The following is a 111709-nucleotide window of genomic DNA, read 5'->3' on the forward strand; positions in this document are numbered from 1 at the left end:
TGGTGAGGACTTCAAGGCGGCCCTGCGGGCCGCACGTCGTCGCCTGGCCGCCGTTCGCGCTTTGCCGCTCCGCTCACGGCGCGAACAGCAGCGGACCCGGTATCGCCCACCAGTTCAGAGGCCATGACCGACGAAGGCCGTGCCTCTTTCGTTGCCTGAGGGTCCAACTGAGTGACTAAGGCTCCGGGTCGTGTGGCCGAAGTTCCGATCCATCGTTTCGGCGCCGCCCAGCAGGACCGGGGGGCGTTCGGTGACCCTTGTGCCCGCGTGGCCGCCGAGCGAGCGAGACGCAGCTGCGTCGGAGCTCGCGCGGCATTCAGTCTGTCGGGCCGAAGCACAATCGCAGCCGTGGAATTCGGTCAGTTCGTCAACGTCACGAGGCCGGAGAGCGGCGAGCCCTACGCCTGCCCCTGCTGCGGTTTCCTGACGCTCGACCGTCGTGGCTACTACGAAATCTGCGCTGTCTGCTGGTGGGAGGACGACGGCCAGGATGATCACGACGCGGACCGGATTCGTGGTGGCCCGAACAGAGACCTGAGCCTGAGCGAGGCGCGCTGGAGCTTCCGGGCCATCGGAGCATCGGAAGTCCGAGCTCTCGGCCATGTGCGGCCACCTCTCGATGGCGAACACCCCTTGGCGTGATCGCACTTGTGCTGGGCCGCGAGCGCGGTGAGCTGGTTGGCGCTTCCACGCCAAGCCGCCCTCGCTGAGTGGGCGAGACCGGCGCGGGAGCAAACCTGTCCAAGGTGGAGATCTCTCGTGCCAGTGGCATATTCGCATCAATTGGTCTCAGGTCGGGCGGGCGCTCCGCTCCTGTACAGGACGGACCCGCACTTGAAGATCAAATGCCAGGTTCGTTCAGGTAACGGGCTAGCGAAAGCCTCAAGACTTACTCAAGATCGTTGCGATCGGCCCATCAGGACAGTCAGGCTGACGGGCACCGATGTCTTGATCAAGACGAGGTCCCCCACCTGGAGGTTCCATTGAACCATCGGCGGTCGACAGTAATAGCTATCTCTGCCTTGCTGGCTGCCACGTTCGCCCCCGTCGTGACGTCGACCTCGGCGTTCGCGGCTCCTCTGCCGGCCTTCGCGGCGGCCGAGCCCAACCAGGTCACCGACCTGACGGTCAGCCAGGCTGACGGGTTCGCCACCGTTGCCTGGACGCCGGTCCCCGGTGCCGCTGACTACCAGATCGAGCGCACCGCGGTCGACGCCGCCAACGCACCCACCGGCACCCCCACGGTGGTCGGCGTGTGGCGTCCGAACCGGCAGATCAACAACGAGACGCCGACCTTCGCCGACGCCGGTTTCAACCCCGGCACCCGCTTCCAGTGGCGGGTTCGGGCCCGGATCGGCACCGCCGAGCAGCCGTACTCGTCGCCGGTGTTCGACACCACCAAGGCGCCGTGGGGTGACCCCGCTGTCGCCGGCCAGAACCTGCGTACCCAGTGGGAGACCACTCAGGCCGCGCAGTACACCAGCGACGCCAACGAGTACGCCTACACGGCGGCCGTCGACCAGTTGAGCGAGCGGGTGCGGGTGGTCGAGATCGGCCGTACCGTGCAGAACCGCCCGATCAACATGCTCGTCATCGGCTACCCGACGCCGCCGGCGACCCCGGCCGCGGTGGCTGCCACCTCGCCGCTGGCCGTCAACTGCAACGTGCACGGCAACGAGCCGGGCGACCGCGAGGCCTGCCTGATCATGGCTCGCCAGCTCGCGTTCAGCAACGACGCCCGTACGCTGGGCCTGCTCAAGAACACCACCGTCCTGATCGTTCCGACGATCAACGGTGACGGCCGGGCCGCCAACACCCGCGGCAACACCACCGGTCAGGACCTCAACCGGGACTACTCGCTGATCCGTCAGCCGGAGACCGCGGCGTACGTGCGCATGCTGCGCGACTACCGCCCGGTGGCCGGTTACGACGGTCACGAGTACGGCAACAACCAGGCCGGCGACCTGCCGATGCTGCCGCCGCGTCACCAGAACGTGGCTCAGCAGATCTTCGACGAGTCGCTCGACATGATCGAGAACCACATGTACGTCGAGGGTGCCAAGGACGGCTGGTGGGCTTGCCCGTACGGCTGCGCGAATGGCAGTGGTGTTGGTCTGAGCGAAGAGACCATCCTGCGTAACACCCTCGGCCTGAAGAACACCGTGAACTCGCTCCTGGAGCTCCGCAGCTCCGGTGGCGCGACCCGGCCGGACGAGGGCAACACGGCGAACAACCGTCGCCGCAAGACGTTCTCCGCGCTGTGGACGTTCAACCAGTTCATGGACTACCACCACAACCAGCTCAGCGACATCAAGAAGGCGCGTGGCGAGGCGATCGAGTTCCAGGCCGGCAACAACGGCCGGATCGTCTTCCGGGGTTCGCGGGTCGTCCCGCTGCACCCGGCGCCGCACCCGGGTGAGGCCGGCCCCCGCGAGGACCTGCCGACGCCGGACATGATCCTGGACAACGCCCCGTGTGCCTACAAGCTCACCGAGGCGCAGTACAACGGCGCGCGTACCGACGGTCCGAACGACGTCGGTGCCACGGTCGCCGAGCGGATCGCGGCGCACGGCTGGAAGGTCGTCAAGGTCGCCGACGGGTACGTCGTGCCGCTGGCCCAGCCGGAGCGCGGTCTGATCCCGCTGCTGCTGGACGAGCAGGGCGAAGAGGAGTGGGTGAGTGGCGAGCGGGTCTACCCGACCCTCACCGGCCGCCACAACGGGCCGCTGACCATCTCTGGCTTCGCCTGCCTGTCGGGTGCCACGGTCAACGGTCCGGTCAACCTCCGTCCGGGTGCGACCCTGGTCGCCACCAACACGACCATCAGTGGTCCGGTCAACGCCGCCAACGCCGCGGGTGTCTTCTTCGGCGACAGCAGTGTGCGCGGCCCGCTCCAGGTCGCGAACACCAACGGCCCGGTCACCGTCATCGGCACGAACGTGTCCGGCCCGGTCAACCTGGTCAACAACACCAACGGTGCGGCTCCGTACTTCGCCGGCAACAGCGTCAGCGGCCCGCTGAACTGCGCCGGCAACAGCACGGCTCCGACCAACCTCGAGGTCCGCAACGTGGTCAACGGACCGCGGGCGGGTCAGTGCTCCACCCTGTGATCCACTGACGTAACACTGTCGTACCGGCGGGCTGGACCGGGAAGCCCGGCCCGCCGGTACGCACCTTTTCTTCCTGGAGGGCTTTGATGCGCACCCGGTTGCTGGCGGTCGTCATGGTGGCCGCGCTGGCTGTGGCGGGCTGCACGTCGGACGAGGAGCCTTCCACCGCCGCGGTGTCGGGTCCGCTGTGCGGCGAGTTGCCCAAGGGCGACGAGCCGGGCAACCCGACGGCGCTGGCGAGCGAGTCGGTGGACCAGGCGCTGCAATGGATCACCGTGCTGACCACGTTCGAGGGCGCCTTGCGGGCATCCGAGCTCGTGCCGGAGCTCGAGGGCAAGAAGGCCATCACCGTGCTGGCCCCCTCCGACGACGCCTTCATGGCCAAGTTCTCGCAGGACAACCTCGACGAGCTGATGATCAAAGACAAGGACGCGCTGCGTACGCTGCTCCGCGCGCACATCGTCGACCGCTCCCTGAGCTTGGCTGACCTCCGCGACGCGGACTCGGTGACCACGCTGGACGGCACGACGGTCAAGGTCAGCGAGGCCGACAAGATGGCCCGCATCGGCGACGAGGCAACGACCGTCTGCGCCGACTACCGCATCGCCAACGGCCGCGTGCACGTCATCAACCACGTCCTGGGCAACTTCCCCACCACAGCCGGCCAGGGCGACTCAGGCCACTGACGGTGGGCCGCGGGTCGCGGCCCTTCCTCCGCGCCGGATCGAGTGGAAGCATTGCTCGAAAGGCGAGGGGGACCGATGAGTGCGGCCCAGGATCGCGCGGCGTTCAGAGCGTTCGAGCACGGCAGATGGCAGGACGCCGTCGAGACCTATCACGCCGCCTGGAGCGAGCTGACCTCGCAGACGATCACGTCCGTGCTGGACTCCCTGGCGCCCGGCCGGTTCCTTGATGTCGCGTCCGGGCCGGGCTACCTCGCCGCGGCGGCGACGGCCAAGGGCGCGCGGGCGGTGGCACTCGACTTCTCGCCGGCGATGCTCGCGAAGGGTGCCCGGACGTACCCGGACCTGACCTTCGTCCTCGGCGACGCGGAACGCCTGCCGTTCGCCGACGGGGCGTTCGACGCGGTGGGCATGAACTTCGGCATTCTGCATCTCGGCAACCCGGATGCCGCCATCGCCGAGGCCTTCCGCGTGCTGGCGGTCGGCGGCCGGTTCGCCTTCACCGCCTGGGCGGATCCCGCTGAGGCGTTGGGTTTCAACCTGGTGCTCGCGGCCGTCGCGACCCACGGCGCGCCCGTGGCGATCCCTCAGGGTCCGGACTTCTTCCGCTACAGCCGGCCCGAGCAGTGCACGGCCGCCCTGGGCGCGGCCGGGTTCACGGACGCGGCGGTGACGACCGTCGACCTGCGCTGGACACCACCCACGGTCGAAGCCGTCTTCCCGTCGTTCCTGCACGGCACGGCCAGGACAGGCGCCCTGCTCCGAAGGCAGAGCCCGGCGGCACAGCGCGCGATCGCGGATGCGATCGCCCAGGCCGCGCAGCGGTTCGTGACCACCGACGGCCGGGTCGTCATCCCCATGCCGGCCGTGCTCGCGAGGGGCACCAAGCCCTAGCGCGGCGGCGCCGACGCGATGACCGTGATGCCGAGTGCTCGGGCGAAGGTGTGTGACAACGCGATCAGGTCGTCGGCGGTGATGGTGGCGCCCGACAGGCCCGTGACGCCGCCGATTCCGGAGAGGTCGCAGTTCGTGAAGCGCGCGCCCGTGCAGGTGGCGTTGGAGAACTGGGCGCCCGTCAGGTCGCAGGCCACGAACTCCGCGCGGCGCAGGTCGGCTCCGGTGAAGTCGGCTCCGGTCAGGTTGCAGCCGCTGAAACGGACATGGGCGAACGTCGTGAAGCGGAACCCGGCCAGGTCGGCGCGGCAGTCGTCGAACGAGACGTCGCGCAGCGTGCCGGCCGTGCACTGGGCGCCGGTCAGACGGACGCTGGTCAGCCTCGTGCGCAGCAGCGTCGGCTTCGTCAGGCGGGCGTTGGCCCAGTCGCAGTGCGAGACCTCGCAGTCGGTGAAGCGGGGCTGGTCCAGCACCGCCGCCGCGAGGGTGGTGCGCTCGAACCGGCACTGGTCGAACTCCACCGCGTCGGCTTCCTGGGCCGAGAGGTCCAGGCCGGTGAACGACAGGCGCCGCGACAGTCCCTCGTGTTCGAGGTCGGGGTCCTCCGCTTCGGTCAACGGGGCCAGGCGTGGGTCGGCGGGCGCGGTTTGAGCAGGCACGTCCTTCACCGTAGTCAACCCGCGATCGGCGGCGGCAGCGGCCGGCAGTGGACGATGTCCAGCCGCGAGACGGCCCGCGTGAGGACCACGTAGAGCAGGTGCGGCCCGCGTGGCTCCGCGGCGATGTCGGCCGGCTCGACGACGACCACGTGGTCGTACTCGAGACCCTTCGCGAGACCCGCCGGCAGCACGGTCAGCCGAGGAGTGACGGGCAGGGCGGCGGACAGCGTCGCGATAGCCGACGGCGCCGCGATGACGGCCACCGAGCCGTCGAGATCGAGCGCCGCTTTGACGGCCGCCGCGACCCCGCCGCACAGGTCGTCCGAAGGAAGAACCCGCAGCGACCCGGCGTCGCGGACCGCGCGGGTCGGTGGCACGGCGACGTCGAGCGTGGCCAGCAGCCGGTTGGCCAGGGTGACCACCGCGCCCGGCACCCGGAAGCCGGCGGTCAGCGCGACCACCGGCGCGGACGGCTTGCCCAGGTGGCCGAGCTGCGACTCCCAGCTCGTGGCCGCCCACGGTGTCGTGCCCTGGGCCAGGTCGCCGAGCACGGTCAGCGAACCGTGCGCGCTGCGGCGGGCGATCACCCGGCATTCCATCGGCGAGAGGTCCTGTGCCTCGTCGACGACGATGTGGCCGAAGCTCGCCGGCTGCTCGATCAGCCCGGCCACCTCGTCGACCAGCACGAGGTCGGCGGCCGACCAGCCGGTCCGGCGCGGTGGCCGGCGGATCGCCTCCTGCTCGGCGTCGGAGAGGATCCCGTCGGCGGCCGCCGACGGATCGCGCAGCAACCTGGCCACCAGATCCGGCGGGCGGACCCGTGGCCACAGCCGGTCGAGAAGGTCCCGCACCGGCTGGCTCCGGCCGATCTGGCGCGCCCACGCCTCGCCGGGCACCAGTCCCCGCCGCTCGGCCTGGCGCCGCACCAGGTCGACGAGCCGGGAACGCAGCCGCTCCCGACCGACGCCGTAGCGCGGCGACTCCTGCCAGATCTCGTCCATCAGCCGGGCCAGGGCCACTTCGGAGACCCGCCAGCGGTACGCGCCGTCAGGCACCACCAGTGGCTCGGTCGGCTCGCCGAGCCGGCCGTAGAGGGCCCGCGCCAGCATGGTGGCCATCCGCGGGTCGTGCTTGACGACGGTCGACTCGTCAGAGTCCACCAGCGAGGCGCCGCCGAGTAGCTGGTCGAGGGTGCGCTGCGACACGTCGACCTCACCCAGCGCGGGCAGCACGGACGAGATGTACGCGAGGAACGCGGGGTTCGGCCCGAGCACCAGCACCCCACCGCGGGACAGCCGTGCCCGGTGCGAGTAGAGCAGGTAGGCGGCCCGGTGCAGGCCGACCGCGGTCTTGCCCGTGCCCGGCGCTCCCTGCACGCACACCGACTCGTCGAGGTCGGCCCGGACGAGCTCGTCCTGCTCGGGCTGGATGGTCGCGACGATGTCGCGCATCGGGCCGACCCGGGGGCGCTCGATCTCGTCGGCCAGCAGCCGGCTCGCGGTGTCGTGCTCCAGGTGCTCGTCCTCGTAGCCGGTCAGCTCGCCCGCGCCGGCCCAGCCGTAGCGGCGTCGGGTGGTGACGCCCATCCGGTCCCGCGCGCTGGCCCGGTAGAACGCCCGAGCGAGCGGCGCGCGCCAGTCGACGACCAGTGGCTGGCCGCCCGTGTCGCCGATGTGCCGGCGACCGATGTGGTAGCGCGGCTCGCCCGGGTCGAACGTCAGGCGGCCGAAGAAGAGCGGGCCGGCCGGCTCCTCCGCCAGCTCTTTGGCCTGCGTCCGCAACATCCGGCCCAGGGTCTCCGCCGTGTAGCGGTCACCGGCGACCTGCGCACCGGTCGCGACCCGCAGCCGGGCCGTGTCGAGCATCCGAGCGAGCGCGGCGCGGGCGGCGGCCAGGTGCGCCCGTTCCTCGGTAAGACCGTCCGACACGAAGAACCCCTCCTCCGACAAGCAAGCGTTTTACCGAGTAAATAATAAGACTCGGTAAGAGATTTGCCCAAGTGAACTGGGGGCCGTTAGGCTGATAAGCGTGACCGAGCAGGCCGGGCTCCGCGAGCGCAAGCGGCAGCGCACCCACGACGCGATCTCGACCGCGGCCATCGACCTGTTCCTGGCTCGCGGGTTCGACGCCGTCTCGGTCGCCGACGTGGCGGCGGCGGCCGAGGTGTCCAAGCCGACGCTCTTCAAATATTTCCCGACGAAGGAAGACCTGGTGCTCCACCGGATCGCCGACCACCTCGGCGAGGCGGCCCGGGTGGTCGGCGGGCGCGAGGCGGGGGAGAACCCGCTGGCCGCGCTGCGCCGGCACTTCCTCGACGGGCTGCGGCGCCGTGACCCGGTCACCGGCCTCAACGACCACCCGCAGGTGTTGGCCTACCACCGGATGGTCTTCGAGACGCCCACCCTGGCCACCCGCGTGGCGAGCTTCGCCGAGGCCGACGAGGCGGCGCTGGCGGCGGCCCTGGACCCGCGCACCGGCCTGCGCGCCCGGCTGGCCGCCGGCCAGATCATCGTCGTCCAGCGGATCCTGGCCCGCGACAACTGGCGGCGGCTGGTCGACGGGCGCACCGCCGAGGCGGCCTACCGGCCGGCGGTGGCCGCCGCCAACCGCGGCTTCGACCTCCTGGAGTCCGGCCTCGGCGCATAGCGCGGCGTGCTCCACCCGATCGTGTCTGCTCAGGTTGGTGTTCCGGTTCTAGTGTGGAGGGCACCCGACACGAGCCGAGGGGTCCCACGAATGGAACCGATCACGCTGGTCGTCGCCGCTCTCGTAGCCGCGGCGACCACGGGAGCGACGAAGCTCGCCGAGACGGCGGTGGCTGACGCGTACACGTCGCTGAAGGACCTGGTCGTCGATCGACTGCGGAAGAATCGCGCCGAGGGAACGCTGCTGGTGGAGCGGGCCGCAGACTCCGATCAGAGCCGGACCGCGCTGGAGCGGGCCCTCGTCGACGCCGACGTGGACCAGCCCGTGATCGACGCCGCGCGACGGCTGCTCGGCCTGCTCGAATCACGTGGCGGCAAGTACGCCGTGGACGCCTCGCGAGCCAAAGGCGTGATCATCGGCGATCACGGTGTCCAGCACAACACGTTCCACGAGTGACCATGGACGTCCGTCTCCGGGACGCCCGCGGAATGGTGATCGGTGAGCACAACACCGTCTACCAGAACTTCTTCGACGCGCGGCACGCGCCGTTGGCGGCGAAGCTCATCAGTTTCGCCGATTTGATCGCCGAGAAGACGCAGCACTTCGTCGGGCGGCGGTTCGCGGTCGACGCCGTCGACCAGTTCATCGCGCGGAACTCCGCCGGCTATCTCGTGATCGAGGGCATGCCCGGGATCGGGAAGACGTCGCTCCTCGCGCACCTCGCCGCGACCCGGGGGTGGGCGCACCACTTCGTGGTCGGGGCCCTCGGCATCAGCCGCGCCGAGCAGTTCTTGGAGAACGTCTCCGCACAGCTCATCGCGAAGTACGACCTCGACCGCGCGGCGGCGTTGCCTCCCGAAGCGTCGCGCGACGGCTCGTTCCTGGCCGGTGTGCTCAGCGAGGTCAGCGCCGGCCTGCCTGACGGCGCCACCGCGGTCGTCCTCGTCGACGCCCTCGACGAGGTCTTCACGCTCCACGACGTCCATGCGAACGTCCTCTACCTGCCGCCGACGTTGCCGCGCGGAGTCTTCTTCGTCGTCACCACTCGGCCCCGCGAACGCGACGAGCTGGCGCTGCGGACCGAGACGCGCGAGTTCTTCTACCTCGACCCCCGCTCGTCGGCCAACCAGGCCGACGTCCTGGCGTACATCGACGGAGCCCTTGATCGGGACCAGCTACGGACGCGGCTGAGCGCCTGGGGGGCGACGCCGGCCGACTTCGCCGAGACACTGCTGGCGAAGGCCGAGGGCAACTTCATGTACCTGCACCACGTGTTGCCGGCCATCGAGCAGGGCCGCTTCGCGGACTTCGCGCTCGACGACCTGCCGCAGGGCCTGGAGGCCTACTACGACGCACACTGGCGGCAGATGCGTGCGGCCGGCGGCGGCGACTGGGCGGCGCTGTGGCAACCGGCCATCGTCTTTCTCGCCGCGGCGCGCGAACCGGTGACCGTGTCCCAGATCGCCGCCTGGACGGGGCTCCCGCCACCCCAGATCCAGGTCGCGGTGCGCCGATGGCGCGAGTTTCTCGACGTCGAACGGGTCGACGGGCAACGCCGCTACCGGATCTATCACTCCAGCTTCCACGACTTCCTCGGTGCGAAGGACGACGTCGACCTGCGCGCGGTGAACAGCACGATCGCCGACCGGCTGCTCGACCGCTACCGCGAGCTGAAGGACCGCGGATGACCGACGACGGGTACGTGCACCGCCATCTGGTCTTCCACCTGCTCCAGGCCGGCCGGCACGCCGATCTGCTCGACCTGCTGACCGGGTCGCCCGACTGGATGCACGCCCAGGCCGGCACGGCGAGCGGGGTCGGTGCGTTCGTCGACGACGTCGAGTTGGCGTTGCGCCACGTCGACGAGGGTGTGCCGTTGCCCGACCGGCTGGCGCTGGTGGCCGCCGGCCACGCGGCCCGCGAGCGGGTGCACATCTACACGAAGGACGACCTCGAGACGCTGGTGTTGCTGGGGCGGTCCGCCGAAGCGCTGCAGCACGCGCGGTCGCGGGCCGGGGCCGGCGATCGGGTAGCGGGTCTGGTCGCGGTCGGCGGCGCTCCGGTCCTGGAGGAGGCGTGGGAGACGACCCGGGCGATCCGGGCCGCGTACGCACGGCGGGAGACGCGGGCCGGCCTGGTCCGGTGCTGGATCGCCGCGGGCGACACCGACCGGGCACTGCGGGCGGCCGAGGAGGTGTACCGATCCGACGGCGGCGTCGACCAGGACGACGAGCTCGCGCAAGCCGTCGCCCGGGCCAGCTCCCCGATGTCGCCGACGATCTTCCAGCTCGGCCTGGACCGGTCCGCGCTCCGCACCCACCTCGACCCCCTGCTCGGCGTCGCGGAGGCGCTGTCGGCCGAAGACGACCGGCTGCCCGGCCTCCTGGAGACGATCGCCGAGCGCATGCCGGCACTGGCCAACGAGGCCGGCCGCACGCACGTCGCGTTCCGCCTCGCGGCCGTGTGGTCCCGCCTCGACAGCACCCGGGCGCAGGAGATGCTCAAGGCCGCGACCGCCGCCGGCGACGCGCATGCCAACGGCATGGAGGCCATCTTCGTCCGCTTCGACGCCGCCATGACCCTGCTGGAGGCCGACCTGGTCGACGACGCACTCGCCGTCGTGCGTGGCATCCCGGAGGCGACGGTGATCGGCCAGGCGCTGGCCCGCGTCGCCGCGCACCTGGCCGCGCACGGCTCCTTCGACGACGCGTTCGCCGTGGTCGAGCTCATCCCGCAGGAGCCCGAGTCGGTCCGCTGGATGCGTGAGGCGCACGCGAACGGCCTGGTTTCGCCAGGCGGGTTCTCCGAGCCGCTGGCGGCGGGCCGCGCCGAGGGCGACTATCTCCAGAGCTGGGCGCGCCGGGTGCTGGTCGACGCGTTGTTGGAGGCCGGTCGCGCGACCGAAGCCAGGGACCGGCTGGATCAGATCGACAACCCGCAGTGGCACGAGTACGCGACCTTGAGCGTCGCGGCGGCCCTCGAAGGCGGGCGCGCCCTGATCGAGCCGATCCTGGCCAAGGCCCGCTCAGGCGATCCGTTGTACGTGGCCCACGTGATCGCCGCACTGGCCCGCGGCGGTGACGTCGAAGGCGCGGAGCGCGAGGCGCACCGACTCGCCCGCAGCGAGCCTGACACCGACGGCGTGTTGACCACCGCGGTCTCCCACGCCCGCCTGGCGGTGATCGCCCCACTCGTCGCCCTGGGCCGCTGGGACCACGCCCTCGACCTGGCCGCCCAGGTCCCCCATCCCGACGCCCGCCGCAGCGCGCACAAGGCGATCGCCCACGCGATGGCGAGGGCCGGCGAACCGCGCGCGGCGGAGGTCCTCGACACGGCCACCCAGGTCGGCACCGACGTCCAGCGCCGCGCCGAGGCCCTCGCGGACGCCGCCGTCGCGCTGGCCGGCGCGGGCCGGCTCCTCGAGCGCGCCGAACGCCGCCTGGCCGAGATCCCCGACTCGTACGCGCGGGCACTGGCGACCCAACGCCACGTCGGCACCCGCGCGGCGGTCGTGGCGATCGGAGGCAACCTGAAGGCGGCCGTCCGAACGGCCCGCCGTGTCGGCAAGCACCCCACGATGGACGGCGACGCGCTCGGCCACGCGACGATCGCGATCGCCGAGGGCCTGTGGCGCGCGGGCCGCTACGCGCAGGCCCTGACCATGACCGCACGGGTCAAGCCGATCCTCGCCGCTCACTGCCTGGCCGAGCTGATGCGCTCGGCGGCGCGCGGCCCGATCGAACCGCTCGCCCAAGTGGTCGACGCGTGCGTGCTGGCCGTCGACGCGGTCGACGACCAGGCGGAGACGCCGGGCATCAACGCCGACCTGGCGGTCGTGCTGCACCGCCTCGGCGACCCGCGATCGCAGACCCATCTGGACAAGGGACTGGCGGCGCTCGACGACGTCTACTTCGGACCGTCGATCGCCGGCGCCCTCGGGAAGGTGGCGTCGGCGCTGTCGCTGCTGGGTGATCCGCGCGCGGACGACTTCTTCCGGCGGATGCGGGACCGGGTCGAGCGGCAGCGGCGGCAGGTCCACGAGATCCAGGAACACAAGGGCGTGAACTACTACTGGGCCACGCTGTTGGACGTGGCGATCGCGTACGCCGCGGCCGGAGACCTGCCCCGGGCGACAGCGACGACGGCCGAGATCGACGACGGCTACTTCCGCCGGGTCGCCACGCTGAACGTCGCGGGGCTCGCGGCCGAGTCCGGCGACCCGGTCGCAGCCCTGCGTCTGGCCCAGCCGTCGTCGCTCGACGACCTGGTGGCGGTGGTCACCGGCTGGAACCACGCCCTGCGCCGCTACGGCCCGGACACCGTGCGGCAGGCGATCGAGTCCGTCATCCGCGTCAGCGGCTGGATCCACCAGGAATGGCAGGACGTCCATCGCGAGCTGGCCCGCTGAGGCAGCTCACCCTTTGAGCGCTCCGGTGAGTCCACCGACGATGCGGCGTTGGAACAGGCTGAAGAACACCAACGCCGGGATCATCGACAACGAGGTGAACGCGAGCACCTTCGCGGTGTCGACCGAGTACTGCGACGCGAAGGCTCGCACGCCCAGCGGCAGCGTGAAGGTGTCCTCGCTGTTCAGGATGAACAGCGGCAACAGGTAGCTGTTCCAGCTACCGATGAACGCGAGGATTCCGGTGGTGATCAGTCCCGGCACCGAGAGCGGGAGGGCCATCCGCCAGAAGAAGCCGAGCCGGCTGCAGCGGTCGATGGCGGCGGCCTCCTCGATCTCCTTGGGAATCGCCTGCAGGAAGGGAACCAGGATGATGATCGTCGTGGGCAGCCCGAAGGCGATCTGAGGAAGGATGACGCCGGGGAGGGTGTCCACCAGGCCCAGGTCCTTCACCAGGATGTACAGGGGCGTGATGGCGACCGTGATGGGGAACATGAGACCGGCGGCGAACAGCGCGTACATCGCTCCGCGGCCCCGGAACCTGTAGCGGGCCAGGACGTAGCTCGCCATGACACCCAACACGACGATCCCGACCGTGGTGGTGACGGCCACGATCGTCGAATTGGTCGCTTGCCGCCAGAAGGTCTCGCTCGTCATGACCTCGGTGTAGTTGCTGAAGACCCACGGGTTCGGCAGACCCGCGGGGTCGACGGTGATCTGCGAGTTGGTCCGAAAGCCGCCGAGAATGATGTAGAGGACGGGTCCGAGCATGAGACCGATCAGCAGCAGGGCCGCCAGGTAGACGATCGGGTTGCCCCAGCCGCTTTTCTTCCTCGGCCGACGCCGGGCAAGAGTGCCTCTGGCCATGTCCTACCGTCCTTCGGTGAGCGCGCCCTCGGTGTCCCGGCGCAGAACGAAGCGCTGGTACACGAGCGCGATGATCAAAGAGATGACGAACAGCACGACCGCCACCGCGTTGCCGTAGCCGTAGTTGCCCGCGTTCCGACCCTCGACGACCATGTACGTCGCCATCGTCGAGGTGCCGGCGGTCCCCGCGACGTACTGGCCCCAGATGACGTACACGAGGTCGAACAACTGCAACGCGCCGATGATGGACAGGAACGCCCAGATCCGGATCGTCGGCCCGAGCAGTGGCAGGGTGATCCGCCGTTGGGTCTGCCAGTACGAGGCGCCGTCCACCGCGGCCGCCTCGGACAGCTCCTCAGGGATGTTCTGCATTCCGGCCAGGAACAGGATCACGGCGAACCCGATGTATTTCCACGTCAGGATCGCCATCAAGCTCCAGAGGGCGAGCTTCGGATTCGCCAGCCAGTCCTCGGCCAGAAAGCCCAGACCGATCGACCTCAAGACGCCGTTGACCGCGCCGTTGGCCTGGAGCATCAGGCTCCAGCCCGTCCCCGCGATGACCTCGGCGATCACGAACGGGACGAAGATGAGCACCCGGATGACCGACTGGCCACGCACCCTCTGGTTGAGCAGCAGGGCGAGGCCGATCGCGATCGGGCCCTGGATGACAAGCGACAGCACGACGATCAGGCCGTTGTGCCACAGCGCCTCGAGGAAGTCGCTGTCCTGCAGAATGGTCTTGTAGTTGTCGAAGTTGACGAAGTTCGTCGGTACCCCGAAACCCTTCCAGCGGTAGAAGCCGTAGTACGCGGCCATCAGGACCGGAAAGATCACGAAGCCGACGAACATCACGATCGCGGGACCGGACAGCGCCGTGATCTCCAGGCGTTGGGCCCACCCGATTCCGCGCCGGCGGGCACGGGACGGAGGCGGCGCCTGCACGCCACCTCCGTCCCGCACGCGACTGCCAGGCGCATCCTCAGTGACCGCTGAGCCGTCGCCACCGAAGTTGCTGCTCATCGTTTGGGTACCCTCAGCCCTTCTTGGCTGCTTCGTTCACGTCCTTGATGATTCCGGCGACGTCTCCCTTGCCGGCGAGCAGGTTCACGACACTGACGTTGAGTGCGTTGCCCACGTTCTGGCCGTACACGGTGTCGAGCCACTGCGACACGTACGGTGCCTTGTTGTAGGCGTCGAGAACTGCCTTGAGGTAGTCCTCGGTGACAGCTCCCTGCGCCTGCTTGTTGACCGGCAGCGCGTTGAAGGCCTTGTAGTACGCCTCCTGCTGGTCCTTGGTCAGGATGAAGTTGAGGAAGTCGGCGCACTCCTTCGGCGCCTCGGTCGAGCACGAGTAACCGTCGGCGCCACCCATGATCGAACCCGGGTCACCCTGACCGCCGGGCACCGCCGGGAAGGGGAAGAAGCTCAGGTCGGGCAGCGGCTTGGTGTCCTTCGTCAGGGAGGCGATCACGCCCGGGTCCCAGGCGCCCATGAGCTCCATGCTCGCCTTGTGGTTGGCCACCAGGCCCGCCGAGCTTCCCGCACCCTGCTGAGCCGAGGTGGTCAGGAAGCCCTCGTTGAACGGCTTCGTGTCGGCGAAGGCCTTGAGGTCCTCACCGGCCTTGGTCCAGCAACCGTCGTCGAAGGTCTTGCTCTTGGCCGTGGCGTCGAGGGTAGCCGGGCTGCACGCGCGCAGGGCGAAGAAGTAGTACCAGTGAGCGGCCGGCCACGCGTCCTTGCCACCGAGGGCGATCGGCGTGCCGTTGGCCTTGAGCTTGCTCACCGCGGCGTTGAGCTCGTCGAGCGTCGTCGGAGGGGCCGCGACTCCGGCCTTCTGGAACAGATCCTTGCTGTACCAGAGACCCCCGGGCAGGATCGAGATTGGCACGGCGTACGCCTTGCCGTCGACCTGCCCGGTCTTCAGAGCGGCGTCGCCGACGGCCTCCCGGGTCGCGTCGGTGATGTCGTCGGTGATGTCCTTGAGCTGCTCGGCCTCGGCCATCGCGGCCATCTTCCCGCCGCCACGCTGAAGGAAGATGTCGGGCGCGGAACCGGAGTTCAAGGCGGTCTGGAGCTTGCCGTCCAGGTCCTCGTTCTGCACCGACTGGATCTTGATCGTGACGTTCGGGTTGGCGGTGTGGAAATCGGCGGCCGCCTTGTCCCAGTACGCCTTGCCGGGACCGGTCGTGGCGTTTATCCACAACTGCATCGTGACGTTGCCGCCTGAGCTGCCCTTGTCGTCATCGCCGCCACCGCAGGCGGCCAAGCTCGCGGCGGTCAACGCCACCACGGCAGCCATAGCGAGAGTCTTCTTAGGTGCCATGAGGCTCACCTCTCGGAACCGAAAGTTTCGGAGTGTTTCCGGAATGTGACGCCCAAGCTAGGAACAGACCCATGTACATGTCAAGATGTTCAGCTAGGTGAAGACGACGCGTCCGTTCTAAAAGTTCGCCGGCGACGGATGACTGAAAGTCTCCGAAACTATGTGAAAGTTGCGCCGGGTTCGATCGACACGACAGGAGGCCTGAGTTGACGGAGGTCCACCTTGGTCACCGCTTCGGCGACGTGCTGGTCACCGTGCTCGACGTCGACGGGCAGCCGCTGAGCGATCGCGAAGTCACCGTCGAGCAGCGCGCCCATGACTTCTCGTTCGGCAATATCGGCTTTGAGTTGATCGCCCTCGCGTCCGGAGAGAGCGACGAGGCCGCGGGACTCGCCGACCTTTGGTTGGACGTCTTCAACACGGCGACGCTGCCGTTCTACTGGGGTCCCTTCGAGCCACAGCGCGGCCGGCCTGACACCGAGCGGCTGCATCGGGCCGCGAAGTGGTTCGTCGACCGTGGTTGCCGGGTGAAGGGACACCCGCTGCTGTGGCACACGCTGACAGCCGACTGGCTGCGCGAGGCGTCGACCGATGAGGTCGAGGCGGCGGTCCGAGCGCGCATCAGGCGTGAGGTAGCCGACTTCGCCGACGTCGTGGACGCCTGGGATGCGATCAACGAGGCGGTGATCATGCCGGTGTTCGCCAACGAGCGGCAGCGCAACGCGATCACCCGGCTGGCCTGGGAGCGAGGCCGGATCGCGACCGTCCGGCTGGCGTTCGACGAGGCCCGCGCGGCCGACCCGGCGGCCACCCTTCTGATCAACGACTTCGACCTGTCCACCGCGTACGAGTGCCTGATCGAAGGGGTCCTCGCTGCCGGCATTCGCGTCGACGCGATCGGCCTGCAGACCCATATGCACCAGGGCTACTGGGGCGAGGAGAAGACGCTGGCGATCCTGGATCGGTTCGCCCGCTTCGGACTGCCGATTCACCTGACCGAGACGTCGTTGGTCTCGGGCACTGTCATGCCGCCGGAGATCGAGGACCTCAACGACTACCAGCCAGAGTCGTGGCCTTCCACGCCGGCCGGCGAGCAACGACAGGCTGACGAGATCGTGCGGCACTACCGCCTGCTGCTCTCGCACCCCTGCGTCCAGGCGATCACCTACTGGGGGTTGTCGGACGACGGCGCGTGGCTCGGCGCCCCCTCCGGCCTCGTACGCGCCGACGGCACGCCGAAACCCGCGTACGACGCGCTGCGTGCCCTGCTCAAGCAGGAGTGGTGGCTAGCTCCGACGAAGCTGCGAACGGACGACGCCGGACGGGTCCACATACGAGGCTTCCTCGGCGACTATCTCCTCCAGCATGCCGACCACACGGCATCCGTCGCCGTCAGCGCACCCGGGATGTCGAGAACCCGGGCGCGGCTCCGTCCCCGAAGCGAACACGGCCACCAGGCCGCAGCTACGTGGAGGTAACAGCCGTGAGCCACCAAAAGCGCACCGTCGTCGCCAACATCTCGCTCTCGCTCGACGGGCGGGTGGCCGGCGCCGGAGGTCCGTACGACATGGGTTGGATCGTCCCGCACGCGATCAGCGACGGCGCGCGGGACCACATGGTCCGGGTCACCGGCCAGGCGACGACGGCCCTGCTCGGCCGCACCAACTACGAGGGCTTCGGCGGCTTCTGGCCCGCCGTGGCCGGCGACGACTCCGCTGACCCGCGCGACCGGGCGTTCAGCCGCTGGCTCGACAGCGTGGAGAAGGTGGTCTTCTCGACGACGCTCGAGCGGGCCGACTGGAACAACTCGCGGATCGCCGCCGCCGCCCCGGCCGACGAGGTGCGCGCCCTGCGCGAGCAGGGCGGCGGCGACGTCATCGTCCTGGCCAGCGCCAGCGTGATCCGCGCCCTGCTGGCCGCCGACGAGGTCGACCGGCTGAGCATCACGCTCTGCCCCGAGATCGTCGGCGGCGGTGCCCGTCTGTTCGAGGATGGGCTCCCGGCATCAGGCTGGCGCGTCGCTCCGGATCAGACGACCACGGAGACCGGCGCGCTGTGCCTGCTGTTCGACCGGGTACGCGACTAGAGCGGCGGCTCCGCGCCGGACTGCTCGCTCGCCATGTAGGTCGCGTACCAGTCCGGCCAGTTCGCGTCCGCTTCGCCGGTGCGCTTCTCGTGCTCGCCGTGTGCCGCCGAGGCGCGGCGCATGGCGTCGGCCAGGTCGTTGACCGACTCGTACGACGTGATCCCGGTGTCGACCCGGCCCGGCAGCCGGGTGACGATCTCCTGCAGCAGCCAGCCGTTGCCGTCCGGATCACTCCACGCGGCCAGCGAGTTGTAGCTGTTGCGGTCGGGATCGGGACCCTCGGCGGTGGCGTCGGCCGTGTTGTGGAAGATCGGGCCGACGTCGACGCCGCGCCGGATCAGGTCCTCACGCGCGGCCACGATGTCGGTGACGATCAGGAACATGCCCGGCGGCGTACCGGCCGGGGTGGGCGGGTTGCCGATGCCGAAGTGGATGGAGGCCGGTGAGCCCGGCGGCGTGAACTGGATGGCCCGCCGCCCGCCGAGCTCGAAGTCGGCGTCGAGCCGCCAGCCCAGGCCGGCATAGAACGCCTTCGCTCGTTCGGGGTCCGACACCGGGATGGTGATCACTTCGAGCTTGCTGTCCGTGTTTGCCGCGTTCTGGGCGCTTGGCATCGCAGTCTCCCAGTCATAGACGTCCAGTCGTCGTCAGTATCGCCCGGCCACCCCCGATCCCGATGGGGAGATCGAGCGCTGACAACTCACTTACGTTCCTCGTACACCGTTGGCCTAGCCTCGCCCCATGGCTGACCGCGCGAGGATCGCTCACCTGCTGCGCCGCGCCACGTTCGGGCCGACCGCGGAGGAGGTCGACGACGCCGAACGGGCCGGCTACGACGCGACCGTGCGGCGGCTGGTCGAAGCGGCCGGCACCGCCGCCGACGCACCGGTCTTCGCTGCCCCGGCGGTGGCGGACAGGCAGCAGGCCAACCAGGAGCGGCGCGCGCAGGTCACCGCGACCATCGAGTGGTGGCTGGACCGGATGGTCGCGGCCGAGGACCAGCTCGCCGAGAAGATGGTGTTCTTCTGGCACGGGCACTGGGCGACCAGCGCGCAGAAGGTCAAGACCGCCTCGCTGATGCTCGGTCAGCTCAAGACCTTCCGGGAGTACGGCCGGGGCGAGTTCACCGCGTTCGTCACCCGGATGGTGCGCGACCCGGCGCTGATCCTCTGGCTGGACGGCCAGAAGAACACCGTCAAGGCGCCCAACGAGAACCTGGCCCGCGAGCTGATGGAGCTCTTCACGCTCGGCATCGGCAGCTACACCGAGGACGACGTCAAGGCCGGCGCCCGTGCGCTGACCGGCTGGACCGTCGACCGTCGCGCCGGCACCGTGCGGTTCGCGCCGCGCCGGCACGACAAGGGCACGAAGACGGTGCTCGGCCGCACAGCCGCCTTCGACGCCGACAGTCTCGCCGCGCTGGTCGCCCGGGAGCCGGCCGGCGCGGCGTTTCTCGCCCGGCGCTTCTGGTTCCGGTTCGCCAGCGGCGAACCCATCGCCGACGACGTTCTCGCGCGGCTGGAGAACGCCTTCGCCGCGCGCCGCGACGTCGACGACCTGCTGCGAGCACTCTTCACGGACGAAGCCTTCGCGGGTACGCACGGCCACCTGGTCAAACAGCCGGTGGAGTGGGCGGTCGGCGCGCTGCGCCAGCTCGGCATCCGCCCTTCCCGGCTCACCGACCAGCAGCGCAAACAGTTGGTCAACGGGCTGGGCGGGCTCGACCAGGTGCCTCTGCGGCCGCCCAGCGTGGGCGGTTGGCCGGCCGGCGCCGCCTGGCTGACCACCAGCTCGCTGCAGGCCCGCGTGCGGCTGGCCGAGCTGCTCGCCGACCGGGCGGCACCGGCGGTGCTGGAGCGGCTCAAGGCCGCGCCGACGGCGGGACGGCCGGACGCGTTGGCCCGGTTGCTGGTCGTCGACGCCTGGACCGACCGCACCAGGGCGGTGCTCGCCGGCGCGGCCGGCAAGCCGGAACGGCTGCTCCAGCTCGGTCTGATCAGCCCCGAGTACACCGTCCACTGAGGAGAACGTCGATGGATGCGTTGACCCGGCGCAGGTTCCTGCTCGCCAGCGGTGTCGTCGGCGCGGGTGCGCTGGCCGCCGGTGCCACGGCGTACACCCTGGCCGACCTCTTCGACACGGCCGGTGACCGGCCCGCGGACGCCGGCACGCTCGTGCTGGTGACGCTCTACGGCGGCAACGACGGGCTCAACACGGTGGTGCCCTACGCCGACGCGTCCTATCAGGACGCCCGGCCGGGCATCGCGTACGACGCCGGCGAGGTGCTGCGCCTCGACGACGCCACCGGCCTCAACCCGGGTCTGAAAGGCTTCCAGCGGCTGTTCACCGACGGCCGGCTGGCGATCGTCCGTGGCGTCGGCTATCCCAAGCCGGACCGCAGCCACTTCCGCTCGATGGACATCTGGCAGACCGCGGACCCGGTCCGGCCCGGCACCACCGGCTGGCTCGGCCGCTGGCTGGACACGGCCGGCGGTGACCCGCGGCTCGCGGTCAGCTTCGAGCCCGCGCTGCCGCCGCTGCTGGCCGGCGCGAACAGTGCGGGAGCGGCCGTGCCGACCGGCGCCCGCCGCCAGGTCAAAGGAGTGACCGGGCTGGGCTTGCCCGCGGCGGGGGAGCCGCCGTTGCAGGCCCGCGCCGCGCGGTGCTTCGCCGACCTGGAGCGGGTCGAAGCGATGATCACGCAGGTACGCGACGCCCAGCCCGAAGACCCGGACGACGACGACTCGGCCACCGGCACCGGCGGCCGCACCGATCTCGCCGCCCAGCTCGACCTGGTCGCGCAGTGCGTCGAGGCCGGGGTGGCCACGCGCGCCTTCTCGGTGTCGCTCGGCGGCTTCGACACCCACGCCGACGAGAAGCAGCTCCAGGAGATCCTGCTAGCCAAGGTCGACAAGGCGGTGACCGGGTTCGTCGACCGGATGGCCGGCCGTCCGGTGACCGTGGTGGTCTACTCGGAGTTCGGGCGTAGGGTGCGGGCGAACGCCGGCGACGGCACCGACCACGGCACCGCGTCGAACGTGTTCGTGCTCGGCACCGGGGTGCGCGGCGGCCTGCACGGCGAGCAGCCGAGCCTGACCGACCTGGACGACGGCGACCTGAAGCACACGGTCGACTTCCGCGACGTGTACGCGGGCCTGCTCACCGACGTGCTCGCGGCCGACCCGGCCGAGGTGCTCGGCGGGTGGACCGGCCGCCTGTCGCTCACCGGCTCGTGAGCCACTCCATGGCCGCCGGGAACCGCCGCAGGACCGAGACATGGCCATCCACATCGGACTGTTGATAGGACGCGTGCGGGATCGTTCGCGCTAGCCAGGCGGTGTGGGTCGGCGGCACCATCCGGTCCCGTGCGCCGGCCAGCAGCAGTGCCGGCGCCGTGACCGAAGCCGGGTCGAAACCCCACGGGGCCACGTAGGCGAGGTCGTCGTCGGCCGCGGCCGTCGGGCCCTGCGCCAGTGCCGGCCGCACCACGTCGAGCACCCAGGACCAGTCGGTCGCCAGGGCGTCCTCGTCGGCGTCGACGAAGCCGATGTCGGGGTCTCCGGACGGGTTGGCGCCGAAGTCCTCCCGGGCCTCGCGGCCGGCGAGCGCCGCGTGCAACGACGCGGCGGCGCCCGGCGCCATCCCGCCGAACCAGTCGAGCCCGTCGGCGCCCCACGGTGCCAGGCTGGACCCGATCAGCACGGCCGCGACCCGGTCGGGCAGCAGCGCGGCCACGGCCAGCGCGTGCGGTCCGCCGCCCGAGTGCCCCACGACCGCGAACCGGTCGAGCCCTAGCCGGTCGGCGACCGCCGTGGTCAGGCGCGCGGCGGACGCGACATCGCGCCCCGGTGCGCGGGTCGAGCCGCCGTAACCGGGCCGGTCGTAGGACACCCAGCGCACCGCGTCGTCGAACAGCGGCGGCGGTGGCGCACCGAGGTTCGGGGTGCCGTGGTGCCAGAAGACGGTGTGTGCGGCGGGCTGGCCGGTGTCGTAGACGTGCAGGGTCTGCCCATTGCCGAGGTCGAGCTCGAACTCCTTGGTCACCCGGCCGACCCTACCGCTGGCAGCGGCGACAACCGATGGTTGCCGAGGGCGACGAACATTCGTTGGACCGGCATGGGCCGCCGCTGCTCTGCTGGTCACAGGCGCCGGGCCGCACGGCGTACCCGGTACAGGGAGGCAGTGATGAGGGTCCTGTTGGCGGGGGCGTCCGGCGTTCTGGGTCGGCACATGGCCGCCGCGCTGGTGGGTTCCGGGCACGAGGTGGTCGGGTTGACCCGGTCGCCCGGCGGCGCGCGACGACTCCGCGACGACGGTGTCGAGCCGCTCGTCGCCGACCTGATGGATCGCGACGCCCTGCTGCGGGCCGTCGACGGGCAGCGGGCGGACGCCGCTGTGCACGCCGCGACCGCCCTGCGCAAGGTGCCGATGCGGCACTCCGGGATGGCCGCCACCGACGCGCTGCGGGTGAGGGGGACCCGCAACTTCGTCGAGGCGGTCCAGGCCGTCGGCGCGCGCCGGCTGGTCGTCGAGTCGATGCACCTCGGTTACGGGTACGGCGACTTCGGCGACCGGGTGATCACCGAGGCGAACACGCCCTGGGCTCCACCCGGCCGGGACGCCGCGCTCGAGCGGCACCTCGAGGGCTTCCGGGTCAAGGAGCAGGTCGCCTTCCACACCGCCGGGGTCGAGGGCATCTCGCTGCGTTTCGGCGCGCTCTACGGCCCGGGCTACGGCGCCGGCGGCACCGAGCAGATCGTCGCCATGCTGCGTAAACGGTCGTTGCCCGTGGTCTCCGAGCGGGTGCGCGGCTCGCTGCCGTGGACGCATCTCGCGGACGCCGGCACGGCCACCGTCGCGGCGCTGGAACGCGGTCGGGCAGGGGAGGCGTACCACGTCGTCGACGACGAGTCGGCGTCGATGACCGCGCACGTCCGGTTCCTGGCGGAGGCGTTCGGCACGCCGGCGCCGATGACCGTCCCGCTGTGGTTGATCGGGGCGGTCGGGCCGTACCTGCGGGCGTTCCTGACCTCCGTCGCGCACCTCTCCAACGCGAAGGCGCGCGACGAGTTGGGCTGGGCGCCGGCGTACCCGACCTACCGGGACGGCATTCGGTCGTTGGCTACCACCCGTTGACATCGCGGCCGGATCCACCATCGTGGACACGTGGACTTCGACCTGGCACAGGTACGAGCGTTCCTCGCGGTGGCGGAACTACGGCATTTCGGCCGCGCGGCGGTCCGGCTCAACCTGACCCAGCAGGCGCTGTCGAAGCGGATCCAGCGGCTGGAGCACCTGTTGGGTGAGCCGCTGCTGGCCCGCGACAGCCGCGCGGTCGAGCTCACCGAGGCGGGCGCGCGGTTCCTGCCGCACGCCCGCGCGCTGCTGGTCGCGGCCGACAGCGCGGTGGCCGAGACGCGGTCCGTCACCCGTCCGGTCCGGGTCGACGTCTGGGGTCACCTCCACGCGCCGCTGAGTTGGATGCGCCGCCTGAGCGCGACCGAACCCCGGCTGACCATCGAGGTCAGCATGCGGCGCGGCCTGCCCGCCGCGATCGACGCGTTGGCTCGCGGCGAGATCGACATGGCGTTCGGGCGCGTGCACGACCTCGGCGAGCCGGTGCCCGGCGCGCTCGACCACCGGCTGGTCTGCCTCACGCCGTTGGGTGCGCTGCTCGACGACCGGCATCCGTTGGCCGGCGTGGCGACCGCCGGCCCGGCCGACCTCGCGGACTGCGGCATCTGGCAGCCGAACGCGGCCGGCACGCCCGAGCTCACCGGCTACCACCAGCGCTTCGCGGAGCGATTCGGTGTGCCGCTCGTGCCGGGTGGCGCGAACCTGGGCGCCGAGCACGCCGTCGACTACCTGCACGCCCACCCGGCGCATGCCGTCCTGCTGCCGGCCGACCTTTCGGTCCCGGCCGGCTCGGGTGCGCATATCGTCCCGTTGACGGGACCGGTTCCGCGCTGGCCCTGGTCGCTGCTCTGGCGCCGGGACGACCAGAGCCCGGCGGTGGCCCTGGTGCGCCGGTCGGTGCTGGAGCTGGCCCGCGACGGTGGCTGGACCCGCTTCGACCCGGGCCTCGACTGGTTGCCGGATCCCGACGCGGCCGCGCGCTGACCCTCAGATCAGGCTCGGCACGCCGTTGCGGCAGACGAGGCTCGCGCTCAGGCCGAGCACCGTGATGGTTGCCCGGTCCTGCGGGCCGGAGGCGTGCTCGGCCGGTGAGACCACCTCGACCTGGTCGCCGACGCAGCGCGCGTCGACGGTGATGCCGAGCAGTCCGAGCTCGATGGTCCGGCCGGGCGTCGGGCCGGGGTTGGCTGTGGGCTCGGTTCCCGGGTCGTCGGGGTCGTCCGGGTCCTGGTCCGAACCCGAGCCCGGCTGGCGGGTCGCTTCCGGCGCGCTGCCCCCGCCCGGTCCGCCCGTGCCCGTGTTGCCTGACCCGGATCCCTGGCCGAGGTCGCCGCCGGTCGGAGCGGTCACGGCCGGGTTCGTCGTCGGCGGTGTGCTGCCCGGCGTGGGGGAGGCGGTGACGGCCGGCGTCCCGGTGCCGGTGGCGTCCGCGCTGGCGCCGGGGTCGTCGTCCGGCATCACCAGAGCGGCCACCACGGCACCGGCGACCAGCACCGCGCCGGCGGCGGCGAGCAGGGCCGTGCGGCGGCGGTCGGGGCGGCGGACCGGCTTGGCCGAGACCGGCACCACCTCGGTGGTCAGCTCCGGATCGACCGTGGGCCGGGCGGCGTCGAGCACGTCGTCGGCGACGGGTGCGGCGGCCGCGGCGTCGGTGGGCACGTCCATCGAAACGACCAGGCCGGCCAGCGCGGGGTCCACGTCCTGCGGCGGCGGCACGATCCCGGCGGCCGTGGCCAGCACCGTTGCCACCTCGGCGGCGCCTGGCCGGTCGGCGGGCTCCTTGGCCAGACACCGGTCGCAGATCTCGTTGACCTCGGACGGGATGTCGTCCAGCGGCGGCAGCAGTTCGGGCTCGACGTACACGTGCGCGTCGAGCATTTGGGTCGTGGTGTCGGCCAGCCAGGGCAGCCGGTTGGTCAGCGCGCGGTAGATCAGCAGGCCCAGCGCGTAGACGTCGGACGCCGGGGAGACCTGGCCCAGGGTGAGCCGCTCGGGCGCCAGATAGGCGGGGGTGCCGAGCAACAGCCCGTCGGCCTCGAGCTCGTCACGGCCGACGACGGCGGCGATGCCGAAGTCGACGACCTTGGCGCCGGACGGGGTCAGCATCACGTTGGACGGTTTAACGTCCCGGTGCACCAGGTCCTGGGCGTGCGCGGCGGCCAGGGCGGCGGCGACCTCAGAAAGGATCCGCAGTGCCACCCGGGGCGGCAGGGGACCGTCTTCGAGGCGCTGCGCGAGCGTGCGGCCGGGCAGCAGTTCCATCACGACGTATGGGACCTTGGCGCCGTCGTCGTCGGTGGCCTCGCCGTAGTCGAAGACGCCGGTCACGTGCGGGTGCCAGAGCCGGGCGGCGGCCCGGGCCTCGGCGCGGATGCGCTGACGGGCGGCGTCGGTGACGGCGTGCCGGGTGGCGAGCACCTTGACCGCCACCGGCCGTTGCAGCACGAGATCGTGCGCGCGCCAGACGACGGACATGCCACCGGCGCCGAGTCGATCATCGAGCCGGTAGCGCCCGTCGAGGACCTGTTCGGTGCGCACCCGCACAGCTTGCCAACAACGCTCCGAAATGGCATCCCGGCGACGGGACCGCTATCGACGGCCGTGATGACCGGATCGTGCCGGCTTGGGACGGACAATGTAGGTTGGCCAGGTGCATCGCGACGTGCTGACCCGGCCACCCCGCCGAGTCGTGCGCGGTTCTGTGACGGTTATGACGGGTTTGGCCGCTTTGGCGCTAGCCGTAGGCATCGGCGTGTCGGCGATCGCCACGCCGGCCGCGGCTGCCGCCCCGGTCCCGTCCGCGCCGGCGAGCGCGCCCGCCGAGGCCGGCTCCGCGACCACCCAGCGGCCTTCGGCCCGCACCGAGCGCGTCGTGCCGGCCTGGCCCCTGGCGGAGGCGACGGAGGCGCCGACCCCGGTCCGCACGGTCCGGCCCGCGTCCGCCCACCCCGAGCAGACCGCACCCCGCGCCCCACCGGCTGACGACGGCACCGCCCGCTGACCCGTCGTCCCCTCCAAGCCCCAAACCGGTGAGGTTTTCCCCGTGCAAACGGTCCTTGAGCTCTTCTACGTCGGCGTGCCCCGCGCCGCGGCCATCTGGTCGATCCTGCTGTGCCTCGCGCTGTTCTCGGTCACGGGCCTGCAACTGGTCGGTCCGCGCGGACCTCGGCGCCCCGGCGTGCGTACCCGGCTGCGGGCCGCCCGGATCCGTCGGGAGCGGCGCGCCACGGCGGCTGCCGAGGTCGTCCGGTTCGCGGGCGAGGTCGGCGTCGCGGCCGACCGCGCCGACGCCACCGCCCGGCGGAGGCACGAGGGCTGGCTGACCGCACAGGAGGCGGCGGAGCGGGCCTGGACCGCGTTCGAGTCCGCCGACCAGACCGCGAGCCGGATGGCCCGGGCCGCGCTGCTGCCGGCCCCGGCCACCCCGCAGACACCGACGGAGTACGCGGAGCGCGAGCAATGGCTGCACCGCGCGGTGATGTCCGCGTGTGCCCACAATGAACTGTCCGTATTGGACCTCAACGACGCGCTGGCTCACCGCAACGGCTGGGACCCGCGCCGGCACCCCGTGGAGCAGGAGGCCGTGCTGCGCCGGGCGATCCGCGACACGCTGCGCGCCGCCGAGCGAACCGCCGCCCGCGAGGAGCGGATCGCCTGGGAGGCGGCCGAGTCCGCGGCGGCGGCGGCGCGTAGCCTGCGGGCCGAAGCCATCGCCGCCAACGAGCGGGCGCGCGGCGTGCGGCACCTGGTGCGGCCGGACGCCACGGCCGGCGCGGAACATCGGCGGCACTGGCTGCGTACCGCCGTCGCTCGGTAATCGTCGACCAGGAGGAGCAACGAGTGTCCTATCCGGATCCGACCTACTTCGGTGACACCGGCGAGGTGTCCGGTGCGTTCCGCCCGGCAGGTGCGGAAATCGACTTGCGGTTCGCGGCCGGTGGCGGGGCCAGCTATCTGGCGACCGGCGCGGCCACGGACGGGCGGTTCGGGCTCTACCGCTGGGACATGCCGGCGACGCCCACCGGGCCGGGACCCCACTTCCACCGCACGATCTCGGAGTCGTTCTTCGTGCTCTCGGGCACCGTGCGCCTCTACGACGGCGACGCCTGGCGGGACGCCGACGCCGGCGACTTCCTCTACGTGCCGCCGGGCGGCATCCACGCGTTCCGCAACGAGTCCGGCGAGCCCGCCTCGATGCTGCTGCTGTTCGCGCCCGGCGCGCCCCGGGAGGGCTACTTCGAGGGGATCCGCGAACTGGCCTCGATGACCGAGGACGAGAAGGCGGACTTCTACCTGCGGCACGACAACATCTGGGTCGAGGGCTGATGTTCCTCACTCACCTCTCCTGCCCCCGATGCGGCGCCGAGCACGACTCGGAGGCGCTGACCAACCTTTGTTCGTGCGGCTCGCCGCTGCTGGCCCGCTATGACCTCGACGCGGTGCGGGCCGCGGTCACGCCCGCCTCGCTGGCCGGCCGGAGCGCGGATCTCTGGCGCTACCGGGAACTGTTGCCGGTGCGCGACAACACGCACCGGGTGACGCTGGGGGAGGGCTGGACCCCACTGTGGTCGGCCGACCGCTTCGGCGCCGCGATCGGGCTGGATCGGTTGCTGGTCAAGGACGAGGGCCTCGTGCCGACGGGCTCGTTCAAGGCTCGCGGTGCCGCGGTCGGCGTCTCCCGGGCCCGTGAGCTCGGCGCTCGCCACGTCGCCATGCCCACCAACGGCAACGCGGGTGCGGCGTGGGCGACGTACGCGGCGCGGGGTGGTCTGCGCTCGACGATCGCGATGCCACTGGGCGCACCGATGATCACGCGCAACGAGGTCATCGCCGCCGGCGGTGAGCTGATCCTGGTCGACGGGCTGATCGGCGACGCCGGGAAGCTGATCGCGGAGGTGGTCGCTTCCTCCGCCGGCGACGTCTTCGACGCCGGCACGCTGCGCGAGCCCTACCGGCTCGAAGGCAAGAAGACGATGGGGTACGAGATCTGCGAGCAGCTCGGCTGGCGCGTACCCGATGTGATCATCTATCCGACCGGAGGCGGGGTCGGGCTGATCGGCATCCACAAGGCGCTGGGTGAGCTCCGGGAACTGGGCTGGATCGGCGACAAGGTGCCGCGGCTGGTGGCGGTGCAGTCGACCGGCTGCGCCCCGATCGTGCGGGCGTTCGAGGCCGGCGAACGGCGGGTCTCGCCGTGGCCCGACGCGCGTACGGTCGCGTTCGGCATCACCGTGCCGGCGCCGCTCGGCGACGAGCTGATCCTCGACGCGCTCGCCGACACAGGTGGCACCGCGATCGCGGTGGACGACGCCGAGATCCTGGCCGACCTGCGGGCTTTTGGTGCTGCCGAAGGGCTGCTGCTGTGCCCGGAGGGCGCCGCCTGTCTGACGGCCGCCCGTCTCCTGCGCTCCAGCGGCTGGCTCGCGTCGACCGACGAGGTGGTCGTGCTCAACACCGGTGCCGGCATCAAGTATCCCGAGACCGTCGGCTCAGCGGGCGCGTAGCCGGCGGAGCATCCGGGCGTCTTCGAAACCGACCGCGCGGGCGGCCGCCTGCGTCGTGCTGCCGTGGCCGATCAGGTGTTCGGCCCGTTCCAGGCGCAGGGCCTGCTGGTAGCCCAGCGGGGTCAGCCCGGTCGCCCGACTGAACTGCCTGGTCAGGGTTCGCTCGCTGACGCCGCCCTCGCCGGCCAGGTCGGCCAGGAGCAGGCGCTCCGCGTACCGCTGGTCGATCAGGTCCTGGATCCTGTGCACCGCGTCGCTGAGGTGGCCGCGGTGCCGGAGCATCGCGCTGCTCTGCTGCTCGTCGCCGTTGCGGCGGGCGTAGACGACCATCTCGCGGGCGATCTGGGCCGCGGCCGCCGGGCCGTGCCGCACGGCGATGAGATGGAGTGCCAGGTCGATGCCGCTGGCGATGCCGGCCGACGTGACCACCCGGCCGTCGACCACATAGAGCACGTCGCGTACGACCGTCGCCCGCCGGTAGCGCCGGGCCAACTCGTCCTGCAACGCGTGGTGGGTCGTGCAGCGGCGCCCGTCGAGCAGGCCGGCCCGGCCGAGCACGTCGGCGCCGGAGCAGACACTCGCGACGGTGCCGCCCGCGCGGTGGTGCGCCGCCACCCAGTCCAGCGTTCGCTGCTCGAGCTGGCCGGTGCCACGCAGCGTCGGTGAGCGCCAACCGGGCACGACGAGCAGGTCGGTCGGGGCCAGCGCGGGCAGTTCCGGGTCGGCGTGCACCGGCAGGCCCTGCGCGGTCGGCACCTCGGCCTGCTCGGAGACGTAGGCCAGCGCGTAGTCGTGGCCGAGGTCGCGGGCGGTGGAGAACACCTGCGCGGGCCCGGCCAGGTCGAGCAGATGGAGGCCGGGCACGAGCAGGAAACCGACGGTGGTCATGATCTGGTCATCATGCCTTGGTCACCTCCGCGACGGTACGCACGGTGGCGAACCGGCCGTCCAGGACCCGCTCGGTGCGCTCGACGATCGCCTCGACGCCGAGCGTGCGAGGGTCGGCCAGGATCTCCTCGACGGTCGCGTCGACGGCATCGCGGTGTGGGATGGGGAAGGTCAGCGTCGCGTCGGTGACGAACGTGACGGCGTACCCCAGATCGCCTCCGACCCTGGCCGTGGTCTCGACGCACTGCTCGGTGCGGATGCCGCAGACGGTCAGGTCGAAGATCCGCCGCTCCATCAGGAACTGGCCGGCGTTGGTGGTGGTGAAGACGTTGTGGGAGGTCTTGATCAAGGTGGGCTCGTCCTCGCGCGGCGGCTGCAGGCCGTCGAGCAGGCGGACGTGGCCGTTGGCCGGGTCGAAGACGCCCTTCGTGCCGGGCTCGCTGTGCAGCACCCAGATCACGAGATCGCCGTTGGCGCGGAAATAGTCGACCAGGCTGTTGACGTTGGGTACGAAGTCGGGGTTGGAGCCGGCCCGCCAGATCTCCCGCTGGTGGAACGACTCTTGGGCGTCGATGACGAACAGTGCGCGGTTCATACCCCGATCGTCGTCGTGCGACGGGTCGTCGCGTAAGGCCGGATCGAGTCCCTAGGCGGACGGATCTGGTCACCACCGCCCGGCTCTGTCCACAGGCAGCGTCAGCTTTGTCCCCGCTAGTGCTTTGATTGGTGTCATGGCGAATCCGGCGATCCTCACCGTTGACGACGACCTTGCCGTCTCCCGGGCCGTCGCCCGTGACGTGCGGCGTCAATACGGCGACCGCTATCGGGTCGTCCGCGCCAACTCGGGTTCCGAGGCGCTCGAAGCGCTCAAGGAGATCAAGTTGCGCGGCGACCAGGTGGCCGTGCTGCTCGCCGACTTCCGCATGCCGCACATGAACGGCATCGAGTTCCTCGAAGCGGCGATGGACCTGTTCCCGCGCGCCCGGCGGGTGCTGCTGACCGCCTACGCCGACACCGACGCCGCGATCGACGCGATAAACCGGGTCGACCTCGACCACTACCTGCTCAAGCCGTGGAACCCCCCGGAGGAGAAGCTCTACCCGGTGCTCGACTCGCTGCTCGACGCGTGGACCACCACGCCCGAGGCGACCGCGAGCGTCACCCGGGTGGTCGGCCACCGCTGGTCCGCGCCGTCGTTCAAGGTCCGCGACTTCCTGGCCCGCAACCTGGTGCCCTACCGGTGGTATCTGTCCGACGAGCCCGAGGGTGCCCGGCTCCTGGCCGCGGCCGGTGTCACCGAGGCCGACGTGCCGCTGGTGATCACCCCCGAGGGCAAGTCGATGGTCCAGCCCTCCGAGACCGACCTGGCCACCCACGTCGGGCTGTCCACCACCCCGGCCAAGGAGTTCTACGACCTGGTGGTGGTCGGCGCCGGCCCGGCCGGGCTCGGCGCGGCCGTCTACGGCGCGTCCGAAGGGCTGCGCACGCTGCTCGTCGAGCGGCGCGCCACCGGCGGGCAGGCCGGCCAGAGCAGCCGCATCGAAAACTATCTGGGCTTTCCCGACGGGGTGTCCGGCGCACAGCTCGCCGAGCGGGCCCGCCGCCAGGCGGTGCGCTTCGGTGCCGAGCTGCTGACCACCCGCGAGGCGGTCGAGCTCGACGTGCGCGGCGCGACCCGGGTGCTCAAGTTCGGCGACGGCAGCGAGGTCGCGTCGCACGCGGTCGTGCTGGCCACCGGCGTCTCCTACCGGATGCTGGAGGCACCCGGGCTGTCCGACTACCGGGGCCGGGGCGTCTTCTACGGCTCGGCTGCCACCGAGGCGCCGAGCTGTTCCGGGCAAGAGGTCTACATCGTCGGCGGTGCCAACTCGGCCGGCCAGGCGGCGGTCTACTTCTCCCGCTACGCCCAGCGGGTGCACGTGCTGATCCGGGGCGAGAGCCTGGTCCGCACGATGTCCCGCTATCTGATCGACCAGATCGAGAGCCACGAGAACATCGAGGTGCATCCTTTTACGGAGATCGCCGAGGCCTCCGGAGACGAGCACCTCGAGCAACTGGTGCTCCGCGACGCCCGCGACGGGGAGAGCCGTTCCGTCGACACCTCGTGGCTGTTCATCTTCATCGGCGCCGAGCCGCGCACCGACTGGCTCGACGGGGTGATCACCCGTGATCGCCACGGTTTCGTGATCACCGGCCCTGACCTGATCGCGGGTGGCAACCGCCCGGTCGGCTGGACCATGCCGCGCGATCCCTACCACCTCGAATGCAGTGTCCCCGGCGTGTTCGCCGCGGGCGACGTCCGCTCCGACTCGGTCAAGCGGGTGGCATCGGCGGTCGGCGAGGGCGCGATGGCGATCTCCCTGGTGCACCGTTATCTGGAGGCGCAATGAGCACCGAACTCGCCGGTCACGCCGAGGGCGACCGGCTCTCCCCCGCGGAGCTGCGCAAGCTGTTCCTGTTCGAGAAGCTCGACGCCGAGCAGCTCGACTTCCTGGCCAGCCACGGCGCGGTCGAGCACTACTCGGGCGGCAGCTACGTCTATCGCGAGGGCGAAGAGGCGACCTGCTTCTACGTGCTGCTCAGCGGCACCGTCGCGCTGAACCGCACCGTCCGCGGTGACGAGATCGAGACGACCCGCACCGACCAGGTCGGCGCCTATGCCGGTGCCACCCAGGCCTACATCGAGCGGATCCCGCAGATCTACCTCAACAGCATGGTCGCGATCTCCGACGTGGCGGTCTACCAGCTACCGGCCGACGAGCTGGCCAGGTCGCTGCGCGACTGGTTCCCGATGGCGATGCACCTGCTCGAAGGCCTGTTCTTCGGCATGCGTTCGATGCAGACGATGGTCAGCGAGCGCGAGCGGCTCCTGGCCCTGGGCTCGCTGTCGGCCGGCCTGACCCACGAGCTCAACAACCCCGCCGCGGCGGCCGTCCGCGCGACCTCGGTGCTGCGCACCCGGGTCACCGGCATGCGTCACAAGCTGGCCATGATCGCCGACGGGCGGGTCGACGGCACGCGACTGCACAAGCTGGTCAACCTCCAGGAAGAGGCGATCAAGCGGGCGGCGAGCGCGCCGGAGCTGACGCCGATGCAGACCAGCGACGCCGAGGACGAGGTCGGCGAGTGGCTGGAGGACCACGACATCACGGGCGCCTGGGACATCGCGCCGACGCTGGTCTCCGGTGCGATAGACACACCGTGGCTGGCCACCGTGCGCGACGAGATCGGCCCCGACAACTTCGAGAACGCGTTGCGCTGGCTGGTCTACACGCTCGACACCGAGCAGCTGATGACCGAGATCGACGACTCGGTCACCCGCATCTCGTCGCTGGTCGCGGCGGCCAAGCAATACTCACAGCTCGACCGGGCGCCGCACCAGACGGTCAACGTGCACGAGCTGCTGCACGCCACGCTGGTGATGCTGCACGCCAAGTTCCCGCCCGGCATCAAGCTGGTCAAGGAATATGACCGTTCGCTGCCCGAGATCCCCGCGTACGCCGCCGAGCTCAACCAGGTGTGGACCAACCTGATCGACAACGCGATCGGCGCGATGGGCGAGACCGGCACGCTGACCGTCCGCACCTGGCGCGAGGACGACAACGTGGTGGTCTCGATCGGCGACACCGGCCCGGGCATCCCCGACGACGTCCGACCGCGGATCTTCGAGCCGTTCTTCACGACCAAGCCAGTCGGCGAGGGCACGGGGCTCGGGCTCGACATCTCCTACCGGATCGTGGTCAACAAGCACCACGGCGACATCCGGGTCGACTCGAAGCCGGGCGAGACCTGGTTCCACGTGCTGCTGCCGATGGACCCTGACGAGCCGGCCACCCGGCAGGACCCGGTCGCGCTGGCCGACGGCATCGAGTGAGCCACATCCTCTTCGACTTCTTCGGCACGCTGGTCGACTACGACGACGGCCACGCCCGGGCGCCGGTCCGGACGGCGGCCTTCGTCAGCTCGCTCGGTCAACCGATGTCGGCCGACGAGTTCACCGCACGGTGGGACGAGGTCTGGATGGCGTGGGAGGCGCGCTGCGCGCCCACGCGCCTGGAGTTCTCGATGCTCGACGTGGCGCGCTCGTTCCTGCCGTCGGCGTCGCCCGACGAGATCTCGGCCTTCGTCTCGGTCTACATCGCGGAGTGGAACGCGGGCGTGCGCTACCTGCCGGGTCTTTATGAGCTGCTCTTGTCGCTGTCCCAGCGGCACCGGCTGGCGGTCGTGTCCAACACGCACGAGCCCGACCTGGTGCCGTTCCACCTGGCCGCGATGGGGGTTGCCGGCCTGGTGGAGACGGTGGTGACCTCCGTCGAAGTGGGGGTGCGCAAGCCTTCCCCGGAGATCTACTCGTCAGCGCTCGGCCGGCTCGGCATTCCGGCGTCGTCGGCGGTGTTCGTCGGCGACAACCCGTCCGCGGACTACTTCGGGCCGCTGGCGGCGGGGATGCGGGCGGCTTTCCTGATCGACCCGGCGGCACGGCACACTGCCGTACCGCCGGCCCATCGCTTGTCCTCGGTCTTCGACCTGCCGTCGGTGCTGGCCTAGCTTTTGGTCTAACGGGCGGTCCATTCGTGCGCGGTGCCCTCGTGCAGGGCCTCGTAGACCCGGTCGCGGATGGTGTTCGCCTCTACTGTGGACAGAGTGCGGGTCAGGTCGCGGAGCACGAGCCGCAGCAGCACGTTCTTCTGGCCCTTCCTCAGGCCCATCCTTTCGCGGGCGGAGTCGGGGAGGTCGGCGTAGCCGGTCTCGCTCCGGACCTCGATCTCCTCGACGGCTGAGGCGTCGTCGCCGAGGACGGCACGGACCCGGTCGCCGAGCTGCTCGGCGTCGGCGTCCTCGGCGACGGCCAGGGACAGGTCGCGGCTGGTGGGCGGCATTCCCGAGACCGGGTGGTACGGGCTCAGGTCGTGCATCTGTCCCGCCACCCGTGGGTCGGTGGCGCGCAACAGGCGGATGTCGTCGATTCCCTTGACCAGCATGGTGATCCGATCGAGGCCAAGCCCCATCGCGAGGCCGGTCTTGGTCTCTGGCAGGCCGCTGCCGCGGAGCACCTCGGGGTGCGCGCGGCCACACTCGCCGATCTCGACGCCATCGACGTAGATCTCGCGCCCGTCCAGCGTGTAGGGATGCTGGCTGGGCGGCGTCTCGATGCGCTTGCCAGGGAGCACCGCGGCGACGACCTGCTCGATCATCGTGTTCAGGTCGTCCGTGGTGAGCCGTCGCTGGTCACTGATGCGCCAAAGGTCAAGCTGGTGAGGCTCGCCGACATGCTGCCGATCGATGGCGTCGCGTCGGTAGCACATGCCAGGCACACTGAGCACGACGTCGTTCTCGGTGAGCTGGTCGAGCAAGGCGGGGATCCTTGCGGTGGTGTGCGACCGCAGCATCCGGTCTTGGTCCACGTAGCGGCTGTACCGCCGATCGCGCGTAACGGCGGCGTCGTCATACCGCAAACGGTCGTAATTGTCGGCGATCGTGACGATGCGGTCTCCCGGGTCGCGTCGGACTGGGATGCCCCAGGTGTTGGCCAGGGCGCGCTCGATGCGGTCGACCACGTGTTGTACTGCGTGCTCGCCGGCGGCGGGGTCGGTGAGATCACGGCGGGCCAGGGCGGCCTCGAGCTGGGCAGGGGTCAGGTAGGTCATGGCTGGTGAGGTCCTCACGGGAGCAGGGAGACGGAAATGAGAAACCCCCGGTTGAACCGGGGGTTTTCTCGTGGTCTCCCGCACCCACGAGGGGCGCGACTGAGATCAGCGCACGACAGAACACCCACCGGTCACCCGGGGGCAGCTAAATCGCATCGCCACAAGCCTCACCCACCCAGTGTAAGCCGAACCACGACCATTTTCCGAGCGCTCACCTCCTCCGCGCCGGGGTGACTCTCTGTCGTGGCCGCTCCGACGTGCCGGTCCTGTGGTGCGCGCGCTGATATCCCGGTGCCGTGATGGTCGTGCCGTTGTGGCAGGGTCGCGGGGCCGTGCCGTCTTTTGCCGTGCCCGCGCCGCGGGACCGCGCCGTTCGGCCGAGCGGCCCGCGGCCCGACCAGGGGAGCGGACGCGCTGCGCACGCTCGCCGTGGTCGAGGCCGCCCGCGTTCGCCGCACCAGTGCGGGCCGAGCCGTTTCGGCCCGGCCCGCGTCGGCCACAGTTAGTCAGGCGGCGGCCCGTAGCTCGGCCTCGATCCGGCGGCGCAGGTCGTCGACCTCGATGCCGGATTCGGTCAGGACCAGCACGCCGAGGCCTTCGCCTTCGCGGATCAGGCCCAGTAGCACGTGCTCGGTGCCGATGTGCTTTTGCTTGAGCCGGAGCGCCTCGCGCAGCGACAACTCCAGGACCTTCTTGGCGCGCGGGGAGAACGGGCCACCGGCCAGGTGCCGGCGGCGGCGGAAGCCGAACAGCCCGCGGGAGTGCGCCCGGGTCGGTGGCCGCAGCGCGCCTTTGCCGAAGGATGCTTCGACCGCCTTGCGTACCGCCTCCAGATCGATCCCGATCTGCCTTAGTGCCTCGGCGTCCGCGTCCCCGAGCGCCCGTGGCCCGCGGCCGACGTGCGTCTCGATGCGGGTGCGCATGTCGTCGGCGCTGACGCCGGCCTCGCGCAACACCCGCCCGGCGATGCCGCCGCCGGCGCCCTCGGGATTGTCGTCGAGCATCGCGAGGAGCAGATGCTCGGTGCCGACCTTGTCGTGCCGCAGCGCGTGCGACTCGGCCACAGCCCCCTTGACCACTGATCGCGCCCGGTCGGTGAACCGCTCGAACATCACGCCTCCTGTGACGGTCGCACGACGGGACGCCCGGCGTGCTTCTTGTGTACCGCCTGCCGGCTCACTTCGAGCGCGGCGGCGATGTCCTGCCACGACCAGCCCTGCGCACGCGCGTTGTCGACCTGCACCGTCTCCAGACTTTCCAGGAGTCGGCGTAGGGCCAACACGGCGCGTAGGCCGACCTTGGGATCGGTGCTGCTAGCGGCCGCGGCTAGGTCCACTGCCTGAGTCATGATGTCAATTTACGTTGACGCGGAGGATCTGTCAACTCGGGTTGACAAGGTGCAGTGGGTCGCCGGTCTCGACAAGAGACTTGAGGCTGGCGATGATCTGCGGCCAGCCGGTGTTGATGGCGCTGAGCACGGCGCTGTCCGGCGCGAAGCCGTCGTGGATCACCGTCAGTTTGACCGCGTCGCCGGCCGGCTCGAGCTCGAAGGTCACTGTGGACCGTGGCTCGGCGGCGAAGGTGGCGCGGTCGGCCTCCGCTATGCCGGACGCCTTGGCCCAGTCGTCGGTGAAGGTGTGCCAGGCGTACGACAGTCTGGTGTAGGGCTGCGACGCGATGACCACCTGCTCGGGGTCGGCGATCCGCGCGCCTTCCGCGTGCCACACCATGGGCGAGCCGGCAGTCCAGTCGGTCTCGAACTCGACCCCCCAGTAGCGCCTCGTGAAGGCCGGGTCGGTCAGCGCCTGCCACAGTCGCTCCGGCGTCGTGTTGATGTACGTGGTGTAGACGAACTCGGGCCTGCTCATCGGCGTCTGCTCCAATGCGGTCTTGAGGTCGGCGAGGGCCTGCGCGCGTTGGCGGTCGTACCGGCTGATCCATCGGTCGGCGATCGCGTTGACCGGCGCGGCGTTGAGGTAGTGCAGCTTTTCGCGGCCGCGGCGGACCGTCGTGACGAGCTCGGCGGTCTCGAGCACGGCGAGGTGCTTGCTGACCGACTGTCGGGCCATATCGAGGCCCGCGCAGAGCTCGCGCAGCGTCTGGCCGTTGCGCGCGTTCAGCGAGTCGAGCAGCTCGCGGCGGCTCGGGTCGGCCAATGCCTTGAACACCAGATCCACTGGGACTCTCACCTCACATGCAGCCATCTGGCTGCCCTTTATGCTTCGAACGATAGGCAGCCGAATGGCTGCGAGTCAAGCCCGCCAAAAAGTGTCGTACGTACGTTCTAATCTGCTCACATGGATATCGAGCTGGCCACCAGGGGTGGCGAAGGCGGTCCGTGGGGCGATGGTCCTCAGTGGTGTTCGGTGGCGTTCGGGGTGGTGAGCTGACCGTGCGGTCCACGCAGTCGGGGCAGCAGCGCCGGCACCTCGCGCATGTGGTCGGCATAGCCGCTGCGGCGCTCCAGCGACCGCCGGTCCATCAGCGGAATGCTCGCGGCCTTGAAGAGCACCACCATGGCGACGGGACCGACCACCGTCCACCACCAGCTCGGCGCGGCGGCCAGGCCGAAGAGCCACAGGCCCCACCACAGGGCGATCTCACCGAGATAGTTGGGATGGCGCGTGCGCCGCCATACGCCGGTCGCCAGAATGCGGCCGCGGTTTGTCGCCGCGGCCGCGAAGCGGTGCAGTTGCACGTCCGCCGCGGCTTCCAACGCGATCGCACCGGCGGTGACCAGCGTGGCGATTACATCGAGCACACCGAAGGGACGTGAGCCGGCGAGGGCGGGCCATACCGAAAGCAGGCCGAGATAGACCACGACTGTGGGCATGAGCTGGATGCCGCCGAGGTTGACCAGCCACCACGGCACCCGGCCACGGGTCACCCGCAGTTGGTCGTAGCGCCAGTCGACCTTGTGCAGGCCCATCCAGCCGTAGGCCCAGTTTCCCGTGAGCCGCACGGCCCAGACGGTGATGAGCCCTACGACGAGCACCTGCCGCACCGCGTCGCCGCTGCCCGCGACGACGACCCACCATGCGGCGACGACGGGTGGGGCGACGCTCCAGTACGGGTCGTAGAGGCTCGCGTTGTCGAACGCCATCGACACTGCGAAGACGACGAGCGTGGCGACCACATCGGCGACGAACGCGGCCAGCAAGGGATGCCAGGAAGGAGGCGCAGCGACGATCACGACCCAGGCGGAGCCAAGAGCGAGCAGATAAGTGCCGAGCACGACCACCATCGACCGGGTCCGCGAAACAACACGCCTGTCCACGCAAACGCCTCCCGTCGCCAGATCGCGATCATCGCACCGGCCGCGACCACACACCAGGCCCGAACCAGCGAGCAGCCGGCGCAGCCAGGGCCGCGGGCGGAGGCCGCGCTGTGGGTGGAGGCCGCGCTGTGGGCGGACGCCGCGCTGTGGGCGGACGCTGCGCTGCGTTGCGGAGGCCACCCTGTGGGCGGAGGCTGCGTTGCGGAGGCTGCGCTGTGGGCGGAGGCTGCGCTGCGCCGCGGGGAGGGCTGCACTGCGGAGGCCGCGCTGCGAGCGGACGCCGCGGGGGAGGGCTGCGCTGCGGCGGAGGCCGCGCTGCGAGCGGACGCCGCGGGGGAGGGCTGCGCTGCGGCGGAGGCCGGGCTGCGGGCGGACGCTGCGGCAGAGGCTGCGGTGTGGTGGAGGCAGCGTCGCAGACGTGGCCGGCGCCCGCGGAGCGAGCGGCCGCGCGTTCTGGCGGCGGGTTCGTGGCTGGCCCGGTAACGTCGGACGAGTTGCTGTGGATGCCGGCGCCAGCTCGGGGGTGAGCGGATATGGCCGACAGCAAAGTCCTCTCCGATCGGCTTCTGTCCCGTTCTGTGGTCACCGCGACCATCGACGCACCGATCGAGCAGGTCGACATCGCGGACTGGCTGTTGCATCTGCCGGACGCCGAGTACCAGCGGTGTGCGCCGCCTGATCACAAGGCTGCCGGCTACACCACGACCGACGACGGGCGGCCGATGTCGATCAACGTGGAGATGATCGGTGACGGACTGGTGGTGCAGCACTACGTGGTCGAGATCGCTGAGCCGGCGCACTGCCACCTGGTCTCGCTCTCCGACGTGCTCACGCCCCAGGGCTGGACGACCACCCAGGTGATCTGGGACCTGCGTGCCGAGCCGGTCGACGATGACACCTGTACCTACACGAACACGGTGACCAGCCATCCGACCAGCGAGTTCATGACGTTCCTCGACAAGCTCGGCGTCCCGTTCGACACGGCCGCTGCGGCGCGGCAGGACGCGTCTGCCGCGCACAACCGGCTCGAGACGCCGCACTACGCGGCGAGCATCGGGCGGCGGGCCAGGGGCGCCCCGAACACCTGACGCCCTGCCCCGCTCCGGACCGACTCATACCGGAAAGTGGGGATGGGCACCCGAAGGGAGTTCGGGTCGCCGAAACCGTTGCCGTCCTGCACACTTTGCTGCGTGGGGGTCAGCCGTTCCGGGATGCGCTCGGCCGTCGTGGTCAATCCGGCCAAGCTGGACGACGCTGACGACCTGCGCTCGGCCCTGCGCAAGGCCCTGGAGAAGGCGGGCTGGCCAGCGCCGCAGTGGTACGAGACGACCGTCGAGGATCCGGGCCGGGGGCAGAGTCGGGCCGCGGTCGAGGCCGGCGCCGAGGTTGTGTTCGCGTACGGCGGCGACGGCACCATCATGGCCTGCGCCTCAGGGCTGGTCGGCACCGAGACGGCGTTGGCCGTCCTGCCCAGCGGCACCGGCAACCTGCTCGCCGCCAACCTGGGCCTCTCCGGCGACCTGCCGGCCGGCATCGCGGTCGCGGTCGAGGGTGGGCGTCGGCGGCTCGACCTGGGGCTGGTCAAGGGGCGCGACGAGAAGCGCTACTTCACCGTCATGGCCGGCATGGGGTTCGACGCACAGATGCTCGGGTCGACCTCCGAGTCGACCAAGGCGCGGATCGGCTGGCCCGCGTACATCTTCGGTGGTCTCAAGCACCTGCGTGATCGGCCGATGCGGATCTCCGTGCGGATCGACGACCGGCCTCCGATGCGGCGGCGGGCGCGGTCGGTGCTGGTCGCCAACGTCGGCCGCCTCCAGGGCGGCGTGCGGCTGTTCAAGGAGGCCGAGCCCGACGACGGCTGGCTCGACATCGCCATCCTCACCCCGCGCACCGTCGGGCACTGGGCCGCGCTGAGCTGGGCCCTGCTGCGCCGGCGTGGGCGAGTGCCGCGGATGGAGACCTACCGGGGCCACCGGGTGCAGGTCACCAGCAACCGGCCGCAGCCGCGGCAGCTCGACGGGGACGTCATTCCGGCGGCCAAGACCTTGCGGGTCGAGGTGCAGCCTCGGGCGATCTGGCTCTGTGTGCCGCGTCCGGCGGACGACGACGACCTCGCCCACGACGCCGGCGCGGTCTCGGCACGTGCTAAACGGCTGGTGGGATGACAGGCAGGGGAGTGGGGGCATGAGTTCGACCCGGATCGTTCCGGAGACCCGGCTGATGTCCGCCGAGCAGCTCACCGCCGACGACGCCTGGCACACCCTGCAAAGGCACGGTGGCTGGCATTTGGTGCGCGATGCGTTCGTCCGGCTGCGCTACGGCGACGGGTTCAGCCACGCCCGGGCCTTCGCGTTTCAGCTCTGCCTCGCCGTCGTCCCTTTTCTCATCGCGCTCACCGGTCTGACCACGGACCTCGGGGTCGAGGCCGGCGGGAGGGTCGTCGCCGACACCGTGATCGCGCTGACCCCCGGCGCCAGCGTCGACGTGGTGCGCGAGCTGCTGACCGACGACGAGCGCACCGAGGACGCCGGGGAGTTGGCGCTGGCGCTCGGGTTGATCACCGGGCTGGTCGCGCTGACCATGGCGATGTCGCAGGTGGAGCGGGGTGCCAACCGGATCTACGGCGTCGAGCGGGATCGCCCCGCTCACCGAAAGTACCTGCGGGCGGCCGTGCTCGCCGTCGCCGCCGGCCTGCCGATGTTCCTCGGCTTCCTGCTGCTCGTCGCCGGGGGGCCGATCGGTGACTCGGTGCAACGCCAGTACGGGTGGGGTGGCTGGGTCCACGACCTGTTCGACGTGATCCGGTGGCCGATCTCGCTCGCGCTGACCGTGTTCGCGATCGCCGTGTTGTTCCGGCACGCGCCGCGCCGTAGCCAGCCGGCGCTGTCCTGGCTGCTGTTCGGCGCCGGCATCACCACCGTGCTCTGGATCGTCGCCAGCCTGCTGCTCGCCCTCTACGTGTCGCTGGCCGAGAGCTTCAACCAGACGTACGGCGCGCTGACCGGGATCATGGCGCTGCTGCTCTGGGCCAACCTGACCGGGGTGGCGTTCTTCTTCGGGCTCGCCTTCACCGCGCAGCTCGAAGGGATGCGAGTCGGTGCGCCCGAGCCCGCCGAGCCCGACCTGTGGAAGCCGCTCGAGCAGCGTCGCTCCGACGAGGGTGTGCACGAGACGACTTCCGGGTAACGAACGCCGCATGACGGTCGGCACAGACTCCCGCGACACGGAAGCCCGCATACCGCGTCGTACGCTCGAGCACTTCACCGCGCGCAGCCTCGTCGGCCTGATCATGGTCGTCGTCGCCGGCATCGCGTTCGGTGTGCTGCTCGCGCTGGTCCGCTTCCGGTTCGGGCCGCTCTACGACCTCGACCACGGCGTGGCCGAGTCCGTCAACGGGTACGTGGCCGACCACGAAGGTCTCCTCGACGTCATACGGTTCGTCACCGGCCTCGGCGGCGGGCTCAAGGTGTGGGTGGTCAGCCTCGCCGTCGCCGTGCTGCTGATCCGCCGCCGCGCCCGGCTCGCCGTCTTCGTGATCGTCTCCGGGCTCGGCGCCCTTGCCCTGGAGCCGACGATCAAGCTGCTGGTGGGCCGGCTGCGCCCGGTGGTCGACGTGCCGGTCGCCCACGCGCCCGGCAACAGCTTCCCCAGTGGACACTCGCTCGGCTCGTTCGTCGTCTACGGCTCGCTGCTGCTGGTCTTCCTGCCCGCCGTCTCGAAGCGGTGGCGGCCCCTGGTGATCACCGCTGTCGCGACCCTGGTCACCGTCATCGGCCTCAGCCGGATCGCGCTCGGCGTGCACTTCGTCTCGGACGTGCTCGCCGGCTGGCTGCTCGGCGCCGCCTGGCTCGGCATCACGTTGTACGCCTTCCGCCTCTGGCGCCGCGAGGAACACCGCCGCGAGCCCACGCTCACCGAGGGCCTGGAGCCCGAAGCCGCAGACGACCTCGAGCCGGCACCGGCCGAAAGCAAAGTGCTCCCGCACCCCTGGGTGGAGACCGCCGAGATCCTGGTCGGCTGGGTCCTCGTGCTCGGCGCGCTGTTCGGGTTCGGCATCTGGGCGAGCTACCACGCCGACGGCACCGTGCTGGCGGCCCTCGACACCGGGGTGCCGCGCTGGTTCGCCGAGCACCGCACGCCGATGCTCGACGGCTGGAGCCACGTCGCGAGCAAGGCCGGTGACACCCACACGATCCTCGCCGTGTCGCTCGTCTTCTGCACGCTCGTCGTGGCACGCTGGCGGCAATGGCGGCCGATCCTGTTCCTCGCGCTGGTGATGGTCGGCGAGTTGACGCTCTTCCTGGCATCGGCCGCCGCGGTCGATCGCCCGCGCCCCGACGTGCCGCACCTCGACCAGAACCTGCCGACAGCGGCGTTCCCGAGCGGGCACATCGCCGCGACGCTGTGCCTGTGGACGACGATCGCGCTGATCGTGCTGGCCCGCACCGACCGCTGGTGGCGCTGGCTCACCGTCGTCGCCGCCGTGGTGATGCCGCTCGTCGTCACCACCTCCCGGTTCTATCGGGGCATGCACCATCCCAGCGACCTGATGGGCGCGATGCTGCTGACCGCGCTCTGGATCGGCCTCCTCTACGTGATCGTGCGCCCGAACGCCGAGGCGGTGGTCGCGGATGCGGGTGATGACCTACAACATCAAAACAGGGGGGTACGACGGTTCGCGCGGGACGCGGCTTGAGGCCATCGCGGAGGTGATCGGGTCGGCCCTGCCGGACGTGGTCGCCCTCCAGGAGCTACGCGGTGACTCCGGGCCCTGGCTCGCCGAGCGCCTCGGCATGCGGATGATCCGGGCCCGCTCCTCGTGGGGCCAGCCGGTGGCGGTGCTCGTGGGTCCGGAGTGGACCGTCCTGACCGCCGGCAGCGTCGCCCGCCCGTTCCACCACGCCGCCGCCCGGGTCGAGCTCGCCACCCTCGGTGGGCCGCTCACCGTCTTCTCCGCCCACCTGCACCCGCACTGGGGCTGGCGCCGTCTCCACGAGGCCCGCTGGCTGGTGAACGCCGTCGGGCGTACCCGGCAGGCGTTGGTGCTCGGTGACCTCAACACCCTCGACCCGTGGACCGACCACCAGGAGCGGCTGGCCGCGCTCCCGGCGGCGTACCGGGTCCGCCACCTCCGCTGGCGCCCGCTCGGCCGCGCGCGGAGCGAACGTGACGTCTCCACCGTGGCGCGCGTCGACACCCGCGCGGTCGCGGCCCTCGACGCCGCCGGCCTGGTCGACGTCTTCCGCGCGGTCGGCGACGGTCCCGCCGAGACGGCTCCGACCGCCCTGGGCGGTGCCGAGTTCTCCGGCATGCGACTGGACTACCTCTTCGCCACCCCCGCGCTGGTCGACCGCCTCCGCTCCTGCCACATCGTGCGCACGCCGGCCGCCGACCGGGCCAGCGACCACTACCCGGTGATAGCGGAAATCGACCTCTGAACGGGGTTGTAGCCTGCGCGCATGACAGACGCGTGGCCTCCCGCTCCGATCAGGACCGAGCGGCTCACGCTCCGTGAGTCGCAGGCCCGCGACCGTGCGGCGTTCATCGAGCTGCTCGGCTCGCCGGAGGTCGGCGCCTACGTCGGTGGCCCGCGGCCGCGGGACGAGCTCGAACGCACGCCCGAGGTGCCCGGCCGGCGCCCAGGGGCGTTCGTCGTCGAGCTAGCCGGAGCGATGATCGGCACGGTCATGCTCGAGCGGCGCGACATCGGGCCTCCAAGCAGGGTCCGTCCCGAGGCCGGAGAGGTCGATCTCGGCTACCTGTTCCTGCCGAAGGCGTGGGGGAGCGGGTATGCCGCCGAGGCCTGCGCGGCGGCGCTCGAGTGGTTCGCCGGCGCGTTTCCGGGCGAGTCGGTGGTGCTCTGCACCCAGACCGCCAACATCAGTTCGATGCGCCTCGCGGCGAAGCTCGGGTTCGTCGAGGTAGAGCGGTTCGAGGCGTGGGACGCCGAGCAGTGGTTCGGCATGTGGTCCCCGGGCACGCTCTCCTAGCCAGCCCATGACGACATTGACAGTGCTGAAACCCGATGGCAACATGGGAGCGCTTCCAAGGATGACTGTCTATCTCTCAGGGGAAGGGACGGCCCGTGACCCGCCAGGCCCGCACCGCCGCCGCCACCGTCGTCGTGCTCGTCGCCGCCGGCCTCGTCGGCACGGCCGCACCCGCGGCCGCCGCTCCCGTCGAGCACATCACCAACGGGACCTTCGACGCCGGAACCAGCACCTGGTGGGCGACCGCCAACACCACCCTGGCGGTACGCGACGGCCGGCTCTGCGTCGACGTGCCCGGCGGCACGGCCAACCCCTGGGACGTCGCCATCGGCCACAACGGCATCCCGCTGGCCGACGGCGCCGCGTACACGCTGGCCTTCACCGCCGAAGCGAGCACCGCCACGACCGTCACGGCCAACGTCCAACTCAACGCCGCCCCGTACACCACCGTCCTGTCGACCGCCGTGACACCGGCCGGCGAGGCTGAGACGCACACGTTCACCAGCGGGCTGACCGCCGCCGACGGCACGTTCACGTTCCAGCTCGGCGGCAAGGCCGACCCGTACACCTTCTGCCTCGACGACGTCAGCCTGACCAGCGACACCACCCTGGACCCCGAGCAGATCGAGAACGGCGGCTTCTCCGACGGCTCCGCGGGCTGGTACTCCTACGGCACCACGAGCACGACCGTCGAGAACGGACAGCTCTGCTCCGCGGTGCCCGGTGGGCTGGCCAATCCCTGGGACGGCGGTGTCGGGCAGAACGACGTCCGCCTCACCGCGGGCGCCGCGTACACGCTGAGCTTCGACGCCTCGGCCGACCCGACCGCGACCGTACGTGTGGCTGTCCAACTCGGTGCCGAGCCGTACACCGGCTACTTCAGCCGTGACCTCAGCCTGACCGCGCAACAGAGCCACTACGAGTTCACCTTCACCGCGCCCGACGACACCCCGGCCGGGCAGGTCGCGTTCCAGGTCGGCGGCAACGCGGCCGGCTACGAGCTATGCCTCGACAACGTCTCGCTGCGCGGCGGCGAGCCGGAGCCGCCCTACGTGCCGGACACCGGCCCACGGGTGCGGGTCAACCAGGTCGGCTACCTCCCGGACGGGCCCAAGCGCGCCACCCTCGTCACGGACGCCACCGCGGCGCTGCCCTGGCAGCTCAAGAACAGCGCGGGCACGACCGTCGCCAGCGGCACCACCACACCGCGCGGCGAGGACCCGGCCTCCGGCCAGAACACCCACACCATCGACTTCACCGGGTACGCGACACAGGCGAGCAACCTCACCGTGACCGCGGACGGCGAGACCAGCCACCCGTTCGACGTCACGAGGACGCTCTACGCCCAACTGAGAAGCGATTCGCTCCAGTTCTTCTACATCCAGCGCAGTGGCATCGCGATCGACGGAGGTCTGGTCGGCGAGCAGTACGCCCGACCCGCCGGCCACCTCGGCGTCGCGCCCAACCAGGGCGACACCGACGTGCCGTGCCAGCTCGGCGTCTGCACCTACCGGCTGGACGCGCGCGGCGGCTGGTACGACGCCGGCGACCACGGCAAGTACGTCGTCAACGGCGGCATCGCGACCGCGCAGCTCCTGAGCACGTACGAGCGCACGAAGACCGCGCCGACAGCCAACTTCGGTGCCGCCCTGGCCGACAGCACGCTGCGGGTTCCCGAGCGTGGCAACAAGGTCCCGGACGTCCTCGACGAGGCGCGCTGGGAGCTCGAATGGCTGCTGCGGATGCAGGTGCCGGCCGGCCAACCCCTCGCCGGGATGGCGCACCACAAGCTGCACGACCAGAACTGGACCGGGCTGCCGCTCGCACCGGAGGCCGACCCGCAGCCGCGCGAGCTGCACCCGCCGTCGACCGCCGCCACGCTCAACCTGGCAGCCGCAGCGGCGCAGGGTGCCCGCCTCTGGGCGCCGTACGACGCGGTGTTCGCCAATAGGGCCCTCACGGCGGCCAAGACGGCGTACGCGGCCGCCAAGGCCCACCCCGCCGTCTACGCGAGTGCGAGCGACGGCAACGGCGGCGGTTCCTACAGCGACAACGACGTCACCGACGAGTTCTACTGGGCGGCTTCCGAGCTCTTCCTCACCACCGGCGCAGCCGCCTACCGGACCGACCTGACGGCCTCCCCGCACCACACCAGCGACGTGTTCACCGCGACCGGCTTCGGCTGGGGCAGCACCGCAGCCCTCGGGCGGCTCGATCTCGCGACGGTCCCCAATGGACTCAGCGACAGGGCGCGGGTACGCCAGTCCGTCGTGACAGCCGCCGACGCCTACCTCGCCACCGCTGGGGGACAGGCGTACGGGCTGCCGATGCCGGGCTCGCCCAACGCCTACTTCTGGGGCGCTAACAGCAACATCCTCAACAACGCCGTGGTGCTGGCGACCGCGTACGACCTGACCGGCCAGGCGAAGTACCGCACCGGCGCGATCGAGGCGATGGACTACGTCCTCGGCCGGAACGCGCTCAACCAGTCCTATGTGACCGGTTGGGGTGAGCACGCCTCCGAGAACCAGCACAGCCGGATCTTCGCCAACCAGCTCAACGCCGCGCTGCCGCACCCACCGGCCGGGTCGATCGCCGGCGGCGCCAACGCCAGCCTCGACGACCCGTTCGCCAAGCAGCTCCTCGACGGCTGCGAGCCAATGTTCTGCTACGTCGACGACATCAACTCGTACGCCACCAACGAAGTGGCCGTGAACTGGAACTCGGCCCTGGCCTGGGTGGCCTCGTTCCTCGCTGACCAGGACGCTGCGGCCCCGGCCGCGCTCGCGTGCAAGGTGGTCTACACCGACTACGGCACCTGGCAGGACGGCAAGGGCTTCACCGGCCAGCTCGACATCAGGAACACCGGCACCGCACCGATCAACGGCTGGACCGCCCGGTTCGCGTTCACGGGCGACCAGCAGCTCCGCGAGGCCTGGATGGCCCAGGCGAGCCAGGCCGGCGCCGTGCTGACCGCGCGCAACGAGTCCTACAACGCCCGCATCCAACCGGGAGCCACCGTCATGTTCGGCTTCAACGCCACCCAGTCGTCCTCCTACGCCAACCCCGCGCCGGGCCTGGTGACCGTCAACGGAAGCCGGTGCTCGTCATGAGGAGGACAGCGGTCGTGACGGCGACCGCACTTCTCGGCGCGAGCCTCGCCGTCGCGGTGGGCACAGCCGCCGCGGCGGCGGGGTGCCGGGTCGACTACACGGTTCCCAACGACTGGCAGGGCGGCTTCGGCGCGAACGTCGCCATCACCAACCTTGGTGACCCGATCAACGGGTGGACGCTGACCTGGAGCTTCACCGCCGGGCAGACGGTCACCCAGGCATGGAACGCGACGGTCACCCAGTCCGGTGCCGCCGTCACCGCCCGAGACGCCGGCTACAACGCCAGCCTGCCGACCAACGCGAGCACGGCGTTCGGCTTCAATGGGGCGTGGAGCGGCAGCAACCCGGCACCTACCACGTTCACGCTCAACGGAACGGCCTGCACCGGCGCGACAAACCCGACGACGCCGCCACCCAGCAGCCCGCCACCAAGCACCCCGCCACCGACGACGAACCCGCCACAGGCCGGCGCCAAGCAGGTCGAGGACCTGGACCGCGGCGCCATCAGCGTGAGATCGGGCAGCAACAACCTGGTCTCCTGGCGGCTACTCGGCACCGAGGCGACCAACACCGGCTTCCACGTCTACCGAGGCAGCACCCGGCTGACTTCGACGCCGATCACCGCCAGCACAAACTACCTCGACGCGGGCGCCGCAGCCGACGCGAGCTACACGATCCGCGCGGTCGTCAACGGTGTCGAACAGGCCGCCGGCCCGGCCGCGCTGAGATTCGCCAACGGCTACCTCGACGTGCCGATCCAGCGGCCGGCCGGCGGCAGCACCCCGACCGGCGAGGCCTATACCTACAGCGCCAACGACGCGAGCGTCGGCGACCTGGACGGCGACGGCGACTTCGAGATCGTGCTCAAGTGGGACCCGTCCAACGCCAAGGACAACTCGCAGTCCGGCTACACCGGGCCGGTGTTCGTCGACGCGTACCGCCTCGACGGGACCCGGCTGTGGCGCATCGACCTGGGTCGCAACATCCGCGCGGGAGCGCACTACACCCAGTTCCAGGTGTACGACTACGACGGCGACGGCGCCTCCGAGGTGGCCATGAAGACCGCCGACGGCAGCCGCTCGGGCACGGGCCAGGTCATCGGCAACGTCAACGCCGACTACCGAAACAGCAGCGGCTACGTGCTGTCAGGTCCCGAGTTCCTCACCATGTTCGACGGCCGCACCGGTGGGACCAGGTCCACCGTGGACTACGTGCCGGCCCGCGGCACCGTCTCCAGCTGGGGCGACAGCTACGGCAACCGGGTCGACCGGTTCCTCGCCGGGACCGCCTATCTCGACGGGACCAGGCCGTCGCTGGTGGTCTCCCGTGGCTACTACACCCGCACGGTCATCGTCGCGTACGACTACCGCAACGGCAGCCTCCAGCGGCGCTGGACGTTCGACTCCAACAGCGCGGGTTCGGCGTACGCCGGTCAGGGCAACCACAGCCTCACCATTGGCGACGTGGACGCCGACGGCCGCGACGAGGTCGTGTTCGGCGCGATGGCGATCGACGACAACGGCGCTCCACTGTGGAACACGAGGAACAACCACGGCGACGCGGCCCATCTCGGAGACCTGGACCCGTCCCGCGCGGGCCTCGAGTATTTCAAGGTCTCCGAGGACAGCAGCAAGCCCGCGTCGTGGTTCGCCGACGCCCGCACCGGCCAGGTGCTCTGGTCGACCGCGCCGGCCGGCGACAACGGGCGCGGCGTGGCCGCCGACGTCTACGCGGGCAGCCCCGGGGCCGAGTCCTGGTCGGCCGCCGTCGACGGGCTGCGCTCGACGAGCGGCGCCAACATCGGCCGCAAGCCGTCCAGTGCCAACTTCGTCATCTGGTGGGACGGCGACCCGGTGCGGGAGCTGCTCGACCAGACCCGGATCGACAAGTACGGCACGGGCGGCGACACCCGCCTGCTCACCGGCTCCGGCGTGGCCAGCAACAACGGCACGAAGGCCACCCCGGCCCTGGCCGGCGACATCCTGGGCGACTGGCGCGAGGAGGTGATCTGGCGCACGACGGAGAGCACGGCGCTGCGGATCTACACGACTCCGACGCCGACCGACCGCCGGATCCACACGCTCGCGCACGACCCGCAGTACCGGGTCGCGCTGGCGTGGCAGAACACCGCGTACAACCAGCCGCCCCATCCCAGCTTCTTCATCGGCAACGGGATGGGGCAGCCGGCCCGGCCCAACGTCTACGTGAGCTGACGTGCGAGCTCGAAGGAGCGGATCCGGTCCTCGACGTCGTACACCATGGTGGTGAGCATCAGCTCGTCCGCCTTGGTCGACTCGAGCAGCGCGCCGAGCTGACCGGCGACCGTCGACGGCGAGCCGACCGCCTGCCCGACCAGGCGGTCGGCCATGAAGATCCGCTCCACCTCGGTGTAGGGAACCGCGGCGGCCTCCTCCGGCGTGGCCAGGGGCTGTGGGCGGCCCTGGCGCATACGCAGGAACGACAGCCCCGCCGGCCCCATCAGGTAGCGGGCCCGCTCGTCGGTGTCCGCGACGACGGTGGAGACCGCGACCATCGCGTACGGCTCGTCCAGCCAGCGCGACGGCGTGAACCGGTCCCGGTAGAGCGCCAGCGCCGGCAGCGTGTTCTGGGCGCTGAAGTGGTGTGCGAACGCGAACGGCAGCCCGAGCAGCCCGGCGAGCTGCGCGCTGTAGCCGCTGGAACCGAGCAGCCAGACGTCGGGTGTCAGGCCCGCGCCCGGCGAGGCGACGATCGCGCCCGGGTCGTCCTCGGTGAAGAAGTTGATCAGATTGGCCAGCTCCTGGGGGAACTGCTCCGCGGAGAGCCCTTCGACGGTGCGGCGCAGGGCGAGCGCGGTCGCCTGGTCCGTGCCGGGCGCCCGGCCGATGCCGAGGTCGATCCGGCCCGGGTGCAGCGCGGCCAGGGTGCCGAACTGCTCGGCGACCACCAGCGGGGCGTGGTTGGGCAGCATCACACCGCCGGACCCGACCCGGATCGTCGAGGTGTTGGCCGCCAGGTGGGCCAGCAGCACCGCCGGGGCAGACGAGGCGATGGCCGGCATGTTGTGGTGCTCGGCCACCCAGAAGCGGCGGAAGCCGAGCTCCTCGGTGCGCCGGGCGAGGGCGGTCGTATGGGCGAGTGCCTCACCAGGCGAGCCGTTGGCGGCGACAGGGGCGACATCGAGCACGGAGAGCGGAACGTCGATCACGAACGAAAAACAACGCCGCCGCGGCAAAATAGCTTCCCGTTACAGGCGTCGAAGTGCCGGGATCAACTCGGTCTCGGCCCAGTCGAAGAACTCGCGCTGGCTCTCGTCGCCGATCTGGAGCACCGAGACGTGGGTGAAGCCGACCTCGGCGAACTTCGCGATCGCCTCGACGTGTCGGGAAGTGTCCGGCCCGCAGGGGATGCCGGCGGCCACGTCCTCCTCGCGGACGAACTGCGACACGTCGGCGAAGGCGGCCGGGTTGGGCAGGTTCGAGTTGACCTTCCAACCCAGCCCGAACCACGGGAACTGCTCGTGGGCGATCTTGCGGCAGGCGGCCTCGTCGGGACCCCAACAGATCGGCTGCTGACCGTAACGGGGCTTCCCGGAACCGCCCGCGTCATCGAAGAGCCGCAGCAGCCGAGCCTGTGGCTGGGTGGCGATCGCGCCGTCGCCGTACTCGCCGGCGATCCCCGCCGACTCGGGCCCGGACAGCGCCACCGCGATCGGGACCCGGGTCTCCGAGCGGTCCCAGACGTACGCCTCGGGCACCTCGAAGTACTCGCCGGAGTAGGTCAGGTTCTCGCCGTCGAGCAGCGGCCGGATGATCTCCAGCGCCTCGGCCAGCATCGCGTGCCGTTCGCGTACGTGCGGCCAGGGTCCGACGACGTGCTCGTTGAGGTTCTCGCCCGCGCCCAGGCCCAGCACGAACCGCCCGTCGGCGAGCAGGTGCACGGTCGCCGCCTGCTGTGCCACGACTGTCGGGTGGTACCGGCGGGTGGGGCAGGTGATGTAGGTCATCAGCTCGGCCCGGGAGGTCGCGTGGGCCACCGCGCCCAACACCGACCACGCGTGCGGGGAGTGCCCCTGGGCGTCGAGCCACGGGTAGTAGTGGTCGGAGATGGTGATCTGGTCGAACCCGACCTCCTCGGCCCGGACCGCGTAGTCGACCAGGTCTTTCGGCCCCGACTGCTCGCACAGCAGGGAGTACCCAACGGCGACCATGGTTGCCTCCTCGCTCCAAAACGCCCGCATACCCCGCTTGTCGGGCGGCAATCCCGATATCCTCGCGAGCGTGCTCGCCGACCTGCTGCCGCCCGGTGCGGTGGCCGTGGAGCGCCGCGACGACAACGACCCGGCACCGCTGTTTCCGGTGGAGGAGGCGGCCGTGGCCGGGGCGGTGGCGAAGCGCCGGCAGGAGTTCGCCACGACGCGCCAGTGCGCCCGGGACGCCCTCGCCCTCCTGGGCTTGCCGGCGGTGCCGCTGCCGCGCGGCGCCGACGGGGCGCCGGTCTGGCCGCCCGGCATCGTGGGCAGCCTGACGCACTGCGCCGGCTATCGGGCCGCCGCCGTGGCTCGGGTGACCGACGTGGCCGGGCTCGGCATCGACGCCGAGCCCGACGAGCCGTTGCCCGCCGGGGTGCTGGACCTGGTCGCCGGCGCGGACGAGCGGGCCGCCCTGCCGACCGTCGGCCCGCACTGGGACCGGCTGCTGTTCTGCGCCAAGGAGGCGCTCTACAAGGCCTGGTCGCCGCTGACCGGACGCTGGCTCGGCTTCGAGGAGGCCCGCGTGGCGTTCGCGGCGGACGGCACGTTCAGCGTCCGCGTGCTGGTCGACGGCGCCGGTGAGCGCACCCGGTTCGAGGGCCGTTGGAAGGCGGCACCGGGCCTGCTGATCGCATCGGTGACCGTCAACTTAACCGGTTGACCTGTCCGGGTCGGCGGCCCTACTGTGAGTCGACGCCCCAGGGAGCCGGGCGGCAGCTGTCGGGCCAGCTGCCAGCCCCTTTGTCACGTCTCCTCTGTGAAGGCAGGAAATGAGACCAAGACTCCTGGCCGTCATCACGGCCCTGTCCGCGGTGGCCCTCGCGGCCATGTTCGTCCTCACTGTCGGCTCGCCGGCCCGCGCCGCCGCCGGCTTCACCGTCACCAACGGGCGCCTCTACGACGCCAACGGCACTGAGTTCGTGATGCGCGGCGTCAGCCATGCGCACACCTGGTACCAGAGCCAGACCCGGGCGTTCGGCGACATCAAGGCGACCGGCGCCAACACCGTGCGGGTCGTGCTCAGCGGCGGCCGCTGGCCCGCCAACAGCGCCTCCGACGTGGCCAACGTGATCAACCTGTGCAGGCAGAACCGCCTGATCTGCGTGCTGGAGAACCACGACACCACGGGGTACGGCGAGCAGAGCGGCTCCGTGCCGCTGTCCACCGCCGTCGACTACTGGATCGGCCTGCGTGACGTGCTGGCTGGCCAGGAGCGCTACGTCATCATCAACATCGGCAACGAGCCGGTCGGCAACAACGCGGTCAGTCCAACCTGGACGCAGGCGACCACCACGGCGATCCAGCGGATGCGTACGGCCGGCTTCGACCACACGCTGATGGTGGACGCGCCCAACTGGGGCCAGGACTGGCGGTTCGAGATGCGCGACAACGCGGCGAGCGTGTTCGCCGCTGACCCCGACCGCAACACCGTCTTCAGCATCCACATGTACGGCGTGTTCGACACCGCCGCGGAGATCACCGACTATCTCGGGCGGTTCCGCACGGCCGGGCTGCCGATCGTGGTGGGCGAGTTCGGCTTCAACCACTCCGACGGCAACCCTGACGAGGACACGATCATGTCCTACGCGCAGGCCAACCGGATCGGCTACATCGGCTGGTCGTGGAGCGGCAACGGCGGCGGCGTGGAATACCTGGACATGGTGACCGGCTTCGACCCAACCAGGCCGACGAGTTGGGGCCAGCGGATCATCGACGGCGCCAACGGGATCCGGTCGACCTCACGCGAGGCCACCGTGTTCGGCGGCGGCCCGACCGGCACACCGACCGCGACTCCGACCACGCAGCCGACCCCGACCGCGCAGCCCACGACGCCACCGCCCGCCAGGGGCTGCGCGGCCGCGTACAAGGTGATCGGCTCGTGGCCCGGCGGGTTCCAGGCCGAGGTCACCGTCACGGCGGGCAGCGCCGCGATCAGCGCCTGGACCGTCGGTTGGACCTGGGCCAACGGCCAGCGGGTCACCCAGTCCTGGAACACCACGCTGACCGCGTCGGGCAATGCGGTGAGCGCGCGCAACGTCGGCTACAACGGCAACCTGGGTGCCGGCGCCAGCGCCACGTTCGGCTTCCTCGCGTCGTGGACCGGCAGCAACACCGCACCTTCGCCGACCTGCACGGCAAGCTGAGTGCGAAGGAAGGGACCCTTGTTATCGCTTTTCCGTTAACAAGGGTCCCTTCCTTCGTTTAGTCGACCTCGGCGCTGCCCGTGACGCGGAGCTTGCGGCGGGCGCGCTCCGAAAATGTCGTATGCCCTAGGCGGATCACCCGGGCGGCGCCGGGCACCGCGTTGACGTCGAGGCGGTCGCCGGGGCCGACGTAGGTCGCCACGCCGCCGTCGACCTCGACCGCCAGCCGGCCGCTGCGCTCCAGGACGTCGAGGCTCAGGGTCTCGTCGACCGAGAGCATCAGGGCCCGGTTGTACGAGGAGTGCGGCGACGAGGGCACGACCAGCACGCCCTCCAGGTTCGGGGAGACGATCGGGCCACCGGCGGAGAACGCGTAGGCGGTCGAGCCGGTCGGGGTCGCCACGATCACCGCGTCGGCGGCGTACCGGACGAACGGGACGCCGAGGATGCCCACGCCGATGGCGGCCGATCCGTCGCCGGGGACGCGTACGAGGGCGATGTCGTTGAAGGCGGTGACTTCCCGGCCGTCCGGCAGCGTCGTGCGGACGGCGAGGCGCGGCTCAAGAGTGTATTGCCGGCTGTCGATCGCCGAGAGCGCCCACGGCAGGTCCTCGACGTCGATCTCGGCCAGGTAGCCCAGCTTGCCCAGGTTGACCCCGAGCACCGCGGTCTTCGTGCCGGCTGCCAGCCGCATGCTGCGCAGCATGGTGCCGTCGCCGCCGAGGCTGACCAGGATCGTGGACTTGCTGGCCAGCGTCTCCGGGTCGACGGGGATCGCGTTGCAGTCGATGCGCGCGATGTCGTCGGCCAGCCCCAGCACCGAGGCACCGTGGTTGCCCGCCCACTTGAGGATGGTCTCCAGGGCGGAGGCGGAGTCGCGCTTCGGATGCAGCACGATCCCGACGGTATGCACCATTCCCACAGCGCAACTGTAGTGCCGCAGACGGCGAAGCGCCCGGCCACCGGGGACCGGGCGCTTCAACTGATCTTGGTTAGCGGTGGCTGGCGGCCACCTCGTAGAGCCGCTCCGGGCTGACCGCCCCGAAGAACACCCGGCCGTCGTCGGTCAGCAGCCCCGTCGCCAGGTGGCTGGTGAACAGCCGGCCGCTGCCCCAGGCGCCACTGACCTTGGGAAGCTGGCCGAGCAGGCCGGCGATCCCAGGCTCGTCGCCGCCGGTCTTGTCGAGCTTGGCCATGAACACGGTGGTCCAGCCCTCGCCGATGATCGTCGGCCCCTCGCCCTTCGACGGCTGCTGCCGCTCCTTGGCGATCTTGTCCTCGAGCGCCTTGTCGTCCTTGTCGCCGGCGGCGGCCTTGAGCGCTTCGTCGAACTCGGTGACCTTGGTGCCGGCCGGCGGGTTGAAGACGAACTGCGCGTCGTCGGGCCGGTCGAAGTTGATCATCGTGAAGGCGACCTCGAACGCCGCCTTGTCGGAGGCGGCCGGGTAGATCCGGAACCGCAGCGGCACGTGCTCGGTCGCGTCGATCGCGATGGACACCTGGCCGACCAGCGACTCGTGGTCCTTCGGGGTCAGGTTCAGCTCGTACGCGTCGCGCCCGGCGATCTTGGTCGAGCGCCCCACGCTGACCTGGGTGCTCGGATCGATCGCCTTCAGCGCGAGGTCGGCCGCTTCCTGCGGAGAGGCCGGGAGCCCGGCCGGCGGCGCCCCGTGGTCGCCGTCGCCGTTGATCTTCCCATGGGTGGCGGTCTTGGACCGGCTGCTCCAGAGCCAGGTGTCGGAGCCGTTGCGGATCACGTCGGTCTGCGCGTCGCCGCCGAGCAGCGAGATGCGCGCCTTGTCGGGGCCGGCGTACCAGACCCGCAGGGTGTGCTGGCCGTCGACCAGCGAGGCCAGGCTGTCGTCGCCGAGCATGCCGGCGAGGCTGACGATCGGCGGGAGACCGAGGTCGGCGCGCTGCACGACGGTGCCCGAGAGACCGTCCAGGCGGGCGGTCTGCAGGTCGACGAGGAGCTGGGCGGCGGATCGGTCGGGGAGGGTCGGGTCGGCGGCGCCGGCGACGGTCGCCACCGCGGCGCCGCCACCGATGACGGCGACCGCGGCGGTGGCCGGAACCAGCCAGCGCAGCACCGGACGTTTGCTCAGGACAGACATGGGCGGATACCTCCTGCGGAACATGATGCCCGCCGCCGGCTGTGACGCGCCTGAGAGAGCTGTCAACCAATGGCCCGGAGATGGCACGCTTTGCTGGTGCGGTTGCTGGTGGTCGAGGACGAGGCGCGGCTCGCGTCCGCCCTTCAGCGCGGGCTGCAGGCCGAGGGCTTCGCGGTCGATGTGGCCGGCGACGGCCCCACCGGGCTCGAGCTGGCCCGGCACGGCGAGTACGACGCCATGATCCTCGACGTGATGCTGCCCGGCCTGTCCGGCTACCGGGTGGTCCGCGCGCTGCGGGCCGAGGACCGGTGGCTGCCGGTGCTGATGCTCTCGGCCAAGGACGGCGAGTACGACCAGGCCGACGGGCTGGACTGCGGCGCCGACGACTACCTGACCAAGCCCTTCTCGTACGTCGTGCTGCTCGCCCGGCTCCGCGCCCTGCTGCGCCGGGGCGCACCGGCCCGGCCCGCGGTGCTGGAGGTCGGCGACCTGAGCCTCGACCCGGCGCAGCGCTCGGTGACCCGGGGCGGCACCGCGGTCGGGCTCACCGCACGCGAGTTCGCGCTGCTGGAGTACCTGATGCGCCGGCCCGGCGAGGTGGTCTCGAAGACGGAGCTGCTCGACCACGTCTGGGACGCCAGCCTGGACACGGCCCCGAACGCGGTCGAGGTCTACGTCGGCTACCTGCGCCGCAAGGTCGGCCGGGAACGGCTGGAGACGGTCCGCGGCGCCGGCTACCGGCTGGCACCGTGAAACCCGGGCGGGTGTGGCGCCGGCTCAGCCTGCGCGGCCGGCTGATGGTGGTCGGCGTCTCCGGGCTGGTCGCCGGCCTGCTGGTGGGCGGCGTGCTGCTGGTCACGGTGCTCGGCAGCACCCTGCACCGGGGCGCGGAGGACGCCGCCACCAAGACCGCGAGCGCGCTGGCCGAGCTGATCGCCGCCGACTCGCTGCCCGACCCGCTGCCGGTCTCCGGCGACGACGTCCGCGCCCAGGTGATCGACGACGAGGGCCGGGTGGTCGCGGCGTCGCTGGGTGCCGACCGGCTGGTGCCGTTCCTCTACCCGGGCGAACGACCGGTGCGCGGCGGCGACGAGCCGCACAGCGTCTACATCGACGGGGAGCGGATCGGGGTCACCGGCCCGGTGCAGGTGGTCGCGGTGGAGGCCGGCACGCCCGACGCGCCCCGCACCGTGCTGGTCGCGAAGTCCCTCGGCGACCTGGTCCGCGCCGTCGACCTGCTCAAGCACTCGCTGCTGATCGCGTACCCGCTGCTGGTGGCTTTGCTCGCGGCGATCGCCTGGCGGGTGATCGGTGCGACGCTGCGCCCGGTCGAGACTCTGCGGGCCGGCGCGCAGGCGATCACCGACGGCGCCCGGGCCGACCGGCTGCCGTTGCCGGCGTCCCGCGACGAGATCCACCGGTTGGCCGTGACGCTCAACGGCATGCTGGCCCGGCTCGAGGGCGCGCGGGCGCGGCAGCGGGCGTTCGTCGCCGACGCCGCGCACGAGCTGCGCTCGCCGCTGACCAACCTGCGCACCGAGCTCGAGGTGGCGCAGCGGATCGGGGAGGCCCCCGACACCGAGGACCTGCTGGCCGACGTGCGCCGGCTCGGCCGCCTGGTCGACGACCTGCTGCTGCTGGCCCGCTCCGACGACCTGGCCGGCCGCCCCGACCCGGTGACCGGCCCGGTCGACGTGGGTTCGTTGCTCGCCGCCATCGCGGCCCGCTATCCGGCCAGGGTCACCCTGCGGCCGGTCGCCGGAGCGCCGTGGACGGTCGGCGACGAGGCGGCGCTCGACCGGGTGGTGGCCAACCTGGTCGACAACGCGGTCCGGCACGCGCGGGAGCGGGTCGAGCTTGCCGCCGCCCTGGCCGGCGACCAGGTGGAGATCACCGTGACCGACGATGGTCCGGGCATCCCGGAGGCCGACCGGGAGCGGGTGTTCGACCGGTTCACCCGGCTCGACGACGCCCGGGCGCGGGACGCGGGCGGTGCGGGGCTCGGGCTGTCGATCGTGCGGGAGTTGGTCGCCCGGCACGGCGGCACCGTCACCCTCGGCGACGCGGCGCCGGGCCTGGTGGCCACGGTGCGCCTGCCCGCGGCGTCGATCACCGAGGCCGGGCCGGAAACCCCTCAGCCGCGGTCGGTGCAGACGGGCTTGGCCCGGCCGACCACGCCGGCCGGATAGTTCACGCCCACGACGAAGCAGTAGTCGCTGGTCGGGTCGAGCCCGTAGACGACGAAGTTGTCGCTGCCGGCGGGTAGCTGCTCGATCGGGCGCGGCTGCTGGCCGGTGCGGCCCGCCGACACCACGACCGTCCCGGCGGCGCCGGCCGGATATTTCCAGCGCAGCGTGACCTGGTCGGTGCCGTCGTTCAGGGCGACGCTGCCCGGCGGGGTGCCGGCCCGGGCGGTGGGCGGCGCGGTGGTGGGTGGCGGCGCCGTGCTGGTGGCCGGCACGGTGCGCGGCGTGGTCGGTTGGCTGACGGTGCCGGTGCCGGTGCCGTCGCGGTCGATCAGCGCGAACCCGGCGATCACCGCGGCGGCGCCGAGCACGACCACCAGGAGGCCGGCGATCACCAGCGGGGTCACCCGGCGCTTGGGCCTCGCGTACGGGACGGGTAGCTGGTCGGCCGGGCGCCGCTCGGGCAGCCGGGCCGCGCGGCGCTCCGCCTCTTCGCCGGCCTCCAGCTCACGGGGGTAGGTCGCGGCGGCCGCGCCGGGTTCGGTGCCCCAGAGGGCGCGGTCCCACTCCTGCTCCGGTGGTGGCGGGTCGGCCGAGGGCTGCGCCCAGCGCTCGTCGTCGTGTCGCCGCGCCGCCCAGGCCTCGTCGTCCGGCCGGGCGTCCCAGCCGGTGCCGTCGTCCCAGCCTTCCCCACCCGGGTCGTCCCAGGTCTCGCTGCTGGTGTTGTCCCAGGTGGCGCTCTCCTGACGGCGCCACACCTCGTCGCCGACCTCGGCCGGCTCCCGCCGGCGGGCCCATTCCGACCGGTCCTGGTCGCTGGCGTGCTGGTCCCACCCGGTGCGATCGGCCCGGTCCCGCCACGCCGTGTCGGGGGTCGGCTGCGCCTCGGCGGGCCACAGCGGGCGCTCCGGGGCGCGCTGTGCGGGCGGCGACCAGGCTTCCAGCGGCGGCTCGGTGTCGGGCGGGTAGGTCTCGGTGGCGTACGCGTCGCGCAGGTCGGAGCCGGGCGCGAAGTGGTCCGGCACCTCGTCGTCGGCGGCGTGCCGCGGTCGGATCGGCCCGCCGTCGTCGTCGAGCGCGGCGCCGCTGCCGAAGCCGTCGCGCAGGGTCGGGGTGACCGGGGCCGGTGCCACCGGTGGCGGGGCGACCGGGGTCGGCGCGACCGGCGGCGGGGTCATCGGCTGGGGCACGACCGGCGGGGTGTGCTCGGGCACCGGGGTGAACGCCCGGATGTAGCCGCTGCCGGCCGGTGAGCTCGTCGAGCGCGGCGGTGGCGGGCCCGAGCCCGCCATCGCGATCCGTTCGCTGTCCTCGACCGTGCAGACGTGGTTGGGATCGGCCGCCGCCCGGGCCAGCGCGGCCACCTGTGCGATCAGCGGGTGCTCGGGTGGCAGGTGCGTGCGGCACAGCTCCTGCGCGAGCGCGAGGTGGGCGTGCGAGGCGTCGAGCCGACCGCAGTCGCGCTCCATCGCGCCGAGCTTGGCCAGCATCCGGATGCCGGCCGGCCGGTCGTCGCCGTAGACCTCGTGGTGCATCTCCCAGGCGTCCTCGAGCCGGGCGCGGGCGGCGGCGCAGTCACCACGGGCGTATTCGACGGTGGCCAGGTCGGCATGGACGGCCAGCACGCGCGCCGACTCGGGACCCTCGGCGGCGGACAGCTCGAGGATCACGTCGTGGTAGAGCCGGGCCGCCCGCTCGTGCGCGCCGACCCGGTGCAGCACCGCCGCGAGTGTGGTGGCGGTGTCGACGGTGCGCGGGTCGTGCGCGCCGTAGAGCCGGGTGGTCGCCGAGTAGGCGTAGGACGCCCAGCCCCGGGCGCCGTGCGCCTCGCCGAGCGAGAGCAGCACCTTGGCCTGCAGGGCGGCGGCCAGGGCGAGCTCGTCGGTCGCGGTCGAGGGGGAGGGGTCAGCCGTGGCGAGGGCGCTGCCGAGCAGCTCTTCCGCGCCGGCCAGGTCACCGGCGTGGATCCGGTCCTGCGCCCGCGTGGTGAGGTCACCGAGGCCGATGGACATCGCCTCATCGTGCTTGTCCGGCGACGTTCTGTACAAGAGCCAGTTGGCCGAGATATTGACCGGACCCTACGTGACCTGGGGCTGTGCGCGAGGAAGTCGTCCGTTCGTGCGCATGGTGCACGTCCGTTATGCGCGGTGCTCCTTGAGCCCGCCGAGGATCGCGTCGCTGATCCGGCGCAGCTCAGCGACCTGGCTCGGGTTGAGCTGGTCGAAGAGATGGCTGCGTACGCCCTCCACGTGGCCGGGCGCCGCCTCGGTGAGCTGCCGCATTCCCTCGTCGGTGAGCACCGCGAGCTGGCCGCGGCGGTCGGTGGGGCAGTCCTGGCGTCGCACCCAGCCGGACTCCTCCAGCCGGGCCACCGCGTGCGAGAGGCGGCTGCGGGACGATCCGCAGGCGTCGGCGAGCTCGCTCATCCGCATGTTGTGCTCGGGTGCCTCGGAGAGCCTGACCAGGATCTCGTAGTAGGCGTGCGGCATGCCGGCCTCGTGCTGCAACTCGCGGTCGAGGGCGTCCATCAGGGCCCGGGTCGCACCGAGGAACGCACGCCAGGTCGCCTGCTCCTGGTCGTCCAGCCATCGCGTCATGGCGACATCATACCGTCATAGTTGAACTCTCAACTAATTAGCGCTACCGTGGAGCACATGGGCATCCACCGACTCAACCACGCGGTCCTCTACGTCAGTGACCTGGCTCGCAGCGTCGCCTTCTACCAGGACGTGCTCGGGTTCAAGAAGGTCCCGATGACGCCCGACGGGTTCGCGGGCGCCGCGTTCCTCCAGGCCAAGGACTCGACCAACGACCACGACCTCGGGCTGTTCGAGGTGGCCGGTGCCGGGCCGTCGCCGGCCGGGCGGGCCACCGTCGGCCTCTACCACCTCGCCTGGGAGGTGGACACGCTCGACGAGCTTTCGGCGACCGCCGAGCGGCTGGCCGCGGCGGGCGCCCTCGTCGGCTCCTCCGACCACGGCAGCACCAAGTCGCTCTACGGTCGCGACCCGGACGGGCTCGAGTTCGAGATCGTCTGGCTGATCCCCGCCGACAAGCTCGACGCCGCCGCGCTCGACGCGCGTCGCCGGATCGGCCGGCTCGACCTGGCGGCGGAGAAGGCCCGCTACGGGGGCCAGACGCGAGGCGGTGTCGGGATCTCCGTTCCCGTGTGAGGTCTTTTCCGCCAGAATGACGGCATGGGCGGGCCGATCGACGACGTCGTGCGGGAGATCCTCGTGCGGCAGCTCGACGCATGGGGTCCGGCCGCGCTGCACCGGTCCAAGCGGGCGACCTTCGCGCAGGCCTACGGCGGCCCGCCGGACGGGCTGCCCGAGGCGGCGCTGCGGGTCTTCGACGAGTTCACCGACCTGCTGCGCGGGCGCCGGCTGACCGCGCCGGTGATCGCGCCCAGCCCGGACCGCGCCGCGCTCGACGCGGTCTACCAGGAGCTCGACCGGCCGTCCGGCTTGGACATCCACGCCGTCGACGGCGGCGTCGACACGTTGCCGGCGGTGCTCACCGCGGCCTCCGCGGCCGGCGCACCGCTGCTCGCCTTCCTCGACGCCGCGACCGGCCCGCCGTCCGCGGCGACCCTCGCGGCGGTCGCGCGCGGCAAGCCGGGCGAGCTGCTGCTCGTGCTGGCCGAGGGTTTCCGCGAGCACCGGGCGATGCTCAGCGCCGCCGGGTTCCCGCTGGTCGCCGACGTCGAGTTGGTCGCCCGCGACGGCAGCGCCCGGCTGGTCGTGTTCGCCACCGGGTCCGGCAAGAGCCTCGACACGTTCAAGGACGCGATGTGGGCGGTGGACGAATACGCGGGCGTCCGCTACCGCGACCCGCACGACCCGGAAGGGCACCTGCTCGACATCTCCGAGCGGCCGCACCCGGGGCCGCTGCGCCGCGAGCTGTTGGCCCACCTGGCCGAGGTGGGCCGGGCGACGGTCACCGAGCTACGCCAGTTCACCGTGACCGACACCGTCTACCGCGCGGGTGACGCCAACCGGGTGCTCACCACGCTGCTCAACGCCGGCCAGGTGACCCGCGACCCGCCCGCCGGCCGGCTCGGCGGCGATGTGGTCATTTCTTCTGGCGGCTAGCCCGTACCCGGGCGGTGCCCTGGTTGATCAGCAGAGACGCGCCGGTCGCCAGCACAACGATGTTGAACACCATCTGGAAGATGACCAGCACCCGCGCTCCCTGGCCGGACGCGTGGATGTCGCCGAAGCCGACGGTGAACAACGTGCTCAGCGCGAAGTAGAGAGCGTCGGTCCGGGTGGATAGCCCCTGGAACTGCGTGGGCAGGGAGATCGCGACCACGTAGTCGGCCAGGGCGAACGCCATCGCGCCGGCCACCAGCGCGACGGCCAGGCCTTCCAGGGGAAGCTGGTCGCTGCGCAGCCGGCGCCTGATCTGCCAGACGACCAGGGTGATCGCGCCTGCGACGAAGACCAGCGCGGCCAGTGCGCGCAGGACCAACCGCCAGCCGCTGTCACCCTTCTCGACGGGCACGATGTAGTAGAGCGCGACCAGCAGCACCACCGCCGCGCCCACCCGGAGCCAGGCCGCCCGGTTCATATCGGACAATCTACTCAGGGCAGACACGCTCGTGGCGCCCTTCCGGTGTTATCGGGAGGGCGCCAACGAGGGGGTGGGGATTAGTTCTTGTCCTGCTTCCAGGACAGCGGCCCCGGCAGGTCGACACGGTGCGCGCGTGCCCGGGAGTTCCACGACCAGCGACCGATCTTGATGCTCCAGGAGCTGAAACCGTTCTCCGTGAAGTTCAGGATGATCGGGCCGATCTTCTTCCGCTTGCGGAACATCAGACCCATGATCGAGCACTCCTTCGTCTCGGCCCACGGCGTCCGGTGCGCGCCGGGGTCGGTCAGGAATGTGCCCAGTGGGTCTGTTCGCGAAACCAGCTCAGTGGACGGTCAACCCTTCATGATGGCGGCCCGGGACGCCCACGACATGATCGAGCGCTCGGAGGCGGCCGAGAGCAGGGAGAGGGCGCTGGCCCACGAGCCGATCGAGAACGCCGAGAAGGCGCTGCCGATGGAACCGATGCTCAGGACGGACCCGATCGAACCGATCGAAAGGACCGAGCCCTTGGAGCCGATGCTGAGTACGGAGTCCTGCGAGCGGATGCAGAGCATGGTCGTTCTCCCTTCCTCGCCCTCGTAGTGCCCCATCCACGCGGCGCTATTCTCGAACGGTGAGCCGGTCTCGGATCGCGTTGGCCATGGTCACCGTCGTCGCCCTCGTCGTGGCCGCCCTCGGCGGCGTCGCGGCCTGGCGGGGCTGGTTCAGCGAGCCCTCGGTCCCGTCCGCGCCGGACGCGGCGCCGGCCAGCGTGACCGACGTGGTCACCGGCCTGCGGGCGCCGTGGGGTCTGGCGTTCCAGCCCGACGGCACGGCGCTGGTCACCGAGCGGGACACGGCGAAGATCCTGACCGTCCAGGGCAACAGCGCACGCGAGCTCACGGTGGTCGACGAGGCGGCGCCGGCGGGCGAGGGTGGGCTGCTCGGCATCGCGACCGCCGGCGACTGGGTTTACGTCTACTACACGGCCGCCGGCGACAACCGCATCGCGCGCTTCCACCCGGACCAGCCCGACGCCCGCGAGACGATCTTCACCGGCATCCCCAAGGCCGGCAACCACAACGGCGGCCGGATCGCGTTCGGCCCCGACGGGATGCTCTACGTCGGCACCGGCGACGCGGGGGAGCGCGACGCCGCACAGGACCGCGGCAGCCTGGGCGGCAAGATCCTGCGGCTGACGCCCGAGGGCGCGCCCGCACCCGGCAACCCCTTCGGCGCCACCCCGGTCTACAGCTACGGCCACCGCAACGTCCAGGGCCTGGCCTGGGACGCGAGCGGGGCGATGTTCGCGTCCGAGTTCGGCCAGAACACCTACGACGAGCTCAACCGGATCGAGCCCGGACGCAACTACGGGTGGCCCGAGGCCGAGGGCACCTCCACCGACCCGGCGTTCACCAACCCGATCGCCACCTGGCGCACCGCGGACGCGTCGCCGAGCGGCATCGCGGTCGGCCCGGACGGCAAGGTGTGGATGGCCTGCCTGCGGGGTGAGCGGCTCTACACGATCGGCACCGACGGCGCCGGGGCGCAGACGCTGCTGCGCGGCGAGCACGGCCGGCTCCGGCACGTCGCGGCGGCGCCGGACGGGTCGATGTGGGTGCTCACGTCCAACCACGACGGGCGGGGCGACCCGGCGCCGGGTGACGACCGGATTCTGCGCATCACCCTCTGACACCGGCAATTTCGCCGATGCGCGTCCGCGTGGCCGCGCCAAACACTGGTCAACGTCGATGTCCCCCGACGGACCAGGAGCCCCCCACGTGAAGACAGCCATCCGTCTGCTCGCGACGACCGCCGCGGCCGTGCTCGCCGTCGGCGTCGCGGGCGTGCCGAACGCCCTCGCCGCCGACAACCCGTACGAGCGCGGCCCCGCGCCGACCACCTCGATCCTCGACGCCACGCGCGGCCCGTACGCCACGTCGCAGACCACCGTGTCCTCGCTGGTCACCGGCTTCGGCGGCGGCATCATCTACTACCCGACCACCACCAGCGACGGTACGTTCGGCGCGATCGCGCTCTCGCCCGGTTACACCGCCGCGTGGTCGAGCATCAGTTGGCTCGGCCCGCGGATCGCCTCGCACGGCTTCGTGGTCATCGGCATCGAGACCAACAGCCGCTTCGACCAGCCCGCCAGCCGGGGCGCGCAGTTGCTCGCCGCGCTGGACTACCTGACCAACAGCAGTTCGGTGCGCACCCGGGTGGACGCGACCCGGCTGGCCGTCGGTGGGCACTCGATGGGCGGTGGCGGCACGCTCGAAGCCGCCTCGGACCGGCCGTCGTTGCAGGCCGCGATCCCGCTCGCGCCGTGGAACACCGACAAGAGCTGGTCGGAGCTGCGGGTGCCGACGCTGATCATCGGTGGCGAGAGCGACACGGTAGCGGCGGTGTCGTCGCACTCGATCCCGTTCTACAACAGCATCCCGGCGTCGGCGGAGAAGGCGTACCTGGAGCTCAACAACGCCAGCCACTTCTTCCCGCAGAGCACCAACGCGCCGACCGGCCGGCAGATGGTCGCCTGGTTGAAGCGGTTCGTCGACAACGACACCCGCTACGAGCAGTTCCTCTGCCCGGGCCCGAGCGGCAGCGCGATCGACGAGTACCGCAACACCTGCCCCAGTAGTTGAGCCGAACGCGACTGACAAAGGCGCCCGTCGATCGACGGGCGTCTTTGTTGCCAGGAGCTTTCGGATAGGTGACACTGGATACATGCTTGTTGCACCGGCAGTGCATCTTCTTGACGAGCCGGTGCTGCGCGGCCGGACCCGGGAGCTGGCCGCGATCAGCCGGCTGTTGTGGCGGGTGGCGCGAGGCTCCGGCGGCGTCCTGCTGATCGAGGGCGACCCGGGCTCCGGCCGCAGTGCCCTGCTCGCCCACGCGACGCGGCAGGCGCCCGGGTTCGTCCGGCTACGCGTCCAGGGGCTGCCCGGCGAGACGGACCTGCCCTACGCGGCGCTGCATCGGCTGCCCGTGCCACCGCCGCTGCGCCGGCCACGCACCTCCGAGCAGCGGCTGCGGCTGTGCACCCGGGTGCTCGAGGCGGTCGTCGCCCGCAGCCGCGGCCGGCCGGTGCTCTGCGTGGTCGACGACGCGGACCGGATCGACCCGCCGTCGCTGGAGGTGCTCGCGTTCCTCGCCCGGCGGGCGCCGGACCACCGGATCGCGGTGGTCTTCGCCGGCACCGCCGGGCCGCCGCTCGACGGCACCGCGCTGCGGCTCGCCCCGCTGGACGACCCCACGGCGGCCGAGGTGCTCGCCGACCACGGTGTCCGCGGCGAGCTCGCCGAGGTGCTGGTCGAGCTGGCCGGCGGCAACCCAGCGGCGCTGCACGACCTGACCCAGACGCTGACGCCGGCACAGCGGCGCGGTGTCGACCCGCCGCCCGCGGCCCTGCCTGTCGACGGCGCGCTGCGCCGGGCGTACCGGACCCGGTTGCGCGCCCTGCCCCCGGCGACCCGCCGCGCGTTGCTGCTGGTCGCCCTCGACGACGGCCTGGATCCCGCGTTGCTGGCCCGACTGGCCGGCGGCGCGCTCGCCTCGGCCGAACGCTCCGGGCTGGTTCGCGGCAGCGGTTTCGCGCACGCGGCGGCGCGCGAGGCGGTGCGGGCCGAGGCCACGCTGGCCGAACGGCAGCGCGCCCACCGCACGCTGGCCCGGCTGCTGACCGGTGAGACCAACCGCCTGCGCCGGCTGCTGCACCTGGCCGCCGCGACCCCGCCGCCGAACGCCGGGCTGGCCGACGAGATCGAGCGCGCGGCGGCGTCCGTCGTGGACTGTCCGGTCGCCTCGGTGGCGCTGGAACGGGCGGCCGAGCTCACTCCGGACGCCGGTCCCGCGTCGGCCCGCCGGGTGGCGGCGGCCCGGTACGCCTGGCTCGGCGGCGACCCGGGCCGTGCCCGCCGGCTGCTGGCCCGCGCCGGCGCGACCGGCTCCCTGCTCGCCGGCGAGATCGCGTTGCGTGGCGGCACCCCGTGCGAGGCGTTGGAGCTGCTGCTCGCCGCCGCCGACGAGCTGGCACCCGGCCAACCGGAGCAGGCGTGGCGGGCGCTCGTGCTGGCCGGCGAGGCCGTGTGCCTGCACGGCGACCATGCCCGCTACCGGGAGGTGCTGCGCCGGGCGGCGCGGCTGCGCCGTGCGGGCCTGGTCGACCCGGTGCGCTCCGCCCAGGTGGCCGGGCTCGCGGCGGCGCTCCGCGGCGACCACGAGCGCGCCCGGCCCGCGCTGCGTTCGGTGCTGGAGCTGCACACCTGCGACCCGGAGGTGCTCGTCTCGGCGGCGTCGGCCGGCCTGCTGCTCGGCGACGACGCGGCCGCGCACCGCACCCTGGAGCGCGCGGCCGAGCTGGCCCGGTCCAACGGCGCGATCGCACTGCTGCCGCGCGCGCTGGAGCTGCGCACCTTCGTCGAGTACTGGATGGGTGCCTACGCGGCCGCGGCGGCCAGCGCGCGGGAAGGGCTCGACGTGGCCCGCACCTGCGGCCAGCGGGCCGCAGCCGGCAACCTCATCGGGCTGCTGGCGCTGCTGGCCGCGCTGCGCGGGGACGGCCCGGAGTGCATGCGCTGGATGCGGGAGCTGCGCTCGGGCTCGCCCGCTGGTCGCCCGCGCGCGCTCGTGCAGTGGGCCCTGGCCGTGCTCGACCTGGTCGCCGGCCGGGCCTCGGACGCGTTGGGCCGGCTGGTCACGATGGCCGACCCGGCGTCTGGCAGCGGCACCCTGCTGATCCAGATGACCGCGGCGCCGTACCTGGTCGAAGCGGCGGCCGCGGCCGGAGACCCGGCGGCCGGTCGCGACGCGGCGGCGGTGTTCGGCCGGTGGGCCGCCGCGACCGGCGACCCCACCCGGCGCGCCCTCGCCGCCCGTTGCCGGGCCCTGCTGGCGCCGCGCGGCGGTGAGGTCGCGCTGGCGGAGTTCGCTCAGGCGTTGCACCTGCACCCGGTCGACGGCGGCGACTTCGAACGCGCCCGCACGGAGCTGCTGCTCGGTCGCGACCTGCGCCGGGCCCGGCATCCCCGGGACGCGCGGCCGCACCTGCACCGCGCGGCGGAAGGCTTCGCCCTGGTCGACATGCCGGTCTGGGCCGCGCAGGCGACGGCCGAGCTTCGGGCCGCGGGCGAGGCGTCGGACCAGCCGGCGCCGCCCGGGCTGTCGCTGACCGCGCAGCAGCAGCGGATCGCCCAGTTGGTCGCGAGCGGCGCGACCAACCGCGAGGTGGCCGCCCAGCTCTTCCTCTCCACCCGCACGGTCGACCATCACCTGCGCAACATCTTCAGCCGGCTCGGTGTCCGCTCGCGGACCGAGCTGGCCAACACACTGTGATATCCATCGACGCGTGGCTTTCGTTCAGGTGGAGACGACGGCGGTGGCGGTCGCGCTGATGCGGGCGCTGGAGGCCGACGTCCCGGCCGGGCAGCGACTCTTCGACGACCCCGTTTCCGGGCGGTTGCTCACCGGGCCGCCCGCGTTCGTCGCCCGGCACCGGGCGGCCCGCGTCGCGCTCGGTCGGCTGGCCGAGACCGCGATGCCGGGGGTACGCGGCACGGCGGTCTGCCGCACCCGGGTGGTCGACGACTGGTGCCGGGAGGCACTCGCCGCCGGTGCCGGGCAGGCCGTGGTCGTCGGCGCCGGACTGGACAGCCGGCCGTACCGGATCGCCGAGTTCGCCGCCGCCCGCGTCTGGGAGGTCGACCTGCCGGGCACGCAAGCCCGAAAGCGCGCGGCCCTGGCCCGACTGACCGGCCCGGCTCCGGCCAACATCCGCTACCTCCCGGCTGACATCACCACCGACCGCCTCGACGCGGTGCTCGCCGCCGACGGGTTCGACCCGTCCGCGCCGACGCTCGTGGTGTTCGAGGCCGTAGCGCAGTACCTGCCGGCCCCGGCGGTGGCGCCGACGCTGGACTGGGCGGGCTCGCTCGCGCCGGGCAGCCGGCTGATCCTGACCTACCTGCCGGAGCGGGTGCTGCGGGAGCGCGCACGCGCGTCCCGGCGCTACGGCTGGCTGAGCGCCTACGACCCGGCCCGGCTCGGCACCGTCCTCGCCGGCCACGGATTGACACTGCGCCAGGACGTCGGTGCGGAGGACTATCCCGGCCGCTACCCGCAGCTCCGAGGTCGGCGACTCACCCTGCGCGAGATCGAGCGGGTGGCGGTGGCGGAGGTGCTCGATCAGCGCCTCGCGGGTGCGAAAGGATGAACTTCTAAAGCTGTAGGAGTGGGGCGAGGGTCATGGCGACTGCGGTCGTGGTCGGTGCGGGGATCGGTGGGCTCAGCGCGGCGATCGGCCTGCGCCGGCGGGGCTGGGAGGTCACCGTCCTGGAACGGGCCGGGCGGATCGCCCCGGTCGGCGCCGGGATCACGCTGCTGGCCAACGGCATGCGGGGGCTCGACGCGCTGGGTGTCGGCGCGGCGGTGCGGGCCGAGGGCCAGATCGAGGCGTCCGGCGGGCTGCGCACCCCGGACGGCCGCTGGCTCAGCCAGATCGACGGCGCCGACCTGGCCCGGGTGCTCGGCACGTCCGCGGTCGGCATCCACCGCGCCACCCTCCACAAGGTCCTGCTCGACGCGCTGCCGGAGGGCACGGTGGTCACCGGCGCCGAGGTGCACGACGTGGTGGCCGGCCCGCGGCCCCGGGTGGACGGCCGCGAGGCCGACCTCGTGGTGGCGGCCGACGGCATCGACAGCGTGGTGCGCCGGCGGTTGTGGCCCAACGTCCCGTCGCCCGCCTACGCCGGCACGACCGCCTGGCGCGGGGTGACCGCCGAGCCGTGGCACGGCCCGCTGGTCGTGGCGATCACCTGGGGGCCGGGTGCCGAGTTCGGCATGGTGCCGCTCGGCGACGGCCGGGTCTACTGGTTCGGTGGGGTCACCGCGCCGCGCGACACGCGCTACGACGACGAGCTAGCCGAGGTGCGGGCGCGGTTCGGTGACTGGCACGACCCGATCCCGGCGCTGATGGCGGCCACCGACACCGTCCGGCGCGACGACCTCCGCTATCTGCGCACCCCCGTACCGTCCTATGTGCGGGGTGGGGTCGCGCTGCTCGGTGACGCCGCGCACGCGATGACGCCGAACCTGGGCCAGGGCGCCAACCAGGCGATCGAGGACGCGGTCGTGCTGACGGCCTACTGCGACCCGGCCGGTGACCTCGGCGCGGGGTTGGCGGCCTACGACAACCAGCGGCGGCCGAGGTCGCAGGAGGTGGCGCGGGCGGCGTACCAGATGGGCCGGTTCGGTCAGCAGCTCCACAACCCGGTGGCGGTCGCCCTGCGAAACGCGGTGATCCGGCTCACCCCGCCCAAGGCCGGCCTCCGCTCGATGACCCGCTTCGCCTCGTGGACCCCGCCTACGCTTGGTCGATGACCGAGGACGTGGGGGAGCGGCTGCGGGCCGAGCGCGTCGGCACGGTCGCGCAGATCGAGACGTTGAGCCGGGTGGTCGAGGGGATCGTCACGGCGCAGACGGGCACGGCGACCGACGACGAGCACGACCCCGAGGGGCAGACGATCGCGTACGAGCGTGCCCAGGCGGGAGCCATGCTCCAGCGCGCCCGAGACCGGCTGGCGGCGATCGACGCGGCGTTGTCCCGGGTCGACGACGACAGCTACGGCCGCTGCGAGCGCTGCGGCCAGCCGATCGACCCGGCGCGCCTCGCCGTCCTGCCGGCGGCGCGTACCTGCGTGGGCTGCGCCGCCGGAAGGCGATGAGAGCTAGGCCTCGCGGACGACCGCAAGCTGGCTGAGCATCTGGGTCTCGCCGCCGACGTTGGCCGGCTGCTCGACGCCGAGCGCCCGGAGCTGGCCCTGCATGAACGCGACGAGCTGGGCCCGGTATTCGCGGTCGAACTGCTGGAGCGACTCGATCTCCTGCTGCAACGCCTCGCGCTGCGGCTGGAGGCTGCCGACCTGGTCGTCGTAGCGGCGCTGGGCGTCCTGCTCGAGCGCATCGGCGGCGTCCTGCGCGTCCTGCGCGACCTGCTCGGCCGTCGCGTGGGCCTCCGAGACCATCCGCTCCGCCGCGTCCGTGGCGTCGGTGACGACCTGCTCGGCCGTGGCCTGCGCCTCGTTGAGCACGCGCTCGCCCTCGGTGCGGACGTCATCGGCGTGCGCGGCCGCTTCGCGGGCGGACTGCTCGGCCGACGCGCGTGCGTCGGAGAGCACCTTGTCGGCCTGCCGGCGCATCTCGTCGGAGTAGCCCTGCGCCTCGCGAGCGACCTGGTCGGCGGCCCGGCGGGCCTCCGCGAGGAGCTGCTCGGACTGACGCTGGGAAGCCGCGATGTGCTCGTCGGCGGTGCGCTGGGCAAGGGTCAGCACGGAGAGTGCTTGGTGAGAGTTGGGTTCCACGAGCGCCTCACTGGGGGTGGGCTCGACCATATGGTGGCCATTGTCCGGAGTCGTCCCGCCGAACAACCCTTTTACGCGGCCTTTAACCCGGTTGTCGGTCACCGGTCGACCTCCGTCCTTGAGCGGCCCGGTCGGCCGGACGCTACCAGGCCGGGCGCCCTTTGTTCGAGGGGGAAGGCCACAGGAACCACCCTTGACCAGGTGCGTTCGCCCTTAATGTCCACGATGAGCTGAGTGAATTGGGCCGGGTTGGTGGACTATCCGGTCAGCGAGGTCGGCGGCCAACCGGTCAATGTCGGGAAGTAGACCACGGTGGACCGCGGCGCGTTCGGCCGCGAGCTGTGCCCGGCCGGCGGCGACGATCGCGTCGGCCTCGGCGCGGGCGGCCGCCAGCGCGTGCGCACGGGTCTGGGTGGCCTCGGCCCGGGCCTGCTCGCGGATCAGCGCGGCCTCGGCCCGCCCCTCGGCCAGCTTCTCGCGATAGCTGTCGCGGAGCCGCTCGGCCTCGCTCCGCGCCGCCTCGGCCCGCGCGAGGCCGCCGTCGATCGCGTCGGCCCGGGCCTCGAACGTCTGCTCCATCCGGGGGAACACGACTTTCATCAGCACGAGCGCGAGCAGACCGAACGCGACCAGACCGATCAGCACCTCGGGCAGGAGCGGCGTGATGGCGAGATACGGGTTGTCGATGTCGAACATTGCGACCTCCGGACTGGGACATCGAATCTATCCGATGCCCGCCGCGGCCGTCAGCCCGCGACCGGGATGAGCTCGCCGGCCGTCCAGAGCGGAAGCTGGTCGGCGTAATGCGGATCACCGGGCCGTCCACTCGCGCCGAACGGCACGATCCACCGGCTCGCGGACCGGTCGCCCAGGTCCCAGACCCAGCGGGCGACCGGCCCGCGCCAGCACGCGTCGGACACCCCGGGCACGCTGGACGTGGCCAGCACACAGTCGGTGTCGCCGTCGAGCGCGGCCGCCGGCGCGCCGCCGGGGAGCGCCTGGATCGGTGCCAGCACGTGCGTGGCGCCCCACGGCCGCGCCGGTGCGGCGGCGGCGTCGGCGAGCGCTTCCGTCGCGACCGGACCGCACACGGCCGGCCCGAGCCCGGCGACCACGCTCTCCAGCGCTACGCCGACCCGGCCCAGCGGGTCGGTCCACGGCGCGAACAGCTCGTCGTACGCGGACGGCGCGCGCAGCGCCTCCAGCACCGGATGGTCGTGCAACCGCCGAACCAGCGCGGACCGCCACCCGGCGTAGCTGCCGGCAGCCACGCTGGACGCAGCCATGCGACCGTCCCAGCGCAGCAGCCGGTCCCGCAGCTCCGCGGCCGGGCCGTTGACGTCGGCCGTGGCCAGCAGGTGGGTCAGGACCGGCCCGCGGGTGTCGGTGTGGATCGCTTCGGCCGGAGCCCCGGCGTCGAGCAGCTCGCGGATCCGCCGCGCCCGGTGCGTCGGCGCGAAGTCGAGGCCGAGCCCGGCGACCGCCGGCCGCCGGTCGTTGGCGTGCACGGCCACGCCGGCCACCGGCGTGTCCCGCGTCGGCGCGTAGCCCCGCCAGGCGTACCGAGACTCCCAGGCCGGCACGGGCTCGCGCCGGCACCGCTCGTCGCGCACCGGGACGAGCCCGGCGACCAGCTCGCGCACGTCGCCGGTGGTGTCGGCGACCAGCACGCTGTTGACCGGCTCGACCCAGGACCGCAGCGCGTCGACCACGTCGCCGGTGGACCGGGCCCGCAGCAACGGCAGCAGCGCGTCGAACCCGAGCGCGGCCTCCGCCCGGCTCGGTGTGCGCAGGCTGAGTGCCTCGCCGGTGCGGCGGTCGACGTCGACCACCGGCCCCCGCGCGGTCTCGACCACCTCGACGGGCTCCGTCCCGCCGTCGCGGACCGCGACGTGTTCGACGTGGACGGCGACCGGCTCCCAGCCGGCCGGGCCGCGGGCCCACGTCGTGCCGCCGTCCCGGCGCAGCTCCTCCCGATAGAGGTCCTGGTAGTCGGCCATCGCGTTGGTGATCCCCCAGGCGACCCCGCCGGCGTGCCCGAAATGCGGCACGCCGGGCACGCCGGGGAAGGCCAGCCCGATCACGTCGAACTCCGGGCAGGCCAGGCCGATCTGCTGGTAGACGCCGGGCAGTTCGAGCAGCCGGTGCGGGTCGCCGGCGAGCACCGGAGGCGGCCCGGCCACCGCCCACGCGTTGCTGCCGCCGCTCGGGCCGGCGGCGGTGAACAGTGACGTGTCGCCAAGGGCGTGTGCCAGGTCGGCCCGCCACAGCTTGTGCGGGAACGTGCCGAACAGCGCGTGCTGCACGAGGAAGACGCCGAGTGGCGTCCACGGGCGCCAGGGGTCCGGCCGGTGCGCGGTGGCGGCGAACTCCGGTGCGTCCGCGGACCGGAGCTCCTCGTTGACGCCGTCCACGTAGGCCGCCACCCAGCGGCGGGTCGCAGGAGCAAGCCGGGCGAAGCACCGCCGTGCGGTGTCGTCCAGCGGGACCCGCCGTGCGAAGCGGTCCCACGGCAGCTCCGCCGGGCCGAGCACGAAGGCCAGCCGGCCCTCCGAGCGCAACCGTTCCACCTCGATCTGCCAGGCCCGGTCGGTGGCGGTGACCCGGCCCTGGAGAAAGGCGAGTTGGTCGGCGTTCTCGGCCCAGAGGTGCGGGATGCCCCAGTCGTCGCGGCGGACCTTCACCTGGCGGCGATCGGGTTGGCCAGCGTGCCGGCGAAGATGAGCGACCCGGCCTGGTCGGTGAGGTCGACCATCTGCAACGTGTTGCGAAGCTGCAGCCGGTTGAGGCACGAGTGCAGGAACTCGGGCCGGGTCAGCTCCAGGCGCCCGCGCAGGTCCGGGTGGTCGGCGGCGTGCTCCTCGACGCAGTCGGCGACCAGCGCCCAGAACCGGTCCCAGGGCAGCACCCCGTCGCTGTCGAGGATGCCGGCGAGGTGCCGCAGGAAGCCGTCGAACACGTCGGTGTGCAGGGCCAGCGCCTTGACGTCGTCGGACACGTCGATCCGGATCCGCTCGATCTCCGGTGGCAGCGGCCGGTCGAGGCTCATCACCGCGACCTCCTCGCCGATGTCCTTCATGAACACCCGGGTCGGCACGTGCCCGTCCAGCACCAGGATCAGGTTCTCCCCGTGCGGCATGAACGCGAGGTCGTGCCGGAGAACGCAGTGCACCACCGGGCGCACGTACGCGCGAAGGTAGGTCCTGACCCACCTCTCGGCCGGCAGCCCCGACGCCGCGATCAGCTCGGCGGCCAGGGAACGGCCGGCCCGGTCGCGGTGCAGCAGGCTCGCCATCGTGGCCAGGCGCTCGCCGGCAGCCAGCCGCGGCAGCGGGCTCTCCCGCCAGAGCGCGGCGAGCATCCGCTGGTGCGCGGAGGGGAAACCGCTGCGGTGGTACGCGTCCCCGGTGTAACCCACCGACGCCAGCTCGCGCAGCACCCCGAAGCCGCACTCCCGCAGGGTGTCGTCGCCCTCGACGACGCCGGCCACCCAGTCGTTGATCGGCGGCGTCGCGCGCATGTAGCCGGGGGAGAGGCCGCGCAGGAAGCCCATGTTCTGGATGGCCAGCGCGGTCTTCACGTAGTGCCGGTCGGGCCGGTCGGTGTTGAAGAAGGTCCGGATCGACTGCTGCGCCCGGTAGCGGTCCGGTCCGGTGCCCAGCGGCACGATCGCCCGGCGGGCCACGTCCGGTGCGAACGTCACCGCGTGCTTGTGCTCCCACTGCCAGGGATGGGCCGGCAGATAGCGGTAGTCGGCGGGGTCCAGGCCGAGCGCGCGCAGCCGACCGGCGAACCGGTCCAGCGTGTCCGGGCCGAGCTCGTCGGCATAGAGCTCGTCCTCGGTCACCCCGGCTCCGGCGGTGAACGCGCTCTCGGCCCGGAGCACCGCGAGCCAGACCATCCGGACGGGTTGGCCCGCTTCCGGGGCGTACGCCTCGTGGTCGGCCAGTCCGAACCCGATCCGCCCGTTGTTGGCGACGAAGCCGGGGTGCCCCTCGGTCATCGCCGTCTCGATCGACTGGAAGTCGGCGTGCACCAGCGCGGCGGCGTCGTGTCGCTCGTGGTGGTGCTTCCAGGCGGCACCGGCCAGCGTGGCGGCGATCTCCTCCAGATAGGTGCCGACCAGCCGATCGGGGATGCCGAGGGTGCCGGCCAGGCCGGCGACGAACGCCATCGCGTCGAGCGGCCCTTGGATCGACTCCGGGTCGACCACCCAGTGCTCCAGCGGGTATCGGCGGGCGCGGAATCGATAGTCGCCCAGGCGCCAGCCGTCGCCGTCGGGCTCGGGTGTGACGATCCGCTCGTGGCTGAACTCGGCGATCGCCTTGGCGATCAGCCTTCGGTGCGCGGCCGCCATCGTCTCCGGCGTCAGGTGCGCGGGGGGTTCCGGCGCGGTCCGCGTGTACGCGTCGCGCGTGCAGAAGCTCAGGTTGGCCACCTTGTCGGAGAGCTGGACGCTGTGCTGGACCACGAAACCGACCTCGGCGTTCTTGCGTGCGATGGCGTCGTTGCGTTCGTCGGGCTCGACCACCACCCGCCGGGCGCGCGGGTCGGCGAAGACGAACTCCATGACGGCCCGCATCACGCCGGAGGTGAGGCCGTGCCGGGTGGTGTCACCTGGCGGTGCGACCAGCACGTGCATCCCGACGTCGCCCTCGGCGACCGGGTAGTGCGCGGCGAGCTCGCTGTGCGCCGGGTCGTAGGTCTCGGCCAGGAAGATCGGCTCGCCGTCCAGCCGGCCGAGCCAGGCGTGGTGGTGCGGGTCGGCCTCGATCTCCGCGTACGCCTTGCGCACGGTGTCGACCGAGGCGTCCCGCATGCCCCAGTAGACGGACCTCGGGTGGGTGACCCAGGCGTGCAGCAGGTCCGCGTGCGCGTTCAGGTCGAGCGGTTCCAGGGTGAACGTCATCGGGCCACCTCCGCGAACGCCGGTGCCGGAGCGCCGAACTCCTGGAACGCGATCCGCTCCTCGACCGGGTAGACCTCGCGGCCGGTGAGGGCACGGATGATGACCGAGTTGCGGTAGGCACCCATGCCGAGGTCGGGCGCGGTGAGGCTGTGCGTGTGCTCCTCGGCGTTCTGCACGAAGATCTCGTCGCCGGCGCGGTCGACCGCGTAGTCGAGGGAGACGTCGTACCGGCCCCGGGCGTCCCAGGCGATCCTGTCCCGCACGGGATCGAGGAACGCCGGCACCCTGGGCGCGTATCCGGTGGCCAGCACCAGGCCCTGCGTCCGCGCGGTGAACGAGCGGTCCTGCTCGCGGTGGTGCAGATCGAGGGTGAAGCGGTCGCCGTCGTAGCGGGCCGCGGTGACCTCGACGCCGCTTCTCAGCGTCGTCTGCACCGGGGTTCTCAGGCCCTGCTCATAGAGGGTGTCGAAGATGGTGTCGACGAGGTCGCCGCTGATCCCCTTGTAGAGGTTGCGTTGCTCGCGGGCGAGCCGGTCGCGGGTCGCGGCGGGCAGTGCGTGGTGGTAGCGGATGTACTCGGGCGAGGTCATCTCCAGCGTCAGCTTGGTGTATTCCATGGGGAAGAACCGCGGCGACCGGGTCAGCCAGGTCAGGTGGTAGCCGCCTTCTCTGGCGTCGGGCAGCAGGTCCAGGTAGATCTCGGCCGCGCTCTGTCCACTGCCGACGATGGTGATGGAGTCGAGCTGCTGGAGCCGGCGTTTGGCCGGCAGGTAATCGGCGCTGTGCACGACGGGCAGTTCGCGCAGGGTTTGGGGGACGTGCGGTGCGGTGCCGATGCCGAGCACGAGCTTGCGCGCCCGCACCGTCTCGACCGCACCGGCGGAGAGGACCCGCAGGACGTACGCGTCGCCGTCGTGGTCGATGCGCTCGACGCGGCTGCCGAACCGGATCGGGAGCTGTGCGGCCGCCCACCGGCAGTAGTCGTTGTACTCCGCGCGCAACGGGTAGAAGTTCTCCCGGATGTAGAAGCGGTAGAGCCGGCCGGTCTGCTTGAGGTAGTTGAGGAACGAGAACCGCGAGGTCGGGTCGGCCAGCGTGACCAGGTCGGCGACGAACGGCACCTGGATCGTCGCGCCCGGGATCATCAGGCCCGGGTGCCAGTCGAAACCGTCGCGCTGCTCGAAGAAGACGCCGTCCACATCGGAGAGGTCGGCGGTCAGGCAGGCCAGGCCGAGGTTGAACGGGCCGACCCCGACGGCGGCGAAGTCGTGTATCCGCATCAGACCACCGCCGTCGCGAGCCGGGTGTCGTCCTCGGCCAGCAGCGCCCAGCCGGTCTCGCGTACCAGGTCGAGCACCGCACGCAGGTGTTCGGTCGTGGTCATCGGGTTGAGCAGGGTGAACTTGAGCCAGTGCCGGCCGTCCCGGGTGGTGCCGGCGATGATCGCCTCCCCGCCGGCGAACAGCCGAGCGCGCAGTCGCGGGGTCAGCTCGTCGCAGGCGTCGTCGTCGAGCCAGGCCGGCCGGTAGCGGAACAGCACCGTGCTCAACGTCGGCTCCGCGGCCACCTCGAAGTCGGGGTCCTCGGTGAGCAGCCGGTGCGCGTCCTCCGCCAGGTCGACGACCCGGTCGAACATCGCGCCGAGCTGCTCGGCGCCGACGGTGCGCAGGGTCATCCAGAGCTTGAGCGCGTCGAACCGGCGGGTCGTCTGCAGGCTCTTGTCGACCTGGTTGGGCACGGTCGCCGTGCGCGGGTTCAGGTAGTCGGCGTGGTGGGCCATCCGGCGCATCGCGCTCGCGTGGCGGACGATGATCGCGCTGGAGCTGATCGGCTGGAAGAAGCTCTTGTGGAAGTCGACCGTGACGGAGTCGGCCCGTTCGATGCCGTCGAGCAGGTGCCGACGGCGGGTGGAGACCAACAGGCCGCAGCCGTACGCGGCGTCGACGTGCAGCCAGACGCCACGGCGCGCGCAGCTCTCGGCGATCTCGGCGATCGGGTCGACGCAGCCGAGGTCGGTGGTGCCGGCGGTGGCGACCACGGCGATCGCCACGAGCCCGTACGCGGCCAGGTCGTCCAGCGTGCGGGTCAGCGCGGCCGGGTCCATCCGGCCGCCGGCGTCGGTGGCGACGGCGATGACGGCCTCCCGGCCGAGACCGAGCAGGATCGCCGCCTGGGTGACGCTGAAGTGGGTCTCGGTGGTGGCCAGGATGCGCATCCGGGACAGGTCGGTCGCCGGGCTGGCCTCGCGGGCGAGCAGCAGCGCGTGCAGGTTGGACTGGGTGCCGCCGCTGGTGAAGACGCCGTCCGCGTCCGGGCCGAAGCCGATCCGGCCGGCGGCCCAGTCGACCAGGCGGCGCTCGATCAGCGTGCCGGTGGTGCTCTGGTCGTAGGTGTCGACGGACGAGTTGACCGCCGCCAGCAGGACCTCGGCGCTGAGCGCGGGCAGGGCGACCGGGCAGTTGAGGTGGGCGACGTAGCCGGGCTCGTGGAACCAGACCGCGTTGTCGAGGTAGAGCTTCGCGACCTCGTCGAGGGCGGCGTCGGTGTCGCCGAGCGGCCGGTCGAGGTCGACGGCGTCGACCATCCCCTGCAGGTCGGTCAGGCTCGCGCCCGAGTAGGGGCGGCGCACGGTGCGTACGCGGTCCGCCACGGCCGCCGCGGCCTGCGCGACGTCGTGTTGGAACCTTCCCACAGTGGACCGACCGAACAGGTGTGGAGATGACCCCTCCAACACGACCTCCCTTTAGGTTAGCCTTGCCTAACTCGGGCAAGACGTTACCTGGAGGAAGCGTGAAACGGAACTGGGAGTCGGTGGTTCTCAAAGCATTGGGCGGAAAGGACTTCCGCTTGACAGTGCTGGCGAACGAGCCGATCAACGCCCGCTACCAGCGGCTACGTCTCAATGACGGCGGTCTATTGGCGGCGTGTGGCGTACATCCCACGATGTGGGTGCGGCTCTGGTTCGACCGGGATGGTAAGGCGCACCAGCGCGCGTTCACGCTCGTCGACCCTGACGCCGTCGCCGGCGAGTTCAGCCTGGAGTTCGCCCTGCACGACGGCACGGCCGCCCGCTGGGCCCAGGCAGCTTCCCCTGGTGACACGGTCGAGGCGACGGTCCAGGGAAGCGCCTTCTCCGTGCCGGCACCGCTGCCGACCCGCTGGTTCGGCATCGGCGACGCGGCGTCGGCCCCGGCGCTGAACAGCCTCTTCGACACCTTGCCGGAACAGCCCGCGACGATCTGGCTGGAGTACGCGCACGAGGAGGAGCGCGAGTTCCCCCTGCGGGCGCGGGCGGCGCACGAGGTGGTATGGCTGCCCCGCCGCGACGGGGGCGCCCACCTGGTGTCGACGGTGTGCTCGTCCTTGTCCACCGAACCGGAGGCGTTCTACTGGGTCGCCGCCGAGGCGGCCAGCACCCGCGCGATCACCAAGCACCTGCGCCGCACCCTGGGCGTCGACAAGACCCAGGTCAACGCTCTGGCGTACTGGCGGACGGCCTGACGTCGGTAGGGTCCATCCATGAGGATCATTGGGGTGGGATTCGGGCGCAGCGGCACACTGTCGCTGCGCTCGGCCCTCGAGCGGCTGGGCGCGGGGCCGTGCCTGCACATGCAGGATCTCCGGACCGGTGACCAGGCGGAGCGCTGGAAGGGGGTCGCCGACGGTGCGGCGGTCGACTGGCGGGAGGTCTTCGACGGTTGGCGGTCCACCGTCGACTGGCCCGCGTGCAGCCGCTGGCGGGAGATCTGCGCCGCCTTCCCGGAGGCGCGGGTCCTGCTCAACTACCGCGATTTCGACGGCTTCTACCGCAGCGTCGAGCGCACCGTCTGGGCCGTCCGGCAGGCCGCCCGGGCCGGCACGCTGGGGCCGCGCCCCGACGGTCTGGTGCCGCCTCCGGCGTTCCGGCACGTGATCGAGGCGCTGATCTGGCAGGAGGACTTCCAGGACCGGTTCGAGGACCGGGACTGGATGGAGCGGATGTACGACGAGCGGATCGCCGCCATCCGTCGGGAGATTCCGGCCGAGCGGCTCGTGGAGTGGCGGCTCGGGCAGGACGGCTGGGAGCCGCTGGCGCGGGCGCTGGGCGTACCCGTGCCGGATGAGCCCTTCCCGCACCTGCACGACACCGAAGAGTTCCGCGTGCAGGCCGGGCTCGCTCAGTCGGCCACGTAGCGCTGTCCGAAGGACTGGTCGCCCAGCGCCCGCAGGAACTCGAAGCTGTCGGCCGTGTGCGAGCCCGGCTGGGGACGGAAGATGACCAACCGCTGGCCGGTGCTCTCGCTGCGTACGTAGTCGCATTGAACATCGAGGTTGCCCGCCCGCGGGTGGACGATCAGCTTGCGGGTGCTGTGCAGCGGCGCCACCTGCATGTCGCTCCAGTAGTCCGCGAACTCCGGGCTCGCCGCCGACAGGTCGGACACCAGGCGCTCGGCCTCGTGGCCCCGGCGAGCGGCGGCGGCCCGCAGGTCGGCCACGTAGCCCCGGCCGAGCGACTCGTGCTCCTCCGGCGCGTTGAGGGCGCGTGACTCCGGATCGGTGAACCAGCGCCAGATCACGTTGGCGGAACGCCCGTCACCGTCGGTCCACCGTCCGAGCAGGGCCCGGCTCAGCGCGTTCTGAGCCAGCACGGTGGTGAGGGCGTCGAGTAGCCCGCCAGCCGGTAGAGGTAGTCGCGCTCCTCGACGGACAGCCGCAGCGCGCGGGCCAGCCCGGCGAGCAGCGCCTCCGACGGCGTGCCGGCCCGCGACTGTTCCAGCCGCTCGTAGTAGTCGACGGACAGGTTGGCCAGCAGCGCGACCTCTTCCCGCCGCAGGCCCGGCGTGCGGCGCCGGCCGCCCGACGGGATACCCACGTCGGACGGCCGCAGCGCCTCCCGGCGATTCCGGAGGAAGTCACCGCGGGGCTCAGGTCGATGTCGGCCGCGGCGGCGTTGTCCTCGAGGTACGTGCGGCGTTTGGTGCCCGGGATCGCCGTCGCGCCCTGTCCCAACACCCAGGCTAGTGCGATCTGGGCGGCGCTGACGCCTTCCCGGTCCGCGATGGCGCGGATGCGGTCCACGAGGACCAGGTTGCGGTCGAGGTTGCCGTCGGTCAGCCGGGGCCAGGTCCGGCGGAAGTCACCCTCCGGCACGTCCGCGAGGTTGCGGATGTTGCCCGACAGGAACCCCCGACCCAGCGGTGAGTACGCCACGAAGCCGAGCCCGAGCTCGCGTGGGCCCGCCGGATGCTGCCGGCGACGCCTCGCTGATGCCCAGGTAGCCGACCGCCCACCTTGGTGGCGATCACCGCTTCGCCCCGCCGGCCCGCCAGCGCGCGACCGAGCAGGCGCTCCGCCTGGCCGAAGCCGTAGATGTCGGCGCTGTCGAACATGGTCACGCCCAGGTCGAGCGCGCGGTGGATGGTGGCGGTGGCCTCGACGTCGTCGGGGGTGCCGTAGAAGGCGGTCAAACCGAACGTGCCGAGACCTTCGACGTAAGCCTTGAGGCCCTGGGCGCCGATGGCATGGGTTCGCATAGTCATGAGAACCACCGTGCGCCAGCGGGAGACCCGTAGCGGCGCCCTGCTTATCCCCGGTCTGCCAGGGCGACCCTGTCTCAATTGTCGAGCACATCTCAACCAGACCGGTCCCGGTTGACACCCTGGCGCGGCCGACCGTAGCGTCCGGGTTCAGAAGTGACGATGGTAGGAAGCCGGTGAGATACCGGCACGGTCGCGCCACTGTGACCACGCTCGCGTGGAAGTCAGACCCTCCGCCGTCACGGAAACCCAGCGTGGGACGCGTGATCCCGAGGAGGTTCGCCTCGTGTCCAGCATTTCTTCTTCCGCCACCCCCCGTCCGGCGATTCAGCCGGTGGCCATCCCGTGGCGCCAGCTCCAGCCGTGGCTCCTGTTCGGAGCCGTGCTCGCCATCGGCCTGCTCTACTTCGTCGGAACCGAGCAGGGTGTCTTCCACCTGATCGGTGGCAGCAGCGTGCACGAGTTCGTGCACGACGGCCGCCACCTCCTCGGCTTCCCCTGCCACTGACGGCCGGGGCGATCATGCTGTCCCCCCGTTCGTTGCTGATTCGCGGCATGTTGGTGGGACTGGCCGCCGGCGTGCTCGCGTTCGTGTTCGCCTACCTCGTGGGCGAAAGCCCGATCGACGCCGCGATCGCGTTCGAGGAAGCACATGCCGACCCGGCCGCGGCCGGCGAGCCGGCGCTGGTCAGCCGCACCGTGCAGAGCACGGTCGGCCTGCTCACCGCGACCCTGATCTACGGAGTGGCACTCGGCGGCATCTTCTCGATGGCGTTCGCCGCCGCGTACGGCCGGCTCGGTCAACTGGGGCCGCGGGCAACCGCGGCGCTGGTGGCGCTGGCCGGCTTCGTCGTCGTAGCGCTGGTGCCGTTCCTGAAGTACCCGGCCAACCCGCCGGCCACCGGCTCCGAGGACACCATCGGCCGGCGCACGTCGCTGTACTTCCTGATGTTGGTGATCGCGCTCGCGTCGCTGGCGCTGGCCATCTACATCGGGCGGTCGCAGGTGGCCCGGTTCGGCCTGTGGAACGCGGCCATCATCGCGGCCGGCGCGTTCGTGGCCGTGATCGTGGTCGCGCACGTCCTGCTGCCGTCGATCGAGGAGATCCCGGAAGGGTTCTCGCCGATCGTGCTGTGGAACTTCCGCCTGGCCTCACTCGGCACTCAGGTGGTCGTCTGGACCGCACTCGGCCTCGGGCTGGGCGCGGTCGTCGAGCGCAGCCTGCGCCGCGAGGCAGTGCTCACCGCCTCGGCCTGACCGACCCTCTCCGGCCGGCCACCCCGTCAGTGATGATGGTGGTGGTCGGCCGGGTGGTGGTGGGGGAGTTGGGCGGCGCCCACCGACTGCTCGTGGAACGGCAGGGCGATCCGGTACTTGCAGGTGTCGCAGTTGGCACGGATGTCGCCGCCCAGCGCCTCCTGGTAACGCTCCACCACGATCTCCGCGAGCCCCGCGCAGTCGCCGATCACCTCGGCGGTCCTGACGTCGGCACCGCGCGCCGCCGCCCACTCGGTCGCCTGCGCCGCCACCCGGCGCGGGAGCACGCCGGTGAAGATGAAGTACGGCAGCACCACGATCTTCCCGGCGCCCAGGGCGCGACAGCGGTCCAGGCCGGCCGGCACACCGGGTTCGGCGAGCGAGACGAACGCGTACTCCACACCGGCCACCGGGGTCGTCTCGGCCAGCAGCCGGGCCACCTTCGCGACCTCGGCGTTGGCGTCGGGGTCAGTCGAGCCGCGGCCGACCAGCAGCACAGTGGTGTCCGAGTCGGCGCCGGCCGCGGTAAGCCGCTCCCGCAGCAACGCCAGCACGCCCGGGTGCGGGCCGAGCGGACGGCCGTAGGCGAAGGTCAGCCCCGGGTGCCGGGCGCGTTCGGCGGCCAACGAGCCAGGGATGTCACCTTTGGAGTGTCCGGCGGCCACCAGCATCAGGGGCACGCAGGCCAGCCGTTGAACTCCGTCACCGAGCAGCGCGGCGACCGCGTCCTTGACGGGTGGCGGTGAAAGCTCGATGAAGCCGCCGGCGACCGGCACGTCGAGGGTCCGACCGACCCGCTCGACGAAACGGCGGAAGTCCTCGGCGCCCTCCGGGTCGGTGGTGCCGTGGCCGGCGATGAGCAAGGGGATGGTCATGCGAGGGGATCTCCGTACAGCAGGGCATTGACGGCGGCGGCCGCGACGGCCGCACCGCCGCGCGCGGATCGGTTGGACAGTTGGGGTAGCGCGGTCTGCCGCAGCGCCGCCTTCGACTCGGCGGCGCCGACGTAGCCGACCGGCAGGCCGACCACCAGGGCAGGGCGGAGGTCGCCGGCGGCGGCCAGCCGCAGGAGTTCGGTGAGCGCGGTCGGCGCGTTGCCGATCACCCACACCGCACCGTCGGCGTGTGTGGCAGCGGCCAGTCTCATCCCGGCGGCGGACCGGGTCAGCCCGGCCGTCTTAGCGAGCGCAGCCGTCTCGGGCGCCGCGACCAGGCAGGTCGCCGGGTACGTCGTCACGCCCGCCGCCACCATCGTCACGTCGGTGACCAGCGCGGCACCGTCGGCCAGCGCCGCCGCACCGGATGCCAGCGCCGCCTCGTCGAGAACCAGGTCGTCGAGCCAGCCCGGGTCGGCCGTGGTGTGGATGATCCGTTCGACCACGTCCCGGGAGTACGGCGGCAGGGCGGCCGTGTCGGCCTCGCCGCGCAGGATCCGGTAGGACTCCGTCTCGATCGGGTGCACGGTGCGCCTCATGACAGCCACGTGTACTCCCGGGGCGTGACCATCCGGCCGGCCACCAACCGGCTCCGGCTGGACCCGACCAGGACCACCGAGCGCATGTCCACGATGGACGGATCGGCGGTCAGTGCGGCGAGCGTGGTCAGGTGCACCCGCTGGCCCGCCCGCGACGCGTCGCGGACCACGCCGACCGGCGTCTCCGGCGGCCGGTGCTTGCCCAGGATCGCCAGTGCCTCGGCGAACTGGGCCGTGCGGGCCTTGCTGCGCGGGTTGTAGAGGCAGGCGACCAGGTCGGCGCCGGCCACCGCACGCAGCCGTTCGACGATCACCGGCCACGGCGTGTGCAGATCCGACAGGGAGACGTACGCGTGGTCGTGGCCGAGCGGTGCACCCAACAGGGCGCTCGCGGCCAGGGCCGCGGTCACCCCCGGCACCGCCTCGACGTCGACGTCGGCGCCGGCCAGCTCGAGGGCGGGCGACGCCATCGCGTAGAGGCCGGCGTCACCGGACCCGATCAGCACGACGGCGTGCCCCTCGGTGGCGAGCTCGACCGCCTCCCGCGCCCGCTTGGACTCCTCGCCGAGCACGGACTCCACGATCCGGGCGCCGGGGGAGAGCAGGTGGCGCACCTGGTCCACGTACTGGTCCAGGCCGACGACGACGGACGCCCGGCGCAGTGCGGCGGTCGCCCGCGGCGTCCGCAGGTCCTCGGCGCCGGGTCCGATCCCGACGATGGTCAGCCGCCCGCGCGGCACGAGCCGGGCGACGGCCGCGGTGGCGGTCGGCGTGACCCGCTTGGCCACCACCAGGCTGGCGTCCCGGCCCGCGTCCCGGGCGGCCCGCAGCGCGGCCGCCTCGGCCACGCTCGGCGTGCCGACCGCGGCCCGCACCACCTCGGACGGCGTCGGCACGTCCTCGGCCGCGAGATCGTCGGCCGGGAAGGTCAGCACGGGCCAGCCCTGGTCTTCGGCGAACGCCAGGATCCCGGCCTCGTCGGCCTTGACGTCCACAGTGGCCAACGCCCGCACCGAGGCGCGGTCGAGTCCGCCGGTCGCGAGTGCCGCGTCCACCACGGCGGCGACCGCCTCGGCGGTGACGCCCCGGCTGGCACCGACGCCGACGACGAGCGAAGGCGGTCGGTACAGCAGGTCACCAACGGCGTCAGTGCGATCCGAGACGACCAGCCGCACAGAGCCTGCGCCAGAAAGCGAGGGAACGGGCTGGGTCGTGTCGTCGTCCGGCTGCGCCGGGTCGGCTCCTGCGGGCAGCGGTGGGACGGGCCAGGTCGCGTCGGAGACTACGGTCACGCCCGCGCCGTCCAGCATCGCGCGGGTGACCCGGGCGACCGGGGCCGGGTCGGCCAGGCGGAAGCCCAGGTCGGCGCCGAAGCCATCGAGCGGCGGGAGGCCGACGCTGTCGGTGGCGGTGGTGATGACCGGCTCCGCGCCGAGCAGCGCGGCGATCCGCCGGGCCGCGTCGTTGGCGCCGCCGTCGTGGCCGCCGGTGAGCGCGACCGCGAACCGGCCCGCCTCGTCGACGCAGACCACGCCCGGGTCGGTGTGCTTGTCCGCCAGCAGCGGCGCGATCAGCCGCACGGTCGCACCGGTGGCCAGGAAGCAGACCACGACGTCATTGTTCGCCCAGGCCGCATCGAGTTGGCTGTGCACCGGTCCGTCGAACACGCGGACCTCGTCGGGCCAGGCGGTGGCGAGGCGCGCGGCGTGCGCACGACCGGCGGCGGTCGGCGCGACAATCCCGATCATCGTGCACCCCAGACAAGCGTGACCGGGTTGGTGGCGGCCAGGCGGTGCCGGCCGGCGATCTCCACCAGACGGTTGGTTTGAAGCTGTGCGCCGCCGGTCGTGTAGCCGGCCGCGGTGAGGGCGTCCGCGGCCGGACCGACGGGCTCCACGGCCGCGTAGGCGGCGACGACCTGGGCCGGCCCGCGGCCAAGAACAGCGGCGAGCACGTCCGGCCCGCCTCCGCCGACGAAGACCGCGTCAGGATCGGGCAGGTCGGCGAGCACCGCCGGCGCCGCACCGGTGACGACCCGGACGTCCACGCCGTGCTGGGCCGCGTTCGCCCGCACCAGATCCGCCGAAGCCGGGTCACGATCGACCGCGACGACGGCGGCACCGAACCGGCCACATTCGACGGCGACCGATCCGGACCCCGCACCGACGTCCCAGACCAGCATGCCGGGCGCCGGGCGCAGATGTGCCAACGCGACCGCCCGGACCTCGGCCTTCGTGATCATCGAGGCGCGATGCCGGAACGCGTCCTCGGGCAGCGCCCATCCGTCCGGCGGACGCACGCCGCCCGCGAGCCAGCCGGCCGGACCGTCCGCCACGTCGCGGGCCAACACGATTGCCACGTTGGGCTCGGTCCAGTCGCCCTCAGGACCGGTCAGTCGCTCCGACGCCGTGCCGAGCTGGGAAGCCACGACGACCCGCCGCTGCCAGCCCTGCAAACCCGCCGCCAGCGCCGGTGGCTCCGCGCCGGGGCCGGTGAGCACGGCGACCTTCGGGTACGCGCGACAGACGTTGATCGCCCGCCGCAGCCCTCCGTCGCGTCCGTGCGCCGACACCACCACCGCGTCATCCCAGGGGAGCCCGAGCCGGGCGAAGGCCGACGCCACCGACGACACCGCCGGCCGGACGACCGGGTCCAGGCCGGCCCGGCGCAGCGCCCGGACGATCCCGAAGAACCCCGGGTCGCCGCTGGCCACCACCGCGACCGATCCATCATGGATGGAGATCCGCTCGACGGCGGCGGACAGGGAGCCCATCACGACCCGTTCGGCGTCGGACGAGACCCCGTCCAGGTGGCGGGCGCCGCCGACCAGCAAGGTGGCCTCCGCGACGGCAGCCGGCAGCGGGCCGCCGTCGTACCCGTACACGGTGACCTCAGGCATTGCGGGCCTTCAGCTCCGTGCGGGCGGCCCGCTCGGCCTTGCGGTGCCCGTGGAAGTGGCCCGGGTGGTAGAGGTGGCTGCGCGTGCCGGACGCGGACAGCGCCGGCCCCACCAGGAACAGGGTGTGCTTCCACAGCTTGTGTGCGCGGACCGTCTCGGCCAGCGTCTCGATCGTGCACCAGGCCAGCAGCTCGTCCGGCCAGCTCACCCGGGAGCCGATCACGACCGGGGTCTCCGGTGCGTAGCCGCCGTCGAGCAACTGCTCCGCGAGCTGCTTGGCCCGCGCCGCCGACAGGAACACCGCCATCGTGGTGCCGTGCCGCGCGAAGTCCGCGATCCGTTCGCCGGACGGCATCGGCGTCTTGCCGCCCTCCAGCCGGGTCAGGATCACCGACTGGGCCACCTCCGGCACGGTCAGCTCCCGGCCCGCGGCGGCCGCGACCGCGGCGAACGCGGAGACGCCCGGCACGATCTCGGTCGTCAGGTCCAGCCCGGCGCACGCGTCGAGTTGTTCGGCGACCGCGCCCCACAGGCTCGGGTCGCCCGAGTGCAGGCGCACCACGTGCAGGCCCTCGGCCGCCGCGCGGTGGTAGATCTCGACGACGGCCTCCAGCGGCACCGCCGCCGAGTCGACCACCTCCGCACCCGGCCGCACGTGCTCGAGCACCTCGGCGGCGACCAGGCTGGAGGCCCAGACCACCACGTCGGCCTCGGCCAGCCGGCGGGCCGCGCGCAGCGTCATCAGGTCGGCGGCGCCAGGTCCGGCGCCGACGAAGGTCACGCGACCGGTCACAGTTTTCCTCCACGTCGTTCGCGCACGGCCGGGATCAACACCGTCGCCAGGTACGGCAACGGCCCGTCGACCGCGTCGAGCGGTTGCACCTTCTCGTCGGGCAGGCCGAGGTGGCTGCCGACCACGGCACCGCGCCCGGCGGCCGCCTCGGCGATCGCCGCCATGTGCCGGCCGCCCTTGTAGACCACGACGGTGGCGTCGCGGGCCAGCGCCTCGTGCAGCGCTCCCAGGTCGCCGCGGGCCATCGGCAGCAGCACCAGCTCCTCGCCGCCCTCGACCAGCGGGCGTCCGGCCGCGGCGGCCAGCGCCTGCATCGCGGTGATGCCCGGCACGGTCTCGAGCTCCACCGAGGGAACCAGCGCGCGGACGGTCTCCGCCAGATAGCCGAAGGTGGCGTACACGTTGGGGTCGCCGATCGTGGCGAACGCGGCGGTGCCGCCGGTCTCGCGCAGCCAGTCGGCCACCCGGCGGCCGGCCGCGTCCCAGTACTGCTCGCGCCGCCCGGCGTCCTCCCGCTCGTTGAGCGCGAAGACCAGCCGCTCGATCCGGTCGTGCGCGGCGTGGGCCCGGACGGTCGCCTCCGCCCGCCCGACATCGGCGGGGTCCAGCACCGGGACGAACACCCGCCCGGCGGTGGCCAGCGCCCGTACTCCCTTGAGCGTCATCAGCTCCGGATCACCGGGCCCGACGCCGACTCCGATCAGGCGCATGCCGCCACCAACCGTTCCGCGATCTCGGGCGTGCCCGCCCAGTGCAGGTGCAGATAGGAGGCGTGCACGTTGCCCGCCACGAAGCCTTCGGCCGGCCGACCGCGCCAGGCCCAGGCCGGCGTGGAGCCCGCCTCGGGTGTGGTCGCCGTCCGGTGGAACTCGTGCCCGGTGACCCGGGTGCCGACCGGCGCGAGCCAGCTCGGCGAGATGGCCACCGCGTCGCGGTAGCCGAGGGTGAGCCGGCCGGTCATCTCCGCGTCGGCCGGCAGCACGCCGCACATCGGCGCGCCGTCCAGGCTGCGAGCCAGCCAGAGCAGTCCGGCGCACTCGGCGACGATCGGCCCACCGGCGGCGGCCAGGCCGGCCACGGCGGCCCGGAGCGGGACGTTGGCCGACAGCTCGGACGCGTACACCTCGGGGAAGCCGCCGCCGACGACCAGCGCCGCCGTGCCGGGCGGCAGAGCCTCGTCGTGCAGTGGGTCGAGCGTGACGACCTCGGCGCCGGCCGCGGTGAGCAGCTCGGTGGTCTCGGCGTAGCCGAAGCTGAACGCCGGCCCACTGGCGACCGCCACCACGGGTCGGTGGGGGGCCGCGACGGCCGGCGGTTCCCAGGGCACGACATCCAGGGGCGGCGCCGTCGCGGCGGCCGCGGCAACCGCGTCCAAGTCCACACTGGACGCGATCAGCGACGCCAGAGCGGTCATGGCGGCAGCGGCGTCGGCGCGGCGTTCCACCACAGGCACCAGGCCGAGGTGCCGCGACGGCGCGGCCACGGCATCGCTTCGGCGGAGCACACCCAGCACCGGAGTGCCGGTCTCTTCCAGTGCCTCGCGCAGGATCGCCTCGTGCCGGTCGGAGCCGACCTTGTTGAGCACCACGCCGGCCAGTCGCAGCGTCGGGTCGAAGCCGCGGAAGCCGTGCACCAGGGCGGCCACCGAGCGGCCGACCGCGGAACCGTCGACCACCAGCAGCACCGGCGCCGACAGCAGCTTGGCCACCTGCGCGGTCGAGCCGTGCTCGCCCGCGTGCGCGCGGCCGTCGTACAGCCCCATGACGCCCTCGATGACCGCGAGGTCGGCGCCGGCGGCACCGTGCGCGAACAGCGGCGCGATCAGGTCCGTGCCGACCATCACCGGGTCGAGGTTGCGGCCCGGCCGGCCGCTGGCCAGCGCGTGGTAGCCGGGGTCGATGTAGTCCGGGCCGACCTTGAAGCCGGCCACGCTGCGGCCCCGGGCGGCGAACGCCGCCAGCAGCCCGCCGGCGACGGTCGTCTTGCCGTGCCCGGATGCCGGTGCGGCCACCACGATCCGTGGGGTGGCTACCACTCGATGCCCTGCTGTCCCTTGCGGCCGGCGTCCATGGGGTGCTTGACCTTGGTCATCTCGGTGACCAGGTCGGCCGCGTCGACCAGCGCGGGCGCGGCGTCCCGCCCGGTGACCAGGACGTGCTGGTTGCCGGGCCGGTCGCGCAGCGTCGCCACGACCTCGGCGACGTCGACCCAACCCCACTTCATCGGGTACGTGAACTCGTCGAGCACGTAGAACCGGTAACGCTCCTGCGCCAGGTCACGCTTGACCTGCGCCCAGCCCTCCGCGGCCTCGGCGGCGTGGTCGCGCTCGTCGCCCGGCCGGGCCAGCCACGACCAGCCCTCGCCCATCTTGTGCCAGGTCACGGGCGCGCCCTCACCGGTGTTCTCGTGATGGGCACCGAGTGCCTTGAGCGCGGTCTCCTCGCCGACCCGCCACTTCGGGCTCTTCACGAACTGGAAGACCACGATCGGCCAGCCCGCGTTCCAGGCGCGCAGCGCCATGCCGAACGCGGCCGTCGACTTGCCCTTGCCGGTGCCGGTGTGCACCGCCAGCAACGGCTGGCGGCGGCGCTCGCGAGTGGTCAGGCCGTCGTCGGGTACGCGCTCCACCTTGCCCTGTGGCATGGCCTCACACCGCCTTGAGGGTGGCCGCGGACAGCGCCGCGAGCGGGAGGTACTCGGCGTCCAGGGCCCCGGCCAGCGTGCGGGCCATGCCGAGCCGGACCGGGCCGCTCTCACAGTCGACCACCACGCTCGGCACTCCGGCCAGCGCCGGTGCGACGGTGCGTGGATCGGGGCCGCGGGTGTGGCGCCCGTCGGTGACGACGACCAACAGCGGCCGGCGCAGCGGGTCCCGGCGGCGTTCCCCGGCCAGCGTCCGGGCGGCCGCGGTGAGCCCGGCGGCCAGCGGCGTACGCCCGCCCGTGCGCAGGTCCGCCAGCCGGCGCACGCCGACCTCGTGGCTGGCCGTCGGGCGCAGCACCGTGGTCGCCTCGGCGTCCCGGAACGTGATCATGCCCACCGTGTCGCGGCGCTGGTACGCGTCGCGGAGCAGCGAGAGCACGGCGCTCTTGACGGCGGCCATCCGCGCGCGGGCGGCCATGGAGCCGGACGCGTCGACCACGAACAGCACCAGGTTCGCCTCCCGTCCGATGTGGACGGCCTCGCGCAGGTGGTGCTGTTGGATCGCAAGGAAGGGCCCCTTGTTAACGCTATGCGTTAATAGGGGTCCCTTCCTTGCGCTCTGGTCGCGGGCGGCGGCGAGCACGGTGTCCGGCAGGTGCACGGCGCCGATCCGGCCGCGCGGTGCGCGCGAGCCGGCGACCCGGCCGCGCGCCGCGTAGGCCGGTGAGCGCCGGCCGCTGTGGCCGTAGCGGCCACGGGACCGGGCGGTCAGCGTTCGGGTCTTGTAGGCGCTGCCGACCGGTGCGGCGGCGGGCGGCGGGGGAGTGGCCTTCGGGCCACCCGGCCGGTCCTCGGCGTCGGGCGCGGCGGCCGCGTCGCCACCGCCGGGGCCGTTGTCGTCGGGCGGCGGGCTGTCGTCCGGGCCGGGACCGGAACCGGGACCGCCAGCGCCGTCCGGGTCGTCGTCCGGATCCGGGTCGCCGTCTGGGTCCGAGGCTCCGGCCTGGTCCAGCGCGTCGTCCAGTGCCTGCTGGTCGGCGCCCGGCGGGTCGAACGGGTCGCGCCGCCGCCGGTGCGGCAGCGCCAACCGGGCCGCGCCGTCGACCTCGTCGTCGGTGACCACGGAGCGGTCCCGCCAGGCGGCCAGCGCGACGGCCGTGCGGGCGATGACGATGTCGGCGCGCAGGCCGTCGACCCCGTACGCCAGGCAGATCCGGGCGATCCGGTCCAGTGCGGCGTCCGGCAGGGTGACCTTCGGCAGCCGGGCGCGGGCCGCGACGATCCGCTCGGCCGTGGCCGCGTCCTCGTCGGCGAACCGGACCGCGAAGCCCTCGGGGTCGGCCTCGTACGCCAGCCGGCGGCGGACCACCTCGGCCCGATCTCCGGGCTCCGTCGGCGCACCCACCTCGACCACCAGGCCGAACCGGTCGACGAGCTGCGGGCGCGGCTCGCCCTCCTCGGGGTTCATGGTGCCGACCAGCAGGAACCGAGCGGCGTGCCGGAGCGAGACGCCGTCGCGCTCGACGAACGCCCGGCCCATCGCGGCGGCGTCGAGCAGCAGGTCGACCAGGTGGTCGGGGAGCAGGTTGACCTCGTCGACGTAGAGCGCGCCACGGTGTGCGGCGGCCAGCAGCCCGGGCTCGTACGCCTTCGTGCCCTCGGTCAGGATCCGCTGCACGTCGAGCGTGCCGACGACCCGGTCCTCGGTGGCCCCGACCGGCAGCTCGACCAGCCGCGACTGTCGCACGGAAGCCGTCACCCCGGCATGTGGCCCGTCCGGGCACGACGGATCGGGCGAGGACGGGTCGCAGGCGAACCGGCAGCCAGGCACCACGGCGATGTCCGGCAGCAGCGCCGCCAGGGCGCGCACCATCGTCGACTTGGCGGTGCCCTTCTCGCCGCGCACGAGCACCCCGCCGATGACCGGCGAGACGGCGTTGAGCAGCAGGGCCTGGCGCAGGTCGGCCAGGCCGACGACGGCGGAGAACGGGTACGCGGAACTCACGCTCAAATCCCTTCCGCGGGTGTCCACGCCCGCGATGGTTCTACGGCGAGCGGCCGAGTGTCCTGGCTCCCGGATCGACGCTTCCCCTCGGCCTTCCAGCCCGTGGTGGGCCGTGACCATCAGGTGAGGGTTTGCTACCCGGTGACAGTGGCGGGACCGCCCCGGAATCGCACCGGGTTCCTCCGCACCGCTCGTTCAACACTGTGACCCACTGGGCGGGCCCGCGTCAAAGGGAGGGGAATCACGCCCCTTCCAGGTCACCCTCCGTCCGGAGGTACTCGGCACGCAACGCGTCGATGGTCTCCGGTGAAGGTGCGGCCCACATGCCGCGCTCCGCCGCCTCCAGCAGCCGCTCGGTGATGCCGCGCAGCGCCCACGGGTTCGACTTGTCGAGGAACTCGCGCACCGACGGGTCGAGGACGTACGCGGCGGCCAGCTTCTCGTACATCCAGTCGTCGACCACGCCGGCCGTCGCGTCGTACCCGAAGAGGTAGTCGACCGTCGCGGCGAGCTCGAACGCGCCCTTGTAGCCGTGCCGGCGCATCGCCTCGATCCAGCGCGGGTTGACCACCCGGGCGCGGAACACCCGCTTGGTCTCCTCGGCCAGCGACCGGGTGCGCACCTCGTCGGGGCGGTGCGAGTCGCCGATGTACGCGGCCGGGTCGGTGCCACGCAGGGACCGGACCATCGCCACCATGCCGCCGTGGTACTGGAAGTAGTCGTCGGAGTCGGCGATGTCGTGCTCGCGGGTGTCGACGTTCTTGGCCGCCACGGCCATCCGCCGGTAGACGGTCTCCAGGTCGCCGCGCGCCGCCCGGCCGTCCAGCCCGCGCCCGTAGGCGTAGCCGCCCCAGACCGCGTACACCTCGGCGAGGTCGCGGTCGTCGCGCCAGTTCCGGGCGTCGATCAACGGCAGCAGACCGGCACCGTACGCGCCGGGCTTGGAACCGAAGATCCGGGTGGTGGCCCGCCGCCAGTCACCGTGCTCGGCCTGGTCGGCGAGGGCGTGCGCGCGGATGAAGTTGTCGGGCTCGTCGAGCTTGGCCACGGTGGCGATCGCGTCGTCGAGCAGGGCGATGACGTGCGGGAAGGCGTCCCGGAAGAAGCCGGAGATGCGCACCGTCACGTCGATCCGCGGCCGGCCCAGCTCGTCCCGGGGGATGACCTCGAAGCCGTTGACCCGGCGGGACGCGTCGTCCCAGACCGGGCGCACGCCGATCAGCGCGAGCACCTCGGCGATGTCGTCGCCCTGGGTACGCATCGCGCTGGTGCCCCAGACGGTCAGCCCGACCAGCGCCGGCCAGGTGCCGGTGTCCTCCCGGTGCCGGGCCAGCAGCGAGTCGGCCAGTGCGCGGCCGACGTCCCACGCGTTGCGGGACGGGATCGCCTTGGGGTCGACGGAGTAGAAGTTGCGGCCGGTCGGGAGCACGTTGACCAGGCCACGGGTGGGCGAGCCGGACGGCCCGGCGGCGACGTAACCGCCGTCGAGGGCGTGCGCCACGGCGGTGATCTCGCTCGTCGTGGCGGCCAGCCGGGGCACCACCTCGGTGGCGGCGAACCGCAGCACGTCGACCACCTGCTGCGGGGCGCTGCCGAGCGTCGCGGTGGTCGTGACCTCCACCTCGTCCACCGCCCAGTCCACCGCCTCCATGGCGAGGACGACCCGGCGGGCGACGTCTTCCAGCTCGTCGCTCTCCAGCGCGGTGTCGTCCAGGCCGAGGTGGGCACCGAGCGCCTCGCGCAGGCCGGGCAGCGCGCCGCGGCGGCCGCCCCAGACCTGGCGGGCGCGCAGGATCGCCAACACCATGTTGGTCCGGGCCTCGCCCTGCGGCGCGGCGCCCAGGATGTGCAGGCCGTCGCGGATCAGCGAGTCCTTGATCTCACACAGGTATCCGTCGACGTGCAGGACGAAGTCGTCGAAGTCGTCCTCACCGGGCTGCTCCTGCACGTGCAGGTCGTGGTGGAGCTCGGCGGCGTGGATCAGCGTCCAGATCTGGGCCCGCAGCGTCGGCACCTTCGACGGGTCGAGCGCGGCGACGGTGGCGTACTCGTCGAGGAGCTGTTCGAGCTTGGCCATGTCGCCGTACGTGTCGGCCCGGGCCATCGGCGGCACCAGGTGGTCGACGATCGTGGCGTGGCCGCGCCGCTTGGCCTGGGTGCCCTCGCCGGGGTCGTTGACCACGAACGGGTAGACCAGCGGCAGGTCGCCGAGGACGGCGTCCGGCGCGCAGCCGTCGGACAGGCCGAGGCCCTTGCCGGGCAGCCATTCCAGCGTGCCGTGCTTGCCGAGGTGGATGACGGCGTCCACGTTGGAGTCCAGCCAGCGGTACGCGGCCAGGTAGTGGTGCGAGGGCGGCAGGTCGGGGTCGTGGTAGATGGCGATCGGGTTCTCGCCGAAACCACGCGGCGGCTGGATCATCAGCGTGACGTTGCCGTAGCGCAGCGCGGCCAGCACGATCTCGTCGTTGTCGACGTAGAGCTCACCGGGCGGCGTGCCCCAGTGCTGGGTCATCGAGTCCTTCAGGCTCTGCGGCACCTGCGCGAACCACTCGCGGTAGGTGCTCCCCGGCACCCGGATCGGGGCCGCCGCGAGCTGGTCCTCGGTGAGCCACTCGACGTCGTGCCCGCCGGCCGCGATCAACGTGTGGATCAGGGTGTCGCCGTCGGTCGGCACGTCGCCCACGTCGTAGCCGGCGTCCTTCAGAGCGGCCAGCAGGGCGACCGCCGACGCCGGGGTGTCGAGGCCGACCGCGTTGCCGACCCGGGAGTGCTTGGTCGGGTACGACGAGAGGACGATCGCCAGTCGCTTGTCCTGGTTGGGAATCGTCCGGAGGCGGGCGTGCCGGAGCGCGATGCCGGCCACCCGGGCGGCCCGCTCGGGGTCGGCGAGGTAGACCGGGACCCCGTCCGGGCCGGGCTCCTTGAACGAGAACGGCACCGTGATCAGACGGCCGTCGAACTCCGGGATGGCCACCTGCATCGCGGCGTCCATCGGGGTCAGCGCGGCCTCGCTGCGGTCCCAGGCCTCCCGGGTCGTGGTCAGGCACAGGCCCTGGAGCACCGGCACGTCGAGCGCGGCCAGCGCCTCCACCGACCAGGCCTCGTCGTCGCCGCCCGCGGAGGCGTCCGCCGCGTTCGTGCCACCGGCGGCGAGCATTGTGACGACCAGCGCGTCGCAGCCCTTGAGCAGGTCGAAGAGGCCGGTCTCGGCGGAGCGCAGGGAGGCCGCGTAGACCGGCATGGGCGTGCCGCCGGCCTTCGCCACCTCCTCCGCGAGCGTGTCGACGAACGCGGTGTTGCCGGCCAACGCGTGTGCCCGGTAGAAGACGATGCCGATCGTCGGACCTTTTTCGGGTGCGATGGCGCCGTGCCGTCCGTACGCCGGGAACTCGACGGGCGCCTCGAAGCCCTCGCCGGCCATCAGCAGCGTGTCCGCCAGGAAGCGGTGGAGCTGGAGCAGGTTGGCCGCACCGCCCGCGACCAGGTAGCGCTGCGCGTCGGCGACCACTCCGGCCGGCACCGTGGACAGCGCCGTGAGCTCGGCGTCCGGCACCGCCTCGCCACCGACGGCGACCACCGGGAGGTTGGCCGCGAGCACCGCGTCGAGCCCCTCCGGCCAGGTGCGCCGCCCGCCGAGCAGCCGCACCACCACGCCGGCGGCCCCGTCGAGCAGGGCAGGCAGGTCGTCGGTGGTCAGCCGGGAAGGGTTGGCCACCCGCCAGCCCGCGTCGGCTCCGTGAGCGGCGAGGAGGTCGGTGTCGGCGGTCGAGAGGAGTACGAACGTCGTGGTCACGGTCCGGAGACTAGTTCGCGGACCCACGCCGCGGCCTCGGTGGGTGTGGGGACCGTCGGCATCGCGACGGTCCGTGGACGGTCGACCAGGATGACCGGGATGCCGCGTTCCCGGGCCGCGTCGAGCTTGGCGCGGGTGGCGCCGCCGCCGCTGTCCTTGGCCACCACGACGTCGATCTCATGCGCTTCGAGCAGGTCACGCTCGTGGTCGAGAGTGAACGGTCCCCGGTCCAGCACGAGGTGGACATTCCCGGGCAGGTCGTCGTCTTCGGGCGGCTCGACGCAGCGCACGAGGAGCAGCGGCAGCCCGGCGCAGGCGGGATGTGTGGTGAATGTCGCTATCCGCTGCCGGCCCGTGGTGATGAGCGCGCGGTGTCCGGTGACCGGAAGCAGGTCGGCGGCGCGGTCGAGGCTCGCTACCCGCAGCCACCGGTCGCCGGGCGCCTCGGTCCACCCTGGACGGGCGAGCCGCAGCCGGGGTACGCCGTGCACGGCGGCCGCGTGGGCGCTGACGGTCTCGGCGAACGGGTGGGTGGCGTCGACCAGGATCGCGGGCCGGCGCGCCGCGAGCCAGTCGCGCAGGCCGGCCGCGCCGCCGAAGCCGCCGCTGCGCGTCTCACCGGGCGGCTTTCGGGGATCGGTGGTCCGGCCGGCGTACGAGGTGACGACCGTGAGGTTGTCGCCGACCAGGAGTCCGGCCAGCTCCCGTGCCTCGGTGGTGCCCCCGAGGATGAGCACGGTTGCCTGCGGCATGTGCAGGAGTCTGCCACTCCGTTATTGGCGTTGACGGGCATCGATGTTGCCCGAGCCGGGGCGGGCGTGGTGAAATGGCTCATATCGCCGCAGCACGGGGGCAACCGTGCTGGCAACGGCCAGCCTCGCCGGGCCACCTCCACGACCACAGGGCGCGCGTGCGCCCGCACTGTCGACGAGGTGACAGCAATCGTGAAGCTCCACCAGAACCGCTACGTATGGGTAGCGGTGACCCTGCTGGCGTTCTCCGCCGCCGCGGTCGCACTGACCAACTCGGCCGGCTCGGAGGCGAAGCCGGCCGATCTGCGCGCGCAGATTCTGGCCCGGATGCGCACGACGCTCGAACAGGCGGACCCGGGACAGCACCACCATGCGGGACACCAGGCGGCCGCCGTGGAGTCGGAGGTGATCTGCGGGGTCCACGTCTACGGCTACGAGCCGGCCGACGTCACCGCGCTCGCCGAGGTGCGCACGGTCTACGGCTTCCACCTGTGCGGTGTCGCCGAGGACAAGCGCCCCTGGGACGTCGCCGTCAAGCTGGCCGGCCCGCTCATCATGGATATGTCCACCGAGCCGGTTGGCATCCAGGTGGTCGAGGCGACCGCTGAGACGATCTACATCGACCGGTTGCGCGAGATGTTCCCGCCGAAGTACGCGGAACTGGCGCAGACGGAGGCGCTGGCCGAACCGGAGATGGCCGACCTGCGCCGTCGGTACGACGCGGCAGCCGGGTTGTGACATTGATGCGGACAAATGTATGGTGGCTGGAAGCGCTCCCATCCCGACCGTTGTCGAAGAACGGAGGATGAACCGTGCGTTCTAAAAAATCCCTTCGAGCTGTGGTGCTGCTGTTCGCCGTGGTCGTCGGTCTGCTGCCGTGGGTCGGCCCGGCCCAGGCCCACGGCACGATCATCAACCCGCAGAGTCGCCAGTATCAGTGCTGGAAGACCTGGGGCAACCAGCACATGAACCCGGCCATGCAGACGCAGGACCCCATGTGTTGGGCGGCCTTCCAGGCCAACCCCGACACCATGTGGAACTGGATGAGCGCGTTGCGGGACGGCCTCGCCGGCCAGTTCCAAGCCCGCACGCCGGACGGGCAGTTGTGCAGCAACGGCCTGTCCCGGAACAACACGCTGAACCAGGTCGGAGCGTGGAAGCGGAGCAACGTGGGCCAGAGCTTCACGGCCCAGTTGTACGACCAGGCCAGCCACGGTGCTGACTACTTCCGCGTCTACGTGACCAAGCAGGGGTTCAACCCGTCCACCCAGAGCGTCGGGTGGGGCAACCTCGATCTGGTCGCGACGACAGGACGCTACGCACCGGCGCAGAACATCTCGTTCAGCGTCACGGCACCCGGGCGCTCCGGACCACACGTGCTCTTCGTGATCTGGAAGGCGTCGCACATGGACCAGACCTACATGTGGTGCAGCGACATCAACGTCGTCTGAGGTTCCACGCGGTCATGCGTCGCGGCGGCGCAGGAGATAGGTATCCATGATCCAGCCCTTTCGGGCGCGCGCCGCCGCGCGTACCGCGTCGATCTCGTCCTTGGTCTCGCTCAGCGGTCCGGAGATCAGGATCTCGTCGGGCGTGCCGAGGTAGGCGCCCCAGTAGATGTCGACGTCGTCGCTCACGTGCTGGTAGGCGGTGCGGGCGTCGAGCATCACGACCAGGTCGTCGACGTCGTCGGGCAGGCCCTGCTCCGCCAGCCGGCGGCCGGTGGTGATCTGGACGGCCCGGCCCACCCGGTTGAGACCGATCCGGTGCCGGGCGGCGAGGGTGCTGACGCTGCTGATGCCGGGGATGACGGTATAGCCGAAGTCGACACCGTCGATGTCGTCGAGGACACCGATGGTGCTGTCGAACAGGGCCGGGTCGCCCCAGACCAGGAAGCCGCCCCGTTGCGTCTCGGTCAACTCGTCGCGGATCAGGTTCTCGAACGCGGCGGCCCGCTTGCGGCGCCAGTCGTCGACGGCGCCGGGATATTGGCTGGTGGTGCGGTCGCGCGGCGGGTCGCTGACCGTGACGATGCGGGCACCAGGCGCGTACTGCTTCAGTAGCTGCCGGCGCAGGTCCGTCAGGTCACGCTTCTCGTCGCCCTTGTCGACGAGGAAGGCGGCGTCGAGCCGGCCGAGCGCCTTGACCGCCTCGATCGTGAGCTGGTCAGGGTCGCCGGCCCCGATTCCGATGACGAGCACCTCGCGCATGGGTCGTCAGTGTGCCCCATCGACGGTCTACGCTCACACGCGTGCCGCCACACCGAACCGCCGCCGCGGGTCCGGCGCTCGCGGCCGCAGCCGCTGTCGGCCCTTATTTCGCCTGGGAAGCCTGGTCCGCCGGCGCGGGTTGGCACCCGTACACCGACCTGTTGAAGCCGTCCGTTCTCGCCGAGCGGGTCGCCGTCGCGCGATCGACGCTGGTCAGTGCGTTCGGGTTGGCCGAGGAAGACGTGCCGGTCCGGGTCGTCGCGTCGGTCTACTTCATGGGCGTGGCGGCCCGGCTGCTGTCACCCCCGCTCGGCGCGGCGATCGCGGGCGGTGCGCTGCCGTTGGCGACGCGGGCCAACCTGTGGTGGCGCCCGGTGCCGTCGGGGCCGATGCCGATCGCGTACGGGGTGCTGCGGGCCGTGCCCGCGTCGTCCCCGGAGGAACTGGCCGCAGCGCTGGTCGCGGGCCCGCTGGCGGAGACGGTGACGCCACTGCTGAACCTGTTCGAGGCCGAGTTCCGGCTGTCGCCGAAGGTGCTGTGGGGCAACGTGGCGTCGGCGCTGGCCGGTGCCACCGGCGTGCTGGCCGACACGATGCCCCGCCACGCCGCGCGAGCAGGTGCCGTGCTCGACCACGCCCTGACCCTGCCGCCACTGGCCGGCACGGGCTCGGTCGTGCAGCCCGAACCCTCATTGCCCCGCCGCTTCCTGGTGCGCGACAACTGCTGCCTCTACTACCAGATCCCCGGCGGAGGCACCTGCGGCGACTGCGTGCTGACGCCGGAGCCGGAGCGGGTGCGGCACTGGCGGGCGATTCTCGACCAGTAGCTATTTCGCCGTGAACGAGGATGTCGGCGAGCTGATGACGGTGAAGGCCTCGGCCAGGCGGCCCGGTGCGATCGTCACGCCCCGGTACTGGGCCAGGCCGTACGCCATCGCCCAGTAGTCGATCTCGCCAAGCTGGGACTTGTGGCATTCCAATGCCTGGCGCAGGAGCGTGGCCACGTCGGTGATGTCCTCCAGGTAGGACACGTGCCGCAGCGGGGTCCACACCTCGTAGGCCAACACGGTCGGCACCGCCCACGGGTCGCCGGTGGTGCCCTGGAACCACGGGCCGGCCGCTTGCGCCAGCGCTTTGACCACGAGCCGGTGCGTCTCCTGGTGGTCGGGATGTCCGTCATCCTCGTGCGGCAGATAGACATATTCGGGCCGGTGTTGGCGGACCAGATTGATCATTCGTTCGGCGAGCTCCGGTGTGTCCTTGAGATAACCGTCGTCGTGTCTCAGGAAGGTCAGGTTCTTCACGCCGAGAAGCTCGGCCGCGCGCGTCGCCTCTTCCTCGCGTATCTGCGCGAGTGAGGTCTTGTCGATAACCCGACTGCCCGCGTTGCCGCTGGTCATGTAAACCACGTGCACGGCACGCCCGTTGGCGAGGTGCTTGGCGATGCTGCCACCACAGCCGATCAGGTCGTCGTCCGGGTGCGGGGCAAATATCAGGACGCTCATGGTCGCTCCTCGGCCGGCTAGGGTGTCTTTCACTCTAAAGATCGAGATCCATGCCCTCTAGAGCGTTTCTGGAAGCCACGGGAACCCCGAAAGACCACGCTTAGTCGGGCAAATCATACCTAAAGGTATAACGCACCGCAGTCAGTCGCACACGCAGCGCTTCCTCAGTGTGTTGTCAGCCTCTACGATCGCCGCATGTCCAAGAAGAACCGTGCGATTGAGATCTCCTTCGTGGTTATCGCGATCGTGGCGGTGTGGAACCTTCAGTTGAACAATCTGGCGCTCGACATTGCCGCCGGGCTGGGGTTCAAAGAGGACTCATTCGGGCAGGAGGTGGTCGTCGGGATCTTCGTGCCGATGGTGGTGGGTGCGATCGCGGTTGTCGCCCAATACTTCTACCGCCACGTCGGCTGGCGGCTCACCGCCAAATCGAACAACTGCCAGGGCTCCTGGGTCTATGTCCTCATCGCGCAGGCGGGCACCGAGGAGTTTCCGATCGCCGGTTGGTTCAAGCTCACACAGGACGCGGTGGAGATGAAGATCGACGACGCGCGCGCCTATTACATCGAGCCGGATGATCTGCTTTTCCGGGGCGACTGGACGAGCGACACGATCTGGCTGCGTGGCAAGGAACTCGGCATCGTGTTCGCGATGCGCGCCGAAGGCATCGGCAAGGAGCCCATTCCGTCGCAGTACTCGGGCTTCATCCAACTCCGGCCGCGGATCGCGGACCGCCGGGCGACTCCGATCTGGACCGGCCACTTCCACGACCTGGGCGACCGGACGGGCGTGCACGGGCCGATCGCGGCCAAGCGACTGCGGAAAGCACCGCGGGGTGACCTCGAAGGCGTCCTGGACGAGCACGTGGACGAGCTACGCACGGTCGCGCTGCGGATCATGGGTCGGGCCGGGACCCGCCAGGCGCCGGCGGCGGTCCCGCCGGGGCCGCGGCCGCCGGAGGTAGCCGAGTCATGAACCTGCTCCTGGTCGGTGTCGGCGTCACCACGCCTCTCGTGCTGGGGTCGCTGGTCGCGCGCTGGGAGTCTTTGGAGCTCGAGCGGATCTGCCTGTACGACGTGAGCCCGGAACGCACGCGGTCGCTGGCGGCCCTGGTCGGCTTCGTCAGGGAGTCGCACCCGCACGCGCGCATCACGATGACGTCCGACATCCGGGTGGCGGAGGCGTCGGCTCCCGACTGCTGCGTCATCTCGATTCGCCCGGGTCTGGAGCGGGGACGGGTGGCCGACGAGCAGCGGGCCAAGGAGCTCGGATATCTGGCGAACGAGACGGTGGGCGCGGCGGGCCTGGCGTTCGCGTGCCGAGCGCTCCCCGCCGCGGCGATGCTGGTCGAGCGAATCGAGCGGTCGAACCCGGCGTGCGTGTTCGTCAACTTCACCAATCCGGCCGGAATAGTGACCGCTGGGCTCTCCCGGCAACCGGGTCGCACGGTGTTCGGCGTGTGCAGTTCGGCGGAGAAGAGCGCACGCGCGTTGGGGACGCCGGGGCGGGTCCTGACGTACGGGCTCAACCATCTCTCGTGGATCTATGCGATAGAGCGCGACGGTGCCGACCAGTTGCCTTTGGTGCTCGATGACCCCGCATTGCTCGAAGCCGCGCAGCCCTGGTTTCCGCCGAGCGTGCCGCGCGACTATCACGCCCTCGCCAACGAGTATCTCTACTATTACGACCTCCACGAGCACGCGATGGCGGCACAGCGGTCGGCCGCGTCGACGCGGGCCGAGGTGGTCGAACGGCTCAATGCCTCCTGCCGGGCGGAGTTGGCGGCCGCCGGCGACGATTCGAAGTTGGCCTTCTCGGCGTACACGGCATATCTCGCGCAGCGAAAGCGGTCCTATATGGCGGGGGCGCTCGGGTCGGGCAATGTTGACTCCCTTTACGTGCTCAATGACGACGACGGCTATTCGGGGCCGGCGATCAAGGTGATCGAAGGCGCTGTTCTGGGCCGGGACCGGGTCGTCACGGCGATCACGGCCAACGACGTCTCACCGAACCTGCCCGCCGGAGTCGGCATCGAATGCACGGTGGAGATCCGCGATCGGCGGGTGCGCAAGATCGTTCCGACGTCGCTGTCGCCGCGGGCGATGGCCCTGATCCAACAGGTGGCGGCATACGAAGCGACGCTCCTGGAGGCGTTGACCACCCGACACGTCGACGGGCTCGTCGCCGCCCTGGGTCTGCATCCGCTGACGCCTTCCCAAGACACCAACGCCACGTTCGTCGCGCGGACCGTGGCCGCCTGGCCCGAGGTCTTCGCCTCCTGGAGTCGTGATTGACATGCTCGTGCTGCTGTGTGGGTCGAGCGGCGTCGGTCGCTCGGAATGTCTCAAGCGCCTGGTCGCCGACCACGGTTGGGCGATGGTCCCCTGGCTCACCACCCGCGCCCCTCGCGACGGGGAGCGCGACCGGATCCCGGTGAGTCGGGAGGCGTTCGAGGACGCGGACCGGGCCGGCAGCATCTTCTACCGGTTCGAGTTCCACGGCCACCACTACGCGATCCTGCGGCGGGCCGTGCGGGCCGCCGTCGAGTCACCACTGCCGCACGGCACGGACGTGCTGCCGTCCTCGTTGGCCGCGTTCGACGAGGTGTCGCGCGTGGCGATCGGCATCAGCGCCGACGCGTTCGACCTCGGTGCGCGGCTCCGCGCCGCCGGCCGCGGCCAGCGTCAGCTCACCGCCGAGCTCGAGTCCCGGCTGCTGTTCGAACCCTCGGTCGCGGATCGGATCGACCGGGTCCTGGTGAGCCACGAGGGCAAGCTGGCGGAGCTGGCCGGTGAGCTGGCCGCGCTGCCGTTCGCCTCGCTGGTGCGGCCTAGAGCTTGATCCGGAAGTGCCCGCCGTACGGGTCGAAGCCGACCCGCTCGTAGAAGGCGTGGCCGTCGCGGCGCTTGTTGTTGGAGGCCACGTACAGGCGCGCGCACCGGCGGTTCCGTGCCTCCTCGGCCACGGCTTCGACCAGGCGGCTCGCTATGCCGTCCCGGCGTTCCTCCGGGCTCACGTAGAGCTCGTCGATCTCGCAGATCAGGTGCGGTTCCCGGGCGACCCGGCGGTACGAGGCCGTGACGAAACCGACGAGCTCGTCGTCGTTCGTGGCCACGAAGACGATGTGGTTCTCCGAAGCGAGGACGGCGTCGACGGAGTGTCCGTGCGTGGCGAGACCTGCCGTATCCAGGTCGAGGAAGGCCGACATCAACCCTGCGAGTCGGGCTCCGTCGTCGGCGTCAGCCCGCCGCACTCGTCTCGCGGCCACGGTTGCGCTCCTCGAGTTGGTCGAATGTCGCCAGCACCATCTGTCCCGAGGCGGCGAACACCGACACCCTCGGGTCGAGCAGCGTCGCCAGCTCGGGACCCCGCGGTGCCGCGTAGGTGCTGACCCTCAGAAGCTCGTCGTCGACGACTGCCGGATGCACCATCAGCTCGGCTGACCGGCCGTCCGGAACGGCGCGCACCAGGTCGACGAACTTCTCCGCGGACGAGCCCTTCATCAGCTCGCCGACGAACAGGTCCGGCATGCGTACCGCCGCCTGCTCGAACATCATCGGCACGGCCGGGTGCGACTCGGGCGGCGCCGGCGGCCGTCGGACCGGGAGGCCGTAGCGCGTCGCGAGGTTCAGCAGCGCGCGGGCGGTGGTCGGGTGCAGGTAGGAGCTGTGATGGTGGCTGTCGAGGTGGTCGACCTCGACGCCGCAGCCGATCAGGCGGTCGATCTGCCTCGACCATTCGAGCTCGACCTCGTCGATCGCGTAGTCGTCGCAGGCGTCGAAGAAGCCCTGCCGGCTGTGGAACATGCCGTCGCTGTCCACTAAAGACGGAACCTCGTGCGGTGCGGAGATCGGCCGGCCGGCGGTGAGCACGAGATGCGCTCCGAACGGCATCGCGGAGGTCTTTTGCTGGGCCTCCCGAATGTCTTCCTCGACGCCGGGCATGTTCATCATCGCCGTGGTGGAGGACAGGACACCTTCGGTGAACGCGCGGCGAATTCCCTCGGAGACTCCGCGGGTGTAGCCGTAGTCATCGGCGTTGACGATGATCCGTTTCGCCGCGGGATCGCTCATGGATGCAGGGTGGCAGGTCCATCGGGTGCCGGCAAGCACAACTGAACAAAGTCGACCCGATCATGTGCGCATTCATCCGTGCGCTTTTCACGTCGTAATATCACGGCAATCTTTTCGGCCAGTCGAATGCCGGCCACCTCGGCGAGGGCCGACGCAGCAGCGTGGTCAAGGGAACGAGATGCGGGCCGGCGTACGCCGTCAGTTCGCGTCCGGGCAGTCGGCAAAGTCCGCGAACCCGTCCGGGAGGGCGACCTCGACGCCGTGCGATCAGCTCCGGCGGACGGCGCGGGTCCTCGTCCCTGTCCCTCGTGGGAGGCGCGGCCAGGAACAGGCATTGATGGATCATGCCAAGAGCCGGGTCCGCGCGTACACCTTGCTGCTCGAAGGCCGTTAATGGCCAAAAAGAAGGCGCCGCGCGGAGTCGGCAGATCCGCGCGGCGCTTTCTCGGGTTGCTACCTACCGGCGAGCAGCCGGTTGACCGCCGCGTCGACGTCGAGGTGGTCGGTTTCGCGACCGCGCGGGACGACGACGTAGGTACGCCGCAGGAACCGCACCAGCACGCTGCGCGGTACCTCGAACAGGGCGTTCCCGTCCGGTGACGACAACGCCAGCGCTACGAAGTCGCCCCGCGGCGTGGCCCACGGCCAAACTCGGACGTCGCCGATGCCGGCGGGCTCGTCGAGGCCCGTGACGAGCAGCTCACGGGCGAACGACCAGCTCACCGCCTCGCCGCCGGCCGAATCCGCGTGGAACAGGACGTGGACCGCGTACGGGTCGGCTGGGTCGTAGCGCAGGCTGGCGCGCACCGGCAAGGCGGTGGCGTCTGGTGCGACGAGCCGCAGTGAGGTTTCAACCTCAACGGTCGTCGGTCGGATGACACTCATGTACGTTCTCCCCCCGGCACCGCTGCGGGACGCGCTTGCCCCGCGTTTCCCATACTCAGGTGATAGTTCTACTTACGCTCCGTCAATCGCTGATCTCACCCAGTAGTGGGAAGACGGCGCGTTCTTGCGCAACAGGCCAAGCAAAATGCGTATAATGCCCGACTTGCTGTGGTGCTGCGCACCGTCCGGCGTCGGGTAGCTCAGACGTCGACTTAGTTCGGTAACGTCGAGCAGTCCCGTTGAGTGACGGGCCGAGGCGGAGCCGGAGTGGATTGGGCGATGAAACCATCCTCAATGGAGCAAATGGGCAGCGGAGCGAAGCTCGCGGCGACGACTGGGGAGGACGAGGAGCGGGGGCACGGGGTGACGCTCGATCGGGGTAGCCCGCCCGAGAATTCGGAACACGAGGCCCAAACGGGGGTTGCCACACCCGAAACCCGCCACCGAGGCCGGGTCGGCGAGACCTTGGATCTAATCCGGGCAAATCCGACCGGACGGATGATCCTCCGTATAACCATCGCGATTGCCGGCCTGGCAGTGGTCGCTCTGGGTATTCTGCTCATACCGCTGCCCGGCCCGGGCTGGTTCATCGTGATCGGTGGTCTGGCTATTTGGGCCATCGAGTTCACGTGGGCCAAAAAGCTCCTCGACTTCACCCGCCGCAACGTCCGAGCCTGGACATCCTGGATCGCCCGCCAACCGTTGCCGTTACGTTCAGTAATCGGCGCTGTAGGACTGGTCTTCGTGGCCGCTGTTGTCTGGGCGTCGGTCAAGGTCAGCCTCGACATCGACCTGATCAAGGAAACCCGAGACTTCTTCGGCTGGTGATGCTCGGCGGGGCTGGTGTGCACGAGGGTCCCGGTATCAGGTATTGTCGTCCGCGCTGAGGGCGATTAGCTCAGCGGGAGAGCGCTTCGTTCACACCGAAGAGGTCACTGGTTCGATCCCAGTATCGCCCACCATCGTTATCGCAGGTCAGAGGCCAGTTCCACACCAGTGGAGCCGGCCTCTTCCTCTTTCCCCAGCCGTCACATCGCCGCCGGCGGCGATGTGACGTGCGGGCTAGCTGAGGTCCACGCGGTAGCTGACCGACCGGCGAGTTCCGCCGGTGTACTCGGTGAGGGTGAACCGGCGATGGCCGTGGGTTGGGTGCACAGCGACTGCCACGGTGCTTTCGTCTTCGAATCTCAGCGTGAAGACGGGATCGAGGTCGCAGAGGAACGCGAAGCCGTCGCGGACTTCGTCAGTGTCGCTGGCCAGGTGGCCTTGGGCGCTCCAACTGGCGTCGTCGGCGGTGACCACAACGGCGACTTCGACGCTGCCGAGCAGGGTGGAGGAGTTGGCCCACCAATCCAGCCAGCAGCGAGCCTCAAAACTATTCATGGCGGAAGGCTCACTCGCCGGTGCGGCCGTCGATGCACTCGCGCAGGAGATCGGCGTGTCCGCAGTGGCGGGCGTACTCCTCGATCAGGTGCACGATGACCGCGCGCAACTCCCAGGGCTCGCCTGGGACGAAGGTGTGGCCGAGGTCGTCGTAGCCGGAATAGACCTCGCGCGCGTGTGCCACCTCGCGTCGCCATGACTCCCACGCGTCTGTGACGCATTCGGCTGTCCCGATCGCTCCGTCGAAGTCGAGGTCGGGCTCGTCGTCCGTGACGTAAAGCTCGGGCAGCGTCGTCTGCCTTTCGAGCGTGCGCCGGAACCAATGGTGCTCGACCTTGGCCAGATGCCGGATCAGTCCGAGAAGGCTCATGGTGCTCGGAGGGACCGACCGGCTGGCCAACTGTTCCGGAGTGAGGCCATCGCACTTCATCTCGAAGGTCATCCGGTAGTGGTCGAGGTACTGACGCAGCGTCGTCACCTCGCCCACGGGTGGCTCGGCGATGTTGCGCGGGTCGATCTCGGGGTCGACCCAGATCGCACGGCTGGCGGGTACGGATTGCGCGGACATGCGGACAGCCCAACAGACTCCGGCAAACCCTGGCAAGCACGCTGCGCGGGTCTGGACGAGCAAGAGCCCCGCCCGAGAGGAAGGCGAGGCTCTTGGGCTGGGTCGCGGTCAGGTCGCCTGGATCGTCCAACCGCCGTCCGCCTGGATCTCGAGGACCAACGTTTCCGAGTCCAGAAGTACCTCCCCGGAGTACTTTCCGATCTCGTTGATCAGTAGGTCTGAGCGCTCGCCGTACGCCGTCACGATGAAGTTGCCCCTGCCGTTGTGGGTGATCTTCGCGCTGGCGAGGGCGTCCAGCGTTCCCGGCGGGATCAGGTAGACGGCGCTTCCCTTGCCGCTCACCTTGCCCTTGAACTGGGGGGCCTTGGACAGGTCTCGCAGCACGATCTTCCACGTGCCGCCGGCCTCGACCTTGAGAGCCGCGATGCCCTCGCCTTCGCGGAGGCCGATCGGGCGGGTGCCGGAGTACCTGCCGATCTCGTTCACGAGCAGGTCGACCTGGTCGCCGGCGGAGTCGATGGACGTGACGATGAAGTTGCTGCCGCCGGTGTGACTGATGACCGCGACGTACGCCCGCTCGGGGTCGAGCTTCGGCTTCAGCAGCTTGTCGCCGCGGCCGGTCATCGTGATGTCCTTCGGTGTGGGCGGCGGTGCGGGTGCGCTGGCCTCGGGTGCGGCGGTGGCCTCGGGTTCCGCGGCTGCGCTGGACGGCGCTGCTGCTGCCGCGCGGCCGGCTGGGGTGTCCGGCGTCTTCGCTGTGTCCGGGTCCGCGGAGACGGCGATGCCCACCACGCCGGCGATGCACAGCGCCATGAAGGCGGCGACGCTGCCGAGGATCCAGACCAACGGGCCGCGCTTCTTCGGTGCGGGAGGCAGGTACGGGGGCTGCGGCTGGTACGGGGGCTGCGGGGTGCTCATCGGGTCGGCTCCTTCGCGCGTCGAATGGGGTTCAGCCCAGTTGGACCGTGACGCCGCCGGAGAAGGGGGAGTCGTGGAGCTCGAGCTTCGCGAGCTTTGCCTTCTTGGGGATGTCGAAGACGACCACGCCCGTGACCTTGTTGCCCGGGTTGATCTCGGTGAACAGGGTGTCCGCGTTCTTGTTCGCGTAGATGGCGGCCCCCGAATCCGCGGAGTATTCGACGTCGTCCGCGCCGAAGGCCTTCTGGCTCGAGTCACTGAAGGTCTGCGGCTTGTCGCCGATGTTCTTCACCGTGACCGTCACCAGGCAGAACTGTCCCTGGGCCTTCTCGTTCAGGTACTTGTCGCCGACCTCGGCCACTCCGCACTTCGGTGCCTTGACGGTGAACTCGAACTTCCCGTCGCGGGCCGCCTGGCCCACCTTCGCGGTCTTGGCCGTCTCCTCCGAACCGCCTGAGTCGCCGGAGCCGGCGGCGGCGTCGCTGTCGGCTGAACCGCCGGACGCGTTGCTCGATCCGGCTCCGCAGCCCAGGGCCAGCAGCCCGCCGATGACGAGGGCGAAAAAGGTCGTCTTGCGCATGGTTGTTCCTCCCGGTTGAAGTCGGGGTCAATGAGAGCATCATCTGTGAACCGTGTCAACGCAAGAGGGACTTGACGGCTCTGTACACTGCTTGCGTGCCCGAAAACGCGAAGGTCACCGCTACCGAGATCGCCCGTCTGGCCGGGGTCGGGCGTGCTGCCGTGAGCAACTGGCGGAAACGGCACACCGACTTTCCGGATCCGGTGGGCGGCACGGCCAGCAGTCCGGAGTTCGACCTGCCCCAGGTCGAGGAGTGGCTGCGCGACCAGGGCAAGCTGCCCGAGGTGTCCGTCGAGGACAGAGCCTGGGCACGACTGGCCGCCACCGGCAGCGACATCGCCGCCAACCTCGGCGCGGTGGGCGAGCTACTGCTCGCGCATCAGCGCGGCGAGAAGCACGGCACGCAGTTGCTCGTACTTCCCGAGATCGCCGACCTGCTCCACGGCCGCAAGGCCGAGATCGTCTTCGAAGAGCTCTGGCGCCGGTTCGCGCAGACCCAGGCCTGGCGGGTGGGGCTCACCCCCGAGGCACTGTCGGACCTGATGGTCGGGCTGGCCGACCCCAAGGGCGGCACGCTGTTCGATCCCGCCTGCGGCGCGGGCAGCATCCTGCGTTCGGCCGTCCGGTCCGGCAGCACGGTCATCTACGGGCAGGAGATCGACGCGGGCCTCGCCCACCTGGCGGAGATGTGGGTGGCGTTGGGCGGCGTGCGGGGTGAGGTGCGCGCCGGCGACTCGCTCCGCGCCGACTCCTTCCCCGAGCTACGCGTCGACGCGGTGGTGTCCAACATCCCGTTCGGCGACACCAACTGGGGTCACGACGAGCTGGGCTACGACCCGCGATGGGAGTACGGCGCACCGCCCCGCACCGAGCCCGAGCTCGCCTGGGTCCAGCACGCGCTCGCCCATCTGCGGCCCGGCGGCTCCGCCGTGGTCCTCATGCCGCCGTCCGCGGCGAGCCGTCGGGCGGGTCGGCGGATCCGATCCGAGTTACTGCGCCGGGGTGCGCTGCGCGCGGTGATCTCGCTGCCCGCCAAGGCCGCGGCGCCGCACAGCATCCCGTTGCACCTGTGGGTGTTGCGGCGACCGGAGGGACAGGCGCCGGCGGCGGCTTCCGCGTTGCTCGTCGACGCCGCCGACGGCGAGCCGGCATTGGGCTACGAACGGATCGTCGCCACCTACCGCGCCTTCGACCGGGACGAGGCGGTCGACGAGCCGGGGTTCGCGCGGGCGGTTCCCGTTATCGAGCTGCTGGACCAGGACGTCGACCTGACTCCGGCCCGCCGCCAGCCCGCCGCGTCGGCCGCCGCCGACGCGGCCGACTTCGCCGGCGCGCGCGCGTCGATGCTGGCCCTGGTCGCCCGGGTGGCGGAGGTGATGCCGGACCTAGCGGTCACCGATGATCCCGCCACGCCACCGACGGTCTCGGTGAGCGACCTGGCCAGGTCCGGCGCACTGCGGATCCTCGGCCCGGTGCGACCGGCCGGGGGCGAGGGCACGGCGATCGCGCTGGAGCCGGGTGACGTGCTCGTGCCCACCGTGGCGCGCCAGCTCACCGCCCGGGTCGTCGGCGAAGAGGGCGGCTCGCTCGGCGTGAACCTGTTGCTCCTGCGTCCGGACCCGGACGCGCTGGACCCGTGGTTCCTGGCGGGCCAGATCGGCAGCGTCGCCAACGAGCGGCAGGCGGCCAGCGCCTCGGGCGCGTACCGGTTCGACGTGCGTCGCGCACAGATTCCCCGCCGTCCGTTGGACCAGCAACGCCGGGTCGGCGAGGCGTTCCGCCAGCTAGCGGTCTTCGAGGAAGTCGTACGCCAGACGGCGACAGCGGGCGTCGACCTGGTGCGCACCGTGCGTGAAGGACTGGCCGGCGGAGCTCTGCACCCCGGCGACACAGCGCAGTAGCTCAGAAACCGTCCGTCAAGCGTCGTCGGAGGGGTCTTCGCCGGTCAGGCCGTCGACCGACTCGCGGATGAGGTCTGCCTGGCCGACGTGGCGGGCGTACTCCTCGATCATGTCGATCAGGTGTCGGCGCAGGCTGGCCGTGCGCCCGTCGGGCCAGGTGGCGGCGCCCGGGCGGTCCAGGCCGCCGTCGGCCAGGGCTTCGGCGACCAGGACGCGCGATCGGGCTACCGCGGCCTCCCACAGGGCCATCAGCTCCTCGGGCGAGTCGGAGGCTGCCGAGTGCCACTCCCAGTCCTCGTCGTCGGCCCAGCCGCTCGCGAAGGGCTCGCCGACCGGCACTCCGAAGAGCTTCATCGAGAACGTGTGCTCCTCGACCGCGGCCAGGTGTTTCAGTAGGCCACCCAGCGTCACGGTGGATGGGCCGAGGGTCGCGCGCAGGCCGGCGGCGTCCAGGCCACCGCATTTCCAGGCGATGTAGCGCCGTTGCCGTTCCAGCGCGCCGAGCAGGGTGTCGAGCTCGTTGCCGGCCGCCGGGGGTTCGGTGAGGGGTGCAGACATGTGGCCGAGGTTAGCGGCGGACAGCGCTTCGGCGTGAACCCATCTAAGGTGGCGAAATGGCTGAGGTTGTGCTGTTCCATCACGCGCAGGGTCTGACCGCGGGTGTCACCGCCTTCGCGGAGGCGTTGCGCGCCGCCGGTCACACCGTGCACACGCCGGACCTTTACGAGGGCAACACCTTCGACACCCTGGACGAGGGCCTGTCGTACGCGCAGAAGGTCGGTTTCGACACCGTGATCGAGCGCGGT

The 111709-nt window shown here is 71.6% G+C and carries 106 protein-coding genes, 1 tRNA gene, 4 pseudogenes and 1 riboswitch (1 of these 112 running past the window's edge); of the genes and pseudogenes, 55 read left to right on the top strand and 56 right to left on the bottom strand.

Translation table 11 applies throughout. The annotated features are described in order from the left end of the window. Positions 1-348 precede the first annotated feature (348 nt). From BLV39_RS21255 to BLV39_RS21270, 4 genes are all read left to right on the top strand, one after another. On the top strand, positions 349-642 hold the full coding sequence (locus tag BLV39_RS21255) for a CPCC family cysteine-rich protein (protein ID WP_176985005.1): 294 nt from the start codon (positions 349-351) through the stop codon (positions 640-642). A gap of 407 nt (positions 643-1049) precedes the next feature. Then, complete coding sequence (locus BLV39_RS21260) at positions 1050-3110, top strand: M14 family zinc carboxypeptidase (RefSeq protein WP_239083805.1); 2061 nt, start codon at positions 1050-1052, stop codon at positions 3108-3110. Between the two features lie 86 nt (positions 3111-3196). Beyond that, entirely contained in the window at positions 3197-3796 is a 600-nt protein-coding gene (locus BLV39_RS21265; RefSeq protein WP_090795411.1) for a fasciclin domain-containing protein, read from the top strand. A 75-nt stretch (positions 3797-3871) separates the two neighbouring features. After that, a complete protein-coding gene (locus BLV39_RS21270) occupies positions 3872-4687 on the top strand; it encodes a class I SAM-dependent methyltransferase (RefSeq protein ID WP_090795414.1) in 816 nt (271 codons plus the stop codon). On the opposite strand, the gene BLV39_RS21275 is transcribed toward BLV39_RS21270, so the two are convergent. Beyond that, the gene (locus BLV39_RS21275) at positions 4684-5346 is read right to left on the bottom strand and encodes a pentapeptide repeat-containing protein (protein WP_176985006.1); all 663 of its coding nucleotides are present in this window, start codon (positions 5344-5346) and stop codon (positions 4684-4686) included. The two genes, BLV39_RS21270 and BLV39_RS21275, sit on opposite strands and share 4 nt — an antisense overlap. 14 nt (positions 5347-5360) lie before the next feature. After that, positions 5361-7274, bottom strand: a complete 1914-nt coding sequence (locus tag BLV39_RS21280; protein WP_239083804.1) for a HelD family protein — start codon at positions 7272-7274, stop codon at positions 5361-5363. A gap of 100 nt (positions 7275-7374) precedes the next feature. On the opposite strand from BLV39_RS21280, the gene BLV39_RS21285 reads away from it, so the two are divergent. From BLV39_RS21285 to BLV39_RS21300, 4 genes are all read left to right on the top strand, one after another. Next, positions 7375-7992, top strand: coding sequence for a TetR/AcrR family transcriptional regulator (locus BLV39_RS21285; protein WP_090795425.1), 618 nt, complete (start codon positions 7375-7377; stop codon positions 7990-7992). Between the two features lie 90 nt (positions 7993-8082). After that, a complete protein-coding gene (locus BLV39_RS21290; RefSeq protein WP_090795429.1) occupies positions 8083-8448 on the top strand; it encodes a hypothetical protein in 366 nt (121 codons plus the stop codon). Between the two features lie 2 nt (positions 8449-8450). Continuing rightward, the gene (locus tag BLV39_RS21295) at positions 8451-9680 is read left to right on the top strand and encodes an AAA family ATPase (RefSeq protein WP_143049831.1); all 1230 of its coding nucleotides are present in this window, start codon (positions 8451-8453) and stop codon (positions 9678-9680) included. Then, positions 9677-12400, top strand: coding sequence for a hypothetical protein (locus BLV39_RS21300; RefSeq protein WP_090795438.1), 2724 nt, complete (start codon positions 9677-9679; stop codon positions 12398-12400). The genes BLV39_RS21295 and BLV39_RS21300 overlap by 4 nt, the downstream gene beginning before the upstream one ends. 6 nt (positions 12401-12406) lie before the next feature. Here the strand turns inward: BLV39_RS21300 and BLV39_RS21305 are convergent, their stop codons facing one another. The 3 genes from BLV39_RS21305 to BLV39_RS21315 form a co-directional block, all read right to left on the bottom strand. Further along, positions 12407-13264 carry a carbohydrate ABC transporter permease gene (locus BLV39_RS21305; protein ID WP_090795442.1) on the bottom strand — a complete coding sequence of 286 codons (858 nt, stop codon included), beginning with the start codon at positions 13262-13264 and terminating at the stop codon, positions 12407-12409. Positions 13265-13267: 3 nt separating this feature from the next. Next, the gene (locus BLV39_RS21310; RefSeq protein WP_239083803.1) at positions 13268-14206 is read right to left on the bottom strand and encodes a carbohydrate ABC transporter permease; all 939 of its coding nucleotides are present in this window, start codon (positions 14204-14206) and stop codon (positions 13268-13270) included. A gap of 91 nt (positions 14207-14297) precedes the next feature. After that, positions 14298-15563, bottom strand: coding sequence for an ABC transporter substrate-binding protein (locus BLV39_RS21315; protein WP_239083802.1), 1266 nt, complete (start codon positions 15561-15563; stop codon positions 14298-14300). A gap of 230 nt (positions 15564-15793) precedes the next feature. Here BLV39_RS21315 and BLV39_RS21320 point away from each other — a divergent pair, with 230 nt between their 5' ends. Continuing rightward, positions 15794-17065: an endo-1,4-beta-xylanase gene (locus BLV39_RS21320; protein WP_090795453.1), complete on the top strand. Its 1272-nt coding sequence runs from the start codon at positions 15794-15796 to the stop codon at positions 17063-17065. 5 nt (positions 17066-17070) lie between these two features. Next, positions 17071-17673: a dihydrofolate reductase family protein gene (locus BLV39_RS21325; RefSeq protein ID WP_090795456.1), complete on the top strand. Its 603-nt coding sequence runs from the start codon at positions 17071-17073 to the stop codon at positions 17671-17673. Here BLV39_RS21325 and BLV39_RS21330 read toward each other — a convergent pair. Then, complete coding sequence (locus BLV39_RS21330; protein WP_090795460.1) at positions 17670-18287, bottom strand: VOC family protein; 618 nt, start codon at positions 18285-18287, stop codon at positions 17670-17672. The genes BLV39_RS21325 and BLV39_RS21330 overlap by 4 nt on opposite strands. A 127-nt stretch (positions 18288-18414) precedes the next feature. On the opposite strand from BLV39_RS21330, the gene BLV39_RS21335 reads away from it, so the two are divergent. Next, the gene (locus tag BLV39_RS21335) at positions 18415-19695 is read left to right on the top strand and encodes a DUF1800 domain-containing protein (protein ID WP_090795464.1); all 1281 of its coding nucleotides are present in this window, start codon (positions 18415-18417) and stop codon (positions 19693-19695) included. Positions 19696-19706: 11 nt separating this feature from the next. Further along, entirely contained in the window at positions 19707-20909 is a 1203-nt protein-coding gene (locus BLV39_RS21340; protein WP_090795470.1) for a DUF1501 domain-containing protein, read from the top strand. Here BLV39_RS21340 and BLV39_RS21345 read toward each other — a convergent pair. After that, the gene (locus BLV39_RS21345; protein WP_090795473.1) at positions 20896-21717 is read right to left on the bottom strand and encodes an alpha/beta fold hydrolase; all 822 of its coding nucleotides are present in this window, start codon (positions 21715-21717) and stop codon (positions 20896-20898) included. The genes BLV39_RS21340 and BLV39_RS21345 overlap by 14 nt on opposite strands. Before the next feature lie 141 nt (positions 21718-21858). Between BLV39_RS21345 and BLV39_RS21350 the strand changes: the two genes are divergently transcribed. Together BLV39_RS21350 and BLV39_RS21355 are read left to right on the top strand one after the other, a co-directional pair. After that, positions 21859-22809: an NAD-dependent epimerase/dehydratase family protein gene (locus BLV39_RS21350; RefSeq protein ID WP_090795477.1), complete on the top strand. Its 951-nt coding sequence runs from the start codon at positions 21859-21861 to the stop codon at positions 22807-22809. Between the two features lie 30 nt (positions 22810-22839). Then, positions 22840-23793 carry a LysR family transcriptional regulator gene (locus BLV39_RS21355; protein WP_090795481.1) on the top strand — a complete coding sequence of 318 codons (954 nt, stop codon included), beginning with the start codon at positions 22840-22842 and terminating at the stop codon, positions 23791-23793. Positions 23794-23796: 3 nt separating this feature from the next. Here the strand turns inward: BLV39_RS21355 and BLV39_RS43090 are convergent, their stop codons facing one another. Then, positions 23797-25347 (bottom strand): serine/threonine-protein kinase, encoded by a 1551-nt coding sequence (locus BLV39_RS43090; protein ID WP_239083801.1) that lies wholly within the window; start codon positions 25345-25347, stop codon positions 23797-23799. A gap of 172 nt (positions 25348-25519) precedes the next feature. On the opposite strand from BLV39_RS43090, the gene BLV39_RS21365 reads away from it, so the two are divergent. The 4 genes from BLV39_RS21365 to BLV39_RS21380 are packed head-to-tail and all read left to right on the top strand — an operon-like array spanning position 25520 to position 28313. Further along, the gene (locus BLV39_RS21365; RefSeq protein ID WP_090795485.1) at positions 25520-25810 is read left to right on the top strand and encodes a hypothetical protein; all 291 of its coding nucleotides are present in this window, start codon (positions 25520-25522) and stop codon (positions 25808-25810) included. Between the two features lie 42 nt (positions 25811-25852). Then, on the top strand, positions 25853-26626 hold the full coding sequence (locus BLV39_RS21370; RefSeq protein WP_090795490.1) for a hypothetical protein: 774 nt from the start codon (positions 25853-25855) through the stop codon (positions 26624-26626). A gap of 23 nt (positions 26627-26649) precedes the next feature. Next, positions 26650-27135, top strand: a complete 486-nt coding sequence (locus BLV39_RS21375; protein ID WP_090795494.1) for a cupin domain-containing protein — start codon at positions 26650-26652, stop codon at positions 27133-27135. Beyond that, positions 27135-28313 carry a threonine synthase gene (locus BLV39_RS21380; protein WP_090795497.1) on the top strand — a complete coding sequence of 393 codons (1179 nt, stop codon included), beginning with the start codon at positions 27135-27137 and terminating at the stop codon, positions 28311-28313. Before BLV39_RS21375 ends, BLV39_RS21380 begins: the two co-directional genes overlap by 1 nt. On the opposite strand, the gene BLV39_RS21385 is transcribed toward BLV39_RS21380, so the two are convergent. Together BLV39_RS21385 and BLV39_RS21390 are read right to left on the bottom strand one after the other, a co-directional pair. Beyond that, entirely contained in the window at positions 28299-29201 is a 903-nt protein-coding gene (locus BLV39_RS21385) for a GlxA family transcriptional regulator (RefSeq protein WP_090795503.1), read from the bottom strand. The two genes, BLV39_RS21380 and BLV39_RS21385, sit on opposite strands and share 15 nt — an antisense overlap. A 10-nt stretch (positions 29202-29211) precedes the next feature. Then, positions 29212-29796, bottom strand: a complete 585-nt coding sequence (locus tag BLV39_RS21390; protein WP_090795506.1) for a cysteine hydrolase family protein — start codon at positions 29794-29796, stop codon at positions 29212-29214. Positions 29797-29932: 136 nt separating this feature from the next. Between BLV39_RS21390 and BLV39_RS21395 the strand changes: the two genes are divergently transcribed. From BLV39_RS21395 to BLV39_RS21405, 3 genes are read left to right on the top strand one after another with little or no spacing between them, the layout of a single operon-like run. Beyond that, positions 29933-31591, top strand: coding sequence for an NAD(P)/FAD-dependent oxidoreductase (locus tag BLV39_RS21395; protein WP_090795510.1), 1659 nt, complete (start codon positions 29933-29935; stop codon positions 31589-31591). Then, positions 31588-33075 carry an ATP-binding protein gene (locus BLV39_RS21400; protein WP_090795514.1) on the top strand — a complete coding sequence of 496 codons (1488 nt, stop codon included), beginning with the start codon at positions 31588-31590 and terminating at the stop codon, positions 33073-33075. The genes BLV39_RS21395 and BLV39_RS21400 overlap by 4 nt, the downstream gene beginning before the upstream one ends. Then, a complete protein-coding gene (locus tag BLV39_RS21405; protein WP_090795518.1) occupies positions 33072-33749 on the top strand; it encodes an HAD family hydrolase in 678 nt (225 codons plus the stop codon). Before BLV39_RS21400 ends, BLV39_RS21405 begins: the two co-directional genes overlap by 4 nt. A gap of 8 nt (positions 33750-33757) precedes the next feature. Here the strand turns inward: BLV39_RS21405 and srmL are convergent, their stop codons facing one another. The 6 genes and pseudogenes from srmL to BLV39_RS21430 form a co-directional block, all read right to left on the bottom strand. Continuing rightward, positions 33758-34849 (bottom strand): PheS-related mystery ligase SrmL, encoded by a 1092-nt coding sequence (srmL, locus tag BLV39_RS21410; RefSeq protein WP_090795521.1) that lies wholly within the window; start codon positions 34847-34849, stop codon positions 33758-33760. 533 nt (positions 34850-35382) lie between these two features. Beyond that, positions 35383-35562, bottom strand: a pseudogene (locus BLV39_RS45325) (Clp protease N-terminal domain-containing protein); the annotation flags it as partial. A 168-nt stretch (positions 35563-35730) separates the two neighbouring features. Then, positions 35731-35961: pseudogene (locus BLV39_RS45330) on the bottom strand (Clp protease N-terminal domain-containing protein); the annotation flags it as partial. Next, positions 35961-36197, bottom strand: coding sequence for a helix-turn-helix domain-containing protein (locus BLV39_RS21420; protein WP_089248094.1), 237 nt, complete (start codon positions 36195-36197; stop codon positions 35961-35963). The pseudogene BLV39_RS45330 and the gene BLV39_RS21420, both read right to left, overlap by 1 nt. A gap of 31 nt (positions 36198-36228) precedes the next feature. Further along, on the bottom strand, positions 36229-37026 hold the full coding sequence (locus BLV39_RS21425) for an ArsR/SmtB family transcription factor (protein ID WP_090795528.1): 798 nt from the start codon (positions 37024-37026) through the stop codon (positions 36229-36231). Positions 37027-37202: 176 nt separating this feature from the next. Next, a complete protein-coding gene (locus BLV39_RS21430; RefSeq protein ID WP_239083800.1) occupies positions 37203-38126 on the bottom strand; it encodes a DUF1295 domain-containing protein in 924 nt (307 codons plus the stop codon). Between the two features lie 533 nt (positions 38127-38659). Here BLV39_RS21430 and BLV39_RS21440 point away from each other — a divergent pair. The 8 genes from BLV39_RS21440 to BLV39_RS21475 all read left to right on the top strand — a co-directional run bounded on the left by BLV39_RS21440 (position 38660) and on the right by BLV39_RS21475 (position 49445). Next, positions 38660-39214 carry a hypothetical protein gene (locus BLV39_RS21440; RefSeq protein ID WP_090795539.1) on the top strand — a complete coding sequence of 185 codons (555 nt, stop codon included), beginning with the start codon at positions 38660-38662 and terminating at the stop codon, positions 39212-39214. Between the two features lie 123 nt (positions 39215-39337). Continuing rightward, complete coding sequence (locus BLV39_RS21445) at positions 39338-40294, top strand: diacylglycerol/lipid kinase family protein (protein WP_090795543.1); 957 nt, start codon at positions 39338-39340, stop codon at positions 40292-40294. Between the two features lie 19 nt (positions 40295-40313). Continuing rightward, positions 40314-41315 carry a YihY/virulence factor BrkB family protein gene (locus BLV39_RS21450; protein ID WP_090795546.1) on the top strand — a complete coding sequence of 334 codons (1002 nt, stop codon included), beginning with the start codon at positions 40314-40316 and terminating at the stop codon, positions 41313-41315. Positions 41316-41325: 10 nt separating this feature from the next. Continuing rightward, the gene (locus BLV39_RS21455; RefSeq protein WP_090795549.1) at positions 41326-42825 is read left to right on the top strand and encodes a phosphatase PAP2 family protein; all 1500 of its coding nucleotides are present in this window, start codon (positions 41326-41328) and stop codon (positions 42823-42825) included. Then, positions 42770-43567, top strand: coding sequence for an endonuclease/exonuclease/phosphatase family protein (locus tag BLV39_RS21460; RefSeq protein WP_239083799.1), 798 nt, complete (start codon positions 42770-42772; stop codon positions 43565-43567). The genes BLV39_RS21455 and BLV39_RS21460 overlap by 56 nt, the downstream gene beginning before the upstream one ends. Positions 43568-43588: 21 nt before the next feature. Further along, the gene (locus tag BLV39_RS21465; RefSeq protein ID WP_090795552.1) at positions 43589-44119 is read left to right on the top strand and encodes a GNAT family N-acetyltransferase; all 531 of its coding nucleotides are present in this window, start codon (positions 43589-43591) and stop codon (positions 44117-44119) included. 95 nt (positions 44120-44214) lie between these two features. After that, entirely contained in the window at positions 44215-47232 is a 3018-nt protein-coding gene (locus BLV39_RS21470) for a glycoside hydrolase family 9 protein (RefSeq protein WP_090795556.1), read from the top strand. Further along, positions 47229-49445 carry a rhamnogalacturonan lyase family protein gene (locus BLV39_RS21475; RefSeq protein WP_090797645.1) on the top strand — a complete coding sequence of 739 codons (2217 nt, stop codon included), beginning with the start codon at positions 47229-47231 and terminating at the stop codon, positions 49443-49445. The genes BLV39_RS21470 and BLV39_RS21475 overlap by 4 nt, the downstream gene beginning before the upstream one ends. On the opposite strand, the gene BLV39_RS21480 is transcribed toward BLV39_RS21475, so the two are convergent. Both BLV39_RS21480 and BLV39_RS21485 read right to left on the bottom strand, forming a co-directional pair. Beyond that, positions 49433-50419, bottom strand: coding sequence for an LLM class flavin-dependent oxidoreductase (locus BLV39_RS21480; RefSeq protein WP_090795560.1), 987 nt, complete (start codon positions 50417-50419; stop codon positions 49433-49435). The two genes, BLV39_RS21475 and BLV39_RS21480, sit on opposite strands and share 13 nt — an antisense overlap. 39 nt (positions 50420-50458) lie before the next feature. Continuing rightward, positions 50459-51421, bottom strand: coding sequence for a TIGR03557 family F420-dependent LLM class oxidoreductase (locus BLV39_RS21485; protein ID WP_090795563.1), 963 nt, complete (start codon positions 51419-51421; stop codon positions 50459-50461). Positions 51422-51491: 70 nt separating this feature from the next. On the opposite strand from BLV39_RS21485, the gene BLV39_RS21490 reads away from it, so the two are divergent. Together BLV39_RS21490 and BLV39_RS21495 are read left to right on the top strand one after the other, a co-directional pair. Beyond that, complete coding sequence (locus BLV39_RS21490) at positions 51492-52124, top strand: 4'-phosphopantetheinyl transferase family protein (RefSeq protein ID WP_090797647.1); 633 nt, start codon at positions 51492-51494, stop codon at positions 52122-52124. A 109-nt stretch (positions 52125-52233) separates the two neighbouring features. After that, a complete protein-coding gene (locus BLV39_RS21495; RefSeq protein ID WP_090795567.1) occupies positions 52234-53607 on the top strand; it encodes a cellulase family glycosylhydrolase in 1374 nt (457 codons plus the stop codon). Between the two features lie 58 nt (positions 53608-53665). On the opposite strand, the gene BLV39_RS21500 is transcribed toward BLV39_RS21495, so the two are convergent. Both BLV39_RS21500 and BLV39_RS21505 read right to left on the bottom strand, forming a co-directional pair. Beyond that, positions 53666-54523 carry an NAD(+)/NADH kinase gene (locus BLV39_RS21500; protein ID WP_090795571.1) on the bottom strand — a complete coding sequence of 286 codons (858 nt, stop codon included), beginning with the start codon at positions 54521-54523 and terminating at the stop codon, positions 53666-53668. A gap of 76 nt (positions 54524-54599) precedes the next feature. Beyond that, positions 54600-55721, bottom strand: a complete 1122-nt coding sequence (locus BLV39_RS21505; protein WP_090795575.1) for a LolA family protein — start codon at positions 55719-55721, stop codon at positions 54600-54602. A 96-nt stretch (positions 55722-55817) separates the two neighbouring features. On the opposite strand from BLV39_RS21505, the gene BLV39_RS21510 reads away from it, so the two are divergent. Further along, positions 55818-56474, top strand: coding sequence for a response regulator transcription factor (locus BLV39_RS21510; protein WP_090797649.1), 657 nt, complete (start codon positions 55818-55820; stop codon positions 56472-56474). A 44-nt stretch (positions 56475-56518) separates the two neighbouring features. Next, positions 56519-57910, top strand: coding sequence for a sensor histidine kinase (locus BLV39_RS21515; RefSeq protein ID WP_090797651.1), 1392 nt, complete (start codon positions 56519-56521; stop codon positions 57908-57910). Here the strand turns inward: BLV39_RS21515 and BLV39_RS44280 are convergent. Further along, positions 57856-59919 (bottom strand): tetratricopeptide repeat protein, encoded by a 2064-nt coding sequence (locus tag BLV39_RS44280; protein ID WP_239083798.1) that lies wholly within the window; start codon positions 59917-59919, stop codon positions 57856-57858. The genes BLV39_RS21515 and BLV39_RS44280 overlap by 55 nt on opposite strands. 126 nt (positions 59920-60045) lie before the next feature. Continuing rightward, complete coding sequence (locus tag BLV39_RS21525) at positions 60046-60504, bottom strand: MarR family winged helix-turn-helix transcriptional regulator (RefSeq protein WP_090795578.1); 459 nt, start codon at positions 60502-60504, stop codon at positions 60046-60048. 57 nt (positions 60505-60561) lie between these two features. On the opposite strand from BLV39_RS21525, the gene BLV39_RS21530 reads away from it, so the two are divergent. Both BLV39_RS21530 and BLV39_RS21535 read left to right on the top strand, forming a co-directional pair. Further along, positions 60562-61080 carry a VOC family protein gene (locus BLV39_RS21530; protein WP_090795583.1) on the top strand — a complete coding sequence of 173 codons (519 nt, stop codon included), beginning with the start codon at positions 60562-60564 and terminating at the stop codon, positions 61078-61080. A 24-nt stretch (positions 61081-61104) separates the two neighbouring features. Beyond that, positions 61105-62001 (top strand): hypothetical protein, encoded by an 897-nt coding sequence (locus BLV39_RS21535; protein WP_090795585.1) that lies wholly within the window; start codon positions 61105-61107, stop codon positions 61999-62001. On the opposite strand, the gene BLV39_RS21540 is transcribed toward BLV39_RS21535, so the two are convergent. From BLV39_RS21540 to BLV39_RS21550, 3 genes are all read right to left on the bottom strand, one after another. Further along, positions 61982-62479, bottom strand: a complete 498-nt coding sequence (locus BLV39_RS21540; RefSeq protein WP_176985008.1) for a potassium channel family protein — start codon at positions 62477-62479, stop codon at positions 61982-61984. The two genes, BLV39_RS21535 and BLV39_RS21540, sit on opposite strands and share 20 nt — an antisense overlap. Positions 62480-62559: 80 nt before the next feature. Next, positions 62560-62733: a DUF4236 domain-containing protein gene (locus tag BLV39_RS21545; protein WP_090795592.1), complete on the bottom strand. Its 174-nt coding sequence runs from the start codon at positions 62731-62733 to the stop codon at positions 62560-62562. Between the two features lie 102 nt (positions 62734-62835). Then, positions 62836-63057, bottom strand: a complete 222-nt coding sequence (locus tag BLV39_RS21550; RefSeq protein WP_204082836.1) for a hypothetical protein — start codon at positions 63055-63057, stop codon at positions 62836-62838. Between the two features lie 86 nt (positions 63058-63143). On the opposite strand from BLV39_RS21550, the gene BLV39_RS21555 reads away from it, so the two are divergent. The 6 genes from BLV39_RS21555 to BLV39_RS21580 all read left to right on the top strand — a co-directional run bounded on the left by BLV39_RS21555 (position 63144) and on the right by BLV39_RS21580 (position 70203). After that, positions 63144-64175 carry a PQQ-dependent sugar dehydrogenase gene (locus BLV39_RS21555; protein ID WP_090795598.1) on the top strand — a complete coding sequence of 344 codons (1032 nt, stop codon included), beginning with the start codon at positions 63144-63146 and terminating at the stop codon, positions 64173-64175. A gap of 58 nt (positions 64176-64233) precedes the next feature. Continuing rightward, positions 64234-65127, top strand: coding sequence for an alpha/beta hydrolase family protein (locus tag BLV39_RS21560; protein ID WP_090795600.1), 894 nt, complete (start codon positions 64234-64236; stop codon positions 65125-65127). Between the two features lie 82 nt (positions 65128-65209). Next, positions 65210-67816 carry a helix-turn-helix transcriptional regulator gene (locus tag BLV39_RS21565; protein ID WP_090795603.1) on the top strand — a complete coding sequence of 869 codons (2607 nt, stop codon included), beginning with the start codon at positions 65210-65212 and terminating at the stop codon, positions 67814-67816. 13 nt (positions 67817-67829) lie between these two features. Further along, positions 67830-68693, top strand: coding sequence for a class I SAM-dependent methyltransferase (locus tag BLV39_RS21570; protein ID WP_143049832.1), 864 nt, complete (start codon positions 67830-67832; stop codon positions 68691-68693). A gap of 32 nt (positions 68694-68725) precedes the next feature. Beyond that, positions 68726-69859: an FAD-dependent monooxygenase gene (locus tag BLV39_RS21575; protein WP_090795608.1), complete on the top strand. Its 1134-nt coding sequence runs from the start codon at positions 68726-68728 to the stop codon at positions 69857-69859. Next, positions 69856-70203, top strand: a complete 348-nt coding sequence (locus tag BLV39_RS21580) for a TraR/DksA family transcriptional regulator (RefSeq protein WP_090795611.1) — start codon at positions 69856-69858, stop codon at positions 70201-70203. The genes BLV39_RS21575 and BLV39_RS21580 overlap by 4 nt, the downstream gene beginning before the upstream one ends. 3 nt (positions 70204-70206) lie before the next feature. Here the strand turns inward: BLV39_RS21580 and BLV39_RS21585 are convergent, their stop codons facing one another. The 6 genes from BLV39_RS21585 to BLV39_RS21610 form a co-directional block, all read right to left on the bottom strand. After that, positions 70207-70809 carry a hypothetical protein gene (locus BLV39_RS21585; RefSeq protein WP_176985009.1) on the bottom strand — a complete coding sequence of 201 codons (603 nt, stop codon included), beginning with the start codon at positions 70807-70809 and terminating at the stop codon, positions 70207-70209. A 243-nt stretch (positions 70810-71052) separates the two neighbouring features. Next, positions 71053-71535, bottom strand: a complete 483-nt coding sequence (gene atpF, locus BLV39_RS21590; RefSeq protein ID WP_090795616.1) for a F0F1 ATP synthase subunit B — start codon at positions 71533-71535, stop codon at positions 71053-71055. Positions 71536-71585: 50 nt separating this feature from the next. Further along, positions 71586-73523, bottom strand: a complete 1938-nt coding sequence (locus BLV39_RS21595) for a penicillin acylase family protein (protein WP_090795619.1) — start codon at positions 73521-73523, stop codon at positions 71586-71588. Further along, on the bottom strand, positions 73520-75748 hold the full coding sequence (locus tag BLV39_RS21600; RefSeq protein ID WP_090795622.1) for a GNAT family N-acetyltransferase: 2229 nt from the start codon (positions 75746-75748) through the stop codon (positions 73520-73522). Before BLV39_RS21600 ends, BLV39_RS21595 begins: the two co-directional genes overlap by 4 nt. Next, the gene (locus BLV39_RS21605) at positions 75745-77028 is read right to left on the bottom strand and encodes a lysine N(6)-hydroxylase/L-ornithine N(5)-oxygenase family protein (protein ID WP_090795624.1); all 1284 of its coding nucleotides are present in this window, start codon (positions 77026-77028) and stop codon (positions 75745-75747) included. The genes BLV39_RS21600 and BLV39_RS21605 overlap by 4 nt, the downstream gene beginning before the upstream one ends. Next, positions 77028-78440: a pyridoxal phosphate-dependent decarboxylase family protein gene (locus BLV39_RS21610; protein ID WP_308442717.1), complete on the bottom strand. Its 1413-nt coding sequence runs from the start codon at positions 78438-78440 to the stop codon at positions 77028-77030. The genes BLV39_RS21605 and BLV39_RS21610 overlap by 1 nt, the downstream gene beginning before the upstream one ends. Before the next feature lie 98 nt (positions 78441-78538). Here BLV39_RS21610 and BLV39_RS21615 point away from each other — a divergent pair, with 98 nt between their 5' ends. Then, positions 78539-79249, top strand: coding sequence for a siderophore-interacting protein (locus BLV39_RS21615; RefSeq protein WP_090795627.1), 711 nt, complete (start codon positions 78539-78541; stop codon positions 79247-79249). Positions 79250-79267: 18 nt separating this feature from the next. Next, the gene (locus tag BLV39_RS21620; protein ID WP_143049834.1) at positions 79268-79921 is read left to right on the top strand and encodes a sulfotransferase family protein; all 654 of its coding nucleotides are present in this window, start codon (positions 79268-79270) and stop codon (positions 79919-79921) included. Here BLV39_RS21620 and BLV39_RS43655 read toward each other — a convergent pair. From BLV39_RS43655 to BLV39_RS21630, 4 genes and pseudogenes are all read right to left on the bottom strand, one after another. Further along, positions 79906-80376, bottom strand: coding sequence for an MmyB family transcriptional regulator (locus BLV39_RS43655; protein ID WP_204082835.1), 471 nt, complete (start codon positions 80374-80376; stop codon positions 79906-79908). The two genes, BLV39_RS21620 and BLV39_RS43655, sit on opposite strands and share 16 nt — an antisense overlap. After that, positions 80355-80600 (bottom strand): helix-turn-helix domain-containing protein, encoded by a 246-nt coding sequence (locus BLV39_RS44290; protein WP_239083796.1) that lies wholly within the window; start codon positions 80598-80600, stop codon positions 80355-80357. The genes BLV39_RS43655 and BLV39_RS44290 overlap by 22 nt, the downstream gene beginning before the upstream one ends. Positions 80601-80704: 104 nt before the next feature. Beyond that, positions 80705-80938 (bottom strand): annotated as a pseudogene (locus BLV39_RS44295) (aldo/keto reductase); the annotation flags it as partial. After that, positions 80839-81267 carry an aldo/keto reductase gene (locus tag BLV39_RS21630; RefSeq protein ID WP_239083795.1) on the bottom strand — a complete coding sequence of 143 codons (429 nt, stop codon included), beginning with the start codon at positions 81265-81267 and terminating at the stop codon, positions 80839-80841. The pseudogene BLV39_RS44295 and the gene BLV39_RS21630, both read right to left, overlap by 100 nt. Before the next feature lie 283 nt (positions 81268-81550). On the opposite strand from BLV39_RS21630, the gene BLV39_RS21635 reads away from it, so the two are divergent. Together BLV39_RS21635 and BLV39_RS21640 are read left to right on the top strand one after the other, a co-directional pair. Continuing rightward, the gene (locus tag BLV39_RS21635; RefSeq protein WP_239083794.1) at positions 81551-81772 is read left to right on the top strand and encodes a CbtB domain-containing protein; all 222 of its coding nucleotides are present in this window, start codon (positions 81551-81553) and stop codon (positions 81770-81772) included. Positions 81773-81786: 14 nt separating this feature from the next. Next, entirely contained in the window at positions 81787-82521 is a 735-nt protein-coding gene (locus BLV39_RS21640) for a CbtA family protein (protein ID WP_090795632.1), read from the top strand. A 29-nt stretch (positions 82522-82550) separates the two neighbouring features. Here the strand turns inward: BLV39_RS21640 and BLV39_RS21645 are convergent. The 11 genes and pseudogenes from BLV39_RS21645 to BLV39_RS21695 form a co-directional block, all read right to left on the bottom strand. Further along, positions 82551-83396 (bottom strand): annotated as a pseudogene (locus BLV39_RS21645) (sirohydrochlorin chelatase); the annotation flags it as partial. Beyond that, positions 83393-83995 (bottom strand): precorrin-8X methylmutase, encoded by a 603-nt coding sequence (locus BLV39_RS21650; RefSeq protein ID WP_090795637.1) that lies wholly within the window; start codon positions 83993-83995, stop codon positions 83393-83395. The pseudogene BLV39_RS21645 and the gene BLV39_RS21650, both read right to left, overlap by 4 nt. Continuing rightward, positions 83992-85743, bottom strand: a complete 1752-nt coding sequence (gene cobJ, locus BLV39_RS21655) for a precorrin-3B C(17)-methyltransferase (protein ID WP_090795642.1) — start codon at positions 85741-85743, stop codon at positions 83992-83994. The genes BLV39_RS21650 and cobJ overlap by 4 nt, the downstream gene beginning before the upstream one ends. After that, positions 85740-86894, bottom strand: coding sequence for a precorrin-6y C5,15-methyltransferase (decarboxylating) subunit CbiE (gene cbiE / locus BLV39_RS21660; protein ID WP_090795645.1), 1155 nt, complete (start codon positions 86892-86894; stop codon positions 85740-85742). The genes cobJ and cbiE overlap by 4 nt, the downstream gene beginning before the upstream one ends. After that, the gene (gene cobM, locus BLV39_RS21665; protein WP_089248014.1) at positions 86887-87687 is read right to left on the bottom strand and encodes a precorrin-4 C(11)-methyltransferase; all 801 of its coding nucleotides are present in this window, start codon (positions 87685-87687) and stop codon (positions 86887-86889) included. Before cobM ends, cbiE begins: the two co-directional genes overlap by 8 nt. Next, positions 87684-88397, bottom strand: a complete 714-nt coding sequence (gene cobI, locus BLV39_RS21670) for a precorrin-2 C(20)-methyltransferase (protein ID WP_090795647.1) — start codon at positions 88395-88397, stop codon at positions 87684-87686. The genes cobM and cobI overlap by 4 nt, the downstream gene beginning before the upstream one ends. Beyond that, the gene (locus BLV39_RS21675) at positions 88388-89722 is read right to left on the bottom strand and encodes a cobyrinic acid a,c-diamide synthase CobB (protein ID WP_090795650.1); all 1335 of its coding nucleotides are present in this window, start codon (positions 89720-89722) and stop codon (positions 88388-88390) included. The genes cobI and BLV39_RS21675 overlap by 10 nt, the downstream gene beginning before the upstream one ends. Beyond that, the gene (gene cobO / locus BLV39_RS21680; RefSeq protein ID WP_090795652.1) at positions 89716-90330 is read right to left on the bottom strand and encodes a cob(I)yrinic acid a,c-diamide adenosyltransferase; all 615 of its coding nucleotides are present in this window, start codon (positions 90328-90330) and stop codon (positions 89716-89718) included. Before cobO ends, BLV39_RS21675 begins: the two co-directional genes overlap by 7 nt. Positions 90331-90334: 4 nt before the next feature. After that, on the bottom strand, positions 90335-92335 hold the full coding sequence (locus tag BLV39_RS21685; RefSeq protein ID WP_090795655.1) for a VWA domain-containing protein: 2001 nt from the start codon (positions 92333-92335) through the stop codon (positions 90335-90337). 34 nt (positions 92336-92369) lie between these two features. Continuing rightward, a riboswitch (cobalamin riboswitch) is annotated at positions 92370-92542 on the bottom strand. A gap of 34 nt (positions 92543-92576) precedes the next feature. Continuing rightward, the gene (gene cobN, locus BLV39_RS21690) at positions 92577-96128 is read right to left on the bottom strand and encodes a cobaltochelatase subunit CobN (RefSeq protein WP_090795659.1); all 3552 of its coding nucleotides are present in this window, start codon (positions 96126-96128) and stop codon (positions 92577-92579) included. After that, positions 96125-96880, bottom strand: a complete 756-nt coding sequence (locus BLV39_RS21695; RefSeq protein ID WP_090795663.1) for a cobalt-precorrin-6A reductase — start codon at positions 96878-96880, stop codon at positions 96125-96127. Before BLV39_RS21695 ends, cobN begins: the two co-directional genes overlap by 4 nt. 180 nt (positions 96881-97060) lie before the next feature. On the opposite strand from BLV39_RS21695, the gene BLV39_RS21700 reads away from it, so the two are divergent. Further along, positions 97061-97618 (top strand): hypothetical protein, encoded by a 558-nt coding sequence (locus tag BLV39_RS21700; protein ID WP_090795667.1) that lies wholly within the window; start codon positions 97061-97063, stop codon positions 97616-97618. Positions 97619-97692: 74 nt separating this feature from the next. Further along, the gene (locus tag BLV39_RS21705) at positions 97693-98331 is read left to right on the top strand and encodes a lytic polysaccharide monooxygenase auxiliary activity family 9 protein (RefSeq protein WP_204082832.1); all 639 of its coding nucleotides are present in this window, start codon (positions 97693-97695) and stop codon (positions 98329-98331) included. Between the two features lie 12 nt (positions 98332-98343). Here the strand turns inward: BLV39_RS21705 and cobF are convergent, their stop codons facing one another. Next, positions 98344-99090, bottom strand: coding sequence for a precorrin-6A synthase (deacetylating) (cobF, locus tag BLV39_RS21710; protein ID WP_090795670.1), 747 nt, complete (start codon positions 99088-99090; stop codon positions 98344-98346). A 41-nt stretch (positions 99091-99131) separates the two neighbouring features. Between cobF and BLV39_RS21715 the strand changes: the two genes are divergently transcribed. Next, entirely contained in the window at positions 99132-99917 is a 786-nt protein-coding gene (locus BLV39_RS21715) for a (2Fe-2S)-binding protein (RefSeq protein ID WP_090795675.1), read from the top strand. On the opposite strand, the gene BLV39_RS21720 is transcribed toward BLV39_RS21715, so the two are convergent. Then, the gene (locus BLV39_RS21720; RefSeq protein WP_090795679.1) at positions 99918-100595 is read right to left on the bottom strand and encodes a PIG-L deacetylase family protein; all 678 of its coding nucleotides are present in this window, start codon (positions 100593-100595) and stop codon (positions 99918-99920) included. It abuts the gene before it with no gap. A 195-nt stretch (positions 100596-100790) separates the two neighbouring features. On the opposite strand from BLV39_RS21720, the gene BLV39_RS21725 reads away from it, so the two are divergent. From BLV39_RS21725 to BLV39_RS21735, 3 genes are read left to right on the top strand one after another with little or no spacing between them, the layout of a single operon-like run. Continuing rightward, positions 100791-101570, top strand: coding sequence for a hypothetical protein (locus tag BLV39_RS21725; RefSeq protein ID WP_090795684.1), 780 nt, complete (start codon positions 100791-100793; stop codon positions 101568-101570). Beyond that, positions 101567-102889 (top strand): family 4 glycosyl hydrolase, encoded by a 1323-nt coding sequence (locus BLV39_RS21730; RefSeq protein ID WP_090795689.1) that lies wholly within the window; start codon positions 101567-101569, stop codon positions 102887-102889. The genes BLV39_RS21725 and BLV39_RS21730 overlap by 4 nt, the downstream gene beginning before the upstream one ends. Beyond that, positions 102882-103436 (top strand): nucleoside/nucleotide kinase family protein, encoded by a 555-nt coding sequence (locus BLV39_RS21735; RefSeq protein ID WP_143049835.1) that lies wholly within the window; start codon positions 102882-102884, stop codon positions 103434-103436. The genes BLV39_RS21730 and BLV39_RS21735 overlap by 8 nt, the downstream gene beginning before the upstream one ends. Here BLV39_RS21735 and BLV39_RS21740 read toward each other — a convergent pair. The 3 genes from BLV39_RS21740 to BLV39_RS21750 form a co-directional block, all read right to left on the bottom strand. After that, positions 103426-103863, bottom strand: coding sequence for a GNAT family N-acetyltransferase (locus BLV39_RS21740; protein ID WP_143049836.1), 438 nt, complete (start codon positions 103861-103863; stop codon positions 103426-103428). The two genes, BLV39_RS21735 and BLV39_RS21740, sit on opposite strands and share 11 nt — an antisense overlap. Further along, positions 103835-104668, bottom strand: a complete 834-nt coding sequence (locus BLV39_RS21745; protein WP_090795702.1) for a carbohydrate deacetylase — start codon at positions 104666-104668, stop codon at positions 103835-103837. The genes BLV39_RS21740 and BLV39_RS21745 overlap by 29 nt, the downstream gene beginning before the upstream one ends. 453 nt (positions 104669-105121) lie before the next feature. Continuing rightward, complete coding sequence (locus BLV39_RS21750) at positions 105122-105553, bottom strand: SsgA family sporulation/cell division regulator (protein ID WP_089247988.1); 432 nt, start codon at positions 105551-105553, stop codon at positions 105122-105124. A gap of 279 nt (positions 105554-105832) precedes the next feature. Between BLV39_RS21750 and BLV39_RS21755 the strand changes: the two genes are divergently transcribed. Further along, positions 105833-106381, top strand: coding sequence for a TIGR02611 family protein (locus BLV39_RS21755; protein ID WP_373315379.1), 549 nt, complete (start codon positions 105833-105835; stop codon positions 106379-106381). A 59-nt stretch (positions 106382-106440) separates the two neighbouring features. Further along, positions 106441-106515: transfer RNA gene (locus BLV39_RS21760), tRNA-Val, on the top strand. 100 nt (positions 106516-106615) lie between these two features. Here BLV39_RS21760 and BLV39_RS21765 read toward each other — a convergent pair. From BLV39_RS21765 to BLV39_RS21780, 4 genes are all read right to left on the bottom strand, one after another. Then, positions 106616-106936 (bottom strand): hypothetical protein, encoded by a 321-nt coding sequence (locus tag BLV39_RS21765; RefSeq protein WP_090795710.1) that lies wholly within the window; start codon positions 106934-106936, stop codon positions 106616-106618. A gap of 10 nt (positions 106937-106946) precedes the next feature. Next, positions 106947-107504 (bottom strand): DinB family protein, encoded by a 558-nt coding sequence (locus tag BLV39_RS21770; protein WP_090795713.1) that lies wholly within the window; start codon positions 107502-107504, stop codon positions 106947-106949. Positions 107505-107612: 108 nt separating this feature from the next. Next, positions 107613-108422 (bottom strand): hypothetical protein, encoded by an 810-nt coding sequence (locus BLV39_RS21775; RefSeq protein WP_090795717.1) that lies wholly within the window; start codon positions 108420-108422, stop codon positions 107613-107615. Positions 108423-108453: 31 nt separating this feature from the next. Then, positions 108454-109002, bottom strand: a complete 549-nt coding sequence (locus BLV39_RS21780) for a DUF4352 domain-containing protein (RefSeq protein WP_090795721.1) — start codon at positions 109000-109002, stop codon at positions 108454-108456. Between the two features lie 95 nt (positions 109003-109097). Here BLV39_RS21780 and BLV39_RS21785 point away from each other — a divergent pair, with 95 nt between their 5' ends. Then, positions 109098-110903: an N-6 DNA methylase gene (locus BLV39_RS21785; protein ID WP_090795724.1), complete on the top strand. Its 1806-nt coding sequence runs from the start codon at positions 109098-109100 to the stop codon at positions 110901-110903. Positions 110904-110918: 15 nt separating this feature from the next. Here BLV39_RS21785 and BLV39_RS21790 read toward each other — a convergent pair whose 3' ends face one another. Next, positions 110919-111461, bottom strand: coding sequence for a DinB family protein (locus BLV39_RS21790; protein ID WP_090795728.1), 543 nt, complete (start codon positions 111459-111461; stop codon positions 110919-110921). 56 nt (positions 111462-111517) lie between these two features. On the opposite strand from BLV39_RS21790, the gene BLV39_RS21795 reads away from it, so the two are divergent. Then, positions 111518-111709: the beginning of a dienelactone hydrolase family protein gene (locus BLV39_RS21795; RefSeq protein ID WP_090795731.1), read on the top strand. 384 nt of this gene lie beyond the right edge of the window; 192 of the gene's 576 nt are visible here — the first part of the coding sequence; the start codon lies at positions 111518-111520; its stop codon lies off the right edge, out of view.

This window comes from Asanoa ishikariensis (assembly GCF_900107455.1).
Lineage (GTDB): Bacteria > Actinomycetota > Actinomycetes > Mycobacteriales > Micromonosporaceae > Asanoa > Asanoa ishikariensis.

Excerpts from the sequence above, each read along its gene's own strand:
- BLV39_RS21695 (WP_090795663.1), bottom strand. The coding sequence starts at position 96,880 with ATGCCGCAGGCAACCGTGCTCATCCTCGGGGGCACCACCGAGGCACGG.
- BLV39_RS21765 (WP_090795710.1), bottom strand. The coding sequence starts at position 106,936 with ATGAATAGTTTTGAGGCTCGCTGCTGGCTGGATTGGTGGGCCAACTCC.
- BLV39_RS21340 (WP_090795470.1), top strand. The coding sequence starts at position 19,707 with ATGGATGCGTTGACCCGGCGCAGGTTCCTGCTCGCCAGCGGTGTCGTC.
- BLV39_RS21290 (WP_090795429.1), top strand. The coding sequence starts at position 8,083 with ATGGAACCGATCACGCTGGTCGTCGCCGCTCTCGTAGCCGCGGCGACC.
- BLV39_RS21730 (WP_090795689.1), top strand. The coding sequence starts at position 101,567 with ATGAACCTGCTCCTGGTCGGTGTCGGCGTCACCACGCCTCTCGTGCTG.
- BLV39_RS21420 (WP_089248094.1), bottom strand. The coding sequence starts at position 36,197 with ATGACTCAGGCAGTGGACCTAGCCGCGGCCGCTAGCAGCACCGATCCC.
- BLV39_RS21725 (WP_090795684.1), top strand. The coding sequence starts at position 100,791 with ATGTCCAAGAAGAACCGTGCGATTGAGATCTCCTTCGTGGTTATCGCG.
- BLV39_RS21385 (WP_090795503.1), bottom strand. The coding sequence starts at position 29,201 with ATGACCACCGTCGGTTTCCTGCTCGTGCCCGGCCTCCATCTGCTCGAC.
- BLV39_RS21630 (WP_239083795.1), bottom strand. The coding sequence starts at position 81,267 with ATGACTATGCGAACCCATGCCATCGGCGCCCAGGGCCTCAAGGCTTAC.
- BLV39_RS21350 (WP_090795477.1), top strand. The coding sequence starts at position 21,859 with ATGAGGGTCCTGTTGGCGGGGGCGTCCGGCGTTCTGGGTCGGCACATG.
- BLV39_RS21400 (WP_090795514.1), top strand. The coding sequence starts at position 31,588 with ATGAGCACCGAACTCGCCGGTCACGCCGAGGGCGACCGGCTCTCCCCC.
- BLV39_RS21300 (WP_090795438.1), top strand. The coding sequence starts at position 9,677 with ATGACCGACGACGGGTACGTGCACCGCCATCTGGTCTTCCACCTGCTC.
- BLV39_RS21450 (WP_090795546.1), top strand. The coding sequence starts at position 40,314 with ATGAGTTCGACCCGGATCGTTCCGGAGACCCGGCTGATGTCCGCCGAG.
- BLV39_RS21460 (WP_239083799.1), top strand. The coding sequence starts at position 42,770 with ATGACCTACAACATCAAAACAGGGGGGTACGACGGTTCGCGCGGGACG.
- BLV39_RS21270 (WP_090795414.1), top strand. The coding sequence starts at position 3,872 with ATGAGTGCGGCCCAGGATCGCGCGGCGTTCAGAGCGTTCGAGCACGGC.
- BLV39_RS21315 (WP_239083802.1), bottom strand. The coding sequence starts at position 15,563 with ATGGCTGCCGTGGTGGCGTTGACCGCCGCGAGCTTGGCCGCCTGCGGT.
- BLV39_RS21605 (WP_090795624.1), bottom strand. The coding sequence starts at position 77,028 with ATGCGGATACACGACTTCGCCGCCGTCGGGGTCGGCCCGTTCAACCTC.
- BLV39_RS21465 (WP_090795552.1), top strand. The coding sequence starts at position 43,589 with ATGACAGACGCGTGGCCTCCCGCTCCGATCAGGACCGAGCGGCTCACG.
- atpF (WP_090795616.1), bottom strand. The coding sequence starts at position 71,535 with ATGTTCGACATCGACAACCCGTATCTCGCCATCACGCCGCTCCTGCCC.
- BLV39_RS21515 (WP_090797651.1), top strand. The coding sequence starts at position 56,519 with ATGGTGGTCGGCGTCTCCGGGCTGGTCGCCGGCCTGCTGGTGGGCGGC.
- BLV39_RS21640 (WP_090795632.1), top strand. The coding sequence starts at position 81,787 with ATGCTGTCCCCCCGTTCGTTGCTGATTCGCGGCATGTTGGTGGGACTG.
- BLV39_RS21720 (WP_090795679.1), bottom strand. The coding sequence starts at position 100,595 with ATGAGCGTCCTGATATTTGCCCCGCACCCGGACGACGACCTGATCGGC.
- BLV39_RS21500 (WP_090795571.1), bottom strand. The coding sequence starts at position 54,523 with ATGGTGCATACCGTCGGGATCGTGCTGCATCCGAAGCGCGACTCCGCC.
- BLV39_RS21335 (WP_090795464.1), top strand. The coding sequence starts at position 18,415 with ATGGCTGACCGCGCGAGGATCGCTCACCTGCTGCGCCGCGCCACGTTC.
- BLV39_RS21560 (WP_090795600.1), top strand. The coding sequence starts at position 64,234 with ATGTCCCCCGACGGACCAGGAGCCCCCCACGTGAAGACAGCCATCCGT.
- BLV39_RS21440 (WP_090795539.1), top strand. The coding sequence starts at position 38,660 with ATGGCCGACAGCAAAGTCCTCTCCGATCGGCTTCTGTCCCGTTCTGTG.
- cobO (WP_090795652.1), bottom strand. The coding sequence starts at position 90,330 with ATGCCACAGGGCAAGGTGGAGCGCGTACCCGACGACGGCCTGACCACT.
- BLV39_RS21295 (WP_143049831.1), top strand. The coding sequence starts at position 8,451 with ATGGACGTCCGTCTCCGGGACGCCCGCGGAATGGTGATCGGTGAGCAC.
- BLV39_RS21495 (WP_090795567.1), top strand. The coding sequence starts at position 52,234 with ATGAGACCAAGACTCCTGGCCGTCATCACGGCCCTGTCCGCGGTGGCC.
- BLV39_RS21555 (WP_090795598.1), top strand. The coding sequence starts at position 63,144 with ATGGTCACCGTCGTCGCCCTCGTCGTGGCCGCCCTCGGCGGCGTCGCG.
- BLV39_RS21790 (WP_090795728.1), bottom strand. The coding sequence starts at position 111,461 with ATGTCTGCACCCCTCACCGAACCCCCGGCGGCCGGCAACGAGCTCGAC.
- BLV39_RS21745 (WP_090795702.1), bottom strand. The coding sequence starts at position 104,668 with ATGAGCGATCCCGCGGCGAAACGGATCATCGTCAACGCCGATGACTAC.
- BLV39_RS21535 (WP_090795585.1), top strand. The coding sequence starts at position 61,105 with ATGGGCGGGCCGATCGACGACGTCGTGCGGGAGATCCTCGTGCGGCAG.
- BLV39_RS21365 (WP_090795485.1), top strand. The coding sequence starts at position 25,520 with ATGACGGGTTTGGCCGCTTTGGCGCTAGCCGTAGGCATCGGCGTGTCG.
- BLV39_RS21485 (WP_090795563.1), bottom strand. The coding sequence starts at position 51,421 with ATGGTCGCCGTTGGGTACTCCCTGCTGTGCGAGCAGTCGGGGCCGAAA.
- BLV39_RS21780 (WP_090795721.1), bottom strand. The coding sequence starts at position 109,002 with ATGCGCAAGACGACCTTTTTCGCCCTCGTCATCGGCGGGCTGCTGGCC.
- BLV39_RS21775 (WP_090795717.1), bottom strand. The coding sequence starts at position 108,422 with ATGAGCACCCCGCAGCCCCCGTACCAGCCGCAGCCCCCGTACCTGCCT.
- BLV39_RS21540 (WP_176985008.1), bottom strand. The coding sequence starts at position 62,479 with ATGAACCGGGCGGCCTGGCTCCGGGTGGGCGCGGCGGTGGTGCTGCTG.
- BLV39_RS21265 (WP_090795411.1), top strand. The coding sequence starts at position 3,197 with ATGCGCACCCGGTTGCTGGCGGTCGTCATGGTGGCCGCGCTGGCTGTG.
- BLV39_RS21750 (WP_089247988.1), bottom strand. The coding sequence starts at position 105,553 with ATGAGTGTCATCCGACCGACGACCGTTGAGGTTGAAACCTCACTGCGG.
- BLV39_RS21530 (WP_090795583.1), top strand. The coding sequence starts at position 60,562 with ATGGGCATCCACCGACTCAACCACGCGGTCCTCTACGTCAGTGACCTG.
- BLV39_RS21455 (WP_090795549.1), top strand. The coding sequence starts at position 41,326 with ATGACGGTCGGCACAGACTCCCGCGACACGGAAGCCCGCATACCGCGT.
- BLV39_RS44280 (WP_239083798.1), bottom strand. The coding sequence starts at position 59,919 with ATGTCCATCGGCCTCGGTGACCTCACCACGCGGGCGCAGGACCGGATC.
- BLV39_RS21580 (WP_090795611.1), top strand. The coding sequence starts at position 69,856 with ATGACCGAGGACGTGGGGGAGCGGCTGCGGGCCGAGCGCGTCGGCACG.
- BLV39_RS21380 (WP_090795497.1), top strand. The coding sequence starts at position 27,135 with ATGTTCCTCACTCACCTCTCCTGCCCCCGATGCGGCGCCGAGCACGAC.
- cobI (WP_090795647.1), bottom strand. The coding sequence starts at position 88,397 with ATGCGCCTGATCGGAGTCGGCGTCGGGCCCGGTGATCCGGAGCTGATG.
- srmL (WP_090795521.1), bottom strand. The coding sequence starts at position 34,849 with ATGACCTACCTGACCCCTGCCCAGCTCGAGGCCGCCCTGGCCCGCCGT.
- BLV39_RS21545 (WP_090795592.1), bottom strand. The coding sequence starts at position 62,733 with ATGGGTCTGATGTTCCGCAAGCGGAAGAAGATCGGCCCGATCATCCTG.
- BLV39_RS21330 (WP_090795460.1), bottom strand. The coding sequence starts at position 18,287 with ATGCCAAGCGCCCAGAACGCGGCAAACACGGACAGCAAGCTCGAAGTG.
- BLV39_RS21575 (WP_090795608.1), top strand. The coding sequence starts at position 68,726 with ATGGCGACTGCGGTCGTGGTCGGTGCGGGGATCGGTGGGCTCAGCGCG.
- BLV39_RS21770 (WP_090795713.1), bottom strand. The coding sequence starts at position 107,504 with ATGTCCGCGCAATCCGTACCCGCCAGCCGTGCGATCTGGGTCGACCCC.
- BLV39_RS21390 (WP_090795506.1), bottom strand. The coding sequence starts at position 29,796 with ATGAACCGCGCACTGTTCGTCATCGACGCCCAAGAGTCGTTCCACCAG.
- BLV39_RS21565 (WP_090795603.1), top strand. The coding sequence starts at position 65,210 with ATGCTTGTTGCACCGGCAGTGCATCTTCTTGACGAGCCGGTGCTGCGC.
- BLV39_RS21755 (WP_373315379.1), top strand. The coding sequence starts at position 105,833 with ATGAAACCATCCTCAATGGAGCAAATGGGCAGCGGAGCGAAGCTCGCG.
- BLV39_RS21505 (WP_090795575.1), bottom strand. The coding sequence starts at position 55,721 with ATGTCTGTCCTGAGCAAACGTCCGGTGCTGCGCTGGCTGGTTCCGGCC.
- BLV39_RS21445 (WP_090795543.1), top strand. The coding sequence starts at position 39,338 with ATGCGCTCGGCCGTCGTGGTCAATCCGGCCAAGCTGGACGACGCTGAC.
- BLV39_RS21600 (WP_090795622.1), bottom strand. The coding sequence starts at position 75,748 with ATGACGTTCACCCTGGAACCGCTCGACCTGAACGCGCACGCGGACCTG.
- BLV39_RS21620 (WP_143049834.1), top strand. The coding sequence starts at position 79,268 with ATGAGGATCATTGGGGTGGGATTCGGGCGCAGCGGCACACTGTCGCTG.
- BLV39_RS21305 (WP_090795442.1), bottom strand. The coding sequence starts at position 13,264 with ATGGCCAGAGGCACTCTTGCCCGGCGTCGGCCGAGGAAGAAAAGCGGC.
- BLV39_RS21475 (WP_090797645.1), top strand. The coding sequence starts at position 47,229 with ATGAGGAGGACAGCGGTCGTGACGGCGACCGCACTTCTCGGCGCGAGC.
- cobF (WP_090795670.1), bottom strand. The coding sequence starts at position 99,090 with ATGCGCGAGGTGCTCGTCATCGGAATCGGGGCCGGCGACCCTGACCAG.
- BLV39_RS21650 (WP_090795637.1), bottom strand. The coding sequence starts at position 83,995 with ATGAGGCGCACCGTGCACCCGATCGAGACGGAGTCCTACCGGATCCTG.
- BLV39_RS21525 (WP_090795578.1), bottom strand. The coding sequence starts at position 60,504 with ATGACGCGATGGCTGGACGACCAGGAGCAGGCGACCTGGCGTGCGTTC.
- cbiE (WP_090795645.1), bottom strand. The coding sequence starts at position 86,894 with ATGCCTGAGGTCACCGTGTACGGGTACGACGGCGGCCCGCTGCCGGCT.
- BLV39_RS21395 (WP_090795510.1), top strand. The coding sequence starts at position 29,933 with ATGGCGAATCCGGCGATCCTCACCGTTGACGACGACCTTGCCGTCTCC.
- BLV39_RS21550 (WP_204082836.1), bottom strand. The coding sequence starts at position 63,057 with ATGCTCTGCATCCGCTCGCAGGACTCCGTACTCAGCATCGGCTCCAAG.
- cobJ (WP_090795642.1), bottom strand. The coding sequence starts at position 85,743 with ATGATCGGGATTGTCGCGCCGACCGCCGCCGGTCGTGCGCACGCCGCG.